The organism is Bradyrhizobium sp. 1(2017), from assembly GCF_011602485.2.
In the GTDB taxonomy this organism is placed as follows: Bacteria; Pseudomonadota; Alphaproteobacteria; order Rhizobiales; family Xanthobacteraceae; genus Bradyrhizobium.
Genome location: NZ_CP050022.2, coordinates 6,805,749 through 6,918,916 on the forward strand (window position 1 = coordinate 6,805,749; position 113,168 = coordinate 6,918,916).

Annotated in this window: 109 protein-coding genes, 1 tRNA gene and 3 pseudogenes (2 of these 113 cut by a window edge); 57 read left to right on the forward strand and 56 right to left on the reverse strand. The window is 63.6% G+C overall.

What is annotated here, in order from left to right:
* The 8 genes and pseudogenes from HAP40_RS32265 to HAP40_RS32300 form a co-directional block, all read left to right on the forward strand.
* Positions 1-93: the final stretch of a phosphotransferase family protein gene (locus tag HAP40_RS32265; protein WP_334270846.1), read on the forward strand. The gene continues 909 nt to the left of window position 1, outside the view; only the last 93 of its 1,002 coding nucleotides appear in the window; the start codon falls outside the window, past its left edge; the stop codon is at positions 91-93.
* A gap of 1 nt (position 94) precedes the next feature.
* Positions 95-538, forward strand: coding sequence for a DUF6285 domain-containing protein (locus HAP40_RS32270; protein WP_166813656.1), 444 nt, complete (start codon positions 95-97; stop codon positions 536-538).
* Positions 507-1,787, forward strand: a complete 1,281-nt coding sequence (locus HAP40_RS32275) for an acyl-CoA dehydrogenase family protein (RefSeq protein ID WP_166813654.1) — start codon at positions 507-509, stop codon at positions 1,785-1,787. The genes HAP40_RS32270 and HAP40_RS32275 overlap by 32 nt, the downstream gene beginning before the upstream one ends.
* A gap of 60 nt (positions 1,788-1,847) precedes the next feature.
* A pseudogene (locus HAP40_RS32280) lies at positions 1,848-3,051 on the forward strand (ABC transporter substrate-binding protein).
* Between the two features lie 128 nt (positions 3,052-3,179).
* A complete protein-coding gene (locus tag HAP40_RS32285; protein WP_208024864.1) occupies positions 3,180-3,956 on the forward strand; it encodes an AMP-binding protein in 777 nt (258 codons plus the stop codon).
* Positions 3,949-4,827, forward strand: a complete 879-nt coding sequence (locus tag HAP40_RS32290; RefSeq protein WP_208024863.1) for a class I adenylate-forming enzyme family protein — start codon at positions 3,949-3,951, stop codon at positions 4,825-4,827. The genes HAP40_RS32285 and HAP40_RS32290 overlap by 8 nt, the downstream gene beginning before the upstream one ends.
* Positions 4,828-4,986, forward strand: coding sequence for a hypothetical protein (locus tag HAP40_RS32295; protein WP_208024862.1), 159 nt, complete (start codon positions 4,828-4,830; stop codon positions 4,984-4,986). It begins immediately after the preceding gene.
* A 28-nt stretch (positions 4,987-5,014) separates the two neighbouring features.
* Positions 5,015-6,223: pseudogene (locus HAP40_RS32300) on the forward strand (ABC transporter substrate-binding protein).
* 72 nt (positions 6,224-6,295) lie between these two features.
* Here HAP40_RS32300 and HAP40_RS32305 read toward each other — a convergent pair.
* From HAP40_RS32305 to HAP40_RS32365, 13 genes and pseudogenes are all read right to left on the reverse strand, one after another.
* Positions 6,296-6,601, reverse strand: a pseudogene (locus HAP40_RS32305) (SDR family oxidoreductase); the annotation flags it as partial.
* Positions 6,602-6,960: 359 nt separating this feature from the next.
* The gene (locus HAP40_RS32310) at positions 6,961-8,694 is read right to left on the reverse strand and encodes a thiamine pyrophosphate-binding protein (RefSeq protein WP_166813652.1); all 1,734 of its coding nucleotides are present in this window, start codon (positions 8,692-8,694) and stop codon (positions 6,961-6,963) included.
* 37 nt (positions 8,695-8,731) lie between these two features.
* Positions 8,732-9,493, reverse strand: coding sequence for an SDR family NAD(P)-dependent oxidoreductase (locus tag HAP40_RS32315; protein WP_166813650.1), 762 nt, complete (start codon positions 9,491-9,493; stop codon positions 8,732-8,734).
* A complete protein-coding gene (locus HAP40_RS32320; RefSeq protein ID WP_166813648.1) occupies positions 9,490-10,551 on the reverse strand; it encodes a zinc-dependent alcohol dehydrogenase in 1,062 nt (353 codons plus the stop codon). The genes HAP40_RS32315 and HAP40_RS32320 overlap by 4 nt, the downstream gene beginning before the upstream one ends.
* A gap of 11 nt (positions 10,552-10,562) precedes the next feature.
* Entirely contained in the window at positions 10,563-12,059 is a 1,497-nt protein-coding gene (locus HAP40_RS32325; RefSeq protein WP_166813646.1) for a tripartite tricarboxylate transporter permease, read from the reverse strand.
* 4 nt (positions 12,060-12,063) lie between these two features.
* Complete coding sequence (locus tag HAP40_RS32330; RefSeq protein ID WP_166813644.1) at positions 12,064-12,537, reverse strand: tripartite tricarboxylate transporter TctB family protein; 474 nt, start codon at positions 12,535-12,537, stop codon at positions 12,064-12,066.
* Positions 12,538-12,548: 11 nt separating this feature from the next.
* A complete protein-coding gene (locus HAP40_RS32335) occupies positions 12,549-13,439 on the reverse strand; it encodes a tripartite tricarboxylate transporter substrate binding protein (RefSeq protein ID WP_208024860.1) in 891 nt (296 codons plus the stop codon).
* A 165-nt stretch (positions 13,440-13,604) separates the two neighbouring features.
* On the reverse strand, positions 13,605-14,882 hold the full coding sequence (locus HAP40_RS32340; RefSeq protein ID WP_166813640.1) for an ABC transporter substrate-binding protein: 1,278 nt from the start codon (positions 14,880-14,882) through the stop codon (positions 13,605-13,607).
* The gene (locus HAP40_RS32345) at positions 14,879-15,613 is read right to left on the reverse strand and encodes an ABC transporter ATP-binding protein (protein ID WP_166819253.1); all 735 of its coding nucleotides are present in this window, start codon (positions 15,611-15,613) and stop codon (positions 14,879-14,881) included. The genes HAP40_RS32340 and HAP40_RS32345 overlap by 4 nt, the downstream gene beginning before the upstream one ends.
* Complete coding sequence (locus HAP40_RS32350; RefSeq protein WP_208024859.1) at positions 15,606-16,340, reverse strand: ABC transporter ATP-binding protein; 735 nt, start codon at positions 16,338-16,340, stop codon at positions 15,606-15,608. Before HAP40_RS32350 ends, HAP40_RS32345 begins: the two co-directional genes overlap by 8 nt.
* A complete protein-coding gene (locus tag HAP40_RS32355) occupies positions 16,337-17,356 on the reverse strand; it encodes a branched-chain amino acid ABC transporter permease (protein WP_166813638.1) in 1,020 nt (339 codons plus the stop codon). Before HAP40_RS32355 ends, HAP40_RS32350 begins: the two co-directional genes overlap by 4 nt.
* Complete coding sequence (locus HAP40_RS32360) at positions 17,353-18,237, reverse strand: branched-chain amino acid ABC transporter permease (RefSeq protein ID WP_166813636.1); 885 nt, start codon at positions 18,235-18,237, stop codon at positions 17,353-17,355. The genes HAP40_RS32355 and HAP40_RS32360 overlap by 4 nt, the downstream gene beginning before the upstream one ends.
* 28 nt (positions 18,238-18,265) lie before the next feature.
* Positions 18,266-19,993: an acetolactate synthase catalytic subunit gene (locus tag HAP40_RS32365; RefSeq protein ID WP_166813634.1), complete on the reverse strand. Its 1,728-nt coding sequence runs from the start codon at positions 19,991-19,993 to the stop codon at positions 18,266-18,268.
* A gap of 101 nt (positions 19,994-20,094) precedes the next feature.
* Here HAP40_RS32365 and HAP40_RS32370 point away from each other — a divergent pair, with 101 nt between their 5' ends.
* The 4 genes from HAP40_RS32370 (at position 20,095) to HAP40_RS32385 (ending at position 24,520) form a co-directional block, all read left to right on the forward strand.
* A complete protein-coding gene (locus HAP40_RS32370) occupies positions 20,095-20,787 on the forward strand; it encodes a GntR family transcriptional regulator (RefSeq protein WP_166813632.1) in 693 nt (230 codons plus the stop codon).
* 29 nt (positions 20,788-20,816) lie between these two features.
* A complete protein-coding gene (locus HAP40_RS32375; RefSeq protein ID WP_166813630.1) occupies positions 20,817-21,815 on the forward strand; it encodes an NAD(P)H-quinone oxidoreductase in 999 nt (332 codons plus the stop codon).
* A gap of 103 nt (positions 21,816-21,918) precedes the next feature.
* Complete coding sequence (locus HAP40_RS32380) at positions 21,919-22,779, forward strand: SMP-30/gluconolactonase/LRE family protein (protein WP_246741345.1); 861 nt, start codon at positions 21,919-21,921, stop codon at positions 22,777-22,779.
* A gap of 586 nt (positions 22,780-23,365) precedes the next feature.
* Positions 23,366-24,520 (forward strand): ABC transporter substrate-binding protein, encoded by a 1,155-nt coding sequence (locus HAP40_RS32385; RefSeq protein ID WP_166813626.1) that lies wholly within the window; start codon positions 23,366-23,368, stop codon positions 24,518-24,520.
* Between the two features lie 33 nt (positions 24,521-24,553).
* On the opposite strand, the gene HAP40_RS32390 is transcribed toward HAP40_RS32385, so the two are convergent.
* On the reverse strand, positions 24,554-26,287 hold the full coding sequence (locus HAP40_RS32390; RefSeq protein ID WP_166813624.1) for an AMP-binding protein: 1,734 nt from the start codon (positions 26,285-26,287) through the stop codon (positions 24,554-24,556).
* Positions 26,288-26,312: 25 nt separating this feature from the next.
* Complete coding sequence (locus tag HAP40_RS32395) at positions 26,313-29,660, reverse strand: carboxyl transferase domain-containing protein (protein ID WP_166813622.1); 3,348 nt, start codon at positions 29,658-29,660, stop codon at positions 26,313-26,315.
* A gap of 99 nt (positions 29,661-29,759) precedes the next feature.
* On the opposite strand from HAP40_RS32395, the gene HAP40_RS32400 reads away from it, so the two are divergent.
* The 3 genes from HAP40_RS32400 to HAP40_RS32410 all read left to right on the forward strand — a co-directional run bounded on the left by HAP40_RS32400 (position 29,760) and on the right by HAP40_RS32410 (position 33,296).
* The gene (locus HAP40_RS32400; RefSeq protein ID WP_166813620.1) at positions 29,760-30,254 is read left to right on the forward strand and encodes a MarR family winged helix-turn-helix transcriptional regulator; all 495 of its coding nucleotides are present in this window, start codon (positions 29,760-29,762) and stop codon (positions 30,252-30,254) included.
* A gap of 63 nt (positions 30,255-30,317) precedes the next feature.
* Complete coding sequence (locus HAP40_RS32405) at positions 30,318-31,946, forward strand: AMP-binding protein (protein ID WP_166813618.1); 1,629 nt, start codon at positions 30,318-30,320, stop codon at positions 31,944-31,946.
* A 189-nt stretch (positions 31,947-32,135) separates the two neighbouring features.
* Positions 32,136-33,296: an acyl-CoA dehydrogenase family protein gene (locus HAP40_RS32410; protein ID WP_166813616.1), complete on the forward strand. Its 1,161-nt coding sequence runs from the start codon at positions 32,136-32,138 to the stop codon at positions 33,294-33,296.
* A gap of 372 nt (positions 33,297-33,668) precedes the next feature.
* Here HAP40_RS32410 and HAP40_RS32415 read toward each other — a convergent pair whose 3' ends face one another.
* The 6 genes from HAP40_RS32415 to HAP40_RS32435 form a co-directional block, all read right to left on the reverse strand.
* The gene (locus HAP40_RS32415; RefSeq protein WP_166813614.1) at positions 33,669-35,267 is read right to left on the reverse strand and encodes a B12-binding domain-containing radical SAM protein; all 1,599 of its coding nucleotides are present in this window, start codon (positions 35,265-35,267) and stop codon (positions 33,669-33,671) included.
* 216 nt (positions 35,268-35,483) lie between these two features.
* Positions 35,484-35,891, reverse strand: a complete 408-nt coding sequence (locus HAP40_RS32420; RefSeq protein ID WP_166813612.1) for a Rap1a/Tai family immunity protein — start codon at positions 35,889-35,891, stop codon at positions 35,484-35,486.
* A gap of 558 nt (positions 35,892-36,449) precedes the next feature.
* Positions 36,450-37,139, reverse strand: a complete 690-nt coding sequence (locus tag HAP40_RS32425) for a hypothetical protein (protein WP_166813610.1) — start codon at positions 37,137-37,139, stop codon at positions 36,450-36,452.
* A gap of 86 nt (positions 37,140-37,225) precedes the next feature.
* Entirely contained in the window at positions 37,226-37,423 is a 198-nt protein-coding gene (locus tag HAP40_RS37425) for a hypothetical protein (RefSeq protein WP_166813608.1), read from the reverse strand.
* Positions 37,424-37,631: 208 nt separating this feature from the next.
* Positions 37,632-38,216 (reverse strand): protein-S-isoprenylcysteine O-methyltransferase, encoded by a 585-nt coding sequence (locus HAP40_RS32430; protein WP_166813606.1) that lies wholly within the window; start codon positions 38,214-38,216, stop codon positions 37,632-37,634.
* A 5-nt stretch (positions 38,217-38,221) separates the two neighbouring features.
* Complete coding sequence (locus tag HAP40_RS32435) at positions 38,222-39,454, reverse strand: hypothetical protein (protein ID WP_166813604.1); 1,233 nt, start codon at positions 39,452-39,454, stop codon at positions 38,222-38,224.
* Between the two features lie 138 nt (positions 39,455-39,592).
* On the opposite strand from HAP40_RS32435, the gene HAP40_RS32440 reads away from it, so the two are divergent.
* Both HAP40_RS32440 and HAP40_RS32445 read left to right on the forward strand, forming a co-directional pair.
* Entirely contained in the window at positions 39,593-40,372 is a 780-nt protein-coding gene (locus tag HAP40_RS32440; RefSeq protein ID WP_246741230.1) for an SGNH/GDSL hydrolase family protein, read from the forward strand.
* Between the two features lie 174 nt (positions 40,373-40,546).
* A complete protein-coding gene (locus tag HAP40_RS32445) occupies positions 40,547-40,807 on the forward strand; it encodes a hypothetical protein (RefSeq protein WP_166813602.1) in 261 nt (86 codons plus the stop codon).
* Between the two features lie 363 nt (positions 40,808-41,170).
* Here HAP40_RS32445 and HAP40_RS32450 read toward each other — a convergent pair.
* The 4 genes from HAP40_RS32450 to mnmA all read right to left on the reverse strand — a co-directional run bounded on the left by HAP40_RS32450 (position 41,171) and on the right by mnmA (position 43,868).
* Positions 41,171-41,247: transfer RNA gene (locus tag HAP40_RS32450), tRNA-Met, on the reverse strand.
* 254 nt (positions 41,248-41,501) lie between these two features.
* Positions 41,502-41,858: a hypothetical protein gene (locus HAP40_RS32455; RefSeq protein ID WP_166813600.1), complete on the reverse strand. Its 357-nt coding sequence runs from the start codon at positions 41,856-41,858 to the stop codon at positions 41,502-41,504.
* A gap of 46 nt (positions 41,859-41,904) precedes the next feature.
* Positions 41,905-42,543, reverse strand: coding sequence for a class I SAM-dependent methyltransferase (locus tag HAP40_RS32460; RefSeq protein WP_166813598.1), 639 nt, complete (start codon positions 42,541-42,543; stop codon positions 41,905-41,907).
* 143 nt (positions 42,544-42,686) lie between these two features.
* Positions 42,687-43,868 (reverse strand): tRNA 2-thiouridine(34) synthase MnmA, encoded by a 1,182-nt coding sequence (gene mnmA, locus HAP40_RS32465; RefSeq protein ID WP_166813596.1) that lies wholly within the window; start codon positions 43,866-43,868, stop codon positions 42,687-42,689.
* Positions 43,869-44,215: 347 nt separating this feature from the next.
* Here mnmA and HAP40_RS32470 point away from each other — a divergent pair, with 347 nt between their 5' ends.
* The 8 genes from HAP40_RS32470 (at position 44,216) to HAP40_RS32505 (ending at position 52,631) form a co-directional block, all read left to right on the forward strand.
* Positions 44,216-45,856, forward strand: a complete 1,641-nt coding sequence (locus HAP40_RS32470; protein ID WP_166813594.1) for a flagellar hook-length control protein FliK — start codon at positions 44,216-44,218, stop codon at positions 45,854-45,856.
* A 13-nt stretch (positions 45,857-45,869) separates the two neighbouring features.
* Complete coding sequence (locus HAP40_RS32475; protein ID WP_166813592.1) at positions 45,870-46,577, forward strand: flagellar hook assembly protein FlgD; 708 nt, start codon at positions 45,870-45,872, stop codon at positions 46,575-46,577.
* 411 nt (positions 46,578-46,988) lie between these two features.
* Positions 46,989-47,264 carry a DUF1153 domain-containing protein gene (locus HAP40_RS32480; protein WP_002714638.1) on the forward strand — a complete coding sequence of 92 codons (276 nt, stop codon included), beginning with the start codon at positions 46,989-46,991 and terminating at the stop codon, positions 47,262-47,264.
* A 181-nt stretch (positions 47,265-47,445) separates the two neighbouring features.
* Positions 47,446-49,056, forward strand: a complete 1,611-nt coding sequence (gene fliF, locus HAP40_RS32485; RefSeq protein WP_166813590.1) for a flagellar basal-body MS-ring/collar protein FliF — start codon at positions 47,446-47,448, stop codon at positions 49,054-49,056.
* A gap of 70 nt (positions 49,057-49,126) precedes the next feature.
* Entirely contained in the window at positions 49,127-50,221 is a 1,095-nt protein-coding gene (gene fliG, locus HAP40_RS32490) for a flagellar motor switch protein FliG (protein WP_166813588.1), read from the forward strand.
* Positions 50,221-50,841, forward strand: coding sequence for a FliH/SctL family protein (locus HAP40_RS32495; RefSeq protein WP_166813586.1), 621 nt, complete (start codon positions 50,221-50,223; stop codon positions 50,839-50,841). The genes fliG and HAP40_RS32495 overlap by 1 nt, the downstream gene beginning before the upstream one ends.
* A 3-nt stretch (positions 50,842-50,844) precedes the next feature.
* Positions 50,845-51,195, forward strand: coding sequence for a flagellar motor switch protein FliN (gene fliN / locus HAP40_RS32500; protein ID WP_091888362.1), 351 nt, complete (start codon positions 50,845-50,847; stop codon positions 51,193-51,195).
* Positions 51,196-51,248: 53 nt separating this feature from the next.
* On the forward strand, positions 51,249-52,631 hold the full coding sequence (locus HAP40_RS32505; RefSeq protein ID WP_166813584.1) for a sigma-54 interaction domain-containing protein: 1,383 nt from the start codon (positions 51,249-51,251) through the stop codon (positions 52,629-52,631).
* A 125-nt stretch (positions 52,632-52,756) separates the two neighbouring features.
* Here the strand turns inward: HAP40_RS32505 and HAP40_RS32510 are convergent, their stop codons facing one another.
* The gene (locus tag HAP40_RS32510) at positions 52,757-53,089 is read right to left on the reverse strand and encodes a GYD domain-containing protein (RefSeq protein WP_166813582.1); all 333 of its coding nucleotides are present in this window, start codon (positions 53,087-53,089) and stop codon (positions 52,757-52,759) included.
* Between the two features lie 378 nt (positions 53,090-53,467).
* On the opposite strand from HAP40_RS32510, the gene HAP40_RS32515 reads away from it, so the two are divergent.
* Positions 53,468-54,718: a vanadium-dependent haloperoxidase gene (locus tag HAP40_RS32515; protein WP_166813580.1), complete on the forward strand. Its 1,251-nt coding sequence runs from the start codon at positions 53,468-53,470 to the stop codon at positions 54,716-54,718.
* Between the two features lie 107 nt (positions 54,719-54,825).
* Entirely contained in the window at positions 54,826-55,974 is a 1,149-nt protein-coding gene (locus HAP40_RS32520) for a M20 family metallopeptidase (protein ID WP_166813578.1), read from the forward strand.
* Positions 55,975-56,091: 117 nt separating this feature from the next.
* Here the strand turns inward: HAP40_RS32520 and HAP40_RS32525 are convergent, their stop codons facing one another.
* From HAP40_RS32525 to HAP40_RS32585, 13 genes are all read right to left on the reverse strand, one after another.
* Positions 56,092-56,247: a hypothetical protein gene (locus HAP40_RS32525; protein WP_166813576.1), complete on the reverse strand. Its 156-nt coding sequence runs from the start codon at positions 56,245-56,247 to the stop codon at positions 56,092-56,094.
* A gap of 93 nt (positions 56,248-56,340) precedes the next feature.
* Positions 56,341-56,922, reverse strand: coding sequence for a flavin reductase family protein (locus HAP40_RS32530; RefSeq protein ID WP_166813574.1), 582 nt, complete (start codon positions 56,920-56,922; stop codon positions 56,341-56,343).
* A 32-nt stretch (positions 56,923-56,954) separates the two neighbouring features.
* Complete coding sequence (locus HAP40_RS32535) at positions 56,955-57,791, reverse strand: ATP-binding cassette domain-containing protein (RefSeq protein WP_166813572.1); 837 nt, start codon at positions 57,789-57,791, stop codon at positions 56,955-56,957.
* Positions 57,792-57,811: 20 nt separating this feature from the next.
* Positions 57,812-58,618: an ABC transporter permease subunit gene (locus HAP40_RS32540; protein ID WP_166813570.1), complete on the reverse strand. Its 807-nt coding sequence runs from the start codon at positions 58,616-58,618 to the stop codon at positions 57,812-57,814.
* Complete coding sequence (gene ssuD / locus HAP40_RS32545) at positions 58,615-59,781, reverse strand: FMNH2-dependent alkanesulfonate monooxygenase (protein WP_166819250.1); 1,167 nt, start codon at positions 59,779-59,781, stop codon at positions 58,615-58,617. Before ssuD ends, HAP40_RS32540 begins: the two co-directional genes overlap by 4 nt.
* Before the next feature lie 8 nt (positions 59,782-59,789).
* Complete coding sequence (locus tag HAP40_RS32550) at positions 59,790-60,743, reverse strand: sulfonate ABC transporter substrate-binding protein (RefSeq protein ID WP_166813568.1); 954 nt, start codon at positions 60,741-60,743, stop codon at positions 59,790-59,792.
* 38 nt (positions 60,744-60,781) lie between these two features.
* Positions 60,782-61,732, reverse strand: a complete 951-nt coding sequence (locus HAP40_RS32555) for a sulfonate ABC transporter substrate-binding protein (protein WP_166813566.1) — start codon at positions 61,730-61,732, stop codon at positions 60,782-60,784.
* 331 nt (positions 61,733-62,063) lie between these two features.
* Positions 62,064-63,227: a cytochrome P450 gene (locus HAP40_RS32560; RefSeq protein ID WP_166813564.1), complete on the reverse strand. Its 1,164-nt coding sequence runs from the start codon at positions 63,225-63,227 to the stop codon at positions 62,064-62,066.
* 120 nt (positions 63,228-63,347) lie between these two features.
* Positions 63,348-64,226: a L,D-transpeptidase gene (locus tag HAP40_RS32565; RefSeq protein WP_166813562.1), complete on the reverse strand. Its 879-nt coding sequence runs from the start codon at positions 64,224-64,226 to the stop codon at positions 63,348-63,350.
* Between the two features lie 177 nt (positions 64,227-64,403).
* Positions 64,404-66,194, reverse strand: a complete 1,791-nt coding sequence (locus tag HAP40_RS32570; RefSeq protein ID WP_166813560.1) for a vanadium-dependent haloperoxidase — start codon at positions 66,192-66,194, stop codon at positions 64,404-64,406.
* A gap of 410 nt (positions 66,195-66,604) precedes the next feature.
* Complete coding sequence (locus HAP40_RS32575; RefSeq protein WP_166819249.1) at positions 66,605-67,216, reverse strand: TIGR00730 family Rossman fold protein; 612 nt, start codon at positions 67,214-67,216, stop codon at positions 66,605-66,607.
* A gap of 138 nt (positions 67,217-67,354) precedes the next feature.
* A complete protein-coding gene (locus HAP40_RS32580) occupies positions 67,355-67,807 on the reverse strand; it encodes a universal stress protein (RefSeq protein WP_166813558.1) in 453 nt (150 codons plus the stop codon).
* Between the two features lie 185 nt (positions 67,808-67,992).
* Positions 67,993-68,655 (reverse strand): phytochelatin synthase family protein, encoded by a 663-nt coding sequence (locus HAP40_RS32585; RefSeq protein ID WP_166813556.1) that lies wholly within the window; start codon positions 68,653-68,655, stop codon positions 67,993-67,995.
* Between the two features lie 256 nt (positions 68,656-68,911).
* On the opposite strand from HAP40_RS32585, the gene HAP40_RS32590 reads away from it, so the two are divergent.
* The 4 genes from HAP40_RS32590 to HAP40_RS32605 all read left to right on the forward strand — a co-directional run bounded on the left by HAP40_RS32590 (position 68,912) and on the right by HAP40_RS32605 (position 70,296).
* Positions 68,912-69,127: a dodecin family protein gene (locus HAP40_RS32590; RefSeq protein WP_166813554.1), complete on the forward strand. Its 216-nt coding sequence runs from the start codon at positions 68,912-68,914 to the stop codon at positions 69,125-69,127.
* A 160-nt stretch (positions 69,128-69,287) separates the two neighbouring features.
* The gene (locus HAP40_RS32595; RefSeq protein ID WP_166813552.1) at positions 69,288-69,599 is read left to right on the forward strand and encodes a hypothetical protein; all 312 of its coding nucleotides are present in this window, start codon (positions 69,288-69,290) and stop codon (positions 69,597-69,599) included.
* Between the two features lie 143 nt (positions 69,600-69,742).
* Positions 69,743-69,931 carry a hypothetical protein gene (locus tag HAP40_RS32600; protein ID WP_166813551.1) on the forward strand — a complete coding sequence of 63 codons (189 nt, stop codon included), beginning with the start codon at positions 69,743-69,745 and terminating at the stop codon, positions 69,929-69,931.
* A 38-nt stretch (positions 69,932-69,969) separates the two neighbouring features.
* Entirely contained in the window at positions 69,970-70,296 is a 327-nt protein-coding gene (locus HAP40_RS32605; protein ID WP_166813549.1) for a GcrA family cell cycle regulator, read from the forward strand.
* A gap of 841 nt (positions 70,297-71,137) precedes the next feature.
* On the opposite strand, the gene HAP40_RS32615 is transcribed toward HAP40_RS32605, so the two are convergent.
* Positions 71,138-71,914, reverse strand: coding sequence for a helix-turn-helix transcriptional regulator (locus tag HAP40_RS32615; RefSeq protein WP_166813547.1), 777 nt, complete (start codon positions 71,912-71,914; stop codon positions 71,138-71,140).
* A 570-nt stretch (positions 71,915-72,484) separates the two neighbouring features.
* Here HAP40_RS32615 and HAP40_RS32620 point away from each other — a divergent pair.
* Positions 72,485-73,390: a LysR family transcriptional regulator gene (locus tag HAP40_RS32620; protein ID WP_166813545.1), complete on the forward strand. Its 906-nt coding sequence runs from the start codon at positions 72,485-72,487 to the stop codon at positions 73,388-73,390.
* A gap of 57 nt (positions 73,391-73,447) precedes the next feature.
* On the opposite strand, the gene HAP40_RS32625 is transcribed toward HAP40_RS32620, so the two are convergent.
* Positions 73,448-74,653 (reverse strand): LLM class flavin-dependent oxidoreductase, encoded by a 1,206-nt coding sequence (locus tag HAP40_RS32625; RefSeq protein ID WP_166813543.1) that lies wholly within the window; start codon positions 74,651-74,653, stop codon positions 73,448-73,450.
* A gap of 265 nt (positions 74,654-74,918) precedes the next feature.
* Between HAP40_RS32625 and napE the strand changes: the two genes are divergently transcribed.
* From napE to HAP40_RS32655, 6 genes are all read left to right on the forward strand, one after another.
* Complete coding sequence (napE, locus tag HAP40_RS32630) at positions 74,919-75,101, forward strand: periplasmic nitrate reductase, NapE protein (RefSeq protein ID WP_166813541.1); 183 nt, start codon at positions 74,919-74,921, stop codon at positions 75,099-75,101.
* Between the two features lie 26 nt (positions 75,102-75,127).
* On the forward strand, positions 75,128-75,442 hold the full coding sequence (locus tag HAP40_RS32635) for a chaperone NapD (RefSeq protein WP_166813539.1): 315 nt from the start codon (positions 75,128-75,130) through the stop codon (positions 75,440-75,442).
* Between the two features lie 15 nt (positions 75,443-75,457).
* Complete coding sequence (gene napA, locus HAP40_RS32640; RefSeq protein ID WP_166813537.1) at positions 75,458-77,971, forward strand: nitrate reductase catalytic subunit NapA; 2,514 nt, start codon at positions 75,458-75,460, stop codon at positions 77,969-77,971.
* Positions 77,968-78,438, forward strand: a complete 471-nt coding sequence (locus HAP40_RS32645; RefSeq protein WP_166813535.1) for a nitrate reductase cytochrome c-type subunit — start codon at positions 77,968-77,970, stop codon at positions 78,436-78,438. Before napA ends, HAP40_RS32645 begins: the two co-directional genes overlap by 4 nt.
* On the forward strand, positions 78,435-79,088 hold the full coding sequence (locus tag HAP40_RS32650; RefSeq protein WP_166813533.1) for a NapC/NirT family cytochrome c: 654 nt from the start codon (positions 78,435-78,437) through the stop codon (positions 79,086-79,088). Before HAP40_RS32645 ends, HAP40_RS32650 begins: the two co-directional genes overlap by 4 nt.
* Positions 79,089-79,174: 86 nt before the next feature.
* Complete coding sequence (locus HAP40_RS32655; RefSeq protein ID WP_166813531.1) at positions 79,175-80,290, forward strand: ATP-dependent DNA helicase; 1,116 nt, start codon at positions 79,175-79,177, stop codon at positions 80,288-80,290.
* Between the two features lie 215 nt (positions 80,291-80,505).
* Here the strand turns inward: HAP40_RS32655 and HAP40_RS32660 are convergent, their stop codons facing one another.
* Complete coding sequence (locus HAP40_RS32660; protein WP_166813529.1) at positions 80,506-82,194, reverse strand: caspase family protein; 1,689 nt, start codon at positions 82,192-82,194, stop codon at positions 80,506-80,508.
* 263 nt (positions 82,195-82,457) lie between these two features.
* On the opposite strand from HAP40_RS32660, the gene msrA reads away from it, so the two are divergent.
* The 4 genes from msrA (at position 82,458) to HAP40_RS32680 (ending at position 84,389) form a co-directional block, all read left to right on the forward strand.
* Positions 82,458-83,162: a peptide-methionine (S)-S-oxide reductase MsrA gene (gene msrA / locus HAP40_RS32665; protein WP_166813527.1), complete on the forward strand. Its 705-nt coding sequence runs from the start codon at positions 82,458-82,460 to the stop codon at positions 83,160-83,162.
* 22 nt (positions 83,163-83,184) lie between these two features.
* Positions 83,185-83,604, forward strand: coding sequence for a peptide-methionine (R)-S-oxide reductase MsrB (msrB, locus tag HAP40_RS32670; RefSeq protein ID WP_166813526.1), 420 nt, complete (start codon positions 83,185-83,187; stop codon positions 83,602-83,604).
* Positions 83,605-83,722: 118 nt separating this feature from the next.
* The gene (locus HAP40_RS32675) at positions 83,723-83,887 is read left to right on the forward strand and encodes a DUF3309 family protein (RefSeq protein ID WP_166813524.1); all 165 of its coding nucleotides are present in this window, start codon (positions 83,723-83,725) and stop codon (positions 83,885-83,887) included.
* Between the two features lie 214 nt (positions 83,888-84,101).
* Positions 84,102-84,389, forward strand: coding sequence for a hypothetical protein (locus tag HAP40_RS32680; protein WP_166813522.1), 288 nt, complete (start codon positions 84,102-84,104; stop codon positions 84,387-84,389).
* Between the two features lie 169 nt (positions 84,390-84,558).
* On the opposite strand, the gene HAP40_RS32685 is transcribed toward HAP40_RS32680, so the two are convergent.
* Positions 84,559-85,101: a DUF4112 domain-containing protein gene (locus tag HAP40_RS32685; RefSeq protein WP_166813520.1), complete on the reverse strand. Its 543-nt coding sequence runs from the start codon at positions 85,099-85,101 to the stop codon at positions 84,559-84,561.
* 61 nt (positions 85,102-85,162) lie between these two features.
* Positions 85,163-85,588, reverse strand: coding sequence for a DUF5413 family protein (locus HAP40_RS32690; protein ID WP_166813518.1), 426 nt, complete (start codon positions 85,586-85,588; stop codon positions 85,163-85,165).
* A 144-nt stretch (positions 85,589-85,732) separates the two neighbouring features.
* Between HAP40_RS32690 and HAP40_RS32695 the strand changes: the two genes are divergently transcribed.
* From HAP40_RS32695 to HAP40_RS32705, 3 genes are all read left to right on the forward strand, one after another.
* Positions 85,733-85,975, forward strand: coding sequence for a hypothetical protein (locus HAP40_RS32695; RefSeq protein WP_166813516.1), 243 nt, complete (start codon positions 85,733-85,735; stop codon positions 85,973-85,975).
* Between the two features lie 36 nt (positions 85,976-86,011).
* Entirely contained in the window at positions 86,012-86,242 is a 231-nt protein-coding gene (locus HAP40_RS32700) for a hypothetical protein (protein WP_166813514.1), read from the forward strand.
* Between the two features lie 250 nt (positions 86,243-86,492).
* Positions 86,493-86,759, forward strand: a complete 267-nt coding sequence (locus HAP40_RS32705; RefSeq protein ID WP_166813511.1) for a hypothetical protein — start codon at positions 86,493-86,495, stop codon at positions 86,757-86,759.
* A 148-nt stretch (positions 86,760-86,907) separates the two neighbouring features.
* Here HAP40_RS32705 and HAP40_RS32710 read toward each other — a convergent pair whose 3' ends face one another.
* Positions 86,908-88,518, reverse strand: coding sequence for a hypothetical protein (locus HAP40_RS32710; protein WP_166813509.1), 1,611 nt, complete (start codon positions 88,516-88,518; stop codon positions 86,908-86,910).
* A gap of 37 nt (positions 88,519-88,555) precedes the next feature.
* On the reverse strand, positions 88,556-89,848 hold the full coding sequence (locus HAP40_RS32715; RefSeq protein WP_166813507.1) for an adenylosuccinate synthase: 1,293 nt from the start codon (positions 89,846-89,848) through the stop codon (positions 88,556-88,558).
* 421 nt (positions 89,849-90,269) lie between these two features.
* Between HAP40_RS32715 and HAP40_RS32720 the strand changes: the two genes are divergently transcribed.
* Positions 90,270-91,202 (forward strand): DMT family transporter, encoded by a 933-nt coding sequence (locus HAP40_RS32720; protein ID WP_166813505.1) that lies wholly within the window; start codon positions 90,270-90,272, stop codon positions 91,200-91,202.
* Positions 91,203-91,267: 65 nt separating this feature from the next.
* On the opposite strand, the gene HAP40_RS32725 is transcribed toward HAP40_RS32720, so the two are convergent.
* Positions 91,268-91,657 carry a DUF1330 domain-containing protein gene (locus HAP40_RS32725; protein WP_208024917.1) on the reverse strand — a complete coding sequence of 130 codons (390 nt, stop codon included), beginning with the start codon at positions 91,655-91,657 and terminating at the stop codon, positions 91,268-91,270.
* Positions 91,658-91,762: 105 nt separating this feature from the next.
* On the opposite strand from HAP40_RS32725, the gene HAP40_RS32730 reads away from it, so the two are divergent.
* Together HAP40_RS32730 and HAP40_RS32735 are read left to right on the forward strand one after the other, a co-directional pair.
* The gene (locus HAP40_RS32730) at positions 91,763-92,698 is read left to right on the forward strand and encodes a DMT family transporter (protein ID WP_166813501.1); all 936 of its coding nucleotides are present in this window, start codon (positions 91,763-91,765) and stop codon (positions 92,696-92,698) included.
* A gap of 219 nt (positions 92,699-92,917) precedes the next feature.
* Positions 92,918-93,895 carry a Bug family tripartite tricarboxylate transporter substrate binding protein gene (locus HAP40_RS32735; RefSeq protein WP_166813499.1) on the forward strand — a complete coding sequence of 326 codons (978 nt, stop codon included), beginning with the start codon at positions 92,918-92,920 and terminating at the stop codon, positions 93,893-93,895.
* Positions 93,896-94,143: 248 nt separating this feature from the next.
* Here HAP40_RS32735 and HAP40_RS32740 read toward each other — a convergent pair whose 3' ends face one another.
* The gene (locus HAP40_RS32740) at positions 94,144-95,829 is read right to left on the reverse strand and encodes a methyl-accepting chemotaxis protein (protein WP_166813497.1); all 1,686 of its coding nucleotides are present in this window, start codon (positions 95,827-95,829) and stop codon (positions 94,144-94,146) included.
* A gap of 262 nt (positions 95,830-96,091) precedes the next feature.
* On the opposite strand from HAP40_RS32740, the gene HAP40_RS32745 reads away from it, so the two are divergent.
* The 5 genes from HAP40_RS32745 (at position 96,092) to HAP40_RS32765 (ending at position 101,992) form a co-directional block, all read left to right on the forward strand.
* Positions 96,092-97,135 carry a C-terminal binding protein gene (locus HAP40_RS32745; RefSeq protein ID WP_166813495.1) on the forward strand — a complete coding sequence of 348 codons (1,044 nt, stop codon included), beginning with the start codon at positions 96,092-96,094 and terminating at the stop codon, positions 97,133-97,135.
* A gap of 85 nt (positions 97,136-97,220) precedes the next feature.
* The gene (locus HAP40_RS32750) at positions 97,221-98,567 is read left to right on the forward strand and encodes an ABC transporter substrate-binding protein (protein ID WP_166813493.1); all 1,347 of its coding nucleotides are present in this window, start codon (positions 97,221-97,223) and stop codon (positions 98,565-98,567) included.
* A 135-nt stretch (positions 98,568-98,702) separates the two neighbouring features.
* A complete protein-coding gene (locus HAP40_RS32755) occupies positions 98,703-99,659 on the forward strand; it encodes a carbohydrate ABC transporter permease (RefSeq protein ID WP_166813491.1) in 957 nt (318 codons plus the stop codon).
* On the forward strand, positions 99,652-100,551 hold the full coding sequence (locus tag HAP40_RS32760; protein ID WP_166813489.1) for a carbohydrate ABC transporter permease: 900 nt from the start codon (positions 99,652-99,654) through the stop codon (positions 100,549-100,551). The genes HAP40_RS32755 and HAP40_RS32760 overlap by 8 nt, the downstream gene beginning before the upstream one ends.
* An 85-nt stretch (positions 100,552-100,636) precedes the next feature.
* On the forward strand, positions 100,637-101,992 hold the full coding sequence (locus HAP40_RS32765; RefSeq protein ID WP_166813487.1) for an esterase-like activity of phytase family protein: 1,356 nt from the start codon (positions 100,637-100,639) through the stop codon (positions 101,990-101,992).
* A gap of 61 nt (positions 101,993-102,053) precedes the next feature.
* Here the strand turns inward: HAP40_RS32765 and HAP40_RS32770 are convergent, their stop codons facing one another.
* The 6 genes from HAP40_RS32770 to HAP40_RS32795 form a co-directional block, all read right to left on the reverse strand.
* The gene (locus HAP40_RS32770; RefSeq protein WP_166813485.1) at positions 102,054-102,887 is read right to left on the reverse strand and encodes a TonB family protein; all 834 of its coding nucleotides are present in this window, start codon (positions 102,885-102,887) and stop codon (positions 102,054-102,056) included.
* The gene (gene exbD, locus HAP40_RS32775) at positions 102,887-103,327 is read right to left on the reverse strand and encodes a TonB system transport protein ExbD (protein WP_166813483.1); all 441 of its coding nucleotides are present in this window, start codon (positions 103,325-103,327) and stop codon (positions 102,887-102,889) included. Before exbD ends, HAP40_RS32770 begins: the two co-directional genes overlap by 1 nt.
* Before the next feature lie 4 nt (positions 103,328-103,331).
* Positions 103,332-104,108 (reverse strand): tonB-system energizer ExbB, encoded by a 777-nt coding sequence (gene exbB, locus HAP40_RS32780; RefSeq protein ID WP_166813481.1) that lies wholly within the window; start codon positions 104,106-104,108, stop codon positions 103,332-103,334.
* A 26-nt stretch (positions 104,109-104,134) separates the two neighbouring features.
* Entirely contained in the window at positions 104,135-104,650 is a 516-nt protein-coding gene (hutX, locus tag HAP40_RS32785) for a heme utilization cystosolic carrier protein HutX (protein ID WP_166813479.1), read from the reverse strand.
* 23 nt (positions 104,651-104,673) lie between these two features.
* Positions 104,674-105,009: an antibiotic biosynthesis monooxygenase family protein gene (locus tag HAP40_RS32790; protein ID WP_166813468.1), complete on the reverse strand. Its 336-nt coding sequence runs from the start codon at positions 105,007-105,009 to the stop codon at positions 104,674-104,676.
* Positions 105,010-105,107: 98 nt separating this feature from the next.
* A complete protein-coding gene (locus tag HAP40_RS32795) occupies positions 105,108-107,459 on the reverse strand; it encodes a TonB-dependent hemoglobin/transferrin/lactoferrin family receptor (protein WP_166813466.1) in 2,352 nt (783 codons plus the stop codon).
* Positions 107,460-107,719: 260 nt separating this feature from the next.
* Between HAP40_RS32795 and HAP40_RS32800 the strand changes: the two genes are divergently transcribed.
* From HAP40_RS32800 to HAP40_RS32815, 4 genes are read left to right on the forward strand one after another with little or no spacing between them, the layout of a single operon-like run.
* On the forward strand, positions 107,720-107,926 hold the full coding sequence (locus HAP40_RS32800; protein WP_246556593.1) for a hemin uptake protein HemP: 207 nt from the start codon (positions 107,720-107,722) through the stop codon (positions 107,924-107,926).
* A gap of 6 nt (positions 107,927-107,932) precedes the next feature.
* On the forward strand, positions 107,933-108,886 hold the full coding sequence (locus HAP40_RS32805) for a heme/hemin ABC transporter substrate-binding protein (RefSeq protein WP_166813464.1): 954 nt from the start codon (positions 107,933-107,935) through the stop codon (positions 108,884-108,886).
* Positions 108,883-109,977, forward strand: coding sequence for a FecCD family ABC transporter permease (locus HAP40_RS32810; protein WP_166813462.1), 1,095 nt, complete (start codon positions 108,883-108,885; stop codon positions 109,975-109,977). The genes HAP40_RS32805 and HAP40_RS32810 overlap by 4 nt, the downstream gene beginning before the upstream one ends.
* Positions 109,974-110,771: a heme ABC transporter ATP-binding protein gene (locus HAP40_RS32815; protein WP_166813460.1), complete on the forward strand. Its 798-nt coding sequence runs from the start codon at positions 109,974-109,976 to the stop codon at positions 110,769-110,771. Before HAP40_RS32810 ends, HAP40_RS32815 begins: the two co-directional genes overlap by 4 nt.
* Positions 110,772-110,849: 78 nt before the next feature.
* On the opposite strand, the gene HAP40_RS32820 is transcribed toward HAP40_RS32815, so the two are convergent.
* Positions 110,850-112,526, reverse strand: a complete 1,677-nt coding sequence (locus HAP40_RS32820; protein WP_166813458.1) for a mucoidy inhibitor MuiA family protein — start codon at positions 112,524-112,526, stop codon at positions 110,850-110,852.
* Between the two features lie 196 nt (positions 112,527-112,722).
* Positions 112,723-113,168 carry the 3' portion of a response regulator transcription factor gene (locus HAP40_RS32825; protein ID WP_166813456.1) on the reverse strand. 175 nt of this gene lie beyond the right edge of the window, so the window shows 446 of its 621 coding nt (coding positions 176-621); its start codon lies beyond the right edge, outside the window — the gene reads right to left on this strand; it ends in the stop codon at positions 112,723-112,725.

The following is a 113,168-nucleotide window of genomic DNA, read 5'->3' on the forward strand; positions in this document are numbered from 1 at the left end:
GGACGCGACCCAAGCGTGGAACGCGCGATGATCGCGCGGCGCGTCTCCGAGAACGAGCTCGACCTGATGCGCATCCTGACCGGGACGGACTGACATGCTGGATCATCCTCGTGGCGCCGACATCCTTGCAGCAATCTCAAAGCTCCTGCGCGAGACACTGATGCCGCAACTTCCGGCCAATGCCGCATTCCAGGCGCGGGTCGCGGCCAATGCGATCGACCTCGTCGCTCGCGAGATCAATTATGGCCACGCCGTCGAAAGCGAGGCGCTCGGTCGGTTGCGTGCGCTCCTCAGCCGCGACGGCTCGCTGCAGGAGCTGGAAACCGACCTGTCCGGCCGCATTCGCCGCGGCGAGCTCGACCTCCAAAGCGCGGGGCTCGCCGAGCATCTCTGGCTGACCACCCTCGACAAGATGAAGATCGACCAGCCCGCTTACGCCAGCTATCGCCGCACAATCGAGGTGCGCGCCGGGCCAGCAACAACCCCGGAAAGAGGATTGAGCAGCCATGGATTTCAGCATCCCCAAGGATCTCGTTGACTATCTCGCTAGGATCGACGCCTTCGTGCAGGCCGAGATCAAGCCGCTGCAGGCGCAGGACGACAACGAACGTTTCTTCGATCATCGCCGTGAATGGGCGCGGACCGATTTCGACAAGGGCGGCCTGCCCCGACCCGAGTGGGAGGCGCTGCTCGAAAAGGCCAAGGCGCTGGCCGACAAGGCCGGCTTCTTCCGCTTCTCGCTGCCCAAGGAATTCGGTGGGCAAGGCGGCGGCAATCTCTGGATGGCGGTGATCCGCGAGCATCTGGCGACGCAGGGACTCGGCCTGCACAACGACCTCCAGAACGAACATTCCGTGGTCGGGAATTTTCCCTTCATCGTGATGCTGCGCGATTTCGGCACACCGGAGCAGAAGGAGACGTTCATCCGCGGCTCACTCGAGCGCAAGATTCGCGTCACCTTTGGCCTCACTGAACCGCACCACGGTTCGGACGCCACCCACATGGAAACGCGCGCGGTCCGCGAGACACGCGATGGAGTGGCTGGCTGGCTGATCAACGGCGAGAAGATGTGGACCACCGGCATGCACACTGCATCGCATTGCTGCCTGTTCGCCCGCACCAGCGGCGAGGACGGCGATGCCAAAGGCATCACCGCGTTCCTGGTGCCGGCCAATTCGCCGGGCGTGAAGGTCGAGGAGTACATGTGGACCTTCAACATGCCGACGGACCACCCGCGCGTCAGCTTCACTAATGTGTGGGTGCCCGAGAGCGCGATGTTCGGACAGATCGACCGCGGCCTCGCGCTGGCGCAAGCTTTCGTGCACGAGAACCGCATCCGCCAGGCGGCAAGTTCGCTCGGCGCGGCCGCGTATTGCGTCAACGAGAGTGTCAAATACGCTAATCAACGTAAGCCTTTCGGCAAGCCGCTATCGGTCAACCAGGGCATCCAGTTCCCGCTGGTCGAGCTGGCCACGCAGATCGAGATGCTCCGCCTTCTCATACGCAAGACAGCCTGGGAGATGGACAGCATGCCCCATCCGGAAGTCGAGAAGCGGCTCTCCGACAAGGTCTCGATGTGTAACTACTGGGCCAACCGGCTCTGCTGCGAGGCCGCCGACCGTGCCATGCAGGTGCATGGCGGCATCGGCTATTCACGCCACAAGGCTTTCGAGCACATCTATCGCCATCACCGGCGCTATCGGATCACTGAAGGTTCCGAGGAGATCCAGATGCGCAAGGTGGCTGGCTATCTGTTTGGTTTCATGGGTCCCAACAAGAGGGCCTAGAACCAGATCCGTCCCTGCGAAGCACGCGCGGACGACATAGGGAAGCACAAGGAGGGTACAATGCCGGACGTCTCACGGCGAACGATCACGCTCGCCTCGCTTGCTACACTTGCCACCACGCTCGCTCCGAAACGCGCCCGGGCCGAAAAGAAGTACGGCCCCGGCGTCAGCGATACCGAGATCAAGGTCGGCCAGACCATCGCGTATAGCGGACCAGCCTCCGCCTACGGCCAGCTCGGCCAGGCCGAAGCCGCCTATTTCAAGGCGATCAACGATCGCGGCGGTATCAACGGTCGCAAAATCAACTTCATTTCGGTCGACGACGGCTACAGTCCGCCTAAGGCTGTCGAGCAGACGCCGTCTGGTCGAGCAGGAGGAGGTCGCCGTCATGTTCGGCATGCTTGGCACGCCGTTGAACCTCGCAACCCGGACCTACCTCAACTCCAACAAGGTGCCGCAGCTGTTCGTCGCGGCCGGCTCCGAACAGTTTGCCAATCCGGAGAAATATCCCTGGACCATCGGCTTCCAGCCGACCTTGCGCTCCGAGGGCACGTTCTTCGGCAAGCAGATCCTGGCCGTCAACGCCAATCCGAAGATCGGCGTGCTGTACCAATATGACGACTTCGGCAAGGAGATGCTGTCGGGCCTTTCCGACGGTCTCGGCGCCAAGGCCTCCGCCGTCATCGCGGCCGAGAGCTTCACTCCGACCGATCCGACCGTAGACTCGCAGATCGTCAAGCTGAAGTCGGCCGGCGTCGACACCGTCCTGTTGTTTGCCTACGCCAAGCAGGCGGCGCAGGCGATCCGCAAGATCTACGAGCTGAACTGGCAACCTGACACCTACCTGCATTCGGGCTCGGCCTCGATGAGCGCGACCCTGATCCCCGCCGGGCTCGAGCGATGCGTCGGCATCAAGACAGCCCGCTACATGAAGGACCCATCGGATCCGCGCTGGCGCGACGACGCCGAGCTGAAGCCGTTCTATGAATGGCTCAAGGAGTACATGCCGAACGCGAATTCGAACGACACCTTCTTCCTTTCGGGCTGGACGTTCAGTCAGATGCTGGTGCAGGTGCTGCGTCAGTGCGGCGACGATTTGACCCGCGAGAACATCATGCGGCAGGCAGCCAATTTGAAGGATTTCCTCAATCCCGGACTATTGGCGGGCAGCCTCATCAACACCAGCCCGACTGACTATCGCGTCGTGAAATTCATGACGCTCGAACGCTTCAACGGCAAGAACTGGGAAAGCGTTGGGACCTGAGCTGATCATGTCCGGCGGAGCAACGACGAATGCTGCTCCGCCGAGGCGGCACCGTGTGCTTTTCTGCCCTTTCGACTTGCCAGCAGACTAACGCAAGCCGCGCTCAACGATATCGCTATAGAGATTTCTTGCGTTGCGCGTTCGAATTGCGCTTCGCCAAGAACACGCCGCAACGAGACCAGAAAATGACGTATGAGCGACGCAACTGGCCAGCAGTCTCGCTCGACGAAACCTACCGCCTCCTCACAGCTCCTGGCGCTCCTTTCGAGATGGAGACGATCGACGTCGCCGGGCGCCCTTACCGGCTCTACAAGAAGGCCCATCGCGATCTCCGGGGGATCTTCGAGGCCAGCAAGGCGTGGGGCGACCGCACCTTCCTCGTGTTTGAAAATGAGCGACTTACATTTGCCGAACATTATCGCGCGACATCCGCACTGGCGTGGCGGTTGGTCGATAGCTACGGCGTCAAGAAAGGCGACCGCGTTGCCATCGCCATGCGGAATTATCCAGAATGGCCGATCGCATTCTGGGCCGCAACAACCATCGGCGCTATCGCGGTCCCGCTCAATGCCTGGGGAACCGGAGATGATCTCGCTTACGGCTTGCGCGATTCGGACGCCTCTGTCGCCATCGTCGACGGTGAACGCCTCGCGCGGCTCAAATCGCTCGCCCCAGGAAGTCACTCCGCCAAGCTCATCGCGGTCCGCACCGCATCGGACATCCGGAACGGAACGGACACGCTGGAAGATCTGATCGGTCCGGCGTCGAACTACCGCGCATTGCCGGACCGGGCACCACCCGACCGCAACATCCATCCCGACGACGACGCGACCATCCTCTACACGTCGGGGCACGACCGGCCGCCCCAAGGGAGCGCTGGGCACCCATCGAAACATCATGTGTAACCTCGTGAACATCACGTTCTCGAGCGCCCGCGCCGCGATCCGACGCGGTGATCCCCTGCCATCGCCGCCAGAGGCGCAGAAAGCGGTGCTGCTTCCGGTGCCGTTCTTCCATGTCACGGGGTGCCACTCGATCATGATCCCCGCCATGGCGAACGGCTCGAAGATCGTGCAGATGTACAAATGGAACGCGGAAGCAGCGCTCGAACTGATCGAGCGCGAGCGCATCAACGCTATGTCCGGCGTGCCGTCGATGACATGGCAATTGCTAGAGTCGCCGGATTTCGAACGGCGCGACGTTTCGAGCCTCGAGGGCCTCTCCTACGGCGGCGCCGCCGCGTCACCTGAGTTGACCCGGAAAGTCGCTGCGCTCTTCCCGGGCAAGTTCGGCGGCACGGGCTATGGCGCCACCGAGACGTCCTCGGTCTCGACTTCGAACGGTGCCGAGGACTATCTCGCACGGCCGGATTCCGTCGGGCCCGCCGTACCCGGATGCGACTTGCGTGTCATAGATGAGGCCGGAAACGTACTGCCCGCTGGGGCGATCGGCGAGCTCGAAATCTACGGTGGCAACGTCGTGAAGGGTTACTGGAACAACCCGCAGGCGACTGCGGCAGCGTTCCGCGATGGCTGGTACCGCACCGGCGACATCGTCCGGATGGACGCGGAGGGTTTCGTCTACCTGCTTGACCGCGCCAAGGACATGCTGATACGCGGCGGCGAGAACGTCTATTGCGTCGAGATCGAGGACGCCCTCCTCGCGCATCCGGACATCTTCGAAGCGGCCATCGTTGGCATTCCCGACCGCCTGCTCGGCGAACTCGTCGGCGCCGTCGTTCGCACACGAGCCGGATCGCGCCTGACCGCGGACTAGGTGATCGAGCATCTGCGCCCAAGCCTTGCCGCATTCAAACTGCCCACGCATATCGATATTCGAACCGAGGAGCTGCCCCGCACCGCAAGCGGCAAGATCGTCAAGCGGCAACTCCGCGAAGAACTCGCCGCAAAGGCAAGTGCACCTGGATCAGGGTGAATAACAAAAACAGAATCGGGAGGATAAAATGAAGAGATTTTTGTCGGGCGTGGCCGTTCTGTCGGCCGGGCTCCTCTTCGCGACCAGTGTCACTGCCGCCGATAAGAAATATGACGAAGGCGCCTCAGACACCGAAATCAAACTTGGCCAGACCATGCCCTATAGCGGCCCCCTGTCGATACACGGCATCCAGGGCCGCACTGAGGTCGCTTACTTCAAGATGCTCAACGAAGCGAAAGGTGGCATCAACGGCCGCAAGATCAACCTGATTTCGCTCGACGACGCGTTCTCGCCTCCCAAGACCGTCGAGCAGACTCGCAAGCTGGTTGAGGGTGACGGCGTGCTCGCGATGTTCGGCTCGTCCGGAACGGCCGCGCAATCGGCGGTGCAGAAATATCTAAACGGCAAGGGTGTGCCGCAACTTCTGGTCTCGACGGGCGCCAATAAGTGGAACCAGCCGAAGGCTTTCAAATGGTCGACGCCTGCGTTTCACCTCTACGGCACAGAAGGCGAGATCCTCGCAAAGTACCTTCTGTCCGTGAAGCCGGACGCGTAGGTTGCGATCCTCATGCAGAACGACGATTTCGGGCGCGACTACGTCTCCGGGTTCAAGAAGGGACTCGGTGACAAGGCGTCCAGCATGATCGTCAAGGAGGTCACGTACGAGCTCACCGATCCCACAATGGATTCCCAGGTCGCGCAGCTCAAATCATCGGGCGCCGACGTGTTCTTCAACGTCTCGCTCGGCAAGGCGGCTTCGCAGTCGATGAAGAAAGCGTATGAGCTCGACTGGAAGCCGCTGCAGCTCGTTGTCAGCCCCTCGGTCGGGCGACAGTTCCTGGAGGCGGCGGGCTTCGATTCCGTCACCGGCATCATTGCGGCGACGCCCTACAAGCAGGTGTCGAGCCCGAAATGGGCCGAGGATCCTGATGTCGTCGCCTATCAGGCGTTCATGAAGAAGTATCTCCCAAACGAGGACCCCAAGAACGAGATCGGCTTTGCCGTCTATTCCTTTGCCTACATCATGGGGAAGATCATCGAGGCCTGCGGGGACAATCTGACCCGCGAGAACCTACTATATCACGCGACGCATCTGAACAACGTGCCGGCACCCTCGCTGCTGCCCGGCACCACCTACAATACGACGCCGGACAACTACGTTCCATTCAAGCGTCTGGTGGTGCAACAATTCGACGGGCAGGATTGGGTCCAAGTGACGGCGATCACGGTCGATTAGTTCTCCGAGCAGTTGGGACCGATGGGGCGACCGGATTTGATGTCCAGTCGCCTCATTTATTCGAGAATGCTCCTAGCGCGGGGCCATGCGGATGGCGCCGTCAAGGCGGACGTCTTCACCGTTGAAGTAGCCGTTGGTGATCATTGTCAGCGCAAGCTGCGCAAATTCCTCCGGCATTCCGAGACGCTTCGGGAAGGACACCGACGCGCTGAGGGCGGCCTTGACGTTTTCCGGGGCTCCCTGCAGCAACGGCGTATTGAAGATGCCCGGCAGGATCGTGTTGACGCGAATGCCCTCATTCATCAGGTCGCGCGCGATTGGCAGAGTCATGCCGACGACACCACCTTTCGAGGCCGAATAAGCCGCCTGCCCCATCTGGCATCGAGACTCCTCTGATGATAACCACGCCGTTCAACATCATCCCGGATCTGATCACTCACGACCCGAACCCGGCGCTTCTTGATACGCCAGCCTCTGCCGACCTGAGCCGGAAGTTCCTTAACGTCGTTCTGTTCGCATAACTTGCGTCGCGTCCAACGTCGAGACGGCAACCCATCGAGCTCCCACGGAAGGTTGAATAGGAGCTTGCTTCGGGTGACCTCTCACGGCGGCAGCGTGTGGTCCGGTACTGGCCGGGTAGCTCGCGACTGAGTCATTTCTCAAACTCACAGATCAGGGGAAGAGCTTGGGATTTCGTCTCCTCACGGCAACTGAAACTTGGTCTTGGATTGGAAACTTCATCCCTTCGCAAGCGGCGAGACAAGATCACTGAATGCCGTGTCGAGAGAGGTCTGAACGTCAATGACGGTCGGGACACGGCTCTTGAATGCCTCCGCGAAAGCAGACGCGAGTTCATCCGGCCGCTCCACCCTAATCCCGGCGCATCCCATGGCCCTGGCCATCGCTGCATGGTCAAAGTCGGCAAATTCAGTGGCAAAAGGCCCGCGCGAATGCTTTGACCAACCAAGCGCATGGTTATTGAAGATGACAACCGTGATCGCAACATCGTTCTCGAGCGCCGTCAGCAACCCATTCATCGTCATCGCAAAGCCACCGTCACCGCACACGGCGACGACCGTTCGCTCGGGCTGGACCAGCTTGGCTGAGATTGCCGCAGGGATTGCGAAGCCCATCGGCCCGGCCCCCGCCGCCTGCAGGAAGGTACCGGCGCTCTTGGTCTGGAAAAAATGGGTCATGAAAATGCGGTTCTCGCCGGCATCGCACGTCACGACGCCAGTCTCTGGCAGGGCGCGCTGCAGTTCTGCGATGATCCGCTGAGGCGCCACCGGCGACGCATCCGACCGGGAAGCATCGACCACGAAGTAGCCATGCTGCTTGCGGTAGGCCGCGACCCGACGTTCGCCGGCTTCACGCGACATTGACGGAAGCGCATTGCGCAACTGATCAAGGATGATTCCGGCCTCGCCCAGCAAGGCGTGCTCGACCGGGAACGTCCAGGACAAATTGCGCGGCTCGACATCGATCTGGACGAATGTCTGCCGCTCGGGATCGAGAAGTGCCGGATTCTCGCGCGCGGTGTCGGACGCCGTCATTTTAGAGCCGACAACGATTACAAGATCGGCTTCGGCCACGCAGGCATTCGCCGCGGGCGTGCCGAACGTCCCGAAGACGCCAAGCGCAAGCGGATGCGTTTCGGGCAAGCATCCCTTGCCGGACGGTGTCGAGACCACGGGAATGCCGGCCGCCTCGACCAACGCGCGAAGTTCTTCGAAGGCGCGCCCGATCCGTACGCCGTTGCCCGCGACCAGCACGGGACGCTGGGCGCGACCGATTGCGGATGCGGCGGCTTCGATCCGGCCGGCGGCTTCCGGCGGAAGTCGCGGAGGAAGATAGGGGCCGGTCTCATAGAGACGTGGCACGCTGTCGGGACCGACCCGTCCGGCAAGTGCAGCAATACTGTAAAGGACGGCGACGGGACCGCGCTGGCCAGCCAGTGCATGCTTGATGGCGAGTTGCGTTCCGTGAACGGCACTCGCAGGATCGAGCGCCGGAACGACTTCCTTCGTCACGCCGGAAAAGCTCCTTCGCGCATCCCAGCTGCCGTATTCGCCAGTCCCAGACTGGTAGGGCGCGTGCAAGGACAGCGCCGGCGTGTCGCTGAAATCAGTCAGCAGCAGCATCGGTGAACTCGACAGCAGAGCCTCGATCGTACCGATGAGCCCGTTGCCGAGCACCCATGGCCCCTGCCCCAGCACCACGCCGGGCTTTCCAGTCAGCCGCCCATAGACTTCCGCCATGACACCCGCGAGCGATTCCTCGCGCACGAGCACCGTGCGAATCCGGTTCTGCACTTTCGACAACGCCGAGAAGATGTGTCCGGTATGACCGCCCGAAATGCCGAATACCATGTCGATCCCCGCCTGCTCCAGGACAAGCGCGATGGCGTCCCCTGTCGGGACTTCCTCTTGAAGCAAACGCCGGACCGAGGTCGGATTCTTGACTGACTGCATTTTAACTATCCTGAACACACCAGAAATCGGGCTATCATCAGCCCATGAAGAAGCCGCCGGTCACATCCAGCGTCGCTCCTGTAATGAAACCGGCTTCGTCGGAAGTGAGGAAGGCGACCGTCGCGGCGATGTCGGCGGCGACACCGATGCGGCCAACCGGGATACGGCTGACATATTCGCGGGTCGCCTCCGCACCCGCGACGGCCTGCATCGGGCTCTCGATACGGCCGGGCGCGATGCAGTTGACGGTGACGCCGGATCGCCCGACCTCGGATGCGAGCACGCGCGAAAATCCGATCATCGCGGATTTCGAGGCCGCGTACGCGGAGCCCGCAATGTCGGCGCGGGTGCGGGCGGACTGCGAAGAGATATTCACGACACGGCCCCAGCCCTTCTCCTGCATCGCAGGCGTCGCTTCGCGACACAACAGGAACGCACCGGTGATGTTCACGGCGAAGACCTTGTTCCAGCTGTCGAGGTCGGTGTCTCGAATGAGGATCTTGCGACCATCCTTCTTCGGCGAAATTCCGGCATTGTTGACGAGAATGTCGAGGGCCCCGAGCTCTCGCTGCACCCGCGCGACGGTTTCGACGCACCATGCCTCATCGGCTACGTCGCCGATGATAGCAGTCACGGAATGGCCCTTGGCGGAAAGCGCCTTCGCGCTGGCCTCGACTTCGGGGATCACATCCGTGATCACGACGTGAGCGCCGTCGCGGGCAAGCCGTTCGGCGATCCCGAGCCCGATACCTCGGGCCGCGCCGGTCACGAGGGCGATGCGTGGAGATGCTGTGCTCATGACTTGTCCTTTGTGTTAGCGGGTGCCAGCTTCGGCATGACGACAACCTTCGAGGCTTGCTTGCGAATGGAGAGTTCAAAACCGTGAACCGTTTCCGCGAGCGAAACGCGGTGCGAGATCAGCGGCCGGAATTCTTCTCCGCATTGGGCGAGAAGCTTCAGCACGGTGACCCACGTTGCGCGCGTCGCGCCGTGAGACCCTCGAAGCTGATGCTTGTTGCGGACGAGATCGGTGAGGCCGATCTCGACCGGCTTCGAATGAATGCCCGTGACAGTCAGGACGCCGCCGCGCCGGAGCACGGAGAGACCATCGCGAATGCTGGCGGTCACGCCCGTCGCCTCGAAGACGCGATCGACCTTGCCGCCGACAATGCGCTGAACTTCGTTCGTAAGTTCGGATACGGCCAGATCAACTGTATCGGAGAAGCCGAGGCTACGAGCCACGTCAAGCCGTACGGGATCGTCCTTGCCGACGACGATCACGGTAGAAGCGCCAGCTCGTCGCGCCATCAAGGCGATCGCGAGACCGATCATGCCCACGCCAAGCACGACCACGGTATGGCCGAGCTTCACTTCGCCAATTTCGACAGCGCGTGCGCCAACGCACAGAGGTTCGGTCAGAGACGCGAGCTCGAAATCGACATTGTCCGGCAACACGAAACATTGACTGGCGGGGGTCGTCACGTGCGTCGCGAAAGCACCGTTCCGGGTGAGCCCGAGCGTCACCTTGCGCTCGCAATGCTCCGGCTGTCCCTCGCGGCAAGCCTGACAGGTGCCGCACGACATCGAGGGCCATACCGTGACGCGATCACCCTTCGAAATCGACGTTACGCCGGGCGCTGTCTCAACCACCCGGCCGGCGAACTCATGCCCGATTGTCACGGGCATCAAGGGTTTCATCCACTCATAACCGGAAGTCCATTGATAGACGTGGACGTCGCTGCCGCAGATGCCGCAGGCTTCGACTTCCACGAGGACCTCGCCCGCCCCGGGGGACGGGATGGGGACTTCGGCCAAAGTAAACCCGGTTTCAGGCGCGGCTTTCTGAACGGCAAGCATCGGTAACTCCGTTAGTCGTCATGAGTGTAGCGGCGGCCCAGGCCGGCGATGCCGGTCCCCAGCAGAGCCAGCCCGAGCGCAACCAGCGAAAGCGCGATCGGGCGTTCCCAAAGACCGCCCAAAAAGTCGCCGTCGGTGATCAGAAGAAGTTGGCGCAACGACCGCTCGAAGGTCGGCCCGAGCACAAAGGCCAGGATTAGCGGCGACAGATCGTAATCCGCGCGGCGGAACATGTAGCCGGCGAAGCCAAACATGACGGTGAGGCCAATGTCGAAGGTCGACAGGTTGGTCGAATAGACCCCGATGACACAAACACAAAGAATCATGGTGGCGAGATAGGCGCGCGGGATATCGAGCGCGCGCACAAACAGTCCGATCAACGGCACGTTCAGCAGGACGAGAATGACGTTACCCAAATACATGCTGGCGATCACGCCCCAGAACACTTCCGGATGCTGCGTCATGATCAGCGGACCAGGAACCACCCCATGGATCAGAAAGGCACCAAGCAGCAGTGCCGTCACAGCGTTCGACGGTATGCCAAGGGTGAGCAGGGGGACGAAAGCACCGGCCGTACCGGAATTGTTGGCCGATTCCGGCCCGGCGACACCCGCAATAGCCCCCTTGCCGAATTGCTCGGGATGTTTCGAGAGCCGACGCTCCACCGCATAGGACAGGAATGAGGCGAGCACCGCGCCACCGCCCGGCAGAAGTCCGACAACGAAGCCCAGGACCGAACCGCGCGCGATCGGAGCAACGCTCGCACGCACCTCTTCCCTGTTGGGCAGAAAGGCCAGTAGACGGCTCGGCGGCGCCATGACACTGGCAGAATCTTCTCTCGTTCGTGCGAGCATCAGGATTTCCGAGATGCCAAAGAGGCCGATGGCAAGCGGCGCGACGTTCACGCCGTCGATCAAATCCGGAAGACCGAACGTCAGGCGCGCTTCGTTGGTGATGGGGTCCAGCCCGATCGTCCCGAGCGCGAGTCCGATTGATGCCATTAGCAACGCCTTCAATACTCCCGACTGGGCGAAGAACATGATGAGGCAGAGGCCGGCAAACATCATCGCCGCATACTCACCCGGCCCGAAAGACAGCACGACCCGGGCGAGAAGCGGCGACAGGAAAGTGATACCGAGGATTCCGAACGTGCCGGCGATGAACGAGCCGATCGCCGCAATGCCGAGGGCAGCGCCGGCGCGTCCCTTTCGGGCCATCTCGTAACCGTCGAGACATGTCACGACCGACGACGCCTCGCCCGGTATGCGCATCAGAACCGACGTGATAGTGCCGCCGTAGGCGACGCCGTAATAAATGCCGGACAGCAGGATGATCGCGCCGGTTACGTCCATGCGGAGCGAGATCGGCAGCAGCAGCGCGATGGTCGTGGTCGGCCCCAATCCCGGCAGCACGCCGACGATCGTGCCCAGGAACGCGCCGAGCAGGCAGAGCAGAAGATTGTCAACGGTCATCAGGACGCTGAAGCCGTGAAGAAGTCCGTCCAGCATGACTTCAGAGAACTCCCAGCGCCTTCAGAGCGACTTCGGCCGGCCCGGCAGGGAACTGCACCTGCAGCGCCGTTCCAAACGAAAGCACGATCGTTGCGACCAGCAGAAATGAATAGATCAGTGACGCCAGCCAGGAGCGATCTTCGGCGAAGCGCATGATGACCCCGGTGGCAATCAGTGCCGGGATCACGAAGCCGAGGAACGGCACGGCGATCGCGAACAGGATCGCCACAATGCTGTAGACGGCGAATGCGCGAGGCGTTTCGTTTCCAGTTTCCGCTGCTCCGCCCCGAGCGGGAGCGAGGCTGACGAGCACCGCCAGCACAACAACGAAGCCCAGCGCGACCTTGGGCAGCAGCCCGGAACCAGGGCCGTCGTCAGTGTAAAGGTCGAGGTGACGTGCTGCGAACCAGCCCGCCGCGCCGAGCGCGGCAAGGAATAGCGGGATCGCGCGAGCGCGAAGGGCAGACCCGGACATGCGTGTCTCTCTCAACGCTTCTTCGCGAGCCCGGTCTCTGCGAGACTCTTGCTCATCTCGTCAAAGCCCTTCTTGAGAAAGCCGCGGTACTCGTCCCCGCTCATATAGGCCATCGACATGCCGAGTTGCTCGTACGACTTCGCGACCTCTGGCGAGGCGGCGGCCTTCTCAAAGGCGGTACGCAAGGTTTTGAGCTTGTCCGGATCGATGCCCTTGGGTCCGCCGAGACCGATCCATGAATCGATCGACACGCCGTGACCGAGATCGAGCAATGTCGGCACATCGGGCAGCTCGCTCCAGCGCACCGGGCTCGCCGACGCGAGCAGCCGCAGCTTTCCAGCCTGGATCAATGGAAGCATTTCGGTCGGTGTCTGCACCACGGCATCGATGTGGCCACCGAGAACGGCAGTCACCGACTCGGCACCCGACGGATACGGCACGAAGCGGAAGCGTGCGCCGGTCTTTTTGCCCAGCTCCAGCAATGCCAGATTGTTGGGAGGACCGGACGCACTGAACGTCACCGGCTTCGACTTTCCGGCCTTGATCAGATCGTCGATCGAGCGGACCGGCGAGGCCTCATTGACCACGATGCCGTAACGGAAGCGGCCAAACCCGCCGACATAGTCGAAATCGTCGATCGCATATGTCACGTCGATCATATGCGGGTTGATCGCCATGGGGGCGAAGCTGGTCACGCCGATCGTGTAGCCATCGGGCTTCTGTGCGGCGATGAAGGTCGGACCCGTCGTCCCCTGCCCGCCCGGCCGGTTCACGATCTGGACCGGAACGTTGAGGATCTTCGCCGCTTCCGCCGCCAGCGCGCGGACGGTGACGTCAGTCACTCCGCCCGCACCATAATTGACGACGAGCGTGATCTCACGCTCCGGCCAGCTCTCAGCCATGGCGGGCGAGATCAACCCAACCGCTGCAAGAAGTCCTGCCACAACTAATTTCACCTGCATTCCCCACTGATCATTTTGCTTGTCCGAGACAATTCTCGTTTCGATCGATACGTTGCCAAGCCCGGCTATGCCGCCAGGCTCGACAGATCGATTGCGTCCGGCTTCTTACTGACCGACGTTGGCGCGCTGGCCCCAATCGGGCAGCGGCATCGTGATCTTCTTCGCGATGCCGAACGGCTCAGGTCCGATCGACTGGATCTGCTTGTTCTGCCATTGATCGTAGGTCGGGAAGGCTCGCGTGTTGTTCTGCGTCTTGGGATCGAACTTCAAACCCCAGCCGACAATCGACGACCCAATTGGCTTGTCCTGAGCGAGCGCGGCTTCGCGGATCTTCTCGGTGTCCATGCCGCCGGCCGCCGGCAGGATGTCGTTGAGCACGGTGTACATCGCATTGAAGCCCATGCCCGAATGTGCCGAAGGCTTCCGGCCCTCGAACATCTTCGGATATTCTTCATGGAAGCGCTTGAAGAGCGCCGCGGTATCCGGCTGCAGGGCGTCCGGATTGATATAGACCGACGTACCGGTGTTGAGGATGCCGTTGACATCGTCGCCCAGCGCATCGGCGAAGTCGCCGACATTGTGACCACCGCCGTTGCCGATCATCGCCTTCAGCTTGAGCCCGGCTTCGCGGGCCTGGCGCCAGAAAAGGATGGCGTCGGGTGTGTATTGCTCGGCGATCAGAATATCGACCTCCAGCGATTTGTAGCGCTGGACCATCGACGAGAGATCGTTGGTCTTGAAATCGTAGGAGCTGTGATCGACGAGATTGATGCCCTTCTCCGTGAGGTACGCCTTTGCGCCAGCGCCGACGGCGGTGCCGTTATTTGAGTTCTCCGTGAGAATGGCCACCTTGGCGTTCGCAGCCGTGAGGCCGACGCCCGGGATCACCTTCTCGACGACGTATTCGGCGCACTTCCGCCCGAGCTCCGTCGAGGGATAGATGAAGCGGAAGAGGTATTTGAAGCCGCGGCTGGTGATGTCGTCGGCGACCGCGCCCTGCTCGAAATAGACGACCTTGTTGCGCTCGGCGACCTGGCTTGCCGCGAACGAGATCGCACTGGCGTAGGAGCCGATAATCACCTTGACGCGATCGCTGGTGATCAGCCGCTGCGCCTGCGACGTGGCCTCGGTCGAGCCGGGAACGTCAACCTGGGCGAACTCGACCGGTGCGCCGAACACGCCGCCCTTGGCGTTGACGAAGCTCTGGGCAAGCTGGAAGCCGCGCAACACGTCGTTGCCCAATGAGGCAAGCGGCCCCGACAGCGGCAGCAGCACACCGATTTTGGCGGGCGAGGCCGCTTGAGCCGTGCGAATGGCGGGCGCGGCCAAGGTGAGTGCACCAGCGCCGGTCAGGCTGACGAAGTGGCGTCGTGAAATAGTCATAGGCTCGCTTCCTCCTTTTCGTGCAGGCCGATGCCGAGATAGGCTCGCCTGACATCTTCGTTATTGATGAGTTCTTGCCCTGTACCGCTGACGACGACGCGCCCGCCGGCAATGACGTAGGCGCGATCCGCAGCGCGCAGCGCCTGCGTCACGTTCTGCTCCACAATGACCAGCGTGAGGCCGGTACCGCGAATCTGGCCGAGGGCTTCGTAGACGCGCTTGACGGCGATGGGCGCGAGGCCGAGCGAAACTTCGTCGAGCAGCAGCAGGTCCGGCATTGCCATCAGTCCGCGCCCGATCGCGCACATCTGCTGCTGGCCGCCCGACAGCGTTCCTGCAAGCTGTGCCTCGCGCTCCCTGAGGAACGGAAACAGCTCGTAGATGGTGCCCAGATTCTCGTTCATCCGCGCCCGCGCGCGCGTGGTGTAGGCGCCGATCTCGAGATTGCGGCGTACGTTCATCCGGGGAAACAGCCGCCGCCCCTCGGGCACCATGACAAGCCCGCTTTCGACCGCGCGGTGCGCCGGAAGGCCGCCGATCTCTTGTCCCTTGAAGGTGGCATTGCCTGCACTCGGCTTGATCAGCCCCGCAAGGGTTCGGAGCAGCGTTGTCTTGCCGACGCCGTTGGCGCCGACAATGGCAACGACCTCGCCCTTCTCGACATCGAGATCGACGCCATGAAGGACCTCCGAATCGCCGTACCCGGCGTGAAGATTCCGAACGCTAAGCATCCACCGCCTCCGGAACGTCGTCACCGAGATAGGCGCGAATGACCGCGGGATCGTCGACCACCGCGCGAGGCTCGCCATCCGCAATCTTGCGGCCGGCGTCGAGCACGATCAGGCGATCGGAGATGGCCATGACGGCTTCCATGTTGTGCTCGACGAGCAGGATCGTCACGCCTTCGTCGCGCACGCGTCGAATCAGGTCGAGCATGCGGCTGACTTCAGCGTGATTCAGGCCTGCCATGACTTCGTCGAGCAAGAGCAGCTTCGGTCGCGTCCCGAGAGCCCGCCCGACTTCGAGGCGCTTCTTCTGAGCATTCGTCAGCGTTGGGATGAGAACGTGTTCCCGACCGCCAAGGCCAACACGCTCGGCGACGATATGAGCCTCGCGTTCGCTCGCTGTGACATCCGCGCCGTGAAGGAACGCAGCCGTCATGATGGTCTCGGCGACCGTCATCGTTGTGAACGGTTGCGGGATCTGGAACGTGCGTGCCAGACCACGGCGGCAGATTTCAGCCGCGCTGAGGCCAACGATGGAATGACCGTCGAAAACGACATCGCCTGCTTCCGGACGCATCGCACCGGCGATGACGTTGAAGAGCGTCGTTTTGCCGGCGCCATTAGGGCCAATCAAACCAACGATCTCGCCGGCTTCGACCCGCAAATCGACTTCGCCGACGGCGACGAGCCCGCCGAATTTCTTGGTGACGGTGCGGACGTCCAGCAAGCTCATGGTGCGGTCTCCCGAGCGGCACGGCCCGGCAGCCGCCTGCGTCCGGCCCATTCTTTGAGACTCGACAACCCACCCATCAGGCCGTGCGGCAACACGATCACGATGACGATCAGCAGGAATCCGTAGATCACGAGATGGGCTCCCGACAGCGCCCCGCCGAGCTGCTCAACCAGGATTTCACGAAGCGGGATCAGGATGGCCGCGCCGATGAAGGGACCAATGACGGTGCCGATGCCGCCGAGAATCGCCATCAGCGGCAGATCGACCGACAGTTCGACGCTGAACACAGTGCCGGGCTCGATGTAGAGGACGTATTGCGCCATCAGCGTTCCACCAATCGAAGTCAGGAACGCGCTGAGCAGGAACGCAATCAGCTTGTAGCGCCGGATGGGAACACCGGAGGCATCGGCCGCGTCCTCGTTGTCGCGGATCGCCTTGAGGTAAAACCCGGCATAGCTTCTGACCAGCACGAAGGTCGCTGCGACGCAGGCGAGCAGATAGCCTCCGGCGAGAAGTGCGTAGGTCGCGCGCTCCTCGAAGATCATGTTCGCCACGCCGGGCGTGAAATTGATGCTGATGCTGTACGGCAGGTCGAAGAATTTCCGCGAATAGATCAGCAGGATGCGGATGGTCTCACCGACGGCGAGGGTCGCCATGGCGAAGAAGACGCCACGCATGCGGAAGACGGAATAGGATATCGCGACAGCGAGGATCGTGCTGATGGCCCCTCCCACCAGCATTCCGAGCCAGGGAGAGATACCGGCGTAATTGTACAGCAGCGTCGAAGTGTAGGCGCCGATGCCGAAGAAGGCCGAATGCCCGAGCGAAAACTGGCCTGCAACGCCGCCGATCAAATTCCAGGACGAAGCGAGCCCCGCATAGATGAGGATCAGCACGAGGACGTTGGCATAGTAATCGTCGAGCCCGCAGAAGGGCAGGACGAGCGCAACGAAGAGAAGCATTGCGGCACCGGCGAGGTCGCGCGGCGAGGTCACGAGATAGCGGGAGAGGCTCATTTCAGCGTCTCCTTCTCGGCACCCTTGACACCCAGGAGACCATGCGGCCGCACCGTGAGCAGACCGATGAGAAGGACGAAATGCGTCGCCTCCTTCAGGTCGGGAGCGAAATAGCCGACCGTTGTCTCAACCAGCCCAAGAACGAGACCGCCTGCGATCGTCCCGACGACGCTGCCGAGACCGCCGAGCACCACAACGACGAAGGACGCAAGCACGAAGAAAGATCCGACCGACGGGAAGGCGTAGAAAGAAGGAACCAGGACAGCGCCCGCGACACCCGTGAGCGCAATGCCAAGTCCGAAGGTGATGAGAAACACGCGGTTCGGGTCGATTCCCATCAGCCGCGCCGACATCAGGTCCTGCGAAACCGCCTCGATCGCGCGGCCGATGAAGGTGGTCCGAAGAAATACGATCACGGCCGCAAGGATCGCGACGGAATAAGCAAAGGCGATCAGGCGATTGGTCGGGATGAAGGCACCTAGAACGTTCAGCGAGTCCCATCCGGCCGGCATCACCTGCAGGGTCCGGTAGTCGGCCGACCAGGCCATCAGCGCTGCGTTCTGCAGCAAGATTCCGAGCCCCAACGTTGCGAAGACCTGGGTCAGCTCCGGCTTGTAGATCGTGAACCGCATCAGGCCGGCGTAGAAGAGAAGCCCGATGCCGAAGAAGATCGCCGCGATCAGCGGCGCCCCGAAATACGGGTTGATGCCCGTCGTCGTCATCAGCCAGAAGCCGGCATACATGCCAAGCATCAGGAATTCGCCATGGGCGAAGTTCACGACCTTGGCGACGCCGAAAATCAGATTCAGGCCCAGCGCGGCGAGCGCATAAACGCCGCCGAGCAGCACCCCTGAAACGACCAATTGCACGAAAACCAGCATGACGCAGACCCTGGAACGCGGGTTCGGACTAGAAGTGTCCCTCGTACCAGGTGATCGGCGGACGAGCCTGCGGATCGGTTATGACGTCGATCAGCGTCAGCCGGTCGGAAGCGAGAGCCTTCGCGAGCGCCGGCTGGAGATCTTCGACGCGGTCGATCCTGACGCCCTCGCATCCGCATGCACGCGCAATGGCCGCGTGGTCGACATTCTCGAAGAAGACAGCATCGGTGTGATCGCCGAATTTTACGTCTTCGGCATCCTTCTGATAACCGAGAACGCCGTTGTTGAGCACGATCAGGACGACCGGCAGCTTCATGCGGCGGGCGGTCTCCATCTCGGCCCAGCAATGGCCGAAGCCTCCGTCACCGGTCAGACAGATCACGGGCTTGTCGGGTGACGCGACTTTCGCGCCGAGCGCCATCGGCAGGCCCCAACCGAGGCCGGCCAGACCGCGCGGCGTCAGGAAGCGTTGACCGACCTTTTGCGAGACGAGATAATTGGTGACCCAGAGCGAGGAGTAACTCGCGTCGGCCACCATGATCGTGTCAGGCGTCATGACGGCATTGAGGGCGGTCATCACCCGCTCCGGCCGGATCGGGCTGCTGTCGGAATACGTGACCGACCTTGCACCCTTTGCGAATGCCTGCTTGCCGTCTGCAATCTGCTTCTCAACGGCTCCCCGCGCCGAGCGACGCGCGCCCAGGTCCCGTTTGGACATCGCGGCCGTCAAGGCCTCGAGCGCGAGCTTGGCGTCGCCGACGAGTCGGACTGCTTCGTAGTTGCGACCAACCTCGTTGCCGTCGACATCGATATGAATGAAGGTCGCGCCTTTGGGATAGAGCGTCCAGGAATCGGTGCCGTTCTGATTGGTGCGCGTGCCGATCAGAAGGATGACGTCGGCGTGGTCGATCATCGGCTTGAGATGATAGGTCGAACCGAGCTTGCCCATCGCGTTGGCCGCAACACCGAGCGACAGCGGATGACGCTCATCCACCGCCCCCTTGCCCATGTTCGTGGTCGCAACAGGCAGTGACGCAGCATCCTGGAGAGCCGCAAGCGCGTCGGCCGCTCCTGACAAATGGACGCCGCCGCCGGCGACGACGAGCGGCGCCTTGGCCTTGGCCAGGAGATCAGCCACCTCTTCGATCCGGGCGGGATCCGCAGCGACGCGATCGAGCGGGAAAACGCCAAGCTTGGCCGAACGCTTCTGGGCGATATCGGCGAACTCGTTCAGAAAATCCGCGGGACAGAGCAGCACAGCGGGACCGGGACGACCGGTCGCGGCCGCGGTGAAGGCCATATCGATATAATCCTCGGCGCGTGACGCGCGATCGACGCGACGCACCCATTTTGCGCAGCCAGAGAACAGCGCGAAATGGTCCAACTCCTGGAATGCATTCTTGTCGTAGGTGTTGCGCGCGACCTCCTGAACGAGGGCGACCACCGGGATTGAGGCCTTAAAGGCCTCGGCGAGCGGCGCGACCAGAAGCGTCGCGGCCGGCCCATTTTGAGCCGTGACGACCCCGACCTTCCTTGAAATGCGGGCATAGCCGTCGGCCATCACGCCCCCGGCATTCTCGGCCCGATACGCGATCTGACGGATCCCGAACAGGGGGTTCGCAAGCTGGATGGCGGAGGGAAGGCTCTGTCCGAAGGTCACCTCAACCCCATGCCGGTGCAGGCTTTCGGCGATCGCGACCGCAACCGAGGTGTTCGGCAGGGACGGGGCTGCCTGCTTTTTAGCCAACTCACTCAACGCTTCCTCCTGAATGTATTTTGCAGAGTGTATCTTATTTGATATATCATATGACGGTGAGTCGATGCGGTGTCAACCGGGCGCCATGGAGAGGATTGCGGATGAATCGGAAGGAGGCACTGGCAGTCGGCGAGGCCTTCGAGGCCGTGGAGCGGAGCTCATTGAGCCGCCAGGCCTACAACCAGCTGCGCAAGGCGCTGATGGTTGGCGAACTTCAGCCCGGACAGAAGCTGAGCGGCCGTGAGATCGCGCTGCGTCTCGGAACAAGCCTGACGCCGGTACGGGAGGCGCTGCTGCAATTGGTTGCAGAAGGCGTTCTGGAGTTACGAACAGGCCACTCGATCACGGTGCCGGTACCGACGCGTGCGGTTTATACCGAGCTTCGCGATATCCGCGCTCAAACGGAAGGGTTGGGCGCCGAGCGGGCGGCTGCGATCATCACGCAAGCCGGAATCAAAGAGCTCGCTGATGTGCACGAAAGGCTCGTCACCGCAAAGCGCGAAGGCGACTACGCGCTCGCACTTCGTTGCAACGAGGCGTTTCACCTCGGGCTATGTCGCGAAGCGCAAATGCCCCGGCTGTTCCGGGTCGTCGAAAGCCTCTGGACTCAGATGGGGCCTTTTCTGAACTTTCTCTACAAGGGGCCAGAAGGATGGCCGCCCCCGAAGGGTGAGCATTTTCATTGCTCCGTGCTGACAGCGCTGAAACAGCGCGATGGCGCCGCGGCTCGCCAAGCCATTGTTGAAGACATCATCGGTGGCGGCGCCGGGCTTCTGGACAAGCTAGCCGACTAAACCTCGATCAATGTGAGACTCGATCCGTAATGCCATTTCCCGACAAGATGTCGTTCGTCGCCGCCACCGCCGCGGGCGGTCCCGAAGTTCTGCACCTCGAACAAGGGCCGGTGCCTCGGCCGGCGCCCGGCGAGATCCTGCTCCGCGTCGAAGCCGCCGGCGTCAATCGGCCGGACGTGCAGCAACGTCGCGGCGTCTATCCTCCCCCACCCGGCGCGAGCCCGATCATCGGCCTCGAAGTTGCCGGCGAGGTGATCGCCCTGGGCGAGGGCGTCGACACAGTCGTGATCGGCGATCGTCTCTGCGCACTGGCTAACGGTGGCGGCTATGCTGAATACTGCACCGTACCAGCAGGCCAGGCACTACGTTTTCCGCGCGGCTTCGATGCGATCCGAGCAGCTGCCCTTCCCGAGACCTATTTCACGGTATGGGCCAATCTGTTCCAGATCGGTCGGTTAGCCGCCGGCGAGCGCGTCCTGATCCACGGCGGCTCTAGTGGCATCGGCGTCACGGCGATCAAACTTGCGAAAGCGATCGGCGCCACAGTCTATGCGACGGCTGGATCCGATACGAAATGCGATGCATGCCTTTCGTTCGGAGCCGATGCCGCCATCAACTATCGAACCAGTTCGTTCGAGGCGGAGATTGCCAAGCTCACCGGCAAGAACGGTGTCGATGTCATCCTAGACATGGTTGGCGCAGATTACGCAGCCGCCAATGTGCGGAGCCTGTCGCGGGGCGGCCGGCTGGTAATCATCGGCTTCATGGGCGGTCGCATCGCCAACGAGATCGACCTCACCCAGATCGTGTCCCGGCGCTTGACTATAACTGGCTCGACAATGCGACCGCGGACTGCCGATGACAAGGCGACGATCGCCCGTGAGCTGCTCGATCGGGTCTGGCCACAACTCGATGCCGGCCAATGCGCGCCGGAAATACACCATGTCTTCTCGATGTCAGAGGCTGCCGAAGCGCATCGCCTCATGGAGTCGAGTGACCACATCGGCAAGATCATTTTGCGAGTCTAATCCTACAAACAAGAGCAAAAAGGCACGCAAGCAAGCGCGCTTAAGGGGGGAAACCTTGAAAATTATCGCTGACGGCCTGCAGTTTCCCGAGGGGCCCATCGCGATGGAGGATGGCTCCATCCTGCTCGTGGAAATCGCGCGCGAGACGCTGACGCGGATCACCGTCGACGGCCGCTCCGAGATCGTTGCATCGGTGCCTGGTGGCCCCAATGGCGCCGCGATTGGTCCCGATGGCCGTGTGTTCATCTGCAACAACGGCGGCTTCAACTGGGTCCGAGAAGGCGGAACGTTTCGTCCTCACGGCCAGGCCAAGAACTATTCGGGAGGCCGTATCGAAATCGTTGACCCAGTGACCGGGAAGATCGACCGGCTGTACGATCATTGCGGAGCAAACCAGTTAAAGGGGCCGAACGATCTAGTGTTCGACCACCACGGAGGTTTTTGGTTCACAGATCACGGCAAACGGCGCGACCGCGAGCTCGACCGCGGCTACGTCTACTGGGCACGCGCAGACGGGTCCGAAATACGGGAGGTCATTTCAGGCCTCTTCGGGCCGAACGGGATTGGGCTCTCTCCAGACGGCTCAGTTCTCTATGTTGCGGAGACTGATTCTGGCCGGCTCTGGGCCTGGGACGTGACTGGCCCTGGCGAAGTCCAGCATGTCGCGTGGCCGTCGCCGAATGGCGGCCGGCTTGTCATAGGTCTCGACGGCTACAAGCGCTTCGACAGCCTGGCCGTATCTGCATCCGGACGCATTTGCGTTGCCGCACTGGACACCTGCTCTATTGCCGAAATCACGCCCGACGGACAGGTTTCTTATCACGCGGTACCGGATCTTCTCGTGACGAATATCTGCTTCGGAGGCCAGGATCGACGCAAGGCCTATGTGACGATGTCCTATGAGGGAAGATTATGCGTCATGGATTGGCACGAGCCGGGCTTAGAACTCGAACATCAGGCATGAGAAAAGCAACCTTTCGGCCGTTCGGTCCAGTGAAGCAGACAACGCGCCTGCCAGGCTCGGTCTCGACCTTCCAGACGAAACCACTGACCTCGCGCGGAGCCGTGCCGAATGGGTTGGGCTGCTGGGGATCGACGACACCTGCATCGCGCCCGTGCTCGACTGGGATGGGGCGGCGAACGATCCGCACAATGTCGCACGCAACACCAACAATGTGACGCAACCGCTTCGGCGCCGCGCCTCAGTCGCACGCCGCCTACACTGCGATCCGCCCGCATCTCCGGCGACGATACGCGTGAGGTCCTGCATCGCTGGCGATTGGCCCAGCCCACCGTCGAGCTTCTGCTGGCGTAAAGGCACGGCACGCGCGTCCGCATTCACGTCACCGATTGCAGCCTGCGACAATCCATCCGACAGGTACTAAATACCGTCAAGGGTTCGGGCGGCGCATTCATGTAAAGATATTGACATATATAGACCTCCGTGAAACCTTGGACCGCAACATCGGTTCAAAAACATCGGGAGGAAGAAAATGACGCGGACGAGATCAACACTCGCATCAGTTGCGCTGATGGCGACCCTCTCATGCATGAGCGTTGCTTCGGCCCAAGACAAGCCCGTCAAGATCGGCATTTTGAACGACCAGGCCTCGGTCTATTCCGCCATCACCGGGCCGGGATCGGTCGCGGCAGCTCGCCTCGCCATTGAAGACATGGGCGGCACCCTGCTCGGCAAGCCGATCGAGATAGTCTCCGCGGACCACGGACACAAGCCGGATGTCGGCTCGGTCATCGCCCGGCGCTGGTTCGACACCGAAGGCGTGGATGCGATCTTCGACATCTACAGCTCCGGCGTTGCGCTCGCCGTGCAGGGCATCGCCGAGCAGAAGAACAAACTGCTGGTCGTTTCCATGGCGTCGAGCCGCGACATCAGCGGCAAGTCCTGCTCGCCTAACGGCATGCAGTGGGCCAATGACGGATACGAAGTCGCCAACCTGACGATCAAGGGTGCCTCCGACGGCAAGCCGACGTCCTGGTTCTTCCTGACGGTTGACTACGCGGCCGGTCACTCGATCGAGCGCGACTCCCAGAAGATGATTGAGAAGAGTGGCGGCAAATTCGTCGGCGCGGTGCGCTTCCCGCTCAACACGCCGGATTTCAGCTCGTTCCTGCTGCAGGCGCAGAACTCGGGCGCCAAGAACATCGGCTTTATCGGCGGCGGCGCCGACATGACCAACGCGATCAAGCAGACCGCCGAGTTCGGCATCGAACGCACCGGCCAGCGCTTCGTGCCGTTCTCGCTGACGACGGTCGATATCGACGCGCTCGGCAACGAGGCGACGCAGGGCATGCCGCTGGTCCTGAGCTATTACTGGGACGAGAACGACCAGACCAAGGCTTTCGCCGCGCGCTTCAAGAAGGCCTTCGGCAAGATGCCGAGCGATCCGCAGGCCAACGTCTACAGCGCAGTCCTGCACTATCTGAAGTCGGTGAAGGCGGCCGGGACCACGGATACGACAGCGGTGCTGGCGAAGATGAAGGAGACGCCGGTCGAGGATCTCTTCACCTCGGGCGCCCGTATCCGCGAGGACGGACGCCTGATGCGCGACGTCTACTATGCCGAAGCGAAGAAGCCGGGAACGATGAGCGGCGCCACCGACCTGATCACGCTAGTCAAGAAGATGCCGGGATCGGAAGCCTTCATCCCGGTCAGCGAAAGCGAATGCAAGGCGTTCAAGAAGTAACGCCGTCAAGAAAGATCCAACCTGACAACTCGCTCAGCCATAAAGCTGAGCGAGTTCTTCCTTCTTGACCTTGCCGGTCGCCGTCATCGGCAACGTGTCGACGATCCGGATCTCCGGGATCTTGTAGACCGCAAGGCGCTCCCGGCAGAAGGCAGCAAGCACCTCGGCAGTCGTCGTACCCTTGCGCTCCGGCAGCACGGTAACGAAGGCGACCGGCACCTGCCCACGAGTTTCGTCCACCCGCCCGATCACACCGCTCCCCGTCACGTCCGGATGCTGGCCGAGCGCGGCCTCGATCTCCGACGGGAAGACGCTCATGCCCTTCACCTTCAGCATCTCCTTGCGCCGGCCGAGGAAATGGATAGTGCCTCGCTCCGAGATCATTCCGATATCGCCGGTCCGCAGCCAGCCGTTGACGAGGCCTTCGGCCGTTGCATCCGGCTTGTTCCAATAGCCCTTCAGGAGCGAGGGCGTACGTACGCACAACTCGCCCTCCTCGCCGAGCGGCAGCAGCCTGTCCGATCCGAATTCCATAATCTTGAAATCGGTCTGCGGCACGGGAATGCCGCAGAAGATCTGACGCTGCTTGAGATCGCGATCGTCATCCTGCCAGCCGCGATTGAAGGCGTCGTAGGAATGCGTCTCCGTCATCCCCCAGGCGGCTTCCCGCAGCGTCGTGCCCGTGAGCTTGCGCCAGCCATCGCGGAAGACCGGATTGAGCTTCTTGACGAACGAGGCCACCATCACTTCCCGCAGCGAGCTGAGGTCATAGTCGCGTGCATCGGGCCGGCTCATGATCTCGACCGCGTTGTCGACGACCATGTTCGAGACCGTCGCGCGATAGCGCTGCACGGCATACATGTAGGCCTGCGCATCCCAGCGGGCCATCAACACGCAGGTCGCGCCCGTTACCATCGGCAGGATGATGCCGAGGTCCTCGCCCGCCATCCAGAAGATCGGCCAGAAATTGATGACCACGTCTTCGGAAGTGACCGTCATGGAGACGGACCCCATGACGGCGCCCGTGAACAGCATGTCGAACTGCGAATGAACGCAGCCCTTCGGCATGCCGGTGGTGCCGCCCGTGTAATTCAGGGCCGCGATATCGTCGATGGCGACATCGACCTGCGGCGGCGCGGCGGTCTCCTTTGCGAGCGCGCCCATAAGGTCGATCGAATTGGGGATCGCAACCCGCGGCGCCGTCAGCGCGGGCGGCAGCGGCCCTTCCGGCTCGGCACCCAGCGCATCGCCAAAGCTGGTGACGACCAGATGCTCGACCCCACACTCTTGGCGGACCTCCTCGACGAGAGCGGCAAGCTGATCGTGCGCAATCACGATGCGCGCCTGCGTATCGTTGATCTCATAGGCAAGCTCAGGCCGGGTGAACATCGGGTTCACCGGCACGTGGACACAGCCGGCCTTCAGGATGCCGAAGAAGCAGACGTAGAACTGCGGGCAGTTCGGCAGGAACACCGCCACCCGGTCGCCCTTGCGCGCGCCGAGACGGTTCAGGAGGCCGGCAAACTGGTCGCTGAGACGGTCGAGCTCGGCGTAGCTCATGGCTCGGCCGTAGAAAAGCACTGCCGCCTTGTCCGGCTGCCGCCGTGCCCATTCGCGAAGGTAGTGCGTCAACGGCCGGCGCCCGAGCGGAAAGACCGGCTCCTTGGGAACGCCGCTCGGCCAGACCGCGGCCTGCAAGCTGCGAACGTGAGCCAGATAGGCTTCTTCGCTGCGGAGGTAGCCTGTGTCGGATTCGCTTTTTGTCATTGTTTCCTCCCTTGCTCGCCCGTGTTCACCACAGATCGATGCGCGTCGTTCGTCTCTCGCTGAAACGGCCCGGCTGCATCGACGCCTTGAGCCCGCGCACTATCCAGCGCCGGGTCGCGCAGGGGTCGATGACGTCGTCGACCTCGAGGAAGGTCGCGCCGCTGAGCGCCTTGTTGTCCTCGTAGGACTTGGCGACCATCTGGTCGAACCAGGCTTTTCTTGCGGCCGGATCCTCGATCGCAGCGAGCTCCTTCCGATAGGCGAGCTTCACCGCGCCTTCGAGCCCCATGGCGCCGAACTCGGCGCTGGGCCATGCCACCATGAAGAACGACATCTGGCTCGATCCGCCGGCCATCGCCAGCGCCCCGAGCCCGTAGGCCTTGCGCAGCACGACGGTGAAATACGGCACCGTTGCCCGCGATGCTGCCACGAAGACGCGCGAGACGTGCCGCACCTGGGCGCTCTTCTCGACCTCCGGCCCCACCATCATGCCTGGCGTGTCGCAGAGCGACACGATGGGAATGCCAAACCCGTCGCAGAGCTGAATGAAGCGCGCCGCCTTGTCACCGCCGTCGGCATCGATCGCACCGCCCAAGTGACGTGAATCGTTTGCGATCAGGCCAACCGGGTTGCCCTCGATGCGGGCGAGCGCCGTGATCATGCCGCGCCCGAAGGATGGGCGCAGCTCGAGCACGGAGTCTGCATCCGCGAGCGTCTCGATGATCGGCCGGACGTCGTAGGCGCGCAGCCGGTTCTCCGGCACGGCGTGGCGCAACAGGCGCTGGTCAGCGCATGACCAGTCACCGGTCCGCCCCTGGAAATAGCCGAGATACTTTTTGGCAGCGGCAACGCCCTCCGCCTCGTCCTCGACCAGCACGTCGATCACGCCGTTCGACGCCTGGACGTCGACGGGGCCGATGTCCTCGGGGCGAAACACACCGAGACCGCCCCCCTCGATCATCGCCGGGCCACCCATGCCGATATTCGAGGTGCGGTCGGCGATGATGACGTCGCAGCTGCCGAGCAGCGCGGCGTTGCCCGCGAAACACCGCCCCGAAACCACGCCCACCAGTGGCACCTTGCCGTTGATACCACCGAGCTTCGTGAACGTCGTGGTCTCGAGTCCCGCGGGCGTCGGCCATTCGTCGCCGGGCCGGCCGCCGCCACCTTCCGCAAATAACACGACGGGGAGCGACCATCTGTCAGCGAGCGTCAGCAGACGATCCTTCTTCTTGTGATTGACGACGCCCTGCGTGCCCGCGAACACCGTGTAGTCGTAGGCCATGACCGCGCAGCGCGACTGCTCGTCACCGAAAAGCTCGCCATTGACAGCGCCGACGCCGGTGATCAAGCCGTCGGCAGGACTCAAGCGGCGCAGCTCCTCCAGCGAGCGACGCTGGCGCTGCGCGGCGAGCGCGAAGCCGCCATATTCGATGAACGAGTCGGGATCGCAGAGGTCGGCGATGTTCTCGCGCGCGGTGCGCTGGTTGGTCTTGCGGCGGCGTGCGACAGCATCCGGCCGTCCCTCGTCGAGCCGCTCCGCGCGTCGCGCGAGCGCTTCGGCGAGATCACCGCGAATGTGATCGAGATCGATCGCCTCGGCCGTCTCGACGCCGGCAGCGCCGTCGTCCGAGGGGGCGATGTGCAGCAATGCCTCGCCCTCGAAAATCGTGTCACCGGGCGCGGCGAGAATGTCTTCGACCACGCCCGCGGCCGGCGCCACGATGACATGCTCCATCTTCATGGACTCGATCGCGAACACCTGCTGTCCCGCGCGCACCCGGTCACCCCGCGCCACATTGCAGGCGGCGATCGTGCCCTGCAGCGGCGCCGGCACAGCGACAAGCCCCTCGGGAACATGCGCTAACTGCGGTCCGCGCGCCGCAGCCGGTTGCAATGTCGCAATGGCGACCTTCGCATCGAAGACGCTGAGCGGATCGACGTCGCGGACATCCCTCGCCCGCCTAGCCGGCTGCTCGTCCCGTCTTGCAAAGCTGGCGGCGCCCGCAAGAATGCTTTCGAGGTGCTGCTCCAGGAATCTCGTCGAGACGCGGTCGGCCAGAAAATCCTGGTTTGCAGCGAGGGCCCTCAGCACGGAAATGTTGGTCTCGACGCCGTCGATCCGAAAATCCTCCAGCGCCCGCCGGCCGCGCCGGATGGCGTCGTCCATGCCCTCCGGCGAATAGGCAATGACCTTCGCGAGAAGGGAATCATAGCGGGGGCTGGTGCGATAGCCGACATATCCGAAGGTATCGACGCGGATTCCCGGGCCGCTCGGCAAGGTAAAGCCGGTCACGACGCCGCCGGTCGGCCGCGCGCCGCCATCGGCCGTCATCCTCTCCATGTTGACGCGGAACTGGATCGCGCCGCCGCGCGCAACAGGCGCGCTGCCGAGACCTATGTCGCGCAGCCGCAGGCCAGAGGCGACCCGGATCTGCGTCTTGACGAGGTCGATCCCGTAGATCTCCTCGGTCACCGTGTGCTCCACCTGGAGGCGCGGATTGGCCTCGATGAAGACGAAACTGCCGCCCTCCGCAGGCATCAGGAACTCGAAGGTCCCCAAGCCCCGATACGCCGCGCTGCCGGCCATGCGCACCGAGGCGTCGCAGATCGCCTCACGGACTTTGGGCGCGAGGCTCCGGCACGGCGCCATCTCGACCACTTTCTGGTGACGCCGCTGAATGGTGCAGTCGCGCTCGCCGAGGTGGACGACGCTGTGCCCGTCGCCGACGATCTGCACTTCGATATGGCGCGCGTTCGGCAAATAGCGCTCGACATAGAGTGCATCGGCGCCAAATGCCGCCTGCGCCTCGGAGCGGCAACGCTCCCAGGCGGCGGGAAGGTCGGCAGGCGACGATACCACGCGCATGCCACGGCCCCCGCCCCCGGCGACCGCCTTGATCATGATCGCGCCTCCGCTGCCGAGCTTGTCGAGGAAGGCCGCCGCTTCGGCTTCCGAAACCGGTCCGGCCGATCCCTCGAGCACGGGCACGTCGGCCTTGCGCGCATGCCGACGCGCCTCCGCCTTGTTTCCGAACAGTTCGAGCGTCTCCGCGGCCGGACCAATGAAGGTCATGCCGGCGGCCGCTACGGCGCGCGCGAAGTCCGGGTTCTCCGACAGAAATCCGTACCCGGGATGCACCGCATCGCAACCGGTCTGCCGCGCCGCCTCGACCATCGCCGCGATATCGAGATAGGCTGCGGCCCCCACGCCGGGCAATTCCCGCGTCTCGCTGCCCGCCCGCGCATGGGCGGAACCAGCATCATCAGCAGGAAACACGGTGACGACCGGGATATCGAGCTCAAACGCCGCGCGCGCGATGCGCAGCGCGATTTCTCCGCGATTCGCGATGAGCATCTTACGAAATGGCATGTCGATCCTTCCCGGCTCCGGGGCTACACCTGGGGCCGAAGGCTATGGACAACCAAATATTATGTCAATATCATTACACATCTCAGGGGGAATGCGCGAATGCCGTCGGCAACCAGGACCGGGACAAAGACCAGCCGAGAGCAGCCGGCCGGCAATTCCGCGCGTGACCACCTCAACAACAAGCTCTTCTTCAGGCTGTTTCAAGCCGCCAACATCTACGAGACCCAGGCGGTGCGTGTTCTGAATTTCTCGGCCGTAACTGGTGCAACGCTGGGCGCGCTATACCGCGATCCCAACGGCATGCTGTTCTCGGAACTCTACACCTATCTCGGCGTGAGCCGCCAGAATCTCGACGCCGTGCTGAAGGGCCTGGAAAAGAAGGGCCTCGTGGAGCGCGTCGAGGCCGAGGACGATCGCCGCAAGCGGATGGTGAGCCTGACACCCGCCGGTATCGAGGCCTGGCGAGATTTGCACGAACGCTCGCTGGAATTCTTCCGGCAAGGGACCAACGGCGTATCGGCCGCGGAAATCACCGGTTGCTTCGAAACGCTGTCGCGCATCGCGCGGGGGCTGCGCGCCATCGAGCCGGACTGAGATTCGGATCACCCAGCACGCCATGGGTACTGGGCCACGACAAGAATAAGCAGGGAGGTTTCAATGACGAGCCACAAGGTTCCCGCCGCCGAGGATTGCGTCCTCCGGTACCTGCTCGAACGCTGGGGACGCGAGACGCCGGATCAGGTCTATGCGACCTTCGACGACGGCAGCCAGCTGAAATATCGCGATCTCCTGCATCTGGCGCGACGGACCGGCAACGCGCTGCAAGCGCTGGGCGTGAAGCAGGGAGACACCGTCCTCGTCTGGCTGCCGAATGGTCCTGATTGCCTGCGCGCCTGGTTCGGCATCAACATGATCGGCGCCGTCTACGTGCCGATCAATACCGCCTATCGCGGTGGCATACTCCAGCATGTCGTCACCAACGCGGGAGCGGCGGTCGCGATCGTCCACGCCAGCCTGCTGCCGCGGCTCGGCGACATCGACAGGCGCGAGTTGCGCAAGATCGTCATTGTCGGGGGCGAGCCTGTGCCGGTCGAGGGGATCGAGGTTCTGCCGGCGAGCGCGCTCGACTCGGTATCCGCGGATGCCCCAGTGACCGAGCGCCCAATCGCACCGTGGGACACTCAGTCGATCATCTATACGTCCGGCACGACCGGCCCTTCGAAGGGCGTGCTGTCGTCCTATGCGCATCTCTATGCAATGGGACGGGGCATCTCGGCGGACAGGGACGGCATTCCCTATCTCGACGCCAGCGACACCTTCATGGTGAACCTCCCCCTCTTCCACGTCGGCGGCACCGCGCCGAGCTACGCCATGCTGATCAATGGCGGCTCGATCGCCATGGTCGATCGCTTCGACACCACTACATTCTGGTCCACGGTCGCGAATACCAACACCACGATGGTGATCCTGCTCGGCGTCATGGCAAGCTTCCTGATGAAGCGGACCGACAGCGGCGAGGAGAAGGGCAGCCCGCTCAAGAACGTCACGGTCATTCCGCTCAGCGAGGAAGGTATCGCCTTCGGCAAGCGCTACGGCATCACGACCCACACGCTCTTCAACATGTCGGAGGTCTCCTGCCCGCTGGCAGCCGAGCCGAATCCGACCGTCGCTGCTGCCTGCGGCAAGCCGCGGGCCGGCATCGAAGTGCGCCTCGTCGATGCCCATGACTGCGAGGTTGCGCCGGGCGAAATCGGCGAATTGATCATTCGATCCGACGCGCCCTGGGCCATGAACCACGGTTACAACAAGGCCCCCGAGGCGACCGCGCTCGCCTGGCGAAATGGCTGGTTTCACACCGGTGATGCCTTCCGTGTCGATCGCGACGGCAACTACTTCTTCGTCGACCGGTTCAAGGACGCCATCCGCCGGCGCGGCGAGAACATTTCCTCGTTCGAGGTCGAGCTCGAAGTGGCCGCACACCCAGCGATCCGGGAGGCCGCGGTCGTATCCGTCCCGAGCGAACATGGCGAAGATGATGTCCTCGTCGCCGTCTCCCTTGCCGAGGGACAGGCGCTCGATCCAGCGGAGCTCATCCATTTTCTCAAGCCGCGAATGGCGCATTTCATGGTTCCCCGCTACGTCCGCGTCCTAGGAGACTTGCCGAAGACGCCGACCAACAAGGTAGAAAAGTATTTGCTGCGCAGAGACGGAGTCACGCCGGACACCTTCGACCGTGATGCAGCCGGCATTCTCATCAAGAGCGAGCCGGTACGAACGCGTGGTTGAGGAGAACGCGCGATGTCGCTACCATTGCCGTCTGTTGCTCTTGTCAGATCCTCTTGTCTATATGATCAAGTCCAGTCACCGTATTTGATAGCGGCAGTCGCTTTTAGCGCACTGTGATAGAGCACGGATGACTGAAAGCCCGCCCCCAACATTCCGCCCCAGCGGAAGTCGACCGGAGTATCCGTACCAATGACTGACCGAGTCGAGATCCTTGCCGCGAAGATCGAGGCCTTCATCCGCGCGGATGTGATCCCTTACGAAAAAGATCCGCGAACTGGCCCTCATGGCCCAAGTGATGAACTGGTGCAGGAACTGCGTGCAAAGGCACGCGAGGCCGGCGTCCTGACGCCCCACATTCTGCCGGATGGATCACATCTCTCGCAAGTCGAGACGGCGAAGGCGCTGATCAAAACTGGACTCTCGCCGCTTGGACCGCTTGCGTGCAACACCATGGCGCCCGATGAGGGCAACATGTACCTGCTCGGTAAGGTGGGCAGCGCTGAGCAGAAGGCGCGCTTCCTGGATCCGTTGGTGTCGGGCAAAGCGCGCTCGGCGTTCTTTATGACCGAGCCCGCTGATGCGGGCGGTGCGGGATCGGACCCGTCGATGATGCAGACCACGTGCGGACTGGATGGCAATCACTGGGTCATCAACGGGCGGAAGAAGTTCATTACCGGAGCTGAGGGCGCCCAGGTCGGCATCGTCATGGCAAAGTCGACCGATGGCGCATGCATGTTTCTCGTCGATCTCCCAAATCCCGCGATCCGCACCATGCGCGTGCTGGATACGATCGATAGTTCGATGCCCGGCGGACATGCCGAGATCGAGATAGAGAATCTTCGCGTATCCGCCGACCAAATGCTTGGTGCGTCCGGGGATGGCTTCAAATATGCGCAGATCCGCCTCAGCCCCGCACGTTTGTCGCATTGTATGCGTTGGCTGGGTCTGGCAATCCGCGCCAACGAGATCGCCACGGACTACGCCTGCCGCCGCCACGCGTTCGGAAAACCGCTGGTCGATCATGAAGGCGTCGGTTTCATGCTGGCGGAGAATCTCATTGACCTCAAACAATCTGAACTGATGATCGACTGGTGCGCGGCTGTGCTCGACACCGGCTCGCTCGGGACGACCGAGAGTTCCATGGCGAAGGTGGCCGTGTCAGAAGCCTTGATGCGCGTTTCCGATCGATGCGTTCAGGTTATGGGCGGTACCGGCGTTTCGACCGAAACGATCGTCGAGCAGGCTTTCCGCGAGATCCGCGCCTTCCGCATCTATGATGGTCCAACCGAAGTCCATAAATGGTCGCTGGCCAAAAAGATCAAGCGCGACTGGAAAGCCCAACAACATTGAGCGGCGGGTGTCATGACGCCTGAGCCGCAAGACAAATTCAATTATCTCTCTCCGCGGCGCTGCAATGAACGAAAGGCCCGACACTTGCTGGACCTTTGAATAGACCTTGGCTCAGTGGATCTTCGCCTTTAGCTTTAGCTGTATTTGTGCGGAGAGCTACGCAATTCGCTTCTATCCTGCCTTGTGAAAGATCACCGCTTGTCGGCCAACTTCAAAGACAAATGCCCCAGATCCAGGGCCGCGATCTCGCTCTGGAAACTGGACTGAAGCGAGGGCGTAAGGACCTTCCTGCGCATACGCGGTCACTCGGTCATCGAGGGCTCTTTCTGCGAATTTCCCGATCAGTGGCTGTGGCTACACAGTCGCTTGAGGTTACACTTGACTGACTGCGGTAGCCCTTAGGGGAGGTACATCGTCCAACTCGGCAATGCGGCGGTCAATCTCGCCGATCACGCGTTCCGAGAACGGCCCGAGGTGCATGTACAACGCCATCAGCATCACGATGTAACGCAGCGCGCCTGGATTGGTCTTGGCGACTTCGACAAACGTCTTCCAGAACGGCTCACGAACTTCCGGCAGAGCCCGCATGATCTTGTGCAGGCTGTCGATGCCGCCAAGCCTCTTGCGCACATCACCATCGGGCAGATCCCGGCGCCGGTCGGATCGGTCGAGCATGGCTGCGAGACGTGACAGCCGCCCCGCATATGCCGCCGGACTGTAGACGTGTTCGAGCACGGCCTTGTAATCGGAAAGGATGTCACGAATTGGACGCTTGGTATCGAAATTGCAACCGAGCGTGCACTGATCGCCCCCCTGCTCGACGTTCATAAGGTCATGGTCGCTGTGCAAGCGGCCTTCCGAGGCCAACCGCCGTGTGAGCTGCGTGCCAGGCAGCGCATAAAGAAGTCCAACAATGGAGACTGGAATGCCCGCCTCCTCGATGAGGTTGGCCATCGCCTGTCCTATCGAGGCCTTTTCATTGTCGAACCCGACGATGAAGCCAGCGGTGACGAACATGCCGTAGCCGTAAATCTTGTGAATGCACTCGGCGATGTTGCGCTTGGTGTTCTGTTTCTTCTTCATCTGCACGAGCGTCTCGGGATCCGGGCTCTCGATGCCGACGAAGATTGCGAAGAAGTTCGCATCCTTCATTGCCTGCAACAGCTCGCTGTCGTCCGCGATGTTGATCGAGGCTTCGGTTGAGAACTCAAATGGATAGGCGTGCTCTTCCAGCCAGGCTTTGAGCCGCGGCATCAAGGTGCGGAGGTTCTTCTTGTTGCCGATGAAATTGTCGTCAACGAAATCGACATGCCCGCGATAACCGTGATCGTAGAGCGCCTGCAGCTCGGCGAGAATCTGATCGTTGGTCTTGGTACGCGGCACGCGACCATACAGCTCGATAATATCGCAGAACTCGCAGGTGAACGGACAGCCACGCGAATACTGCACCCCGATGTATAGATAGTGATCAAATTTAAGCAGATCGTAGCGAGGCATCGGGCTCAGCGTGACATCAATCTTGAATTTCTCGGCGATGAACACGCCCTTGCGTTCGCCGCTTTCCCAGGCGGCGATGAACTGCTCGATGACATGCTCGGCCTCGCCGATCACCTGAAAGTCCGCGTCCGCGTAACGATGCGGGCTGGAGGAGACGTCCGGCCCACCAACACATACTGGTTTGCCGCGCAGGTGAGCGAGATCAATCAGGTAGATGGCATCCGGCTGCTGGTTGAGCATGCCGCCGATCATCACAAGATCGGCCCAATCGAGATCCGCATCTGTCAACGCCTCGGTATTGCGGTTGACGAGCCGGATGTCCCAATGCTTCGGCAACATAGCGGCGACGGTGATCAGGCCGAGTGGCGCCGTTGGATACTTCGCGCCGACGAGTTCGCAGGCCTCAGCATAGTTCCAAAACGAATTCGGAACGAACTTCGGATAGATCATCAGGACGCGGCATGCGATTGTCATGCTGTTCCAGCCCCGGTGTTGATGGCACAATGCCCCGCTGTATATCGGGGCTCAATGGTTCGCTTCGCTCGTCGATAAGGCGTTTGAGTGCTGGTCGTGGAGGTGAGCACTGCGGTTCAGTTCGCCCACCTCGGCGGTCGTGCATTACGAATCAATCAGGCCGGACGCGAACATCGCGGACGGTAAGGCAAGCAACAGTATCTGCAGATACGCGTTCTATTTGGATTTTTTTGGGGCACGCTTTTTCGGTCCGGCTCCGGCATCGTCTCCACGGCAGGGCCAAGCATCCCTGAATGATTCAATAGCGACGGTGATCCCCGGTTCATTCACTCGATCCGGATTGTTATCAAGATACTGCAGAAAAACCTTCGCACTTTGCAGAGGGCTGCCTTGCGCGGGGGGGCATGCGCGCACGTCAGCGGGCAGATTTGGTGAAAAGAGCATCGCAGTCTCGATCATTCCCTCACATGCGCCTGCGGACCGAGCTTCGTCCTGGTTGCGAAGCGAGTTCTTGACAAGCAGCTCGCAAGACTTTTGCGCGTCGGTTCCCTTATCGACAACCGTGGCACTGGCCTTCCCGATGATCGCTAGGATAAGGCCGGCAACAATCATATGGACCCGCATCCGCGTCCCCCGAATACCGGCGCGATAGCTTGCAGGCACTGAGTATGCTGCAAGAGAGCGGCCGCCCGCGCCGTACCAGGCGGCTCAGACGGCTTAGCTCAAAACAAGCGTCTGATCCATCGCGCTCGAATACGAGCGACGTGAACTCAGCTCTTCCATTTCCACAAGGCCGAAAGATCGCTTGTCGACTTGATAACACGCAGCTTTCGCGCCGTGACCGCCACAAAGGTCGGCTACACTGCGATCATGATCGCGGATCAACATAGGCGGAGACAAGCGTGCTGATGGTACAGATCTCGATTCGGCGCGGAGAACGCCTACTATCCCGCCGTGTACGCGATGCGCATTGATCGATCGATGTCGATGCTCGGCCTCGACGCAGCACCATCTGTCCGGCGATCTTCGTCTCAAGGTGCGAGCGCTTGCGAACCTTCCTCAACTGCGCCAAGCAGAACTTCGCCCTCGGAACAGTGTCCAACAAGAGCGTAGGCATGACTAAGAGGAGGCATGCACCTATTCTCCCCGCAAGGAAAACAGAATGAACTCTATCCGAAGGTGCTAGCTACGACCGGGTTCAAGCTGAACCGTTTTTCGTCCGCCGTTCAGCTCTCTGAGTTTGTTGACGTATTCCTCGGGCTTTAGCAGATGAAACGGAGCGTTGAGGCCCATAAACGTCGCTATGCGGCCGATGAAAGCAGTGCAGTTAGTCGTTGCTGCATTCCAGACCGGCGAAGTCTCCTGCTGGCGCTTGATATAAGCAAAGACCTTCTTGGCGTCTGCCTCAGACAAATAGACGCGATAGCTGGCCGTCAGATATTGCTCGTCAAGATCACCGTAGGTCGCACCCGTCTCAGAAGGGACAAACATGATGTGTCCCAGGATATAGGGCACCTCGTCGCCGGCCGGAGCCAGACCAGCGACCTCGACCTGCTTTTCGCCCGTCTTTCCGTACCAGACGAATGCATGACCATACGTTGCCGCCGTGCGAGCACGAAAATCAACGTAGTAGGGACCCGTGGCGGCAGCTCTTCGAGCTGGCCTTACATCGGATACCGCCGGCGTAGCAGCAGCCATGCTCGCCGCATGCTTCGTCGCCGAACTGGGGAGAGCGTCCCGTTGCTGCTGGTCGGTACGCGCCACGAGTGGTTGCGCGCTACTGATTCCGGCCCCCAAGCCTACAAAGGCCGCCAGCATGGCGGCCTTTGCAAGGAGCCCTAGACCCGGATATTTCCGAATCACTCCCGCCATCTTCGAATCCCCTTGGATCCAAGATCCGATGCCACAGGTAGTCTGCTACCCCAAACGAACGCCGCTGGCGTACGAATAAAGTCAGATCAACCCTTGGTCACCAACGGAGCCGGGGCGGCAACCGGATACTTGCCCACCGGGCTCTTACCCACGGGATATTTGCCGATCGGAGCTTTGCCAACCGGCGCGGCGGCGGCAACCGGCTGAGGCCGAGGCATGTCGGCGGCAACTGCGGTTCCCACGAAGGCCAAAGAAGCGATTCCAAGTACAACGAATTTCAACATAGGGTCTCACCATTGTTCGGGATCGATTGGATTCACCTGACACCCATAGAAATAACCCGACACTCGCCCCGACACCAACGAATAGACCGGGGAGGCCGCGCTTCCGACAGCTTTTTCTACCGTATGTTGCGGAAATGGCACGCAAATTGAGGCGTCGGGTTCCATGTCGGTCTTCGCGGCCCATAGATCGAAGCGCGCCGGACCTACTTCAGAGTACCCGCGGGAAGACCCGACCGGTCCGCGCCATATACTCGCGATAGCTGTCGCCAAACGTCTGCAACATCATTCGCTCTTCCCTTGCGACGCGACCAAAGAACAAAACCCCGAAGCCGGCCAGGCCCGCGAAACCGGCAATCCAATTCGGCAGCAGCAATGCCTGGGCGATAGCCCACAGCCAAAATGCCGAATACATGGGGTGTCGAACTCTCCGGTAAATCCCTTCCGTCACGAGCTCATGGTTCTCCCGCACGTCGAGACTTATCGACCAATTCCGGCCGAGTGCACGATGTGTCAGGTGAAACACGCCCAAAGCCGCAATCGCGAAGAAAGACCCCAGCCAAGCCAACCAGGGATAAAAGCCGTGAGCTGCGAAACGAGGCATTCCTGTCGCCACGTAAAAGAGCGGCACAAGTCCAAGCCCCGAAAGAGATATGAGCAGGAGCGCAGTTTCCAGGGGGCCGCGAGCGCTCCACACAACCCTCGCACGGCGGGAACGCCGCGCGTACTTATAGCGTATGAGATACCAGCCGATCACCATCACAACGAAGATGACTTTTGAAATGGTGGGCGTCATTTGAATCAGGCCGCCGCGCCCGGACTTCCCAGCAGTTCGCTTTCCGACACTGGCGCGCCCGCAATAAGGCCTCCGTCGTCGGCGATCATCGACACAGCGCCATCCGGGGCGAGCGTCTGGGATTTGGCTGAAATAGGTCCGCATGTGAGCATGAAGTAGTCGTACGATGTTCGCCTGTCATTTCCACTGACGAACTGGCAGTGCACGCGGAAGAAATTGAAGCGGATGCGTTGATACATGTCGTCGTTAAGCATTCGACTAATCTTCACAACCCTGACGGTCGCCTCGTTCTCTGTCGACAAGCCCATTTCGGCCATTGGCCGGCATTTGTAAAAATTCAACACGTCGGTGAGGGCCTGGTAGTCGCCCCAGAAGATCGCGCGGGAATTGGCGACGCGTTCCACCGTCCTGCGAAAGCGTACTGCCTTCGGGTGCAGGCCGATCTTGAGTATGGATGATCCAACGCTCAAGAATGTAACGGGAATCTTTTTCCGACCGAGCTCAGGGTCCAGCTTCAAGGCGCGATCAAGTAGATCAACCGCCAGTACGGCGCCAAGGCTGTGCCCTACGACCAAAATTTCGTCTGCGGCAGAATTGCTTGCCGCAACCACGAGTTCGGCGGCCAACCTGTCCAGCCTTTGCTCTATCTCCGAATTACCGAATCGAATGTACTCGCAAGAAAAAATCCAGTCGTCGAACAAGTCGCCCAGGTGCAGCCAGCGCCACGGACCCGCCAACGCGGCTGCGAGCCCGAAGAGGCCGCCACCGGCTGCAATGGGAATTGATCCGGTGATCTTGTATGCAGCCACACCAATCAAAAAGGCGGCCGCGACGAGCAATCCGAACGTAACGAATGGATAGAGAAAGAAAAGTGCGTATCGCCAATTGGTCTGCAAGTAACGCCAAAGAGTGCCGGCCAATACGAAATCCAGAAACGCAAGAATGCCGACGGAAATGCGTGAGCCGATGCCTCGCTCCCCGAACACCTCAATTACATCGTGCCATCGGACCAGACGGTAGTCGGTTTCGACGAGCCAATCGGGGCCGATTGTCGTCACGTTCCATTGCATCTGGTCGGCGGTATCATGCGAACTGTCGACGGTCGCTTTCACTGACCAGGTACGTTGGAACCTGGCAATTTCGCGCACGAAGCGTCGTTGCACGCTGGCATGCAACGTGATTGGATCATAGCCGCCGATATGAAATACCACCCGCTTCGCTACAGGCTGTCCGGTCATGGTCTCACCCGCGACTACCCGCGGATTCATCGTGTTACTCACTGCCCACGCGTCAATTGACCTGTAATTCAAGTACAGCGAAACCTTGACGCGAACGGTTGTCAAGAGAGATCGGCCAGTTATTGGGGGAATATGTTTTTGACCTTTGCCCGCCGCACCCGAGCCGCTGGAATAATGGCGTCAATCGGCGCCGCCTTGCTTATCGGATTGTCTGCCAGTGAGTCCTCTCAAGCGCAGGATGGATTATCATCTGCCGAGAAATGCCTGTCAGCAAATTTGAACACCTCGCTGGGCGCACAATTGCCCCGCACAGCGTCACGTTTGAAATCCGGTGAGCCGTTAAGGATTGTAGCGATCGGATCATCGTCGACAGTAGGACTCTGGATGCTTAGGTCCGCGGGCACATATCCGGAGGTCATGCGCCGAGAGCTATCGAGACTTAGATCGAACGCGACGATCGAGGTCATCAACAGCGGCCGAGTCGGCGATACGATTCCGAACAACGTTGCACGGTTCGAGCGTGACGTTTTCGCGCACACGCCTGATCTCGTTATCTGGCAATTAGGTACTAATGACGTCGCCTGGGGTGGCCGGCCGGACCAAGGGCTCAAAAGAAGCGTGCTTGAAGGGGTAAGGGCACTTAAGGCGGGGTCTGCCGATGTCGTGTTGATGGATCTGCAATATGCGCCACAGGTGCTCGCTTCAGTTGGCTATTCGACGATGGAGGACATCATTATCGATGTCGCAAAACAGGAACGGGTCGGGCTGTTCTCTCGTTTTGCGCTGATGCGAAACTCGGTCAGTGCCGGAGTTGCGCAAAGCGCGCTTGTAACGTGGGACGGATTGCACAACACCGCCGATGGTTATGATTGCATTGGACGAGCCCTTGCCCGAGCCATCTCAACGAGTGCGCGTTGAGAGGCCCCAGCTTCGAAGGCTGTGGGTTCGCATGAGTTTGGGCACCGGCCGTGACAGCGATGCCGAGCGTGCAGATGCCCATCAACGCGAACAAAGACTAATTAGCGTCGACCATCACCGCATCTCTCGCGGCGGTGATAGCAACTCGCGCCGACCCTGTCAGGAGGTGCGCTCATGCACCATTATGCCGGCCAACTTGTTGACCTGTTACTGGTGCTTGTCGCCGCGTGGATGGTGCCGGCCACCATTTTTGTTATCTACGCCTATTTCGCTCGCCTTAAGAATCCGGTCAGCGAATCGGTCTTTGGACGTGTGGTCATCTTGTCCTTGTTCATCATAACCACGTCGATTTGGCTCCCGATAATTGTGGCCGCCATAGTCCTATCACTGATCGGTCATTTGTGGTTCCGCTTCAGGGCACAACTGCGCAGGTAGCTAGATATTGGTGCTGAGCAACTACACCAAACTAACCTGGGGCCCGCTGATTAAGAGTCAGCTGCTGCTGTCCACAACAAGTCGAACTGAATATTTCAGCAAATCGCGAAGTCACCGACCTGGCAACGGCGCCCGTTGTTCCTGGCTCGGTCTGGCGACCAAGGATCCGGCGAATACTTGAAGTGGGAAGGGGTCGAATAAAAAGCCGATTTCCACTCGCTCGCGCTTGTTGCTCGTCATCAAGGATTTGTTTGCCGGAGAGAACGAGGCTGCGACGCTACCGTTTTGCGACGGCGGGTTTCGGCTGCGGTCTTCGGCTGCGGTCTTCGGCCCGCTTAACTCACTGATAAAAGGGCTGAAATATGGTAGCGGGAGAGGGACTCGAACCCCCGACCCCAGGATTATGATTCCCGTGCTCTAACCAGCTGAGCTACCCCGCCACAGGGTCGCGAACGGCTGTTACGGCCGATCTCGCGAACGCGCGGCATATAAGGAAGGGGACGGGGGTAAGTCAATCCGCCTTCGCTAAAGCTTCGGCGCGACAGGTCCGCTTGGGCCCGATTTCTTACCGGAATTTGCGATTTTTGGCGGCTCAGGACTCGTGGAGAGTCCCCTCACCCGGAATCCGCGCTCAGCGCGGATTCCGGCCTCGCCCCGGCGGGGAGAGGCGAAGGGGAGCCGGCGCGAAAAACAGCTATTTCGGCCGCACGTTCGGATCGCCGCCGGGGCTGCCGGGGGGCGGAATCACGGGAGTGTTGCCGCCTGTGTCGGGCGCGGGGGCGTGCATGTCGGGGTCGACGCCCGAGGGCGGGCAGAGCACGCCGTCGGACTTGGCCAATCTGTCGCCGAGCGGTTCCCGGGACTGGCCGATGGTGGTGCCGTCGGTCGAGCGGTTCGGGCGATCCTGCGGCGCGCAATTGGCCGCATGTTGCGGGGATGGCGGCGCGGTCTGTTGCGGCGGCGTCGCCGGGGCGGGTGGGGCCTGCGCGATCGCACTGCCGGAGGCGGCGATCAGGAGGCTGGCCAGGATGATGTTCGATGTCGTGCGCATGGCAGGCAAACGCGCATCTCGCGCGCCCCGTTCCCTGCCCGCATGATCACGATTTGCGGTAGCGGATCAGCGAAAAATGCCCCATCGGCGGCATGGGCCGCCGCTCGGTGAGGGTGATGCCGCCGTGTCTGGCGGCCCAGCCCTCGAGGCGGGCCCACGGGAATTCCGGGCGCCAGCCGAGACGGCGGGCGATCGGCGCGAAGGCGAGCTCGGAGAGCTTGCGAAGACCCTTTTCCGCGCCGATGTGGTTGACGAGGATCAGCTCGCCGCCGGGCTTGAGCACGCGCACGAACTCGTCGAGCGTGCCTTCGGGATCGGGCACCGCGGTGATGACATATTGCGCGACCACCGCGTCGAAGGCGTTGTCGGGGAAAGCGAGGTTCTTGGCGTCCATCACCGAGAGCACCTCGACATTGGACAGCCGCAGCGCCCGCACCCGCGCCTGCGCCTTGCGCAGCATCGGCTCGGAAATGTCGACGCCGCAGATTTTCGTGGTGCGCGCGTAGTCGGAGAGGGAAAGGCCCGTGCCGACGCCGACGTCGAGAATGCGGCCGCCGATGCGGTCGGCCTCCGCGATGGTCGATTGCCGGCCGGCGTCGAACACCTTGCCGAACACGAGATCATAGACCGGCGCCCAGCGGCCATAGGCCTTCTCGACCCCGGCCCGCGAGATGTCTGCTGCCATGCCCCCTGCCCTAACAAAAACTCTGGAGATTAAAAGCCGTTGGTGAGATCAAATCCAGCCCCTCGCGCGGTCCGTGCCTCTCCCGCAAGCGGGAGAGGGGCGCACCTTTTCCATCGCTGCAGTTGACCAAAGCTCGTCGAGCGTTAGCCGCGCACCGCTTCCGCGAGCGGCCGCGCCGCGTTGCTCGCGACCTTCGCGGCGGCGCTCTGGATGAAACCGCCGCCGAGCACGCGGGCCTGCCCCGAAGGCGCGTCGTAGAACACGCAGGCTTGCCCGGGCGAGACGCCTTCCTCGCCGGCGACGAGCTCGACCTCGTATTGGCCATTGCCGCCGCGCAACCAGGCCGGCTGCGGGCTGCGGGTCGAGCGCACGCGCACGAACATCTCGAGGCCGGAGCCGATGGCGCTGTCGATATTGCCGTCACCGATCCAGTTGACGTCGCGCAGCACGATGCGGTGCATCTTCAGCGCATCGCGCGGGCCAACCATGACGCGGCGCGCGGCGGCATCGAGGCGCACCACGAACAGCGGCGAGCCCGAGGCGATGCCGAGTCCGCGGCGCTGGCCGACGGTGAAATTGGCGATGCCATTGTGCTGGCCGAGCACGCGCCCGTCGAGATCGACGATCTCGCCGGGGTCCATCGCGTTCGGCCGCAGCCGCGTGATGATGTCGGTGTAGCGCCCCGTCGGCACGAAGCAGATGTCCTGGCTGTCGTGCTTGTCGGCGACCGCGAGGCCAAAGCGGCGCGCCAGCTCGCGCGTCTGCGGCTTGGTCATGTCGCCGAGCGGAAAGCGCAGGAAGTCGAGCTGCTCGCGCGTGGTCGCGAACAGGAAATAGCTCTGGTCGCGGTCGGCGTCGGCCGCGCAAACGAGCGCGCGCGAGCCATTGTCGAGACGGCGCGAGGCGACGTAATGGCCGGTGGCGAGCGCGTGCGCGCCGAGCTCACGCGCGGTCTTGAGCAGATCGCGGAATTTGACGCTGCGGTTGCACTCGATGCAGGGCACCGGCGTCTCGCCGAGCGCGTAGCTGTCGGCGAAATTGTCGATGACGGACTCGCGGAAGCGGTCCTCGTAGTCGAGCACGTAATGGGGAATGCCGAGCTTGGCCGCGACGTCGCGGGCGTCGTGGATGTCCTGGCCGGCGCAGCAGGCGCCCTTGCGGTGGGTCGCCGCGCCGTGGTCGTAGAGCTGAAGCGTGATGCCGACGACGTCGTAGCCTTCAGCCTTGAGCAGCGCAGCCGTCGTCGAGGAATCGACACCGCCCGACATGGCGACGACGACCCTGGTGTCCTCAGGACGGCCTTCGAGATCCAGACTGTTGAGCATTGGCCTTAAAAGTTCTGACGGCGGCGTGCGGCGCATCCGCGATTTGCGTGCTTCTGGCGGGACATCGGCGATCCCGGGAACCCTGGTTCCCCCGGGAGGCGCGAGGCCCTGTCGAAAGCGACTGAGAGTGGTCTCTTTAATATAGGCGGCATTCCGGTGAAGCAATCACGGGGCGGCCCGCTTAGGGCAATTCTTGCCGGGGAGGCAGAAATGGCGGGGTCGCAAGGCTCCGCGGCGGGCCGCGACGATTCTGCAAGACATTGATTTTTCTAGTTAAATTATCCGCGCGCGAGGCTGGCCCGCTCCTTGCTCCCCTTCCTGCCGAAGTCGTTTCCAAGGGGTCGCCTGTGGTCGGTCGGACGTCAGATATCGTGGCTAGCGTGCAGGTCCAGAGCACGCAGCAAAAGCCGGCCCGCTCGCAGGCGCCGAAAGAGAGCTCCGCGGCCGACTCCTTCGGTTCGCTGGTCGACAGCAACACCCAGGCGATCGACAACAATGCGCAAGCGCAGGACACCGCGCCGCGCCGGAGCGAGTCCGCCTCCGCGTCCTCCCAGGACAGAGCGCGCGACACCTCGTCCAGGGATGAGCCCGCGCAGAGCCGGGCGAGCGACGACACGTCGGCGCCCGCCAGGACCGACGACGACACGGCGAGCGACACCACGGCCGATCCGGCCAAGGACACCGGCAAGACCAAGGACAAAGACAAGGACAAGGTCGAGGCCTCCGACACCAAATCGACTGACAAATCCGACGAGACCAAGACCGACAAGACTGAGAAGACCGACGGCACCGACGCCGCGACCGCCGCCGTCGATGCGGCTGCCGCCGTGCCGGCCGATCCCAGCCAGACCGCCGTCCCCGATCCCGGCGTCATCGTTGCCGCGCCGGTCGTACCGGCCGATCCGAATGCGGCCGCAAACCAGGCCGCCGCCAGCACCGCCTCGCCATTGACCATCGCCGCCGCCGGTCTTGCCGCCAGCGCCTCCACCGCAGCGCAGATCGCCGGTGCCAAGACCGACACCGCCACGGCCGGCGACAAGAGCGCCAAGGCCGCGGGCGCCGAGATCGCTGCCGACACCACGACGACGCTCGGCGAAACCGCGACCGGCACGAACGCTGCGGCCGCGACCGACGCGAACGCCAATGGCGGCCTGATCGCCGTCGCCAGCGAGGGCACGCCCAAGACCTCGTTCAAGGCCGCGGCCACGGCGCAGGCCCAGACCGACATCTCCAATATCGGCCAGGACGCCGGCAAGGCGGACGCGACCGGAACGCAAACCTCGGGTGCAGCGACCCTCAACGCCGCCGCGCATCCTCAGGCCGCCAAGCCGCAAGCCGACGGCGCAGCGGCTGACGCCAAGGCCGTCGCCACCGAGCGCACCGCCGATGTGGCGGCGGGCGCCCCGGCCACGCACGGCCATGCGGGAACGCAGGCAATCGTCGCCCCGACGGACACCAGCGCACAGGCCGCCTCCGCCGTGCAGGCGCCGTTGACCAACACCACCTCGGCCGCGACGGCATCGACAGCGACGCTGACCGCGACCGCGGCCACCAACCCGACTATTCCGATCAGCGGCATCCCGATCGAGATCGCGGCCGCGATCCGTTCCGGCAAGTCCCGCTTCGACATCAGCCTCGATCCGGCCGAGCTCGGCAAGATCGACGTCCGCATCAATATCGACCGCAACGGCCAGGTCACTTCGCATCTCACCGTGGAGAAGCCGGAGACGCTGCAGATGCTGCGTCAGGACGCGCCGCAATTGCAGCGCGCGCTCGACGATGCCGGCTTCAAGACCGGAAACAACGGGCTGTCGTTCAGCCTGCGCGACCAGAATTCGTCGGGCCAGCACTCCGGTCAGAACAACGACAATGGCGGCAATGCCCGCCGGCTGATCATCAGTGAGGACGAAAGCGTTGCAGCGGCGCCCGTCGGGCGCGGCTACGGCCGTATGCTCGGATCGAGCAGCGGCGTCGACATCAGAGTGTAAGGAGTATTCGCAAATGACCACCACGAATGCCGCCACCGCCCCGACGCCCGTCTCCGGAACGACCGACATCCCGAAGTCCTCGTCGTCGAACTCATTGAGCTCAACCACGGGATCGACGCTCGCCGGCAATTTCCAGACCTTCCTGACGCTGCTCACGACGCAGCTGCAGAACCAGAACCCGCTGGATCCGCTCGACACCAACCAGTTCACCCAGCAGCTGGTGCAGTTCGCCGGCGTCGAGCAGCAGCTCAAGACCAACGATTCGCTGGCCCAGCTCGTCGCCCTCCAGCAGACCACGCAGGCGACCCAGGCGCTGGGCTTCGTCGGCAAGACCGCCCTGGTCGACGGCTCGACCGCGACCATGACCAACTCGTCGGCGACCTGGCATCTCAACATTCCCACCGACTCGACCGTCGACATCACCGTCGCCAATGCCAGCGGCCAGACCGTCTTCACCGGCAAATATACCGCCGCCGCCGGCCCCGACATCCCCTTCACCTGGAGCGGCATGGGCAATGACGGCACGCAATGGCCGGACGGCAAGTACACGATCTCGGCGACGGGCAAGGACGTGGCGGGCAACAATGTTGGCATCGCCGCGCAGGTGCAGGGCGTGGTGTCGTCGGTCGACCTGACCCAGTCGCCGCCGCTGCTCACCATCGACGGCGCCAGCTACACCCTGAGCCAGGTGAAGAGCATCATCGCGACCAGCAGCAATTGAGGCCGGCGGGCAGGCTACACATAAAGTGTCATCCCGGCCTAGTGCGCAATTGCGCACGGGGGCCGGGATCCATAACCACAGGGAAAAGTTTGGCAAAGACTCGTGGTTTGGGAAGTCATCGTTGATACGGCTACCGGCGTGTCATCGATGGATCACGCGGTATGGGTCCCGGCGTTCGCCGGGACGACAGTTGAGAGGCCTTGCAGCGTCTCCGCAGGCCCGTTCGTTAGTAAAGTATTTACGAAGACCCCCGCCTGACCCGCTGAAATCGCGTTTTCGGCGCCCCGGGCCGATCGCGTTCCCGCCAGTTTCAACGAGAATTGTATTGAAGCCTTAGGCTTAGCGGATTTTTAAGCCGCGGGGCGTAGGGTCATGGCGTGAGTTCAGTGGTTGAGAGTTTGTGAGTACGCCATGACAGAACCCCATCGCCCGAGGGTAAAATACGTCATCGGGCCGGACGGCAGTCCGTTGACGATTGCGGATCTGCCTGCCCCCGGCACCAAACGCTGGGTCATCCGCCGCAAGGCCGAGGTCGTCGCCGCTGTGCGTGGCGGACTTCTCTCCCTCGAGGAGGCCTGCAGCCGATACACCCTGACGGTTGACGAATTCCTTTCCTGGCAGTTTTCCATCGACCAGCACGGTCTGGCGGGTCTTCGAACCACCCGCATCCAGCAATATCGCCAGTAGGCGATCCGGAAATCTGCGGCTTTTGACGAAAATCGGCCTCGCGCTGCGGGGCCGATTTTTCATGATGTTGACTTTTGTCCGACCTCTTAACCTTCGTTAACCATATCGAAACCATCACCTAGGCAATAATTGCCCACTCGGCCCTTCCAGTGAAAGCGGCCGAATCTGTTGGGGCGGTTGCTTGCAAGGTCTTGCGGACTTCTTAAAAAGTATCGGCGCCGCCCGGTTTGGGGCCATGATCGCGGTCACCGCCGCGCTCATCGGCTTTTTCGCGTTCGTCATCATGCGCGTCACCACGCCGCAGATGACGACGCTGTTCACCGACCTCAGCGTCGAGGACTCCTCCAGCATCATCAAGGATCTGGAGCGCCAGGGCATCCAGTTCGAGATCCGCAATGAGGGCTCCATCATCATGGTGCCCAAGGACAAGGTCACGCGCCTGCGGATGAAGCTTGCCGAGGGCGGCCTGCCCAAGGGCGGCGGCGTCGGCTACGAGGTGTTCGACAAGTCGGACGCGCTCGGCACCACCTCTTTCGTCCAGAACATCAATCATTTGCGCGCGCTGGAGGGCGAGCTCGCCCGCACCATCCGCGCCATCGACCGTATCCAGGCCGCCCGCGTCCATCTGGTGCTGCCCGAGCGGCCGCTGTTCTCCCGCGAGGCGCCGGAGCCGTCGGCCTCGATCGTGGTCCGCGTCCGTGGCTCGCTGGAAGCCCAGCAGATCCGCGCCATCCGCCATCTCGTCGCCTCCGCCGTCAACGGGCTGAAGCCGCAGCGGGTCTCGATCGTCGACGAGGCCGGCCAGCTCCTGGCCGACGGCGCCCAGACCGATCCGGAGCAGGCGGTCGGCGACGAGCGTCGCATCGCCTTCGAGAAGCGGATGCGAAAGCAGGTCGAGGACATCGTCTCCTCCGTGGTCGGCTCGGGCCGCGCCCGCGTGCAGCTCGCCGCCGATTTCGACTTCAACAAGATCACCCAGACCTCGGACAAGTTCGATCCCGAAGGCCGCGTGCTGCGCTCGAGCCAGACCCGCGAAGAGCAGAGCATGACCGCCGACAACACTGGCCAGGTCACGGTCAACAACGAGCTGCCCGGCAACCAGCAGAACAACGGCGTCGCGCCCAAGGACCAGAGCAAGAAGAGCGAGGAGACCAACAATTACGAGATCTCCCGCACCACCAAGACCGAGGTGACCGAGGCCGGCCGGGTCAACCGCATCTCAGTCGCGGTGCTGGTCGACGGCATCTATTCCAAGAACGAGAAGGGCGAGCTCGCCTATCAGGACCGCACCAAGGAGCAGCTCGACCGCATCGCCGCGCTGGTGCGCTCGGCGATCGGCTTCGACCAGAAGCGCGGCGACCAGGTCGAGGTCGTCAACCTCCGCTTTGCGGACGCGCCCTCCTCCGCCCCGGTCGGCGAACCCTCGGGCTTCCTCGGCATGCTGCAGTTCACCAAGGACGACGTCATGTACTTCGTCGAGCTCGGCGTGATGATGCTGCTGGGCCTCGTCGTGCTGTTCCTGGTGATCCGCCCGCTGGTCAAGCGCATCCTCGCCTCCGACGAAGTCGCCGCCGCCATCTCGGGCGTGCTCACCGGCCCGGCGGCGTCCGAAGAGTCCACGGCACCCGCCCAGCCGCTACTGCCGAGCGGAGCCGCCAGCGCGATCGACGTCGCCACCATCCAGGGCCAGGTCCACGCCCAGTCCGTTCACCGCGTCGGCGAACTCGCCGAGCGCAACCCCAACGAAACCGTCGCCATCATCCGCCAGTGGCTCACCGAGCCCGCCAAGTAATCGAAGCCAAGCAACTTAGCCAAGCAACCCAGCCAAGTAACCTAGCCAGTGAATCAAGAAGTGATCTGACATGGCCGCCAATCTGCAGAACGCCAACTCGAACGACATCACCAGCGTGATCTCCACGCTGGGCCAGCGTGCCGGCAATCGTGCGGGCGGCGCCAAGTCCGACGCACTGGCCGGCCCGAAGCGTGCCGCGATCCTGATGCTGGCGCTGGGCGAGCAATATGGCGGCAAGATCTGGTCGCTGCTCGACGACGACGAGGTGCGCCAGCTCTCGCTGGAGATGTCGACGCTCGGCACCGTCGAGGTCGACACCGTCGAGGACATGCTGCTCGAATTCGTCTCGCGCATGTCGGCCTCGGGCGCGCTGATGGGCAATTTCGACGCCACCGAGCGCCTGCTCCAGCAGTACCTGCCGCCGGAGCGCGTCAACGGCATCATGGACGAGATCCGCGGCCCCGCCGGCCGCAACATGTGGGAGAAGCTCTCCAACGTGCAGGAAGAGGTGCTCGCCAACTACCTCAAGAACGAATACCCGCAGACCATCGCCGTGGTGCTGTCGAAGTTGAAGTCGGAGCATGCCGCCCGCGTGCTCGGCATCCTCCCCGAAGAGCTCGCGCTCGACGTCATCAACCGCATGCTGAAGATGGAGGCGGTGCAGAAGGAGGTGATCGAGAGCGTGGAGAAGACGCTGCGCACCGAATTCATGTCCAACCTGTCGCAGACCCGCCGCCGTGATGCCCACGAGGTGATGGCGGAAATCTTCAACAATTTCGACCGCCAGACCGAAACCCGTTTCATCACCTCGCTGGAAGAGGACAATCGTGAATCGGCCGAGCGCATCAAGGCGCTGATGTTCACCTTCGACGACCTCGTGAAGCTGGATTCCGGCTCGGCCCAGACCTTGATGCGCAACGTCGACAAGGACAAGCTCGGCGTCGCGCTCAAGAGCGCCAACGAGGACGTCCGCAACTTCTTCTTCGGCAACATGTCCTCGCGCGCAGCCAAGATGCTCCAGGACGACATGGCGGCGATGGGCCCGGTCCGTCTGCGCGACGTCGACGAGGCCCAGGCGCTGCTCGTCAACCTCGCCAAGGACCTCGCCGCCAAGGGCGAGATCATGCTGACCAAGAACCGCGCCGACGACGAGCTGGTGTACTGATGGGCGCTCCGGCCAAATTCCTGTTCGATACCGACTTCGCGGCGCCCGAGCGCACGCGCGAGAAGGGCGCGACCGCGGATGAGATCGCCCAGAAGGTCGCGGAGGCCGAGGCCCGCGCCTATCAGGACGGCTTTGCCGCCGGGCAGCGCGAGGCCAAGGCGGAGAGCGACCGCCGCGTCGCGCTCGCCATGGAAGAAATCAACATCTCAGTTCGCGGTGTCGCCTCCGGCATCGGCAACATCGAAACCAAGATGGAGACCGAGGCCGTCGAGGTCGCGGTTGCCGTCGCCCGCAAGCTGTGCGCCGATCTGGTCGCGGCCGAGCCGCTCGGCGAGGTCATGGCGCTGGTCAAGGACTGCTTCTCGCATCTGGTGGCGACGCCGCATCTCGTCGTCCGCATCAACGACGCGCTCTACGACGCCGCGCGCGACAAGATCGAGCGGCTCGCGAAGCAGAGCGGTTTCGAGGGCCGGCTGGTGATCCTGGCCGAGCCGGAGATTGCCACCGGCGACTGCCGGATCGAATGGGCCGATGGCGGCGTCGTGCTGGAGCGCAACGCCATCGCGGCCAAGATCGACGAAATGGTCGGACGCTACATCGCGTCCCGCAGGGGGAATTAAGCCATGAGCGACACCGACGGACAGGTCCCGCTGCCCGATCTCAACGGCCCGATGCCGCCTGCCGGCACCGATGTCGGCTACAACGAGGACGAATATGCGGCACGCGTTGCGGCCGACCTCGAAGCCGTGTTCGACGTGCCGGTGCAGGTCTCGGCCGTGCTCGGCCGCTCCAAGATGGACGTGGGCGAGCTGTTGAAGCTCGGGCCCGGCACCGTGCTCGAGCTCGACCGGCGCGTCGGCGAGGCCATCGACATCTACGTCAACAACCGTCTCGTCGCCCGCGGCGAGGTGGTGCTGGTCGAGGACAAGCTCGGCGTGACCATGACGGAAATCATCAAGACCGAACGCGGCTAGCCAATACACGGGAATGACGCGCGGCAGCGCGAACAGACGGACAGGAGACTGACATGCGGCTTCTCATCGTTGGCACATTGAAGGGCCAGCTCACCACCGCCACCAAGATCGCGATGGAGAACGGCGCCACCGTGACCCATGCCGAGGATCACGAGCAGGCCATGCGTGTCTTGCGCAGCGGCAAGGGCGCCGACCTGCTGCTGGTCGACGTCGCGCTCGACATCCGCGATCTCGTGATGCGGCTGGAAGCCGAACACATCCACGCGCCGATCGTCGCCTGCGGCATCACCAACGACGCCCGCGCCGCGGTCGCCGCGATCCATGCCGGCGCCAAGGAATACATCCCGCTGCCGCCGGAGCCGGAGCTGATCGCCGCGGTGCTGGCTGCCGTCGCCAACGATTCCCGCGAGCTGGTCTACCGCGACGAGGCCATGGCGCGCGTGATCAAGCTCGCCCAGCAGATCGCGGGCTCCGACGCCTCGGTGATGGTCACCGGCGAATCCGGCACCGGCAAGGAAGTGCTGGCGCGCTATGTCCACACCCGCTCGGCACGCGCCAAGCGTCCGTTCATCTCGATCAACTGCGCCGCGATCCCCGAGCATCTGCTGGAATCCGAGCTGTTCGGCCACGAGAAGGGCGCTTTCACCGGCGCGGTCGCCCGCCGTATCGGCAAGTTCGAGGAGGCGACCGGCGGCACGCTGCTGCTCGACGAAATCTCGGAGATGGACGTCCGCCTGCAATCCAAGCTCTTGCGCGCCATCCAGGAGCGCGTGATCGACCGCGTCGGCGGCACCAAGCCGGTGCCGGTGGACATCCGCATCATCGCGACCTCGAACCGCAACCTCGCCGAGGCCGTGCGCGAAGGCACCTTCCGCGAGGATCTGCTGTTCCGCCTCAACGTCGTGAACCTGAAGATCCCGCCGCTGCGCGAGCGCCCCGCCGACATTCTCGAGCTGGCCCAGCATTTCGTGAAGAAATATGCCGAGGCCAACGGCGTGCCGATGCGCCCGATCTCGGCGGAGGCGCGCCGCGTGCTCTCCACCAACCGCTGGCAGGGCAACGTCCGCGAGCTCGAGAACACCATGCATCGTGCGGTGCTGATGGCGCAGGGCGACGAGATCGGCCCCGACGCGATCATCACACCCGACGGTGACCGGCTCGACCTCGCCAAGACGGCACCGGCGGTGGCGCATGCAACCATGGCCGCCGAGCAGGTCACGCGCGCGCTCGTGGGACGCACCGTGGCCGATGTCGAGCGCGACCTGATCCTGGAGACGCTGAAGCATTGCCTCGGCAACCGCACCCATGCCGCCAACATTCTCGGCATCTCGATCCGCACGCTGCGCAACAAGCTCAACGAATACGCCGATGGCGGCATCCCGATTACACCGGCGGGCACGCCGGGCGAGTATCCGCGCATGCCGGCCATGGGATGAGCAAACAGCTCCTCGATCTCGTCAAGCCCACCCGGGCATTCACATGAAGCGTGCGAGTGGCCGGGACGAGCCCGGCCACCGCCACCGAGTGTCTCGCCTCATGGCGGCGCCACGCTCGCACCAGGCTACTTGCCAGGCGGAACGTAGACGCTTGTAAGCTTCGCGGCCTTTTCCGCGACGCTCTTGAACTCACTCATCTTCCAAGCGCGTACGGTTTCGATCTTGGCGATGGCGCCGCTCGCCGCGGCCGCCATTCCGAGGGCGACAGCATCGGCTCCATCGGGGAACTCCGCAACGACGAGCGCGTCATGTGCGCCTGTTGTCATGAACGCTCCCTGGAGCTTTCCGCCGGCTTTTTCGATCATCGGTCCGATGACCGCGCTGCGATCGGACGGCTTGTCGACCAATCCCTTGATGCCGGAATTTGAGTATGAGACGTATGAGATGAACAGCGGCATGTTTTCTCTCCGTCGAAGTTAGAGCGACGACACCTGTCGTTTTGGAAAGAGCCCTCCGAGCGAGAGCAAGGCACCGCCTGCCGACGGCACGCGAGCTGCCTTGAAAAGCGAGTTACGGACTTCGGCACGTCCAACTGGCAGCTTGGCCCGACTATAACCGACTCCGAAATGCTGCGCGAACGGTAAGCCAGGCCTACCCATCTCGATCGCAACTATTATGCCGGATGGGGTAATTCCAGTATTCGCCGTCAGGGCGCGATGCGAGTGAAGCAGTTCACTATCGATCCGCATCAGGCTCGGTAGAATTTGCAGCGACGCGAACGGTCAGAGACCGCATCCGCCTTCGCGCACACGTCCTTCAACTCGAAAGGGCAAGCCATGAAATACACTTCGTGGACGATTTCCCGCCTATCGCTGATTGCAATACTGATCGCAGCCACGGCGCCGCTTGCACGCGCCGACGTGATCATGGACTGGAATGCAAAGGCCGACGCGATCGCTGCCGAGAAGCAAATTCCGCCGGCGCCGCACAGCCGCGCCCTGACCATGATGCACGTGGCGATGTTCGAGGCCGTCAACGCGATCGACCGCCGCTACACGCCTTACAAGCTCGCGTTGTCCGCGGAGCGCTCGACCTCGCGGGAGGCCGCAGCGGCGGTTGCGGCTCACGACGTGCTGCTGTCGATCTATCCGGATATCAAGCCGGATCTGGATACGGCGCTGACGAGCTCGCTGGCGCCGATTGCCGAGGGCGAATCCAGGACCGCCGGCATCGCGCTCGGGAAAGACGCCGCGGCGCAGATCATCCAGCTTCGTGCGAAGGATGGCAGCAACGCGGTTGAAACGTACCGCCCCCTGACCACAGCGGGCGTCTATGTTCCGACCGCCGTTCCGCTGTTCCAGACCACGGGCGCGACAACGCCATGGGTGATGACGTCTGGATCGCAGTTCCGTCCCGGACCGCCGCCGGCGCTGGATTCAGAGGTCTGGACCAAGGACATCAACGAAATCCGCGAGGTCGGCGGCCGCGGCAGCCCGACCCGCACGCCTGAGCAAACCACGATCGGCCGCTTCTGGTTCTTCGTCGGCGCCCGCACCTACAATCCCATCGTGAGGCAGGCGGCAATGGCCAAGAGCATGGATCTCGTCGACTGCGCCCGCCTGTTCGCCCTGACGTCGATGAGCGGCAACGATGCCATCGTCGCCGTGTTCGAGGCCAAGTATCACTACAATTTCTGGCGTCCGATCACGGCCATACGCAACGCCGATCTGACCTCGAATGCGGCGACGCCGCGCGATCCGTCCTGGCTGCCGCTCGGGGACACGCCGATGCATCCGGAGTATCCCTGCGCGCACTGCATCACCTCGGCCGCGATCTCGACCGTGCTCCAGACTGTCGTCGGAGATTTCGGCGAGTTCTCTCTGACCAGCCCGACGGCCCCGGGGGTCACGCGCAAATGGTCACGGCTGCAGGACTATAGCGACGAAGTCTCCAATGCGCGCATCTGGGCCGGCTTTCACTACCGGTTCTCGACCGAGGTCGGCAAGGACATGGGCCGAAAGATCGGTGCGTTGACCGTCGCGACGCAGCTTCGCGGTGTTGAAGCAATGGCGCAGCCAAGGCGGTAGGCTGGTTGCCTTTGGAGCGCCGAACACATGGCCGGACCGCATCCGGCGACTAGGTCGCGCCTGCGCGAGGCCCTATAACCCCGCGTGAGAACCACGCGAGGATGAATATGTCTGAAGCCCAAATCACGGACTGGCTCGCGTCGCAGCGGCAGGCCATGATCGATCTCTTGCGCGACGTCGTGGACATCGATTCCGGGTCCTACGACAAGGAAGGCGTCGATGCGGTCGGGGCGCGGTTCGAGCGGCATTTTGCCGAGCACGGCATTTCCTGCCGGCGCGAAAGCCACGGCACCTTTGGCGACGCCATCCACGCCGAGGTCGCAAAGCCCGGCAGCAACGAGAAGCCGGTGCTGTTGATGGGGCATCGCGACACCGTGTTCGGCAAGGGCGAGGCCGGGCGGCGTCCGTTCACGATCCGGGACGGGCGCGCCTATGGGCCCGGCGTCGCCGACATGAAGTCCGGCCTGGTCATGAACGTGTTCGTGGCCACCGCCTTCCACAAATTCGGCGGCAACCCGCATCCGATCAAGGTGCTGATCACCTCGGACGAGGAGATCGGATCGCCCTCTTCGCGGCCCGTGATCGAGCGCGAGGGACGCAGCGCGCGCGCCGTGTTCAACTCCGAGCCGGGCCGCCCCACCGGCAATGTCGTCACGGGGCGCAAGGGCGGCATCTTCATGCACATGGCCATCACCGGAAAGGCCGCGCATTCCGGCGCCAATTTCGCCGCCGGCGTCAGCGCGATCGGCGAGCTCGCGCACAAGATCGTGCAGATCCACGCGCTGACCGATCTCGACAAGGGCATCACCCTCAATGTCGGGCTGGTCTCGGGCGGGCAGTCCGTCAACACCACGGCGCCTTACGCCGAGGGCCAGATCGATCTGCGCTACGTCGATCCGGCCGATCGTGCGCGGATCATGGCTGCGATCGAGACGATCATCGCGACGTCCCGCGTGCCGGGCACCAGCGCGACGCTGTCGATCAAGGGCGAGTTCGTGCCAGTGGTGCAGAGCGCGGATTCGAAGGCGCTGTTCGAGACCTATCAGGCCGCTGCAAAGGATGCGGGCCTCACCACGCTGCAGGGCGAGTTCTCCGGCGGCTGCGCCGATTCCGGCTTCACCGCCGCGGTGGGCACGCCGACCATCTGCGGCCTTGGCCCCGTCGGCGGGCTCGCGCATACGCCGGAGGAATATCTCGAGGTCGACAGCATCGTGCCGCGCGCACAGGCCCTCGCGCTGGCGATCTTGCGGGGGTGAGTTCGTAGCTGCCGTAGGGTGGGCAAAGCGAAGCGTGCTCACCAGTTCTATCATCGTGGAAAGATGGTGGGCACGGCGCAAGTGCGCCTTTGCCCACCCTACGAGACCTGCCAAGTTTCACGAATAACTCGGCGCGTCGGGCTTGCGGAAGATGTGGATGGGGTCGCCCGGCACGATCGGCGAGCCCGAGAACATCGCGTAAGCGTAGAGCGCCAGATAAACGATCGCGAGCGCGCCGACGGCGTAGAAGGCCCAGGTTGCGACGCGCTTCATCGTTCCGCTCCGTTGCCGTCCGGTGGAAAGGCCGAGCTGCTTCTAGAGCGATGACGCGAAAAAGGCCAGCCTTGCGGGAGGGAACGGCGGCGATCAACCGCCCCGGCGGCTGCGTGCGGGAACGCTGACGTCCGCCAGCCTAACCGCGTCCTCGTCCTGGTCGACCGCCACATACTGGCCGTGCCAATAGGCCAGCGCCGCGGTGCGGGGCGAGTTCCTGACGTCCCTGACACGACCGATGACGATGCCGTGCGAGTGTCGCTCGACGATCTCCTCGACCTCGCAATCGACAGCCGACAAGGCATCGACCAGCAGCGGAACGCCCGAGACGGATGTCACCCAATGGTTGCCTGCAAAGCGGTCGGCGCCCTTCAGTCCGCCCTTCCCCGCAAAGCGTTCGGCGACATCGAGCTGATCGGCATTGAGGATGTTCACGCCGAAGGCGCCGTAGCGGCGGATCAATGGGAAGGACGAGGCGTCCCGGTTGATGCTGACCAGCAGCGTCGGCGGTTCGACCGACAGGGAGGTCACCGAGGTCACGGTCATGCCGCTGATGTCCTTGCCCCGCCCGGCGGTGATGATGCTGACGCCGCCGGTGAGATGGCGCATGGCGCCGCGGAAATCGGCGGACGAGACGGGTATTTCGGTCATGAGATCGCGGGGGACTACATTCATGGCGTTGCTCCCCGAACGGGGGTTCCCTCTATTTAGGTACGATCGTCCGCCGACAACAGGTGGCTCAGGATCGAGCCTTCGAGGCCGGCAAGCTCGGCCGAACCGCGCTGGCGGGGCCTGCTGGCGTTAACCACGACGTCGTGGGCGATGCGCCCCTCCTCGATCACCAGCACGCGGTCCGCCAGTGCGACCGCTTCGGCGACATCGTGGGTCACGAGGATCGCGGTAAAGCCCTGGTCGCGCCAGACGCGCTCCAGTAGACGCTGCATCGAAATCCGGGTCAGCGCGTCCAGCGCGCCGAGCGGCTCGTCGAAGGCGAGCACGCGCGGACGGGAGACCAGCGCGCGACCGAGCGCGACGCGCTGCTTCTGGCCGCCCGACAGCACCGAGGGCCATTGATCGCGCCTGTCGGCGAGCCCGACCTCGGTCAGCGCCTTCTCCGCGCGCGCATGCGCATCGGTGGAGGCGCGATCGCGGCCGAGACCGACCTCGACATTCGCGAGCACGCGCGCCCAGGGCAGCAGCCGCGGCTCCTGGAACATCACGCGGATGTCCTCGGGCTGGATGTCCTGGCCGAAGCTGACGCTGCCGGCGTCGATCTTGTCCAGACCGGCGATGAGGCGCAGCAGCGTGCTCTTGCCGCAACCACTCTTGCCGACGATGGCGACGAACTGGCCGGCGGGGATGTGCAGGTCGATACCGCGCAGCACCTCGTTGTCGCCGAAGGATTTGCGCAAGCCGCGGATGCTGAGCGGGAGTCCGGTGGTCTGCGCCGCCCGCTCCTCGCGCACCACACGGGCATGCGGCGCGAAATTGGCGCGGCTGCCGAGCTCGGACTCGGGAAGGGAGGTACGAAGCGCTGTCTGCATGTGATTCCCAGTATTTCTGCTCAACGTTTCTGGAAGGCGGGGTGCCAGGAGAGCGTCAGGCGCTCCAGCACGCGTGAGGCACTGTCGGCGAGCTTGCCGAGCAGGGCATAGATCAAGATCGAGAGCACGACGACGTCGATCAGCATGAACTCGCGCGCCTGCATCGCCATGTAGCCGAGCCCCGACGACGCCGCGATGGTCTCGGCGACGATCAGGGTCAGCCACATGATGCCGAGCGCGAAGCGGATGCCGACGAAGATCGAGGGCAGCGCGCCCGGGAAGATCACCCGGCGGAACAGCTCGCTGTCGGTCATGCCGTAGATGCGGCCCATCTCGATCAGCTGCGGGTCGACGGTACGGATGCCGTGCAGCGTGTTGAGATAGATCGGGAAGAACACCCCGAGCGCGACCAGGAACAGTTTTGCGCTCTCGTCGATGCCGAACCAGAGGATGACCAGCGGGATCAGCGCCAGATGCGGCACGTTGCGCACCATCTGCAGCGTGGTGTCGGTGAGCTTGGCCGAGAGCTGCGACAGGCCGTTGGCGAGCCCGAAGGCGAAACCGATGCCGCCGCCGATCAGGAAGCCGATCGAGGCGCGCCAGAACGAGACCCAGATGTTGCGGCCAAGCTCGCCGGAGAGCAGCAGCTTCCAGCCCGCGAGCACGACGTCGCTCGGCGCCGGCAGCACGCGAACCGGCACGAAGCCGGTGACGCTCGCGACCTGCCAGACCGCGATGATGGCGAGCGGCACGATCCACTGGATCAGGCCGTCGACGCGCGGCAGACGGACGCTGCGCGGAAGCGAGATGCTGTCGATCAGGCTCATGACTGCGACACCCGATGCTGCGGACGGAAGTCGCTGCCGACCGTCTCGCCGAACGGACCGCCGTTGAAATGCAGCTTGGTCACATTGCTCGGCTGCTCCAGCGCGAGCCGCGGGAACACCAGCTCGGCGAAGCGGTAGGCCTCCTCCAGATGCGGATAGCCCGACATGATGAAGGTATCGATGCCGAGATCCTGATATTCCCTGATGCGGGCCGCGACCGTTTCGGCGTCGCCGACCAACGCGGTGCCGGCACCGCCGCGCACGAGGCCGACGCCGGCCCACAGGTTCGGCGCGATCTCGAGCTTGTCGCGCTTGCCGCCGTGGAGCTGCGCCATGCGCTGCTGGCCGACGGAGTCCATGCGAGCAAAATTCTTCTGCGCCAGCGCAATGGTCTCGTCGCTGACATGCTTGATCAGCTCGTTCGCATCGCGCCAGGCCGCCTCATTGGTCTCGCGGACGATCACGTGAAGACGGATGCCGAAGGAGAGCTTTCTGCCGCGCGCAGCTGCAACCTCCCTCACCTTCGCGATCTTCTCGGCGACCAGCGCAGGCGGCTCGCCCCAGGTCAGATATTTGTCGACGGTGTCGACCGCGACGTCGATGCCGGCATCGGACGAGCCGCCAAAATACAGCGGCGGCCGCGGCGCCTGCACCGGCGGAAACAAGAGCTTGCTGCCCTCGACATGGATATGCTTGCCCTCGACGTTCACCGTCTTGCCGGCGAGCAGGTCGCTATAGACGTTAAGGAATTCGCGGGTGACCTCGTAGCGCTCGTCATGGGACAGGAAGATGCCGTCGCCCTTGTTCTCGACGGGATCGCCGCCGGTGACGACGTTGACGAGGAGCCGGCCATTGCTGATGCGGTCCAGCGTCGCGGTCATGCGTGCCGCAACGCTCGGCGATTGCAGGCCGGGGCGGACCGCCACGAGATAGCGCAGCCGCTCGGTGAAGGGCGCGACCGAGGACGCAACGATCCAGGAATCTTCGCAGGATCGCCCGGTCGGCAGCAGCACGCCGAAATAGCCGAGCTGATCGGCGGCCTGCGCGATCTGGCGCAGATAGTTGAAGTTGACCTCGCGGCCGCCGATTCCGGTGCCGAGATAGCGGCCGTCGCCGTGGGTCGGCAGGAACCAGAGAATGTTGGGGTTGGACTGCTTGCTCATGGTCTTGCTCACGATCCTGACTTCCGAGCGACGTCGGAGATCTTGATGGATTTGGGGATGAGGCCCAGCGCGAAGAACGCGTCGGCCACCTGCTGCTGGTCGGCAATGACGGCATCGGTGATCGGCTTGATGCCGTAGGACTGCCGCTTCAAAGCCACCTCGACGACGGGCACCGAGAGACCGATCGACGGCGCAAGCTGCTCGGCGACGGCATGGATGTCGCCCCTGGCCCAGTCGTCGACTGAGCTGAGCTCGGCGAGCACGGCGTCGACGATCTTCGGATGGGCGTCGAGGAATTTCTTGGAGGAGAAGTAGAACTGGTAGTTGGCGACGATGCCGGTGCCGTCCGAGAGCGTGCGGGCGCCGGTGGCGGCCTCCGCCGCGGCCTGGAACGGATCCCAGATCACCCAGGCATCGACCGCGCCACGCTCGAAGGCGGCGCGGGCATCGGCCGGTGCCAGGAACACCGGCTCGATTTCCGAATACTTCACGCCCGCCTTCTCCAGCGCCTTGACCAGGAGATAGTGGACGTTGGAGCCCTTGTTGAGCGCGACCTTCTTGCCCTTGAGGTCGGCAACCGATTTCAGCGGGCTGTCCTTCGGCACGAGGATCGCCTCGCCCTTCGGCGCCGGCGGCTCATAGGCGACATACTGGAGCGGCGCGCCGGCGGCCTGCGCGAAGATCGGCGGCGCCTCACCGGTGTTGCCGAAATCGATCGCGCCGACATTGAGGGCCTCGAGCAGCGGCGGCCCGGATGGGAATTCGGTCCACACCACCTTGTAGCCGTCAGCGGCGAGCTTCGGCTCCAGGGTGCCCTTGCTCTTGAGCAGCACCAGCTTGCCGTATTTCTGGTAGCCGATGCGAACCACCTTGTCCTGCCCGTAGGACGTGCCGACGGCGGCCGCGACGATACCGATCGACAGCACGATGGCCGCAATCAGACGCTGAATGATACGCCTCATGTCTAGACCTTTTGAAATGGGGAGATTGGTCGGCACGGTCAGGCTGCCGGGTTGCGCCAGACGATGTCGCGGATGACGATCGGCTTCGGGATCAGGCCGAGCTTGTAGAAGCGGTCGGCGACACCCTGCTGGGTCACGACGATGTCGTCGGTGACCGGGCCGACCACGAAATTCGCGCGGTTGGCGGCCAAGGTCTGGATGTCCAGCGGGACACCGGTGATCGCGGCCAGCGATCTGGCCACCTCGTCGCGATGCTGTTCGGCCCATTTGCCCGCCGCGGTCGTCACATCGACGATCTGTTGCAGGATGGACCCATGGCTCTTCGCGAACGCGCGGTTGGCGATGTAGAAGGAATTGGTCTTGGTGACCTCGCGCGAATTGATCAGGATGCGGCCGTTCTGCTTGGTCTCGCCGATCGCAAAGTACGGATCCCAGATCGCCCAGGCCTCGATGCTGCCATTGGCAAAGGCGGGCCCCGCATCCGGCGGCGTCAGGTAGACCGGCGTGATGTCGGCATAGGTGAGACCCGCCTTCTCCAGCGTCTGCACCACGATGTTGTGCGCGCTGGAGCCCTTGGTGAAGCCGATACGCTTGCCTTTCAGATCGGCAATCGTGCGGATCGGCGAATCCTTCGGCACCAGGATGCCCTGGCCGTTGGTGATGGGCTGGCCGGCGGCATAGACGATCGCGGCGCCTGCGGCCTGGGCGAACACCGGCGGGGAATCGCCGACTGCGCCGAAATCGACGCTGCCGACATTCATGGCCTCCATCATCGGGGGACCCGAGGAAAACTCGATCCATTTCACGTCGATACCGAGCGGCGTGAAATGTTTTTCCAGAGCGGCCTGCTGACGCGCGATGACCAGCACGCCTGTCTTCTGATAGCCGATACGAATTTCCTTCACCGCGCTCTGCGCGTTCGCGCGCGATGCGAACGCGGCGGCGGCCGCGGTTCCAACGGACAATTTCAGAAAGTCCCGACGCTGCATTCCACACTCCCGGCCGCATGCGGCCGTCATTCATTCACTTCTCGAAAGATGGTGCGGTCTATCGGAGGTGTCGAGACGTGCGGAAAAATAGCGATGCGCGCACTGCGCGCGCGGCAGCACGCATGATTAATATTTCAGTCAGCGGAGCGAATGCAGCGCGAATTTTTTCCGCACGCGAATGTGACAATCGCAGGCTCAAACAAAAAATGCGAAAACAACCCCATGCACAGTAGCCAAGGTCTTGCTCCGAAAGCATTTCGTATTTCACGAAATTGACTTGACCCGTCGGGCAAAACAGTGGCAGGATGTCATCGTCGCAGCTGCTTCGGAGCTAATGCCACTGTACCGGCAAGTTCTGCAGCCCGCGGAACGCCCAGCCGCCGATCCGCACCTCCTCGTCATCGGCGATCTCGACCCGCCCGGCGCGCGCGAGCACCATGGGCAGCGCGACATCCGCGATCATGGCGCGCGAGGCCCAGGCGCCGGCGCAGAAATGCGGACCGGCGCCGAAGGCGACGCTCTTCGACGTATCACGCCGCACGTCGAACCGGTCGGCGCGCTCGAATTGCTTCTCGTCGCGATTGGCCGAGCCGAACATCAGGAATACGCGCTCGTCGAGCTCGAACGACACGTCGCGGATGGTCCAGGGCTTGGCGATGCGCCGCGGCGACATGCCGATCGGCGAGATCCAGCGGGCGTATTCCTCGAAGGCCTGGAGCCAGGATACCTCGCCGCGCAGGACCAGATCGAGCTGGTCGGGATGGGTGAGCAGCGCCCAGACCGTGCCGGCGATGGCCTTGCGCGGCTCGTTCTGGCCGCCCGAGATCGCGAGCTTGACGTTTGCGCGCACGCTCTCCATCGCCATGCCCGAGGCGAGCAGAACGCCGAGAATGCTCTGGTCCGGATTCTTGCGCATCACCGGCAGGATGTCGTCGATCGCGGCGTCGATGCCTGAGGTCGCCGCATGGCAGCGCGCCTCGACCGCGGGATCGCCGGCATAATTGGCGATGCCCTCGATCATGCCTTGCGACCACGCGTCCATGTCCGCGAAGCCGATATTGGTGAGGCCGGTGATCGACTTCAGGCATTCGCCGGAGAACGGCAGCGCGAAGTCGCGCATGAAATCGATCCGGCCCGGTTCGATTGCCTCGATGATCCGATCGGCATGGGCCTTAAACTGCGCGGTCCAGTGCGCCTTCACCGTCCTCGGCGACACCGTCGGAAACATCGCGCGGCGCTCGACCTGATGCGCCTCGCCGTCCTTTCGCATCATGTTGTGACCCATCAGCCGGTTCATCAGGCCCGCGGGCTGGTGGGACGAGAACACGTCGATCTGCTTCTCGGAGATCGAGATGTCGTCGCGGCTCGTCAGCAGCGTCGAGCCGAGCTGCGGCACGAAGGCGATCGGCGCCTCCTTGCGCATTTTCGCGAGCATCGGATAGGGGTCGGCCCAAAACGCGGCAGGGTCGATGTCGATGCGCGGCGCCGTGCTCAAGGGCGGTCTCTCCCGGCTTTCGTGTGCTTCGGGATAGACTAGCGAACTCCGCGGCCGGCGTCTGTCCCCAGCGATAGGGACGAAAGCAATTGGGACGCAGACCGGGGATCGAGGACTGCGTTACCGGGCCTCGGCGATCTTCGGTCCGGACGACGGCATCAGCGCGTTGGCTGCAGAGGGCCGGTTCGACGGCGATGCCGGCTCCGGGGATCGGAAGGCGGCGTCGGGCAGCGTTCCCTGGGATGGCCGGCGCGCAGCGCTTGCCGGCAGCACGATCACCTTCGCGCCGACCTTCACCCGCTCATAGAGGTCCGTGACGTCGTCGTTGGTCAGCCGGATGCAGCCGGACGACACCCGCTTGCCGATCGTAGCGGGGTTGTTGGTGCCGTGAATGCGATATTCGGTGTCGCCGAGATACATCGCGCGCGCGCCGAGCGGATTGCCGGGGCCGCCCGCCATGAAGCGCGGCAGATAAGGCTGACGCCCGATCATCTCGGTCGGCGGATGCCAATCCGGCCATTCGGCTTTACGGGCCACGGTCTGCTCGCCGGACCACGTGAAGCCTTCGCGGCCGACACCGATGCCGTAGCGCATCGCCTGCCTGTCGTTCAGAACGAAATAGAGGAATGTGTTGCCGGTATCGATGATCACGGTGCCCGGCGCCTGGCGGCTGGCATAGTCAACCACCTGCCGGGCAAAAACTCCGGGACCCTCGGCAGCCTTTGGTGGTTCGACCAGAGGCGCCGGGGCCGGAATCGGAGCCGGAGCTGAAGCTGGAGCCGGAACTGGCGCTGATGCATGAACCGGAGGTGCCACGTAAACCGGGCTTGACGATGCCCGCGCTTCCTGCGCGGACGGTTTCCGAACCGGTTGCACGCTCGCCGGGCGGGACAGCAAACCGTACCCCAATGCGGCCACGGCCACGGCGCCGATTGCCACTCTCGCGGCCATTGGGAGTGCGAGCGTCTCTGCCTTTCCACGCTTGGCCCGCTTGCTCATATCTTCCCCCAGGTCACCATGCCCAAGAGAGGTACCCAGCAAAATTTAAGAAACTTCGAAGCGATCGCGCCCAGGCTGGAACCGTCAGCGATGGTTAACGCCGCGACAGGGCGTCGAGCATAAGCGCTTCCGCTCAGGTGCACCGGCGCCTCACGCAGGGACGCCGCCCGCCTGCTGTCAGATCGTCACGCGGCTGCCGTCGAAACGCGTGAAGGAGAAGCCGTCGAACGGCTCGCGAAGGGTAGCGCGCTCGTCCCGCAACATGCAGATAGCCACCTCCTCACCGATCGCCATCGAGGCGGAGGCGTCGGAACGCCAGTGGATGCCCGCCCAATTCCGTCCGAAGCCGAAATTCACGGCGAGCTTGTTCAACTCTCCGCCGACCGTGAGCGGTGGCCCGTCATAGGGCACGAGCCTTGTCGGGTCAGCCGGATCGGGCTGCACCGGGTTGGCGATGACGCGGCTCTCGTCGAAGAACGCCTTCAATATGGTAGCCGTGACGGCACCAACGCTCGTGGCCCCGCCGGGATAGGTGGAGTGGAAGGGCGCGCCCTCCGGATAGGTTTGCGACAAAAGATAAGTGCCGTATTTGGCCTTGCTGCGAGCGAGGGCTTCCGATTTCAGGAAGTCATCATGCAGCGGGTAGTCGCTCACGCCATTGGCGAGGCGATGGTGCGCCAGAGCGCCGTAGGCTTCCGGTCGCACAGCCCGGTGCACGAAATACTTCTGCCAATAAGACGCGCGGACGGAGTTACTGATCCCCGTGGCGAGCAGTGCCTGGACGTAGGGCAACCCGAAGGAGCCACCACCAGGGCCCTGGGTTTTCGATTTCCGATACGGGTTCGAGGGGTAGGACACGGGCTCAGCCGGCGGATAGATCCCGGAGTAGCGCTTATCCGCTCCGCCTCCTGGGGTTGCAAGGAGCAGCGCTGCCGCCCACCCAAGTGCAGGACCCGCGTGGATATACTCTGCGAGATCTCTTGCTGTCGTGATGTATCGCGGTGTCGCGTCGAACTGCAACTGGCGCTTCGGTGCGGCGCCATTTTGGATCGCCAGCCACTCATCGTAGTCGGATAGGAATTCGCTGGCGGGCGACGCGGTACGAATTTGGGCGCTGATCCACTGTGTGGCATAGGGCGCGTCCCGGAGCAGGAACTGCGAGATCAACGGGCCGTCCAAAACACCTGGAGGCGTGACGGAGCGGCCCTTCGGGTCGCCTGCGTCGAAATAAAGCGCATTGGCGCGGAACAGCGTGCCGGGCGTGACCCGCCCCCCAGACTTCGGCCCTCGGAAATCGGCAAGCTTGTTGATCTCCTCTGTTGCTGCAAGCACATCCCGGTTGGAAGTGTCGTCGCGCAACTCGGTCAACGGGACATCACGAAGCAGGGATTGCCAATAGACCTCGACCGCCTCGCCGGCGCGCTCCGCACTCGCAAGAGCCGGTGCCGGAGGTATTCCAATCTGAGTAGGGTTTATGCCGCAGAGACTGACCGCCAGCGTGCCCAAGGGATTGACCAGTTTGCGAGTGCCGCCGAGCGGGATTTTCTCGAAATCGGCGGGATCGCCCGACTGGCAAGCAGTATAGAGAGCTTGCCATGCCTCTGGTGCCACTTCGCCGCGTTTGTCGTGCGGCAGGCCCCGTGAATCCGAACCTATCTTGTTGGTGTAGCGCGCCTCATCGCCATTTGTCGGGTGGGGCGCGACGGGAATTTTCTCGTTGTTGCTTGCGCAGACCCCGCGGACTTCGAAGGCGCGGCGCTTGAAAGCCGCGTCGAGCGGTCGCGAATCTGTGCTCACAGCCTGCGCCGCGGCCGGAGCGATTCCGGACACGCTCGACGTAGATGCAAGCACAGCGGCGCCAACCGCGATGCCGGCCCCGCCGAGCATTGAGCGGCGAGTGACCGCGGCGATCGGCAGGGGCGATGATCCAGGATTGCACTCAATGGAGATGGTGAGGTGGTCAGCCATGGAGGTCTCCTCCCTCGCGGGCAGCTTTTGGCATGATTGCGCCGTAGCCGTCCGGTCTCTTCCAGCTAGGGAAATTGCTTCACCTAGAGACTGAGAAAGGATTGACGCAGATCAATGGTGAGTCTGGCAGACTAAATGGTACGCCGATGGGGCCGCCGCATCCGCCGTGCCTTTGAACGACAAGTACCCACGGGAGCAATGACGCGGCCGTTGGATCAAATTGGGCCCTTGAGGCGGGGGATTGCTGCTTCCGCTCCACCCTGACAAGCCGACCTACTCAGACAGGTATGGAGCTAGGTCCCGGGCCCCCTCAGCATGTCGATCGCGTAGGCCCATACCGCCCGAGTTCGCTGCGGGTCACGAGCTAACCTCCAGCTCCCGGCCTCATCCATTCCCGAGGACGAAGAAATCTACATCTTGTCGATGATCGACGATACGCCGCCTTCGGACGCACCATCTTTGGCAGCGGCAGCGACAATCGCGGGGATGACGTCCTCGGCACGATCGACCACAATGGGTTGAAGCAGGTGGTCTCGATGAAGAAAACCCGCGCTGCGTATGTGGTCCAGCATCGCCATCATAGGCGCCCAAAAACCCTTGATGTTCACCAGGACCATCGGCTTACGGTGCTGCCCAAGCTGGGCCCAGGTCATGATCTCCACGATTTCTTCGACGGTACCGATACCGCCCGGAAGCGCCACGAAGGCATCGGAACGCTCGAACATTCTGTGCTTGCGCTCGTGCATGGTGTCGGTGATCGTCAAGTCTTCGAACATCCCGAGCGCATCCGTCGTCGTTTCCCAGTTCGTGAGAAATCTCGGGATGATCGCGCCGACCTTGCCGCCGTGATTCAGTGTGCCGCGAGCGACCGCGCCCATCACGCCATGGGTGCCGCCGCCGTAGATCAGCGTTAGGCCCGATGCAGCAAGTGCGTGTCCCAATCGTTCGCCTGCCTCAACGTAGGCAACGTCGTGACCGGGCGAGGAACCGCAATAGACGCAAACTGCTTCAATCTTGCTCATGTCGGGGATAGACGCGATGACCGCCATTGCGTCAAGCTTGTTCTTGCTCGCCGCAGTCCGCTTTGGGTCACAAACGGGTCACGCAGAACGAGGACAGAAGACGACCTGCCAATCCGCTCCATCGGGCTGCCCGTTTGACTACACCACCACCAGCACCGGCACGCTTCCGTTAGCCAAGACCTCTGATGTCTGACTTCCCAGGAAGAGCCTCTTGAGTCCGCGGCGCCCATGAGACGACATCACGATCAAATCGCATCCCCTGGACTTGGCAGTTTCGACGATCGCGGTGGCGGGATGGGCGTCTGGAATGTGCAACAGTTCAGCAGATACACCGGACTGCTCCGCTACAGTTCGGGCCTCATGGAGAATTTTGCTCGCGCCTTCTCTCTGAGCGGCATTGAATTTATCCATTTCCTCCTGCGTGGGAATGTACCCTCCGGCGTGTCCGCTTCCATAGTCGATGTACATCCCTTCAGTGACGGTGATGATTGTCGCTCTGGCGCCAACGGCCTTTGCCAGGGCAATGCCATGCTTCACGCCCTTGTTCGCGACTTCTGATCCATCCGTGCTCAAGAGAATATTGGCGTACATTACGTTCTCCCTTTTTGGTTGAACCATCAGCGCACCAAACATATCCGTTGTACAGCGGCAGTCCACTCCCTCAGGGGGCGGTCGATATTCTTCAGGGATGCGCACTCGCGGAAGGCCGCTATCCAGTCGGAAGCGGATCGGGGCACCTCGGAACGGCTCAGGGGCCAATACGCGCATGCCTGATTTCACTCGATGACCAGCAACCCCCGCTTCTTGTCGCCGTCGAACGTATTGACGGCGTCGAACAGCCGCTTCCGCTCGACGAGCCATGGCTGGAAATCGAAATTGACATCGAGCACGAAAACGAGGTCCTCGGCTTCGAAATAGCCGCCAATTGGGGAATGGTGTCCGCTCCCGGCACCAAAAATTGGGGCGCGATCGAAATTCACGATGTAGCGTCGCCCCGGATCGTTCGAGCGACGGAGATGCTCCAGAAACTGCGTCTCACCGAGATCGCGCAAGATCGTAACTTTCCGGCTGGTGCGGGACTGGGCGACTTCGGCGAGCTCGTCGAGCGTGAGACCCATCATGCACACGCCTGTCCAGCAGCTCCACGTGCCGGCCAACACCTTGCCCTCCGTGGTTGCCGCCTCGCCAAGAGACCGGTACGCATTCGCAACAGCGGCAGGTCCGCAGCGAGAGCCGTTCGATTGCCAATCGACGCGTCGTTGGAATGTGGCTGCCACGGGCAGGTGCCACGCCCGCTCCATGAGCTCAGGCGTACGCGTGACCGATGAAGCTATGGCTTCCGGGGGAACGTGCGATCGACTGACCACCAGGGCCCCGGCGCACACCAGGCCCACGGCGATTACCATGCTGCCGATGCTTACGCGGTGCCATCGCTTCATCGGTCAAAACCTCTGGTGGCAATGACGACATCGGCCGGCGAAATTATATTCGGAAGCCAACATGCAGGAAGCAGATTCCATGGGCGCGTCCGTTCGGGCTGAGAATACGAGCGCGTCGCCCGACGGGGCCGCCCGTTTGGGTCCAACAGGAAAAGTGACAGCCAACCGGACCCTTTTCCGCAGCATCCTCCGGACACGTATCGGCCTCGAGATCCAGATGCTAGATTTCCGGTCCCTACCGCATAGGAGGAACGACATGCCCGAGAGCGTCTACAAGGTCATTGAACTGATCGGTACCAGCAAAGACTCGTGGGAGAAGGCGGCCGCCAATGCGGTCGAGCAGGCTGCCAAATCTCTGCGAGATCTTCGCATTGCAGAGGTCGTCAAGCTCGATATGCAACTGGACGACAAGGGAAAAGTCGAGGCCTATCGCGCCAAGCTCAACGTATCGTTCAAGTTCGAGGGCACCTGAGCCTCAAGCACCTCGCCCTTGCGGGCGAGGATGGCTCCTTGGAAAAGACGCGTTGCGCGATCGGCCCAACCGAGGCTGTGGCCTATCGCGGAAGTTGGCACTGGTTTGACTGAGACCGATATGCTCTGATGCGAGGGAGCGTATGGCGCGTGGTGACCCCATGTACATGGTCATTCGCAAGTACACGAAGGTACGTTCGGTCGCGGACGCGGCTCGTCGCGCCAAGAGCGGCGTCGGTGAGATCCTGAGGCAATCCCAGGGATTTAGATCTTACCATGTGCTGGATGCGGGCGACGGTGTCGGTATCGCCGTGATGATATTCGATGACCGCGAGAGCGCCAACGCAGCGAACGCCAAGATACTGGCGTTTGTTCAGGCAAGTCTGCATGACCTCGATCTTGGGGTTCCCGAAATCACCAGCGGCGAGCTTTTGGTGGACATCGAGTCTGATGGGCCTTCCGGCATAAAGTAGGGTCGCCAGTTGCGTGGCGGGCGCGGCCCCTGCGCATGTCATCGACCCGATGTCACCCTCGCGTTTGCGACAATCGCGCCCGGGATCTGTCCGTGCCGCCGGCCAGACATTCGACCGCGGGTGCTTTTCGAGGAGCAACGACAATGAGGCAACACACCTTCGAAGCGCTTTCCATCACAGCGATCTGCAGGACACCGCTCGTGCTGCTTGGCACCGCGATGCCGCCACGAGATCCTGATGAAGACGACGAGGAAGAAGATGAGGACGAAGATGACGAAGGGGAAGATGACGCTGACGAACCGGCGGTCGTGCGCGAGCCGGACGAAGACTAGTTGACGCGTGTTCGGCAGTCGGCGCTATAATATCCCCCATGGGATGGGATGCGAAAGACATAGGGCTCCTCATCAGGCTCTGGTCCTCAGGACAGAGCGCGGCGGAGATAGCGCGTCGGCTCGGATGCAGTCGTAACGCGGTCTGCGGCATGCTGACACGTCAGGGGCTTAAGCGAGGCCACAAGCCGCCCACGGCAAGGCCCAAGATAAGGCCGCCCCCGAAGCTGAGGCCGACGTCGGCAGCGTGCGCCCGTCCAGTCGCAAAGAAGGTGTCGCGGAACGCAGCGGAGAGCCAGCAGCCCAAGCAATTCAGCAAGCAGCAGCTTTACGAGATGCTGGCTGAGGCGGTCAAAAATACTGGCTGAGAGATACCGCGAACGCCGTTGCGCTGCGGTCGGTGTCCGGCCCGGCTCGACGGTTCGGCTGTCGTGCACCTTGCACGTCTGCTTCGGGGGCAAAGAGTGACGGTTGGCAGGCCGTTCGGCAAAGGCAGCTCTGGGCCCAGAAGCAGACTCGCGAGCTCACGTCCTTCAGGTGTCCGGGATGCGGATCGATCCTTCGGCCAGCAAAAGGCCCCAACTCCAGGTGGTGAGTTGGGGCCCGTTGAGCAGTCTTGGGGAAGGCAGTCGAAGCCCTTGGGAGGGACGTAGAGAAACTCGGCAATCGACTAATTAACGCAAGCCTAGCAGTCGTCCCCCCGGCTGGAGCTCTTGCCACCGTTGCCACGGTAGACCGCGCCTCCGCCGGAATGCGCAATCGCATCCGAGGTGAGGGAGGTAGACAGGAGCACGGCGAGAGTTGGCGATGTCACAGCAGCGAACTTTCCGCAGGTCTTCAAAAATTCACGACGATCATCGTCCGATGTCGACATGGCAACCTCCGGGAGTGAGTTGCGATGAATACATCAAACGCCCGGAATGAATTAGATAAATTAAACTATGTTGGTTTAGCCGATCACAAGGTACTGCTGCGGCGCCTCGACGCACGATCATAAGCACCATGCGGTGATTAGTCCCTACAGTGCTTAATCAAAGAGAGTGCCGTGAACTCGCGGAGCAATGCCGCGCACGCGCATGAACATGGCGCGACAAAGCGGCGCGGCACTGCGATCCTCGTTTCCATCAGGGCGGGCCGGTCCGGTTGAGTGGCTCACCCCTTCCAGAACGCGCGACGCCCGGAAGCGGATCTTGCGGCCCTCGAGTCCCCTCAGTTCAGACCGTGCGGTCCCGAGAGCAGTCGCAGCACGATTCCGAATAATTCGTTCTGCGAGGAGATGCCGAGCCGCTCATAGGCGCGCTTGCGGTAGGTCAGCGTCGAATGCAGGCTGATGCCGAGTTCTTGCGAGATCGCTTCGGAGCTGAAGCCCAACAGGATGCGGCGGCAGACCTCCTGCTCGCGCGGCGTCAGCGCAGCCAGCGGCGCGCGCGTCGCGAACAGCGTCGCGAGATCGGGCGTCGGCTTCTCCTGAAAATGGCGCGCGACACTCGCCGCGATCGCCGGCGCGATCGCCCCGAGCCGCGCGCGCTGCGCGGCGCTGAAGCGGCCCTGCGCAGCGATGCGGTAGAAATTGACGTAGAAGCAGGTGTCGTCAGTCCAGATCGCGGTCGCGCATTTGTCGACGATGCCGGAATCCTGGAAGAAGATCTTCCGGTAGCGCGCGCCGTACATGCGCGGCGCGAAGGACGGCAGCATGATCGGCGCACTGCCCTCGCCTTCGAACAGCGCATCGCGGTTGGGGTCGGATTCGTGGAACTGGCCGGCATAGGCCGCGCCGAGGTCGCCGCCGATCGGGATGTTGCCGGCATCGAGCAGGCAGCGCGCAGCACCGGCGCGCGACAGCGAAAACACCATGCAATGACCGACATCGGCCTGCCGGCGCAGCGTTTCGATCAGGACGTTGGGGAAATCGGAGCGGCCGATCGCGAGCACCGCGGGCGTGACGTCGCCAGCCGGCGGACCAAGGGCTATCCCGTTGGGTCGCATCGTGTTCCTCCGCAAGACGTGCTTTTGCGAGAGGATAGCAGCAACGGGATATTGCCGGAAGCCATGGCATGAGCATCGCCGCCCCCGGCCGTAGGGCTGTTTCACACCATTCTGGGCGGTTTGCCCTCCGCGCCTCGTCCTTCATGCGACTGCCCCGCCGGGTCACTTCGCCCTGTGCCTGAAAGCAATCTCGCGCAGATGGCCGAGAAGCTTCGAGAGCCGCTTCAAGCGCTCACTTGAAAGGCTACAGAGAAGCATCAGCCACGTTGCGAGCGCGGCACACCACAGCAGGCTTTCCATTGCTCCGGGCATGAGGGCACCCTTTCAGAACAAGCCGTGACATAGAGGCGGACCAGGACTGCTCATTGAAAAACGCGAACGCTGCCGCGTCGAACGACGTCATCAGGCATCAGGCAGACGGGCCGCTCCGAAAATCGCCGCGGCCACGATCGTCTCCGCTGCCGATGATTTCACGCATCCGAGCACTTTCGGGCTGAAGGCTATTACGGTCGACTGAATTGCAATAGAGTCAATGCTGAAAGTCACAATTCCATTCCTGGGAATGATCCGATGGACAGGCTCGATGAACTTGCGACTTTCGTTGCGATAATGGAGGTCGGAAGCCTCGCAGGCGCGGCGAAGCGATTGAAGCGCTCGCCTCCCGCAATCACTCGTGCGCTTGCGGCACTCGAGGAAAGGGTTGGAAGACGATTGGTGGAGCGCACAACCCGGCGTCTTGCTCCGACAGATGCCGGCCGCCGCTTCGCCGAGCGGGCCCGCGAGCTGGTCAACGGCTACTCGACCGTCATGAGCCGACTTGTCGAGACGGAAGGGGCACCGCTGCACGGTCTCCTGCGAATAGCCGCCCCCACCATCTTCGGACGCCGTCATGTCGCTCCGATTGTGTCGAGCTTCCTTGACGCTCATCCGGCGATACGTATCGAACTCATCATGGGCGAAAGATCGCTCGACCTGATCGATGAAGGCATCGATGTCGCGATCCGGATAGGTCAGCCGCGCGACTCGCGCCTGGTCGTCAGATCCGTGGGGGCCGTCCGTCGCGTCCTGGTGGCGAGCCCCACCTACTTGCGCAACCAACCCGAGATTCGACATCCCCGGGACATAGCGAGGCACGATGTCGTGTTCTTTTCCGGATTTGCCGGGCCGACCGAACTGCGGTTCCAGAATCGAGGTCGCCTGCACACGGTTCGCGTGATGCCGCGCCTCATGACGACGGACCTCGACACGGTCATCGCCGCCGTGACGTCGGGCCAGGGCATCGCTCGACTGTTGTCCTATCAGGTCAATGCCGAGATTTCGTCGGGAAAGCTCGCGCGTCTTCTTCCGGCATATGAGCCGCCGGTCGTACCGGTCCAGGTCGTGACCCCGGGCTCCCGGCGCGCGGCCCCGGCTGTCAGGGCCTTCACGGATCACGCCGCTACCTCGCTCCGAACCCTGTCCGTCATCCGCGCGTGACTTCAAGGAAGCTGCGCGGGGTACGGCGCAACATCATGGCAAAGTGTCAGGTCGCGCCTAGCCCGCCGCCGCCTTCACTGGCGCCACGTTGATCGCGAGCTTGCCGTAGCGGTCCGTAAAAGCCTCGGTGTCGATCTCTTCCAGCTTGATCTCGCCACTCATCACGCCCTGCTTCCAGGCGGCTTGCGCAGGATCGTTCTGGAACTCCGGCATCACCTCGCGGCCGAACAATTCCAGCGATTCGCAGATGTGCTCGTGGCTGTTCTTGCCGGCCTGGTTGAGCAGGATGACCTGATCGATGTGCGAGGACTGGAAGCGCTTCAGTTTCTTCCGGATGGTCTCGGGCGAGCCGATCAGGCCGCCGCGCAACGCCGCCTCCTGCGCTTCCGGATTGTCGCGCTTCCATTTGTTGTATTCGTCCCACATGTTGACGGTGTACGGCGCGGGCCGCTGGCGGTTCTGCGAGGCGCCGTAGAAGCGCAGCGCGAACTGGAAGAAGGTGGCACCGTCGGCACGCGCGCGCGCCTCCTCGTCGGTCTTGGCGCACATGAAGAACGAGACCAGCGCCATGTTCGGGTTGATCTCGTAATCCGCGAGCTTGTGCAGCCGCTTGGTCATCGCATTGTAATAAGCGTGCACCCAGGCGTGGGCCGCGTCCGCGCTGACGAACTGGAAGCCGAGCGCACCGAAACCGTGGCGGCCGGCACGCTCGATGGTCGGCAGCTGCGAGCAGGCCATCCACAGCGGCGGGTGCGGCTTCTGCACCGGCTTCGGCACGACATTGCGCAGGGGGATGTCGAAATATTTGCCGTGATGCTCGCTGCCGGCGTCCTTGAACATCGGGAAGATCGCGGCGACGGCCTCCTCGAACACCTCCTTCTTGGTCTCCATGTCGCGGCCGAACGGGGTGAGCTCGGTGATCGAGGCGCTCTCGCCCATGCCGAACTCGCAGCGGCCGTTCGAGAGCAGGTCGAGCACCGCGACGCGCTCGGCAACGCGCGCCGGATGGTTGGTGGTGAGCTGGAGGATGCCGTGGCCGAGCCTGATCCTCTGCGTGCGCTGGCTGGCCGCGGCGAGGAAGGATTCCGGCGAAGGCGAGTGCGAATATTCTTCCAGGAAATGATGCTCGACGACCCAGGCATGGTCGTAGCCGAGCTTGTCGGCAAGCTCCATCTGCGACAGCGCGTTCTGGTAGAGCCTGAGCTCGTCACCGGCCACCCAGGGCCGCGGCAATTGGAGCTCATAGAAGATGCCGAACTTCATGGCGTCGCCCGCACTTATTATTGTTGAGAACATCTTAATGCGTGAGGCAGCGCTGTCCAGGCAAACGCAATTCCGCCGCGCGGCAGATCGCTCCTCTCCGCCGCGCGTGGCAATGAAAGCCCGATTCCGGCGCGCACTACAGGGTCCTGCCAACTCGACAGGTTGATCCAGATCAACGCGTTAGCGGTTCGAACGGATCTAAAGTGCGGCAAGGCAACGGCCCGGATGCCGTCCGATTCCCGATACCATTTCAGAGAGACCGAATATGTCGGCCCCTGACGACACGACTTCGCGCGTGCGCCGTAAGCGCATGGAGATTTTTGCGTTCCTGTTCCTGACTGCGGTCGTGATGCCCGTGCTCGCGGTCGGAACCGTCGGCTCTTACGGCCTCGGCGTCTGGATCTACCAGATGTTTGCCGGCCCGCCCGGCCCGCCGCCCCCGCATTGATTCCCAACCAGCGAAAGACAGGCATCATGGCCAACGCCACACTCAACCGCCGCGCCTTGATCACCGGCCAGGTTCTCAGCGCCGATCGCGTCATCGCGCCACCGGGCGCCGAGATCGCCAGCATCCTGGTGCAGGCGCGTCCCGAGCGTCTCGCCGAACTCGAAGCCGAGATCACCGCCTTGCCGGGCTGCGAGATCCACGGCCGCGATTCGCGCGGCAAGCTCGTCGTCGTGACCGAAGCGCCGGATAGCGGCAGCCTCGGCACCCTGCTCAACACCATCCAGTCGCTGCCGAACGTCTATTCCGCAGCGCTGGTCTTCCACGCCATCGAAACCGCCTAAGGCCGGAGAGCCGTCATGTCATCGCCCAAGCTCGACCGCCGCCAGATGCTCAAGCTCGAGGCCGCCGCCATCGCGGCCGCCGCCGCCGGCATGCCCGCTCCGGCGCTCGCCGCCAACCTCGTCACCGAACGCGACAACAGCGAAATGAAATGGGACAAGGCCCCCTGCCGCTTCTGCGGCACCGGCTGCTCCGTGATGGTCGCGACCAAGGAGAACCGCGTCGTCGCCACCCACGGCGACATCAAGGCCGAGGTCAATCGCGGCCTCAACTGCGTCAAGGGCTACTTCCTCTCCAAGATCATGTACGGCCACGACCGCCTGACCCAGCCGATGCTGCGCAAGACGGGCGGCAAATACGACAAGAACGGCGAGTTCACGCCCGTATCGTGGACCGAGGCCTTCGACATCATGGAGCTGAAGTGGAAGGAGGCGATCAAGAAGCGCGGCCCGAACGGCGTCGCCATGTTCGGCTCTGGGCAATGGACGATCTGGGAAGGCTATGCCGCCTCGAAGCTGTTCAAGGCCGGCTTCCGCACCAACAACATCGATCCCAATGCGCGCCACTGCATGGCCTCGGCCGTCGCCGGCATGATGCGCACCTTTGGCATCGACGAGCCCTCCGGCTGCTATGACGACATCGAGGCGACCGATGCCTTCGTGCTGTGGGGCTCCAACATGGCGGAGATGCACCCGATCCTGTGGACGCGTCTGGCCGACCGCCGGCTCTCTGCGCCGCATGTCCGCGTCGCCGTGCTCTCGACCTTCGAGCACCGCTCGTTCGACCTCGCCGACATCGGCATGGTGTTTGCGCCGCAGACCGACCTGTACATCCTCAACGCCATCGCCAACCACATCATCAAGACCGGCCGGGTCAACAAGGACTTCGTCGCCAGGCATACCGTGTTCAAGCGCGGCCAGACCGACATCGGTTATGGCCTGCGGCCCGAGCATCCGCTACAGAAAAAGGCGACCGGCGCGGCGAAACCCAACGACGCCACCGACATGAGCTATGACGAGTTCGTCAAGTTCGTGTCAGAGTACACGCTGGAGAAGGCCGCCGAAATGTCGGGCGTGCCGCTCAACCGTCTGGAAGCGCTTGCCGAGCTCTACGCCGACCCGAAGACAAAGGTGGTCTCGTTCTGGACCATGGGCTTCAACCAGCACACCCGCGGCGTCTGGTGCAACAACCTCGTCTACAACATCCATCTTCTGACCGGAAAGATCTCCTCGCCCGGCAACAGCCCGTTCTCGCTGACCGGCCAGCCTTCGGCCTGCGGCACCGCCCGCGAGGTCGGCACCTTCTCGCACCGCCTGCCCGCCGACATGGTCGTGACCAACAAGGCGCATCGCGATCACGCCGAGCACATCTGGCAGCTGCCCGAGGGCACCATTCCCGACAAGAACGGCGCGCACGCCGTGCTGCAAAGCCGGATGCTGAAGGATGGCCTGATCAACGCCTATTGGGTACAGGTCAACAACAACCTCCAGGCCGGTCCCAACATCAACGAAGAGGCCTATCCCGGCTTCCGCAACCCCGACAATTTCATCGTGGTCTCGGATGCCTATCCGACCGTGACCGCGCTCGCCGCCGACCTCATTCTGCCGACGGCGATGTGGGTCGAGAAGGAAGGCGCCTACGGCAATGCCGAGCGGCGCACGCAGTTCTGGCACCAGCTCGTCACCGCGCCCGGCGAGTCGAAGTCCGATCTCTGGCAGCTCATGGAATTTTCCAAGCGCTTCAAGATCGAAGAGGTCTGGCCGGAGGAGCTGATCGCGAAGAAACCGGACTATCGCGGCAAGACGCTGTTCGACGTGCTCTACAAGAACGGCCAGATCGACAAATATCCGACCTCGGAGATCGAGGCCGGCTACGCCAACGATGAAGCGAAGGCGTTCGGCTTCTACGTGCAAAAGGGCCTGTTCGAGGAATATGCGCAGTTCGGGCGCGGCCACGGCCACGACCTCGCGCCGTTCGACACGTACCATCGCGAGCGCGGCCTGCGCTGGCCGGTCGTCAACGGCCAGGAAACGAAGTGGCGTTTCCGCGAGGGCAGCGATCCCTACGTCAAGCAGGGCACCGACGTGCAGTTCTACGGCTTCCCCGACGGCAAGGCGCGCATCTTCGCGCTTCCCTTCGAGCCGGCGGCGGAATCGCCCGACAAGGAATATCCGCTCTGGCTCTCGACCGGCCGCGTGCTGGAGCATTGGCATTCCGGCACCATGACGCGCCGCGTGCCCGAGCTCTACAAGGCTTTCCCCGAAGCCGTTTGCTTCATCCACCCCGACGACGCGCAGGAGGCGAAGCTTCGCCGCGGCGACGAGGTGAAAGTGGTCTCCCGCCGCGGCTTCATCCGCGCCCGCGTCGAGACGCGTGGCCGCGACCGGCCGCCGCGCGGCCTCGTCTTCGTGCCGTGGTTCGACGAATCCAAGCTGATCAACAAGGTGACGCTCGACGCCACCGATCCGATCTCGCTGCAGACCGACTTCAAGAAATGCGCCGTGCGCATCGAGCGGGTGAACCTGTCATGATGAAACGATTTGGTATCGCCCTGCTGGCGGTCGCGATCGCCACGGGCGCGAGCTCGCTGACGGCGCAGACGGTGAATTCCGGCCTGCGCGGCCCGACCCCGCTCAACGACGAGGGTCCGGCGCCGCCGATGCTGCCGAACCGCAACACCGCCGAGAAGGAGGTGCGCAACTATCCGGAGCAGCCGCCGGTGATCCCGCACAATATCGACGGCTATCAGATCGATCTCAACGGCAACAAATGCCTGTCCTGCCACGCGCGGGCCCGCACCGCGGAATCGCAGGCGCCGATGGTCTCGATCACGCATTTCATGGACCGCGACGGCCAGTTCCTCGCCTCGATCTCGCCGCGGCGCTTCTTCTGCACCGAATGCCACGTGCCGCAGAACACCGCCAATCCGCCCGTCAGCAACGACTTCGTCGACATCGACACGCTGCTGTCGCGCGCAAGTCCGGGTGGCCGGCGATGACGACGACCGCTGACGGGCCCAACGCGGAGCTGAAGGCCAAGCGCGGCTTCATCGCGCGGAGCTGGGCTTTCGTGCTCGAGCTCTGGCAGGTGCTGACCCGGCCGAGCTCGGTGTTCGCCCTCGGCACCCTGGTGCTGGCCGGCTTCGTTGCCGGCGTGATCTTCTGGGGCGGCTTCAACACGGCGCTGGAACTGACCAACACCGAGAAATTCTGCACCAGTTGCCACGAGATGAAGGACAACGTCTACGCCGAGCTGAAGTCGACCATCCACTTCACCAATCGCTCCGGCGTGCGCGCGACCTGTCCAGACTGCCACGTGCCGCACAACTGGACCGACAAGATCGCGCGCAAGATGCAGGCCTCCAAGGAGGTCTGGGGCAAGATCTTCGGCACGATCGACACCAGAGAGAAATTCCAGGAGCACCGCCTCGAACTGGCGGCACATGAATGGGCGCGCTTCAAGGCCAACGATTCCCTGGAATGCCGCAACTGCCATAGCGCCGATTCCATGGACATCACAAAACAGTCGCCGCGGGCCTCGGTGGCGCACCAGCGCTTCCTGTTCACGAAGGAGAAGACCTGCATCGACTGCCACAAGGGCATCGCCCACCAGCTGCCCGACATGCGCGGCGTTCCCGGCTGGCAGTAGGTTGGCCCGGCCGCTTGAATGAGCGGTGCGAATGGTTAGTTTTGACAGGTCGCGAATCGCCTCGTTTCGCACCTCTCAAGACAGACATGGCCACCTTCACCCCGCATCAGGACGCCGCGCTCAAGGCCGTCGGCGACTGGCTGAAAGCAAAGCCCGGCCGGAACGGCACGCCGCCGGTGTTCCGCCTGTTCGGCTTTGCCGGCACCGGCAAGACCACGCTGGCGCGGCATATCGCCGAGGGCGTCGACGGCGAGGTGAAATTCGCCGCCTTCACCGGCAAGGCGGCCCTGGTCATGCGCAACAAGGGTTGCGACGAGGCCTCCACCATCCATTCCCTGATCTACCGTGCCCGCGAATCCGGCGAGGAGCAGCCGAGCTTCGAATTGTGGGACGACGCGCCGGCCTCCAAGGCCAAGCTGATCGTGATCGACGAATGCTCGATGGTCGACGCCGAGCTGGGGCGCGACCTGATGTCGTTCGATTGTCCGCTGCTGGTGCTGGGCGACCCCGCGCAGCTGCCGCCGATCCAGGGCGGCGGCTTCTTCACCAATTCGGAGCCGGACGCGATGCTGACCGAGGTGCATCGCCAGGCCCAGGACGATCCGATCGTGCGGATGTCGATGGACGTCCGCGAGGGCCGCGAGCTCGACATCGGCCGCTATGGCGAGAGCGAGGTGGTGTCCCGCAAGGAGCTCGACCCCGACCGCGTCATGGGCGCCGACCAGGTCCTGGTCGGCCGCAACAACACGCGACGCGCCTACAACATGCGCGTCCGCCAGCGCCAGAACATCGAGGACACCTTTCCGGTCGCCGGCGACAAGCTGGTCTGCCTGCGCAACAACCGCAAAAAGGGCCTGTTCAACGGCGGGCTGTGGCGCGTGAAGTCGCGCAACACCTCGCGCTCGAAATCGCGCATTCTCTCGATGCGCCTGTCGCCGGACGAGGACTTTGGACACAAGGTGACCAAGGTCTCGGTGCGCGCCGACTGCTTCGAGGGCGGCATCGAGCAGATCGCCTGGGAGCAGCGCAAGCCCTATGACGAATTCGACTACGGCTACGTTCTCACCGTGCACAAGTCGCAGGGCTCGCAATGGGACGACGTCGTGCTGTTCGACGAGAGCTTTGCGTTTGGAGAGTCCAGGGCGCGGTGGCTCTATACGGGCATCACGCGGGCGGCGAAGCGGCTGAGTATTGTGGTTTAAGCGTCGATGCTTTGGTGATACCGCGGCCTCAACCTCCGCTCGTCGTCCCGGACAAGCGAAGCGCAGATCCGGGACCCATACCCACAGGGAGAAGTTTGGCGAAGACTCGGAGTGGGAGCTCTGCCCCACACTTCTCCCTGTGGGTATGGGTCCCCGCGTTCGCGGGGACGACGTCGGTTATGAGGGGGCGCAGTCGCATCCCACACACGCGCTCCTCACTTCCCCGCCACGAAGTAAAAATCCTCACGTCCCGGCGGCGAGCCATATGTGAACGGCTGCTGCTCGTGCTTGGTGGCGGCCCAGACGTCGTCGCGGATGATGTCGAACAGCTTCCGGATCTCGACGCGCGGCTGCTTGATCTCGCGGGCGAGCGCGGTGGCGAACGGGCTGTTGGCGCTGCCGTCGCCGTCCATTGCGGTCTCGCCGTGCTTGGCAGCGTAAACCACCATGAAGCCGGCACCGGGCTCGATGTTGGAAAAGCCCTTGTCGACCAGCTTCAGCGCCAGCGTGCGCTGCATGGTCGGCGCGAACGGATTGTCGCGGCAGGCATCCAGGACCACGAGCCGCATCTTTCGTGCGGCGCCGACCGCGGCGATCACCTGCTCCAGCGCAACCGCCTGGGTCTCGGCGTCCCTGTCGGCTGCGAGCTTGGCGTCGACCGGAACGAGATAGTTGACCCCGCCGATCTCGAAACCATGGCCGGCATAGTAGACCACGGCCCAATCCGCCTTTTCCGCCTCATTGGCAAAGGTCTGCAAGGCCTCGAAGAACTTGTCCCGGGTGAGGTCGCTGACGGATATCACGGTCTGGAAGCCGACGTCGCGCAGCACGCCGGCGATCAGTTTGGAATCGCGCGGCGGGTTGGGCAGGGCGTGGACGTTCTTGTAGGCGCCGTTGCCGATCACCAGCGCGACGCGGCGCCCGGCGGGCGCGCCGCCCGGCGTTTGCGGCGTCAGCGCGGCGAGCCGCTCCTGTGCGACGGCGCGGGCGCGGGCGACGTCGATCTCGTCGAACCTGGTCAGCGAATAGGCCGCGGCGCGATAGTCGGCGCGGGCCTGCGCGAGATCCTTCCTGCGCTCGTAGATCTGGCCACGGCCGGAATGGGCGCGGACATTGTTGGGATTGATCTGGAGGGCGGTGTTGTAGTCCTTCAACGCGGCATCAAGGTCACCCTTCATCATGTTGACGTCGGCGCGGTTGTTGATCGCGAATACGTTTTTCGGCTGCCGCTCGATCAGGCCGTTGCAATCGGCAAGGGCCTGCGGGTACTTGCCCATCATGCCGTAGGTGATGCAGCGGTGGCCGGCGATCTGCGGCGCGGCCGGATCGATCTTCTCGGCCTCCGCGAAGTCGGCGAGCGCGCCGTTGAAATCCTTCATCAGCGTGCGCACGCGGGCGCGATTGGTCCAGGCGAGCAGGAATTTCGGCGTGTATTTGATGGACAGGTTGAAATCGTCGAGCGCGCTTTGCAGCGCGCCCCGCCGCAGCTGGATGACACCGCGATTGTTGTAGGGGACGCCGTAGGTCGGACGCTTCTGGAGCGCGAGGTTATAGTCGGCCATCGCGAGATCCTCCTTCCCGCTGCGCTCATAGGCGAGGCCGCGCAGATTGAGGGTCACGACATAGTCGGGATCGAGGTCGAGCGCCGTGGACAAGATTTCGATCGCGTGCACGTAGTCGCGCTTGTTGAGCAGCGCGTTGCCGCGAACGGACAGCGCGATCGCCTTGTCCTTGCCGGCGAGGCGGTCGGCACTGAGCAGATTGTCGCAGGCCGTTGCGCGAGCCTGCGCATCCGCCTGGCGGTCGCGGCAAATGGCCAGGTCGTCGCCGGCTTGCGGATCGGCCGCGGCCATCGACGCAGAGGCGGCGAGGACGACGAAGGTCAGGGAAACGACGCGCAGCATGTTCTCAGGCCAGCTCCAGCCACCACGTTCTATTGTCGATCATCGGTTACGCCGGTTCATCTAGCGCGGAGTTCCACATCCCGCCAAGCCGGCCTCTGGCCTCTCGCCGCGCCATCCCGGGTCTGCTCACGGCGTCGTGTCCGCCCCGGTGTAACAATCGCCGGCCGCGCCCCGTATCTCGGACGATGCGAAAACCCGCCGGGCAGGCTGTTCGCCCGGTCGCGGCCGCCATAGACTGTCAGACCTAGCGAAAGAGGATCGCCATGCGCCGACCTGCCATCCTGTCCCTGCTCGCCGCAACCGCCGCCATGACGCTGGCCTTTGCCATGCCGTCCCGGGCCGCAGAGGATGCGGTCGTGATCCCCGCCCCCGCCACGGATGCAGCGCCCGCCAGCGGAGTCCAGACCGCTGTCATCGCCGGCGGCTGCTTCTGGGGCGTTCAAGGCGTCTTCCAGCACACAGCGGGCGTCGTCAACGCCGTCTCCGGCTATGCCGGCGGCACCAAGGCGACCGCCGACTACCAGACTGTCTCGAGCGGCCGCACCGGCCACGCCGAGGCCGTCGAGATCAAGTACGACCCGAAGAAGATCTCCTACGGGAAGATCCTCCAGATCTACTTCTCGGTGGTGCACGACCCGACGCAGCTCAACCGCCAGGGCCCTGATGTGGGCCCGCAATATCGCTCGGCGATCTTCACCACCTCCGACGAGCAGAAGAAGGTGGCGGAGGGCTATATCGCCCAGCTCAACGGCGCGAAGGTCTTCAACAAGCCGATCGTGACCAAGGTCGGCGCGCTGGAGGCGTTCTATCCGGCGGAGGCCTATCACCAGGACTATCTGACGCTGCACCCGAACCAGCCCTATATCGCCTATAACGACATCCCCAAGGTCGAGAACCTGAAAAAGCTGTTCGCGGATAATTACATCGAGAAGCCGACGCTGGTGAATGCCAGCAAGGCCACCAACTGATCACGAGAGAAACGGGAGACCCATGCCCGACACCAAGACGAAAACCTCAGACGACAAGGTCATCAAGAGCGAAGAGCAGTGGCGGCGCGAGCTGACGCCGATGCAGTACGCGGTGCTGCGCGAGAAGGCGACCGAGCGTCCCTTCTCCGGCGAGTATGAGCACGACCACCGCGCCGGCACCTATGTCTGCGCCGGCTGCGGCAACGTCCTGTTCGAGTCCGATGCCAAGTTCGATTCCGGCTGCGGCTGGCCGAGCTTCACCGAGCCGGCCGTCGAGAGCCATATCGACGAGGAGCGGGACGTCAGCCACGGCATGATCCGCACCGAGGTGCTGTGCTCCAAATGCAGCGGCCATCTCGGTCATGTCTTTCCCGATGGTCCCGGGCCGACCGGCCTGCGCTACTGCATCAACTCCGCCGCGCTGAAGCTCGACCCGAAATAATTCCGACGGCGCCTGACCTCGCGCCGGGTTCCGCCATGGAACCCGGCGCGATGATGTGCTTTTCTCTCGTGGCGGCATGGCCGATCCTCGCTTTCGGCGTGCCGCCAGGGAGGATGCCATGACACTCGGGACCATCCTGATCATCCTGGTCATCATCTATCTGCTGGGCGGCCTGTCCGGCCGCTTCGGCGGCTATGGCTATGGCCTCGGCCATTCCGGCATGGGGATCGGCGGCGTCGTGCTCGTGGTGCTGATCGTCCTGCTGCTTGTTGGCAAAATTTGAACCATATAAATCATTGAAATAATTCGATTTTCCGCCATTGCGGGGCTGCCATGCGCGGATTCATCATCTCGCATCGCGGGGGTCGCATTTCTGTCAAAACGGCCTATATTAGAGGGCAGAAATGACATGTGCGGCGGGCCCGCTCGATGGCGGCCTTTGCCCTCCCAAACCCCACGCGCTTAAAGCCCCAGAGAAGATCACGAGGTCTTTGACCATGCGTCCACTGCGTCCGTTCAACTTCAACACCTCCGCCGAACTCTTCCCCGCCGCGATCCGGAAGAAGAAGCGCGCGGGCTTTACCTATCGCCGGTTCGGCACCGCGGCCGAAGCCGTGCAGTTCGCGATGGAGCAGTTGCCGACGGATTCGCTGAACGGCGCCTATCTGCAGGTCGAGGAAGCGCGCTTCGACCAGAACGGCATCCGCTCGCTCTATGAGAGCGAGGCCTTCCCGCTGCCCCGCCGCCGCAAGCCGGATACCGAAACCGACGCGGACGCGGCGTAAGGTCTCGCGAAAACTTTCGATGTGCGCAGAAGGCGCGATGGCCGAAAGGTCGTCGCGCCTTTCGTGTTTTGGGCTTTGAGGCTTTCACATCGTCATGGCCGGGCTTGTCCCGGCCACCCGCGGCACGACAGCCGGTCAAACGCTTTCACCAAATGCTTGCAGGAGCAGCCTAAATCCGCGGCTGCTTCTCCAGCCAGCGCTGGAGCAGGCGCACATTGCGCATGTTGGCGCGGAACATGACGTCGAAGGCGTCGCCCGCAAACGGCACCAGGCCGAACACGCCGTCGACCGCGACATTGCCGAGCATGCGCGCCGTGATGTACCAGGGCGCGCCGAGCGCCCTCGCCTCGCGCACCAGCCACAGCGAGATCGCAGTGGTGATGATGTCGCCGACGACCGGGATCAGGCCGATCAGCCCGTCGATGCCGTAGCGGATGTTGGTGCCGGGCAGGATGAAAGCGACGTCGAGCAGCTTTGCGATCGCCTCGAGCCGCGCGATGCGCTGCTCGCGCGTCAGATTGCCGAACGGATTACCTTGCCCGAACTCGAAGCGAAACTCGCGAAATCCCTGCTCCAGCGTCTCGGGGCGGATCTCGTGTCCCTCCTGATCGATGATCGGTCCACGCGCCTCCCTGCCGGAGAAAGTCGCACGCGAGCCGCTCGCCGAACGGGATCGGCGCGGGGCAATGATATCGTCGTCGGACATGGTCATGGTCTCTAGGGAACGCGCCGCGGCGGCGGAGGTTGCTGCGCCGCGCCCGAAGGTCGCGCGCTCAGGTCGGCGCCGCCACCGCCGGCGGCTCGTCGACATATCTATGTACGAGCCAGGACGAAATCACCGCCGGCACGAACCCCACGAGGCCGTACAGGATGAACTGCACCGCGCCCGAATCCGGGCCGCGCGAGCTATAGGTCATCGAGGCCAGGATGAAGGCGAACAGGCCGACCAGGATCATCCGCACGACCGGGCCGATCCGCCTGATATGGACCAGGATGTCGTCGACCGCGCCGATCATCAGCGCGGGCAGGAAGCCGAACAGATAGCTGTATTGCAGCGTCTTGAAGAACACCGCCAGCAGCTTGCCGACCTCGCTCAGGCTGGTCTGGGTCCAATAGCCGGACTGATAGGTCGTGGTCAGCAGCAACAGAAACCCGCCGACGAACGGGCCGACCAGCGCAAACACCAGATAGCGTTTCATCGCATCCTCTCAACTTCGCCAGCTTTATAGCAGCGCGGCGGGAACCTTGAATAGCCGGGCGCTGACCTCCCCGAGGGGAACAAGTGGCAAGGCGACGAGTTCATGCAGGACCTGAATTTATCCCTGTCAGATTGGAGCCCGCCGATGGCCCGCAAATTTCTCCTGGCGACGATCGCGCTGGCAGCCCTGACCGGTCTGTCGGACGCGCCTGCTCTCGCCCAAGGCCACATGGGCACGCCGCAGGAGCAAAAGGCCTGCTCGCGGGATGCGCAGCGCTTCTGCCGCAAGGATCTCGGCAATGACATGGCGGTGCAAGGCTGCCTGCAAGCCAACCGCGCCAAGCTGTCGAAGTCGTGCAGCAAGGTGTTTCAGAGCCACGGCATGTGAGGACCGGCACCATCCCGGCGAATGGAGCGTGAAGCCATGTTGCGCGACGAACAGCTCTCGATCCTCAGGGACATCAGTCAATCCGTGGCCTTCGCCGACGACCGGCAGGGCAAGGTGGGACAGCTGATCGCCGACGGTTACGTGATGAAGGACGGCGACCTGTTCGAGCTCACCGCCAAGGGCGTCACCGCCGTCGAGGAACATGCCGCATCACTCGGCGCAAGCGATGTGGAACAAGCGAGCGCATCCCCGGATCGGCTGATGTGAGCGCGCGCGACGTGACTCGCGTGCAACAATTGCGAATTCCTTTGCACTGACCATTGCAGCCGCGCGCCAATGGCGCATACTTCGCTCGGGCGGCGCAGCACTTTTCGATTCGGGCATCAAGAAATCGAGCGACCACACGCGGGACCAGAGTTCCCGGCGTGAAGGCTGTGACATGCGGCAGATCAAGCCGCGTGCGGCGCCCCAAAAACCAAGTGGCTCAAGCCCAAGGGAAATCGGGGACCCATTCCGCATGACACGCAATCAGACCATCGCAACTCTCTTCGCCGTCGCCGCCAGCGCCATCGCTCTGCAGACATCACCCGGCCTCGCCTTCTCGTCCGAAGCGCAGCAGATGTGCACGGGCGATGCGATGCGGCTGTGCTCGAGTGAAATTCCGGACATCCCGCGCGTCAGAGCCTGCATGGTGCGGAACAAGGCGAATGTCAGCCCCGGCTGCCGCGCCGTGATGGACCGCGAAGCCACCGCGTCGCGCAAGCGGGAAGCGACGGCGCAATAGTCATCCGTCCGGGATGTCATTTCCGGGGCGGTGCGCAGCACCGAACCCGGAAGCTTTTCTCTCCGTCACGTGCTGCGCAAGGGATTCTCAGATGCGCAATTGCGCATCATAGCGCGTGCTTCGCACGCCCCGGAATGACAGCAGCAGCTCAGTCGCCCCACTGCGCGAAGGCGTCGTTGAAGGCGCGTTCGCCGGGGGCGCCCTTCTCGATAGCGATGATGGCGCGGCGCTGATTGGCGTAGACCAGCGGCACGTCGAACCACGAGCGCTCCTTCAGGAGCTGGACGTTGCGGGCGCGGTCGGCATCGACATTGGACAGGCCGACCAGGAAGAAGCCGTCGGTGACCTTGACCGCGAGGCCGGCGAGCGGCGTGCCGCGCGCCTGCTCGTTCGACTTCATCAGGATGCCCGGCACGTTGGAGACGCTGCCGCCCGGGAAATCTGGCGGCAGGATGAAGGTCAATTCCGCGGTGTGGCTGGCCGGCAGCGAGGAGTCGGTGTTGCGGCGGAACGACATCGTCATCTTGAACTTGCGGTCGGGAATCTCGATGTCGGCGCGCACGGCGACGTCGGCCTTCTGGTTGCCGGACGCCTTGATCGGCTCCAGCCGCCATACCACCGAGCCGACATATTGCTTGCCCTTCGGGTCGGACGGATCCTCGTCATAGAGCACGACCTTCTGCGCCACCGGCGCAACCGGCTGATCGGCCGAAGGCTGGCCGACGCGATCGGGAATCTTGGGCTTGCTCTGCGGCTGCGCCGGAGCCGGCGTGTCCGCCACCTGCGTCGCGGACGGCTTGAGGAAGCCGTTGACGATCTGCATCAGCTGCTTGCCCCAGAGGATGCCGGCACCGACCAGGATCAGGACGATGCCGACGGCGATCGCGCTCTTGAACGGGAAGGCGGAGCCGGTGCGGACGCGCTTCTTGGCGTCGCGCTCGGCCGCGACGCGCGGACGGGGCGACGGCGGCTGCGGCGTGTAGCGCTCGGCCTCCTCGACCGACTCGTCGTAGGAATAGGGCGCCTCGGCTTCGCCGGAGCGATTTTCCAGGCTCGGCTCCAGCCGGTCGAACTCCGGCGAGGGCGAGGGCACGTTGGCGTAGGTGCGGCGCGCGGCGCGGCTGGCCTGTGCGGCGGCGCCGCCGAGATCGTTGGCATCGGCCGTGATGTCGCGGAAACCGCGCACGCCCGGCGCCGATGGTGGCGGGGGCGGCGGGCCCATGTCCGGCGGACGGCGCCCGGCCGCACGATCGCGTCCGGCCGGAGAGGCCGGCGGCTCCGGCATCGGCGGCGGTGCGGACGGGCCGGGTTGGCGTGGAGCGTCGAAACGCGGCGCGCGCGGCGGCCGCGGCGCCTCGCCCTGGTCCTCGGTGCCAAGGGACGGCCGGTCGGCACGCGGCGGCGTCGGGGCCGGACGGGTGCGCGGCGGGGCCGGCTGGGATGCCGGAGCGCCACCCTCGGCGGCGCGGGCACTGGCCCGGCGGAAGGCATCGCCGCTGCCGCTGGGGCGGGTGCCGCCACCGGGGCGCGAGGCCTCGCGGGCACGCTGGGCGGCCTCCGATTCGACCTTGCGGACAGCCTCTTCCAGCGACAGCCGTTCGCGGGTGATCTCGGATTCGGAGAGCGGCGGCTGCACGCTGCGCAGCTGCGCGATCAGCGCCGTGCGCGCCCGCTCATAGAGCGCGCGACGGCTTTCGCCGGGAGCGTTGGGGTCCAGGGCGGCAATAGCGCGGGCGATCAGCGGGTAGTAATCAGCCATTTCTACTCAACTATACGCGCGTCCCGGTAAGATTTCGTTAAGCCTCAAACGGATTTTGCACCAGGATAGTATCCTCGCGTTCGGGGCTGGTGGAAAGCAGTGCGACCGGACACCCCACCAATTCCTCGATCCGGCGGACATATTTGATGGCCTGTGCCGGCAGGTCGGCCCAGGACCGTGCGCTGGCGGTCGGCTCCTTCCAGCCCTCGATGGTCTCGTAGATCGGCTCGACCCGGCTTTGCGCGCCCTCGCCGGCCGGGAAATGGTCGATCTCCTTGCCGTCGAGCTTGTAGCCGGTGCAGACGTCAATGGTGTCGAAGCCGTCGAGAATATCCAGCTTGGTCAGCGCCAGGCCGTTGATGCCGCAGGTCCGGACCGCCTGACGGACCAGCACGGCGTCGAACCAGCCGCAGCGGCGGGGACGGCCGGTGTTGGTGCCGAACTCGCGTCCACGTTCGCCGATCCTGCGGCCGGTCTCGTTGTCCTGCTCGGTCGGGAACGGGCCCTGGCCGACGCGGGTCGTGTAGGCCTTGCACAGGCCGAGCACATAGCCGACCGCGCCCGGCCCGAGGCCGGCGCCGGTCGCGGCCTGCGCCGCCACCGTGTTGGACGAGGTGACATAAGGATAAGTGCCGTGATCGACGTCGAGCAGCGCACCTTGCGCGCCCTCGAACAGCATGCGCTTGCCTTCGCGCCGCTTGATGTCGAGCAGCCGCCAGACCGTCTCGGCATAGGGCAACAGCTGCGGCGCCATCGCCATCAGCTCTTTCAGAATCACCGCGTTGTCGAATTCGGGCAGATTGAGGCCGCGGCGCAGCGCGTTGTGGTGCGCCAGCAAGCGGTCGATCTTGTGCGGCAGCGTCTGATGATCGGCAAGATCCATCAGGCGGATGGCGCGGCGGCCGACCTTGTCCTCATAGGCGGGTCCAATGCCGCGGCGCGTGGTGCCGATCGCGGTCGCCGCGCTGGCGGATTCGCGGTGCGCATCGAGCTCGCGATGCAGCGGCAGGATCAACGTGACGTTCTCGGCGACGCGCAGATTGTCGGGGCTGACATCGACGCCCTGCGACCTGAGCTTGGCGACCTCGTCGAGGAAGGCGGCGGGATCGAACACCACGCCATTGCCGATCACCGACAGCTTGCCCTCGCGCAGCACGCCGGACGGCAGCAGCGCCAGCTTGTAGGTCTTGCCGTTGATCACCAGCGTGTGGCCGGCGTTATGGCCGCCCTGGAAGCGGACGACGATGTCCGCCTGCTCCGACAACCAGTCGACGATCTTGCCCTTCCCTTCGTCGCCCCATTGGGCGCCGACGACGACAACGTTGGCCATTCGCGGGTAATCCCTGTTCAATCTGTCTCTAGGAGGCATGATCCTCGCGGAAAACCGGTGCCCACTCTTCCGGGATCATGCCTGCGCCCAGCCCAAGCGGCGGCCGGAGCCGCCCGCACGCAAGGCAGCCAACCGGATAAAGGAAGCAGCCCCTCTAGGCAAGCAAGAACGGGGCTTTTTCAGGGACCAAAGCCCGACCCAAGCCTTTGATATCCCCTGAAAATCCAGAAACCGTCGGGGAGGGCGCAACGGCTTCGACCAAAGCGTGAGACGACATGTCCGTCGCTGCATGGTCGCGATGCATCCGCCCCCCGTTGATGCCATCTCGATTTCCGTGTCTTTGAGCAAAGCTGGGCGATGTGCCGGGTCCGGACCCCCGGGCCGGAGGCCTCGGCGCATCCGCGGGGCCATAACGATCACAATGTCCGCCACCGGCCAGACCACCGGCACCGATACATCCGCTCACAGCTGGATCGCCAATCAGCCTTATTTGCTGCTCAGCATCACCGCGCTGTGCTGGGCCGGAAACGCCATTGTCGGCCGGCTCGCCGCCGGTCACATCCCGCCGATCACCCTCTCCTTCCTGCGCTGGTTCTTCGCCTTCCTGCTGGTGCTGCCGTTCGCCTGGAAGCATCTTGCGCAGGACTGGCCCGCGATCCGCGGGCGGCTCGGCCTGATGGTGACGCTCTCGATCACCGGCATCGGCGCCTTCAACACGCTGCAATATTGGGCGCTCGAGCATACCCAGGCGCTGAACACGCTGCTGCTGCAGTCGGCCGCACCGCTGGTCGTGGCGCTGTGGTCGCTGGCCATCCTCGGCGTCAGGCTCACCGCGGCGCAGGCGTTCGGCGTGCTGCTGTCGATGTGCGGCGTGCTCACCATCCTGCTGCATGGCGATTTCACCACGCTGTCGAACATCGAATTCAACAAGGGCGACCTCATCTTCATCGTCGCGCTCGTGATCTTCGCGCTCTATTCGGTGCTGACGCTGAAGCGTCCGCCGATGCACGGCCTGTCGTTCCTCGCCTTCACCTTCGGCTGCGGCGCCGCCTGTCTCATCCCGCTGGAGATCTGGGAATTGCTCGCGCGGCCCGTGATGAAGCTCAACGGACCGAACATACTGACCCTGTTCTACGTCGCGGTCTTCCCATCGACGCTCGCCTATCTCTGCTTCAATCGCGGCGTCCGCCTGATCGGCGCCAACCGCGCCGCGCCGTTCTTCCACGTCGTGCCGGTGTTCGGCTCGATCATGGCGATCATGTTCCTCGGCGAGCACCCGCAGATCTTCCATTTCATCGGTTTTGCACTGGTGCTGTCGGGCGTGTTCGTGGCGTCGCGGAAGCAGGCGACGTAGGCGTTAGGCACGCTGCTGCCTCTTCACCCCTCCCCCTCCTGGAGAGGGTTAAGAAAGGGCGCTCGCTATTTCACCTTGAACTTGCTGTAGGCCTCGCTGGTGGCAATGATCACATGCTCGGCGCAGCCGTTGACACGATGCGGATCGGCTTCACGCTCGTAGGCTTCCGACGTCATCATGTCGAGAAAGGCCGAGACGGATGGGTAGTAAACCAGCGCGACGAAATCCCAGTCGTTGCCCTGGTGCGGGCCGAGCGCGACCGCCTTCGCATCGCCGGTCCAGAGCAGCGTGCCGCCGCGCGCCCTGATCATCGGCACGGTGATTGCGCTGTAGCGCAGATAGGCGTCCCAGCCGGACCCATCGCCGTCGCGCGAGCGCGCATGGAAGCGCATCAGGTTCAGCATCACCACCGGCGCGTTCGAATCGAGCCGCTCCAGGCCCTCGATGTTCAACATATTAACCGCCAATGGCGCCTCCTCAGGGCTCGTCTGCATTGTAGCATTGCGACGCTGTGACTTGTGTCACGACGGCAATCCGGCGCAAGCTCGTATCGCACGCAAATGACGATCGCTTCGCCCGCGCCACCGGCCTCGAATCCGGCCAGTTGGCTCAACAACCAGCCTTATCTGCTGCTCAGCCTGAGCTCGCTGTTCTGGGCCGGCAACATCGTGCTCGCCCGCCATGTCGGCGCGCATGTGCCGCCGCTGATGGTGACCACGATCCGCTGGTTCGGCGTGTTCCTGATCCTGTTGCCGTTCGCCTGGCCGCATCTGAAGCGCGACTGGCCCGCCTTGCGCCGCAGCCTGCGCCTGATGCTGTTCCTGTCGCTGGTCGGCTTCGCCTTCAACAACGCGATCTCCTACTGGGCGATGCAATACACGGAGGCGCTGAACGCGCTTCTGATCCAGTCGGCAGGCCCCCTGTTCGTGGCGCTGTGGTCGCTGGTGCTGTTCGGCGTGCGGCTGACCGGCGCGCAATTCGCCGGCATCGCGATCTCGCTTGTCGGCGTGCTCATCATCATCCTGCGCGGCGATCTTGCCGCGCTCGCGAGCATCAGCTTCAACAGGGGCGACATCATGTTCGCCTCCTCGCTGGTGGCGTTCGGTCTCTACTCCGCATTCATCCCGCGGCGGCCGAAGATCCACCAGCTCTCCTTCCTCTCCTTCACCACCTGCTGCGGGGCGACGATGCTGCTGCCGGCCGCGATCTGGGAGGCGGCAAGCGGCCGCGTGCTGCAATTCGACGCGACCACGCTGGCGACGATGGGCTACATCCTGATCTTCCCATCGACGCTGGCCTATCTGTTCTTCAACCGTGGCGTGGCGCTGATCGGCCCGAACCGGGCCGCGCCGTTCTTTCATCTGGTGCCGGTGTTCGGCTCGGCCATGGCGATCCTGCTGCTCGGCGAAAAGCTCCAGCCGTTCCACCTGATTGGCTACGCGCTGGTGCTCGCCGGCGTCGTGATCGCCTCGCGCCAGGGCTCTGCGGTGAAGTAATTCCGCGGCGTGGACTCTGCGCTCTCGTGTCCCGGACGCGCTGCGGCACGCAGTGACGCTGCGCAGAGCCGGGCCCCGGTTTGCCGCAGCATGGGCCCGGCTCTGCAGCGCACCGCTGAAGAAGCGCTGCGCTGCGTCCGGGGCAAGCAACTCCCGCCTTCCGATTTCAACGAGGAGACGCTAGGTTTCCCGCCAACGAAAAAGAGGGAACGTCCAGACATGCTTTCAGCGTTGATTCGAAACCTGCGTGCCATCGGGGCGGCCGCGCTCTGCCTCGCCGCCGCATCCACGGCTCATGCCGACAATTATCCGAGCCGCAACATCACGCTGGTGCTGCCGTTCGCGGCCGGCAGCGGCACCGACACCACCACGCGCCTGATCTCGCAGCATCTGTCGCAGGCGCTCGGCGTCGGCATCGTCATCGAGAACAAGGCGGGCGCCAACGGCATGCTCGCCGCAACCTATGTCGCGAAGGCCGCGCCCGACGGCTACACGCTGCTGGTGACGACCAACACCACGCATTCGGCCAATCCCTATCTGCTCAAGAGCCTCACTTACGATCCAGTCAAGGATTTCACTCCGATCGCGCGCACCGGCGATCTGCCCTTCATGCTGGTCATCAATCCGGAAGTGCCGGCCAAGACCGTCGGCGAGCTCGTCGCCTATGGCAAGGCCAATCCGGGCAAGCTGAGCTACGCCTCGGGCTCATCCTCGGCGATCGTGTCGGGCGCGACCTTTGCGCACAATGCCGGGCTCGACCTGCTGCATGTGCCCTACAAGAGCTCGCCGCCGGCACTCAACGACGTCATGGGCGGCCGCGTCTCGATGATGTTCGTGGACATCCTGACCGGCCTGCCGCACGTCAACGGCAACGCGCTGCGCGCGCTCGCGGTCACCACCAAGGAGCGCACGCCGCTGGTGCCGCACCTGCCCTCGATGCAGGAGGCCGGCGTGCCGGATTTCGACATCTCGTCGTGGCAGGGCTATTTCGGGCCGGCCGGCATGCCGAAGGAGATCGTGACGCGGCTTAACGCCGAGATCAGGAAGATCGTCGAGAATCCCGAGATCAAGGCCAAGCTCGCCACCCTCGGCATGGACGCCTTCTCGGGCACGCCGGAGCAGCTCGGCACCTTCGTGAACGAGCAGCTCGTGCTGTGGGAGAAGCTGATCACGAACGCGAAGATCGAGAAGCAGTAGGCCGGTCTCGCGTCCCGGACGCGGCGCGGCATGCAATGACGCGACGCTGAGCCGGGACCCAGAATGCCGCAAGCATGGGCCCCGGCTCAGCGCACCGCTGAAGAAGCGCTGCGCTGCGTCCGGGGCACGAGATCTCGTAGGGTGGGCAATGCGTAGCGTGCCCACCGACAACATCAGCAGACTCAAAAAGGCAAAGGTGGGCACGACGCTTTCGCGTCTTTGCCCACCCTACGAATTCAGCGCAAGACTTACGCCGCGCGCACCTTGGCGAGGAAGCTGTCGACGGCGCTGCGCAGCGCGCCGGACTGATTGTCCAGCTCGCGGGCGTTGGTGAGCACGTCGGTGGCAGCATGGCCGGTCGCTTCCGCGGCCGAGGTGACGCTGCCGATATGGGCGTTGATCTCGCTCGAGCCGGCCGCGACCGACTGGATGTTGCGGGCGATCTCGCGGGTGGCTTCGCCCTGCTGCTCGATCGATGCGGAGATGCCGGCGGTGATCTCGCTCATCTCGGCGATGGTCTGGGTGATGCCGGAGATGGCCGTGACCGCGTCGCTGGTCGAGGTCTGCATCGCCGCGACCTGCGCGGAGATCTCCTCGGTTGCCTTCGCGGTCTGGTTGGCGAGCGCCTTGACCTCGGAGGCGACGACCGCGAAACCGCGGCCGGATTCGCCGGCGCGTGCCGCCTCGATGGTGGCGTTGAGCGCGAGCAGGTTGGTCTGCGCGGCGATCGAATGGATCAACTTGACGACCTCGCCGATCTTCTCGGCGCCGGTCGAGAGCACCTGCACGGTGGCGTTGGTGCGCTCGGCGTCGCTGACGGCGCGGCTTGCGACTTCGGTCGAGCGGGTGACCTGGCGGGAGATTTCCGCAACCGAGCTCGACAGCTCTTCGGCGGCAGCCGCGACCGTGCCGACATTGCCGGAAGCCTTTTGCGAGGCCGTGCCGACCGTCGCCGCACGCGAGGAGGCGTCGCTCGCGGTCGCAGTCATCGACTGCGCCGTGCTCTGCATGCCGGCGGCGGCCGAGGAGACCGAGCGGACGATGCCGTTGACGCTGCGTTCGAAGTCGTTGGCGATGCCCTCCATCGCGCTGCGACGTTCCGCCGCGGCACGATCCTTGGCATCCGCCTCGGTCTTCTCGAGGTCGCGGATACGAACGGCGTTGTCCTTGAAGATCTGGACGGTCGAGGCCATTTCGCCGACCTCGTCGCCACGGCCGACGCCGGGAATATCGCCATCGAGCTTGCCGTCGGCGAGGTCCTTCATGCGAGCGCCGAGCAGCGCAAGCGGCCCGCTGATGCTGCGGCCGAGCAGCCAGGCGACGCCACCTGCAACGACGAGGATGCCGAGGATAGCGAGGCCGAGCGACCAGAACACCGGGCCCATCTTGGCATCGATGTCGTCGAGATAGGCGCCGGTGCCGAGATACATGTCAAAGCCGGGAATCGCGACCGCGTAGCCGATCTTGCGGATCGGTGTCTCCTGGCCGGGCTTCACATATTCATAATACAGCAGGATCGAGCCGTTGGCCTTGACGCCGTCCATCAGCTCGACGGACAGCTTGCGGCCGTTGGTCACGACATCCATGCGGTTGGTGCCGATCTGCTTCGGATCGGGCGCGAGCTGGGTGATGCCGTCATAGGACGTGCCGAACAAATAGCCCGAGCCGTTGTCGTAGGTCATCGCGTTGCCGTAGCGGCGAAGGTCGGCCATCGCCGCGTCCTTGGTCAGCTCGCCGGCATCGACGCGCTTCTTGAGCGCGGCGGCGTAATTGCGACCGAGATCGACGATCGACTTGGCTTGATCGATGCGCGCATTGACCATCTCGCGCTTCATTAGATAGCCGGCGAGAAGACCGGAGATGCACAGCCCCAACAAGGTGACGGCGACGAGGATGCCGAGCTTGGAGGCGATCTTCATATTGCTCAACTTCACGGGAAGGCTCCGGAGATAAGGAAATACGGGCACGCGAGTGAATCGATCGAAATTGAAACAACTTTTAGTGTGTGACCCCTTATCAACCTGTTACGGGCCGCTCCGTAGAAGCCCGGAGCGCAGGCCAAAACGGGCGAATAAATCGCCGCACCGGCAACCGGCGATTGTACGCACAGGTCCGGATTTCGCGTAAAAGACGCAAAGGCCCGCCGCTGATGTCGGGTCACAACAAGAACCGACAGACCAAATCGGGAGCTAAGAAATGCCGAAATACAGGGTGGTGACGCCGAAGGGCGCGAGCTTCACGGTCGCAGGCAGCGACTATTCCTTTGAGCGCGAAGCGCTCGATCCGATCGATGCCGAGATCGTCGAGGCGCCGGCCGACGAGGCCGGATTCATCGCCGCCGCCAAATCCGCCGACGCCATCTACGCCAAGGGCATTCCGATCACCAAGACGATCATCGACGCGCTCGAGGGCTGCAAGGTCATCACGCTCGGCTCGGTCGGCGTCGACAGCGTCGACGTCAAGGCTGCCACCGCCCGCGGCATTCCCGTCACAAATATCCCCGACACATTCATCGAGGAGGTCGCCGACCACGCCATGATGCTGCTGCTCGCGGGCTTCCGCCGCCTGGTCGAGCAGGACCGCATGGTGCGTGACGGCCGCTGGGCCGAGGGCCGGCCGGCACTGCTCAAGGTTCCCCGGCTGATGGGCCAGACGCTCGGCTTCATCTCGTTCGGCCGTGTCGCGCGTGCGGTCGCGAAACGTGCGGCGCCCTTCGGCCTGCGCATGATGGCCTATGATCCCTTCATCCAGGAAACGCTGATGTACGACCACGGCGTGGTTCCGGCGACGCTGAACGAGGTGCTGTCGCAATCCGACTTCGTCTCGATGCACGCCCCTGCAAGGCCCGAGGTGCATCACATGCTGACCGAGAAGCACTTCCGGCAGATGAAGAAAGGCTCGATCTTCATCAACACCGGCCGCGGCGCCACGGTGGACGAGGAGAGCCTGATCAAGGCGTTGCAGGAGGGCTGGATCGCGCATGCCGCCCTGGACGTGCTGGAGAAGGAACCGCCCTCGCACAACAATCCGCTGCTCGGCATGGAAAACGTGACCCTGACCGCCCACGTCGCCTCGGCCTCGGCACGGTTCGACGAGGCGCGCAAGCGCCGCGTGGGCTACGAATTGTCACTGGTGCTTCAGGGCATGTGGCCGGTAAGCTGCGTCAATCCGTCGGTGCTGCAAAGCACCGCGCTCCGCCGCTGGCAGCCTGTCAGCATGGATCGCGGGCCGAACAGCTAGACGGGCCGGCGCGAACGCGTCAAAGACCGAAACGGCCCTTCACCGGCGATCAACGCCGGGAAGGGAGACATCAAGGGAGGAACTGATGAGGAACGACATCACCCGTCGTGATGCCTTGGCGCTGGGCCTATCCGCTGCAACGCTCGCGGCCACTGGTGCTGCAGCGCAAACGTCATCGACGATCAAAGCGGCCGATGTGGCGGCGCCCAAGCGCGACATCGAGAAGGGCGCATCCTTGCGCATGCTGCGCCCGGTGCGCTTCGTCCAGGCCGACGAGGACGTGTTCCGCGCCAATGTGGCAAAGTTCACCAAGGAGACCGGGGTCGAGGTCAAGGTCGACTTCGTCGGCTGGGAAGACATCAACCAGCAGACCGCGGTGACCTCGAATTCCGGCGCCGGCCCCGACATCATCATCGGCTTCTCCGATGCCCCGCACATCTATGTCGACAAGCTGGTCGAGCTCACCGACGTCGCCGACTATCTCGGCAAGAAGTACGGCGGCTGGCAGAATCTTGCCAAAGCCTACGGCAAGAAGGCCAAGAGCGAGACCTGGATCGGGCTACCGTTCGGCGCCACCGCCGGCCCCCTGATCTATCGCAAGTCCGTGCTCAAATCCGTCGGGTTCGACAAGGCGCCGGACGACCTTCCCGGCTTCATGGACCTCTGCAAGAAGCTGCACAAGGCTGGCAAGCCCGCAGGCTTTGCACTGGGCAATGCCGTCGGCGACGGCAACGGCTTTGCGGACTGGATGATGTGGGCGCACAACGCCGCATTGCTGGATGAGGAAGGCAATGTCACCATCAACAGCAAGGAGACGATCGCCGCGCTCAACTACGTGAAGGAGCTTTATCCGACCTTCATTGCCGGCACGCCCTCCTGGAACGACGTCAGCAACAACCGCGCGTATTCCTCGCAGGAAATCGGGCTGACGGCGAACGGCGTCTCGCTGTATTTCTCGCTGAAGAATGATCCCGCGACCGCCGCCATCGCCGAAGATTCCGAACATCAGCTGCTGCCGAAGGGTCTTGCGGCGGCCGCGCCGATGTCGGGACTGACGCTGAATGCCATGGTGTTCAAGCACAGCCAGTATCCGAATGCCGCGAAGGCGCTCCTGCAATACATGCTGGAAAAGGACCAGTACGAGCCCTGGCTCAACGCCAATAGCGGATATTGGTCGCAGCCGCTGGCCGCCTATGCCGATGCAGCCGTCTGGAAGGGCGATCCCAAGGTGGCGATCTTCAAGGACACCATGAACAGCAAGTATTATGCCGGCTACAAGGGGCCGATCTCGACTGCGACGGGTGCAGTTCGCGCGGATTATGTGACGGTGCAGATGTTCGCTTCGGTGGCGACCGGTGCGGCAACACCCGAAGCCGCGGCTGCGGAGGCGGAGCAGCGCTGCAAGCGATACTTCCGGCGGCAAAACCGGTAAGCATCGACAACGCCGCCGTCATAGCGAGGAGAACTTGCGACGAAGCAATCCAGACTGTCCGCACAGCCAGACTGGATTGCTTCGTTCCGTTCGCAATGACGGTGTAGAGACCTTCAACGACAGGACAACGCCCTGATGTCCGTGACGACCTTCTCTCCTACGGCCCTCGCGCACCGGCAACCGAGCTGGCTGGTACGGCTGTTCGACTACAAGCCGTTCCTGATCGTGATGTGCCTTGCACCCGCGATCGGGCTGCTCGCCGTCTTCCTCACCTACCCGCTCGGTCTCGGCATCTGGCTGGCCTTCACCGACACCACGATCGGCCGGCGCGGCATCTTCATCGGGCTGGAAAATTTCCAGTACCTGCTCACCGATCCTCTGTGGTGGGGTGCGGTGTTCTACAGCGTGTTCTACACGGCGATCGCAACCTTCGGGAAATTTGCGCTCGGCTTCTGGCTCGCGCTGCTGCTCAACAACCATTTTCCGTTCAAGAGCCTGCTCCGCGCCATCGTGCTGCTGCCATGGATCGTGCCGACGGTTCTCTCGGCACTGGCGTTCTGGTGGATTTACGATCCGCAATTCTCGATCATCTCCTATCTCCTGGTCGACGTGCTGCACTGGCGCGACAGCAATATCGACTTCCTCGGCTCGCCCTGGCCGGCGCGGTTCTCGCTGATCGCGGCCAATATCTGGCGCGGCATCCCCTTCGTCGCGATCTCGCTGCTGGCGGGGCTTCAGACCATCTCGCCCTCGCTCTACGAGGCCGCGATGCTCGACGGCGCCAGCGCCTGGCAGCGCTTCCGCTACATCACCTTCCCGATGATGATGCCGATCCTCGCCATCGTCATGACCTTCTCGATCATCTTCACCTTCACCGATTTCCAGCTGGTCTATGCCATCACCCGCGGTGGCCCCGTGAACTCGACTCACCTGTTGGCGACGCTTGCCTTCCAGCGCGGCATCGCCGGCGGCGAGCTCGGCGAGGGTGCCGCGATCGCGGTGTCGATGATCCCGTTCCTGGTGTTCGCGACGCTGTTCTCATATTTCGGCCTGGCGCGCCGCAAATGGCAGCAGGGAGAGAGCAATGACTGATACCGTCGCTCAACCGGCTGTCGCGGACGCCAAGGCCGCGCCCGACACCATGGCCTGGGACTCCGGGCTGCGGCGGCTGATGATGATCTATCTGCCGCTCGGCTGCTTCGTGATCATCCTGCTGTTCCCGTTCTACTGGATGGCGATCACCTCGTTCAAGCCGAACGCGGAACTATTGAACTACAAGGACCACAATCCGTTCTGGATCTCCTCGCCGACGCTGGCGCACATCAAGCACCTCCTGTTCAACACCGCCTATCCGCGCTGGCTGTGGACCACGATGCTGGTTGCGATCGGATCGACGACGCTGTCGCTGATCGCGAGCACGCTGGCCGCCTATGCCATCGAACGCCTGCGCTTCCGCGGCAGTCCTTATGTCGGTCTCGGCATCTATCTGGCATATCTGGTGCCGCCGTCGATCCTGTTCATTCCGCTCGCCACCGTCGTGGTGCAGTTCGGCCTGTTCGACTCGCCGATGGCGCTGATCCTGGTCTATCCGACCTTCCTGGTGCCGTTCTGCACCTGGCTTCTGATCGGCTATTTCAAGTCGATCCCCTACGAGCTCGAGGAATGCGCGCTGGTCGACGGCGCCACACGGCTACAGATCCTGCGGCGGATCACGCTGCCGCTGGCGGTGCCCGGGCTGATCTCGGCCGGCATCTTCTCCTTCACGCTATCCTGGAACGAGTTCATCTACGCGCTCGCCTTCATCCAGAGCGGCGCCAACAAGACCGTGCCGGTCGCCATCCTGACCGAGCTCGTCACCGGTGACGTCTATCAGTGGGGAGCACTGATGGCGGGATCGCTGCTCGGCTCACTGCCGGTTGCGGTGTTCTACTCGCTGTTCGTCGACTATTACGTGTCCTCGCTGACGGGCGCGGTAAAGGAGTAGATGGCGGCTGCGGCCTTTTGGCCCAGCTTCACAAAACTGCAACACGCGATCCGCATAAGGCGTCGTCCGCCAACAGGAGACGCACATGCGCGCCACTTTTCTCAGCACCGTCGCAACGATCATTCTCACCGCGAGCTCGGCTCTCGCGCAGAGCGAAGGTGAATTCCCGGCCAAGCTTGCCGGTCACGTGGTGATGCCGGCCGCGACCTTCATCGACGCACCGGCTGACGCGCCCGCTGACCTCAAGACCTCGGGCAAATACACCACGGGCAAGCGCGTCGACGCGCTCGGCACCGTGATGGGCAAGTCCTACGAACGGGCGACCGGGGTGTCGCTGCCGTTCAAGGGCCAGCCGCTGCAGGGCCATTCCGGCATCAAGACCATGCCCGACGGCACCTTCTGGGTGATCACCGACAACGGCATGGGCGCCCGCGCCAACTCGCCGGACTCGATGCTCTACCTGAACCGCTACAAGATGGACTGGGCGAGCGGCAAGATCGAGCGGCAGGAGACCATCTTCCTGCACGATCCCGACAAGAAGGTGCCCTTCCGCATCGTGCACGAGGACACGCAGAAGCGTTACCTCACGGGCTCGGATTTCGACACCGAGGGCTTCCAGATCATCGGCGACACCTTCTGGATCGGCGACGAGTTCGGCCCCTACATCTTGAAGGCCGACAAGACCGGCAAGATCCTCGGCGTGTTCGATACGGTCGCCGACGGCAAGCCGGTGCGCTCGCCCGACAACTGGGCCGTGGGAACGCCGGCCGCGCCGGGGGCGACCTACACCAATGTCAACCTTCGCCGCTCCAAGGGCTATGAGGGCTTTGCTTCGTCCAAGGACGGGAAATTCCTCTACGGCCTGCTCGAAGGACCGCTGTGGGACGCCGACAAGAAGGACTGGGAGAAGGTCGACGGCAAGGAATCCGCCCGCATTCTCGAATTCGACGTCGCCGCCGAGAAATTCACCGGCCGCTACTGGCAATATGTGTTCGAGCAGAACGGCAATGCCATCGGCGACTTCAACATGATCGATCAGGCCTCCGGCCTCATCATCGAGCGTGACAACGGCGAAGGCACCGCCGACAAGGCCTGCCCGCAAGGCACCCGCGGCGACAACTGCTTCCCCGACCTTGCCAAGTTCAAGCGCGTCTACAAGATCGAGCTCACCGACGCCAATGTCGGCAAGCCCGTCCGCAAGATTGGCTATATCGACCTCATGAAGATCAAGGATCCCGACAAGAAGGCGAGGAAGCCGCTCAACGACGGCGTCTACACCTTCCCGTTCTTCACCATCGAGAACGTCGATCGCGTCGACGACACCCACATCATCGTCGGCAACGACAACAACCTGCCGTTCTCGTCCAGCCGCGATCCCAACAAGGCCGATGACGACGAGTTCATGCTGCTCGAGGTCGCGGACTTCCTGAAGGCGAAGTAAGTCCCGGTCCGGCTTTGCCGTCTCCTCTCCTGCGTCGCGCGGGAGAGGAGATCCTCGCCAATCACCGATCCCCGAACTTCACCCCGACCTTGATGTTCATCGTCGCATAGGTGATCTCGGCTGGCACCGGTGGGAATGGCTGGGCCTGGCGCACCATGGCCATGGCCTGAGCATCGAGGACCGCCACGCCCGAAGAGCCGCCGATGCGGCTGGACAAGACCTGCCCAGCGCGACCGAGGGTGAGGTTCAGCGTGACCACGCCCTTCTGTCCGTTGGCGCTCGCCGGGTACTGGTGGAAGCGCATGAGATGCGCTCGGACGCGCTGATTGTAGGTCGCCATCGTCGATGCCACCGAGCCCGCATTCACGGCCGATGCCAGCGGCGCTTCGCGCTCCGCCCGCGGCGGTGCGCTGGTGCGGGGCGCGGGAGGCGCATCCGACGGCTTCCGGGCGTCGGGCCGCACTACCTTGGGCTTCTCCGGAGCAGGCTTCTGCACCGGCGCAGTTTTCGCGGGCTCGGGCTTCGGCGGGCTCGGCTCGAGCTTCTGCTCCGGTGGAGCGACGACGTCCGGCTTCTCCTGCGGCGGCGTCGGCGGAATCATCTCCTCGACGGCTTGCTGCTGCTCCGGCTCGGGCGGCGACGCATCCGCCTGCTGCATCAGGGGTCCCGGCGCGATGTCGAGCGGCGTCGACTGCGGCGCCGACGTCTCCGGCGTCATGTCGATCAGGATGGCCGGCATGTTGACGCCCTCGTCCGGCACCTGCTTCAGCCAATTCGTCGCGAGCAGTGCGGCGGCAATGTGCAACGCCACGATCACCGCCGCCGAGGCGCTCCAGCGCGCGGTCTCCGCCTCGCCGAGCGGCTGGTGCAGGGCAAACGCGTTAGCGGCGGCCATCAGCTGCGTCCGTCGAGGCCGACGAGGGCGACCTTGAGATAGCCGGCATTGCGCAGGCTGTTCATCACCTCCATCAAGTCGCCATAGGAGACGGCCTTGTCGGCGCGCAGATAGATGCGCTCGTCCTTGCGGCCCTTGGTGGCGGCGGTGAGCGAGGTGCCGAGCGCATCGCGGGCCACGGTCTCCTCGCCAATCGCGATCGAAAGATCCGACTTCACGGTGACGAAGACCGGCTTGTCCGGCCGCGGCGCGGGCTCGGCGGCGGTCGCCGGCAGATCGACGCCGATGTCGACCGTGGCGAGCGGTGCGGCCACCATGAAGATGATCAGAAGCACCAGCATTACATCGATGAACGGCGTGACGTTGATCTCGTGGGTGACGTCGAGATCGCTCGCGTCGCCGCGCGAGCCGAGCTTCGATGCGCCGAGCTTTGCGGCCATGGCCCTACTCCGCCGCCCGCGCCAAGCGGAATCCCCTGTGGTCGCGCTGGCGGCTCACCAGCAGCATGAGTTGCGCCGAGGCGTCGCCGAGCAGCGCGCGGTAATTGGCAATGCCGCGGACGAGGTGATTGTAGATCACGACCGCCGGGATCGCGGCGACGAGCCCGAGCGCGGTGGCGAGCAGCGCCTCCGCGATGCCGGGCGCGACGACGGCAAGGCTGGTGGTATGGCTCTCGGAGATGCCGATGAAGGAATTCATGATGCCCCAGACGGTGCCGAACAGGCCGACGAACGGCGCGGTGGCGCCGATGGTCGCGAGCACGCCGGTGCCGCGCGCGATCTGCCTCGACATCGCCGCCTCGACCCGCTCGAGCCGCAGCGCGACGCGCTCCTGCAGGCCGTCGTCGAGGACGCCACCGGAGAGCTCGGCTTCCCTGGCGCAGGACTGGATGAGCTGGGCAACCGCATCATGCGCCTCTCCGGTCCGCGCCGCGGCGTCAGCGAGTGTCATGTTGGCTTCGAGCGCCCGCGTTCGCTGCAAGGCGAGCGCGCCCTTGCGGCGGAGCTCGATGGTCTTGGCGAGCCACACCGTCCAGGTCACCAGCGAGGCGACGGCAAGGCCGACCATCACCGTCTTCACGATGATGTCCGCGCCGACGAACATGCCCCAGGGCGACAGATTGCGCGGCAACAGCGCTTCGTCGAGCGCGAAGGCCGGTGCCGGTGCGAACGCCAACGCGATAGCTGGGATCACATGCCGAAGCCCACGAATGCCCTGCATCTTGATTCCTGACAGACAGAAAGAAGCTATGCGGTGGGCTGCGCCGCGATCCGGTGCGCGAGCTGCCGAAACCGCGCCAACTGGTCCGCGCGCAGCGCCCGGGTCTCGTCCCGGCCGACGAACACCTTGAACATGATGCCGCCGTCGGCATTGACGAAGGCAACGAAGGCCGACGCCTTGCCCATGAAGGGACGCTCGACGAACGCAACGCCCGCGCACCGTTCGTGGCGCAGGTGGCCGTGCAATCCTTTCGGCTGCATCAGGTTGAAATAGCCGCGGCTGATCTCGCCCGCGGGAATGACGCCCGTGAATTCGAAGATCGCGTCGTCGGTATGCACGATCAGCGTGACCTCGCCCCATTCGGCGATGTCCCGCATGGCAGCGGCGAAATGCTCGCCGCCGCCGACGAGCACCATCGATGGCGGCAGCGCCTCGATCACCGCGCGTGGGGTGACCTTCCGCTCTCGCGCGACATCCTCGATGACCGCGCCGGGATTGTCGACCATATACGCCTTGAGACCGGCGAGATCGGTATTCAGCATATCCGGCTCCTTAGCTTGCCACCTCAGGCGGCCGCGTTCGCCTTGCGCTCGGTCATGATGACCTCGAACCCTTCGAACTTGGGATGGCCGAGATAGAGGCTTTCGCCGGTCTTGTTGTCGGCACGCGCATGCGCGCGGCGGAATTCCTCCGAGCGCGTCCAGGCTTCGAAAGCAGCCTTGTCGACCCACACCGTGTGCGAGGAATACAGCGTATGGTCCTCGAGCACCGGTCCTTTGAGCAGATGGAATTCAATGAAGCCGGCCATGCTACCGAGATAGGACTCCCGGGTGCGCCAGACGGTCTCGAACGCGGCTTCGGAACCGAGCTTCACCTGAAAACGATTCATTGCGATGAACATGAAAGTTTCTCCTTCTGATCAAGACGAAAACGCGCCGAAGCCGCGCTGGAGCATCAGCGCGGCCCGGCGGATATGGCTCGTGCTATGTGCCTCTCGGCCTACGCACCTCCAAAGTGGATCCTCATGCCGGCCTTGTAGACCCTGCCCGGCCCAGGGCTCGTCCAGAGCACGTCGTTCTGCGAGGTGCCGTCGGTCGAACTGCCGGGAATGGCGTAAGGCCGGTAGTACTGGTTCAAGAGATTGTCGATCGAGGCCGTGAAGACGATGTCCCTGGTCGCGTTGTAAGTCATATAGAGATTGACCAGATCGTAGCCGGTCGCCCGGATATAGTTGGCGGGCACGTCGTTGTTGGGACCGTACGAGGCCCACTGCGCCGACAGGATCAGCGTGCGATCGAGCAGGCGAACACCACCGGTCGTGACGACCTTGGTCGGCGTGATGGTCGCCAGCCCAATGTTGGTCTGGACGTTCTTGCCCTGGATGTAGTGGCCAGCGACGCCGATGAACCAATCGCCGGCGTCGTACATCGTCTCCGCCTCGAAGCCCTGAATGCGGGCATTGGCGATGTTCTGATACTGATAGTACTGGCTGAACGAGCCGAACGGCGGCACCGGGACGGGCGCCGAGGCGACCAGGTCGATATAGTCGCTGACGTCGTTGCGGAACAGGTTGATCTTGCCGCGGAACGAGTCGTTGGCGCTGAAGATGCTGTCGTATTTCAGGTTGAAGCCGACTTCCTTGTTCTTGCCGACTTCAGGACGAAGGTTCGGATTGGGCAGGAAGCAGAACAGGCCCACCGTGCCATCGGGACAGGGGAAGAAGGCCGGTCCGCCACCGGTCGCGTGCGCACCGGAGATCACCGTCTCGGTGATCGACGGGGCGCGATAGCCTTCCGCGTAACTGACATAGGGCTGGAAGCCCGCGACGGGGGTGACGCCGAGCGTGATCTTCGGCGAGAAGCGGTCTCCGCCGGCGCTGGTCCTGCCGGAATCGAGGTCGTAGCGGTCATAGCGGATCGCGCTCACCGCCTCGAACCAGGTGCTGTAGTTCTGCTTCAACTGAACGAAACCGCCCGAGACGGTACGGATGCCGCTCGGCGTGGTGATGTTGGAGTTGCCGCGGCTGTCCGTCGTGTTCACGTCGTCCTGGAACGCGTCGACACCCCAGGTGACGGCATTGCGCCAGTCGCCGACGTTGAAGCGCGTGGTGTTGTTGACGTCGATTCCGAAGGTATTGAGGACATAGCCGCGCTTGTCGCCGACGCAGCCGGAGATGTTGTTGCCGAAATTGCCGGCGCCACAAAGGGCCCCGCCTGCGGTCGAATAGTGGTAGGTCTTGGTCTGGTCGTTGTCGACGCGGTTGCCGTAGACCGACATCTGCCAGTCGAACAGATTGTCGCTCGGCAGCGAGTATTTCCAGGTGATGGTGCCGGTGTAGTTCTTGACGTCGGACGCATAGACCGACGAACCCTGATATAGCGCGCGCTGGGCCGCCGTTACCACCGGGCCGCGGTTGAACTGGCCGATGTCGTATTGATAATCCTGGAACACGGCGCCGAACTTGACCTCGTGACCGAGCGCCGGCCGCACCGTGAGCTTCATCAGCCCGGCTTCGACCTGGTTGCCGGTGTTGCCGATCTCGGTGCCGTTGCCATCCTTGTAATTGCCCTGCGTGCGATAGACTGCGCCACCGAAGATGTCGACGTCGGGCGTTGCGCGTACGCCGCCGAACACGGAGCCGAGGCCGCGATTGTTGTTGGATCCGTAAGAGCCTGAGAGATCGACACCCCAACGCTCGCCGGGGCGCAGCACGTCGTTGATGTCCTTGGTGCGGAACGAGACCACGCCGCCGATCGCGCCGGAGCCGTAGATGTTCGCGGTGGGACCGCGCACCACATCGACGCCGCCGATCAATTCAGGGTCGAGGAAGAAGGAGCCGTTGGCATTGTGGCCGGTACGCTGGTAGTTCTGCCGCGCGCCGTCGACGACGACCGCGACACGGCCGAAATCCTGCAAGCCGCGGATGTTGATGACGGTCGCAGGGTCGTCGCCGCGCTCCTGAAACGACACGCCGGGTACGGCATAGAAGATATCGGACAACCGGTTCGGCTGAAGCCCCTGGATCTGGTCGAGCGAAATCGAGCTGACCGGGGCCAGCGCATCGATGGCCCGCTCCGGGGTCTTGGTCGCGGCGACCGTGATGGTGTCGAGCGTTTGCACAGGCGACGCGCCGCCCGACTGAGCGCGGGCGTTCATCACCTCGGGCGTTGCCGGCTGCGCGACTTGCGGCTTTGCCGGCTTGCGCTTGGCCTGCTTCGGCCTTTCCGGCGACGCACTTTCGAGTTGCGGCGATCCGGTCTGCGCGAGACCACGCTCCGCCGTCATTGCCGCGATTGAAACCACCGACGCGCCTAAAATCAGGGCGCGCGAATACCTAGCCCCGTCAGCCATATCAGCCCCAGCCTGCACTTCACTTTGATTTGGGAGTCTTTGGCTGGCGTGCGCTCGCAACGCGAACGACTGGCTGGCTTGTTTTCTCGAAACGCGGGACGTCACCCCGCTGCCACAATTGGTTACGTGGCAACACTCTGACGGTCAATGACATCGCGTTGCAGTTTATATCGATTGTAAATTGCTGCCGTTGGAATGCGCCTCGCGCCGCCTGTACAAAGCAGACGCATCTGAAATTTCGAAAGTGCATTCACATTACAATGTCAGCAACATCCGGAGACAGCGGCAGCGTCGCGGCAGGGCCGGCAGGAAGTTCTTCTGCCACAACGAGAACCCTCACCATGCGAGGGAGCCGGATCGACAGCCGTGAGCTGTTTGCGGCCGAGCGCGAGATCATCATCGCACATGGCGAAGACAGCTATCGCTTGCGCCTGACGTCGCAGAACAAGCTGATCCTGACGAAGTAAATCGCAATGACATTTTGTCGCAGCCTTGCAAGTCTTCTGCTCTCCGGCACATTCGCGCTCGCGTCCGGTGCGCATGCCGCCGGTATCATCGTGCATGATGCGCGCAATCGCGACATCGCCGTCACCGACTTCGCGCGCACGGTCTCGATCGGCGGTGCCATCACCGAGATCCTCTATGCGCTCGGGCTGGAAAGCAGGCTGGTCGGCGTCGACACGACGAGCCTCTATCCGCCGGCGGCGCTGCATGACAAGCCCAATGTCGGCTACATGCGCCAGATTTCGGCCGAAGGCGTGCTCGGCCTCAACCCCACGCTGATCCTGGCGATCCAGGGATCGGGCCCGCGCGAGACGATGGACATCCTGGAAACGGCGAAGGTGCCGCTGGTGCTGGTGCCCGAGTCCTTCTCGGAGGACGGCCTGATCGAGAAGATCAAGCTGGTCGGTCACGCCATGGGCGTCGACGCGCGCGCCGAATGCCTGAGCGCTGCGGTCGGCGCCGATCTCGCGCAGCTCCGCGCACTGCGTGCCAAGGTGACGAAGCCGGTGCGCGTGATGTTCGTGATGTCGCTGCAGAACGGACGCGCCATGGTCGCCGGCCACAAGACTGCGGCTGACGAGATCATCCAGCTCTCCGGCGCGGCCAATGCCGTCGACGATTACGACGGCTACAAGATCATCGGCGACGAGGCGATCGTGGCGGCAAGACCCGATGTCGTGCTGTCGATCGAGCGCGGCAAGGATTCGCTCCAGGCCGACGCGGTCTATGCCCATCCCGGCTTTGCGCTGACGCCCGTCGCGACCAACAAGAGCTTCATCACCATGGACGGGCTCTATCTGCTCGGCTTCGGTCCGCGCACGGCCGCGGCGGCGCGCGATCTCTCGGTCAAGCTCTATCCGGCGCTGGCCGATGGCAGTGGCGCCTTCACGTCGGCTCTGTCGGCGGCGAACTGCCGGCAATGAGCGTGACGGTCGGGGCGCACACGCCGGGTGCGCGGCAAGCTGGCGCCGGACGACGATTTGCGTCGATTGCCCTCCCTGTCCTCTTCGTCATGCTCGTGGCGATCGCGGTCATCGCGCTGACGGTCGGTGCAGCCGGCATTCCCCTCTCTCGTCTGCCTACCGCGCTCGGCCTTGCCGGCAACGCGAGTGCAGAGGCCATGACCGCCCGCGACCAACTCGTGCTCTGGTCGATCCGCATCCCCAGGATCGCGGCGACAGCGATGGTGGGCGGCCTGCTCGCGGCCGCCGGCGCGATCATGCAGGGACTGTTTCGCAATCCGCTCGCCGATCCCGCGCTGGTCGGCGTCTCCAGCGGCGGCGCGCTCGCGGCGGCAAGCGCGATCGTCTTCACCGATTCACGCTTCGGCGAAGCGCTCCGCTTCCTCCAGACCGAGCTGTTGCCGCTCGCGGCCTTTGCAGGCTCGCTGCTCACCACCGCGATCCTCTACGGCATCTCCAGCCGCGCGGGGCGAACCTCGATCACGATCTTCCTGCTCGCCGGCGTCGCCATCACCGCCATCGCCAATGCCGGCATCGGGCTCCTGGTGTTCATCGCCGACGACCGCCAGCTCCGCGACATCACGTTCTGGCTGCTCGGATCGATGAGCGGCGCGACCTGGACCAAGGCCGCCGTGCTCGTGCCGATCCTCGTCATCGGACTTGTGGTTTGCGTCTTCATCGCGCGCGGGCTCGATCTGCTGGTGCTCGGCGAGGCCGACGCCTTTCACGGCGGGGGCGACGTCGAGCGCCTGAAGCGGATCTCGATCATCATGGTCTCCGCCATGACCGGCGTCGCAGTCTCGATCAGCGGTGTCATCGGCTTCGTCGGCATCCTCGTGCCGCATCTGTTGCGTCTCGTCATCGGACCGGCGCATCGCCTGCTGCTGCCAGCCTCGGTGCTGCTCGGTGCGATCCTGATGGTCGGCGCCGACACGCTGGCGCGCACCATCGTGGCGCCGGCGGAGATGCCGATCGGCATCCTGACCGCGGCCGTCGGCGCACCGGTTTTCCTCGGGATCCTGCTGCGGCAGCGCGGGCTCGCTTCGCTATGACCGCGGTGATCGAGGCGCACAGCCTGGTCAAGCGCGCCGGCCGCGCGACGCTGCTCGACGGCGTTGGCCTGACTGTCGCGGCTGGCGAGATGATCGCCATCATCGGCCCGAACGGCGCCGGCAAGTCGACGCTGCTGCGACTGCTCTCCGGCGATCTCCGCCCGAACGCGGGCGACGTGCGGCTGAAGCAACGCGACATCGGCAGCTATACGCCGCGCGAGCTCGCCGCGCACCGCGCCGTGCTGTCCCAGCACATCAACGTCACCTTTCCGTTCACGGTCGAGGAAATCGTGCTGATGGGCGCGGGCGATCGCAGCTTGCGCGAAGCGGGCGCGCTCGTGGATGCCGCGCTGGACGAGGTCGGCCTCACCCATTTCAAAGACCGGCAATTGCCGACGCTGTCAGGCGGCGAGCAGCAGCGCGTCCATTTCGCCCGCGTGCTGGTGCAGCTCGCCTGTGGCGAGGCCCAGCATGGTCCGGGACTTCTGCTGCTGGACGAGCCGACCTCGAGCCTCGACCTGCGCCACCAGATCGACCTCGTCGAAACCGCACGCCGCCGTGCGTTAGGCGGCACGGCCGTGATGGCGATCCTGCACGACCTCAACCTCGCGATCCGCTTTGCCGATCGCCTCATCGTGCTGAACGGCGGCAGGCTCGCCGCCGACGGCCCGCGAACGGAGGTCGTGACGCCCGAGATCATCCGCGATATCTTCGAAATCGATGCCGTGGTCCACAAGGGCGATGACGAGGTGCCCTACGTGCTGCCGCAATCGATGCGCGCGGTGTCGAGATGATGAGGCCCATTTGATCACTTGCGCTCGCGGCGCGCTTCACCTCTCCCCAGCGGAGAGGTGAAGCGAAAGCTGCTCTCCCTAGCCGGACGGCACGATCACCATGCCCTTGTCCTTCGGCCAGCGGATGCGCCAGGCGAAATTGATGTCCTTGGCCTCGCCGGGCTTGGCGTCGAACGACCATTCCAGCACGCCGCGCTTGTCGCGGATGTTGCTCGCGGTCGGTGGCGTGGTCGCCGGCAGCATCTCGACGACGATGTCCTCGTTCTCGCTGACCGGCAACTGGTCCTCGATCGCAACCTTGATCGGGAAGTCGTGGCCGTTGCGGACCGTGGTCTTGAACGAACGCTCGTCCGTCTTCGACGTCGTGACGAGGAGGCCCGCCGAACCCTCGTTGCGCTTGAGCACCGCGCGCTCGATTCGGACCTTGTCGTCGGCGCCGAAGCCGAGTCGCACGATGTCGTCCTTGGCCGACGCCGTGATCTTGCCGCGACCGACGAAGACACCGTCACGGTAGATCGCGACTTTCCCGGGCAACAATGCCGTGTCGTCGGGCTGCTTGAAGCTGGCTTCGAGGAAGGCGGTGGGGTCCATGACCGGCGCGGCGCGCACCGCCAGATCGGCGGGCACGGTCGTTGCCGCGATCTTCAGGCTCTTGGCACCCTCGGCGGCGCCGAGACTGACGCGGCCGGGAATCCTGAAGGTGGCCTGGAAGTCGCCGATCTCGGCGACCGCCTGCTGTTCCTCGGCGCGTTCACGCGGCTCGGCCGATTCCGCAATCTTCGCCATCGCTGGCGATTGTGCCTGACGCGTCATCGGCGCAGGCCGCGCCAGATCGGAGGCCGCGCCGAGGGCCATTGGCCTCTGCGGTTGCGGATATTGCGCCACGAGCGAGCCCAGCTCCGGCGCACTGCCGCCGCGGCTGATGCGGACCGTGGAGACGCCGAGCGTGACGTTGGACCAGTCCTCGCCGGTCGATTGCGTGATCTCGGCGCGACGGACCAGCTCCAGCTGCGGCTTGCGGTCCTTGGCGCCGGTGTCGAGGCGGGCGTCGTAGAGCGGCAGCCAGCGCGCATTGCGCACATTGTAAGTGACCCTCAGCGTCGCCTTGGTCGCAGCCGGCGCGGCAACGTCCATGCGGACCTCGAGCTTGCTCGGCGGCTTGGCCTTGCGCTCGGCTTCGAGCTGAGCGATCTGGCGATCGATCTCACGCAACTTGCGCGTCGCATCACGGATGGCGGTATCGGCACTCGCAATTTCCTCACCGACCGCCGCAAAGGCCGTGCGCCATTCGGCGATCGGACGCGCCTCGCCCTTCTCACCGATGCCAACGGGCGATGCTTCTGCAAAGTGCTCCGCGAACTTGCGGCGCGCATTGGCCGAGTCGATCGCCCCTTGCAGATCGGCGCGCTGGTCGTTCAGGGCTTCGATCCGCTTTTCCAGCTCGGGCATGTTGACCGGTGCCGCGCGCGGCGACCGCGCATCGATCGTGCCGATGGTCAGCCTGGCGCCGCCTTCACCCTCGACCCGGATGGAGGACGTATCGAGGGCCAGCGGAAAGTCCCTGGCGACCAGCGTCGCATCCCCGGACGGCAGGTCGACATTGATGATGCGGGTGACGGTGGCGCCGTCCGGATAGACCGTGACGGTGTCGATGGCCGACGTCGCGTCCACATCGGCGCCCCATGACGGCGATGCCACCGCCATGGCGATGAGAACCAGGCTCGTCGTTGTCAGATAGCTTGCGGTGATGCGCATAAAGTCCCTCCTGCCGGTATCGCCGCGCCGCCAGCCGGACGCGTGCGATCAGATGCCTCGCCATCGTGGTTGGACGCGGCAGGGAAGGAACTGGTTCGATTGGGGTTTCCGTGGGGCGCCGCCGCGGCGGCACGGTGGCCCCGGAGCGCATCATGTCCCGCGGCGGAGTCGTTAGGGGGCGAACTCGGGCTCGGCCTCAGATCTGGGCAGGCGAGCCCTGACCGAAGATGCGGCGGAGCAGATCGGTCACGTTGCGCGCGCCGGCCTTCCTCAGAACGCTGGCGCGGTAGCCCTCGACCGTCCGCGCGCTCAGATGCATGCGCCGGGCGATCTCCTTGTTGGTGAGGCCGGCAGCGAGATGTTCGAGCACGGCGGCTTCGCGCCCGGTCAAGGCTTCGCAGCCGGGCAGCCAGCGCCGCCGGTTCGAGCCGGGCTGCGCGAACTCGTCGATCGCGGCATCGACGCGATCGACGATGTCGCGGGTGCGGAACGGCTTTTCGATGAAGTCGGCCGCGCCGCCCTTGATGGCGTCGACCGCCATGGAAATGCTGCCATTGGCCGAGGTCACCAGGACCGGCGCCATGCAGTTCTCCTCGCGCAGCCGCTTGAGCACGTCGAGGCCGGAGCGATCCGGCGGCATCT

Excerpts from the sequence above, each read along its gene's own strand:
- HAP40_RS32595 (WP_166813552.1), top strand. The coding sequence starts at position 69,288 with ATGTACATGGTCATTCGCAAGTACACGAAGGTACGTTCGGTCGCGGAC.
- HAP40_RS32455 (WP_166813600.1), bottom strand. The coding sequence starts at position 41,858 with ATGCGCACGACATCGAACATCATCCTGGCCAGCCTCCTGATCGCCGCC.
- ssuD (WP_166819250.1), bottom strand. The coding sequence starts at position 59,781 with ATGAGCAAGCAGTCCAACCCCAACATTCTCTGGTTCCTGCCGACCCAC.
- HAP40_RS32335 (WP_208024860.1), bottom strand. The coding sequence starts at position 13,439 with ATGGCTGAGAGCTGGCCGGAGCGTGAGATCACGCTCGTCGTCAATTAT.
- HAP40_RS32550 (WP_166813568.1), bottom strand. The coding sequence starts at position 60,743 with ATGAGGCGTATCATTCAGCGTCTGATTGCGGCCATCGTGCTGTCGATC.
- HAP40_RS32790 (WP_166813468.1), bottom strand. The coding sequence starts at position 105,009 with ATGTTCATCGCAATGAATCGTTTTCAGGTGAAGCTCGGTTCCGAAGCC.
- HAP40_RS32345 (WP_166819253.1), bottom strand. The coding sequence starts at position 15,613 with ATGCTTAGCGTTCGGAATCTTCACGCCGGGTACGGCGATTCGGAGGTC.
- HAP40_RS32395 (WP_166813622.1), bottom strand. The coding sequence starts at position 29,660 with ATGCCATTTCGTAAGATGCTCATCGCGAATCGCGGAGAAATCGCGCTG.
- HAP40_RS32750 (WP_166813493.1), top strand. The coding sequence starts at position 97,221 with ATGAGGAACGACATCACCCGTCGTGATGCCTTGGCGCTGGGCCTATCC.
- HAP40_RS32355 (WP_166813638.1), bottom strand. The coding sequence starts at position 17,356 with ATGAGCCTCTCCCGCTATCTCGTGACCTCGCCGCGCGACCTCGCCGGT.
- HAP40_RS32375 (WP_166813630.1), top strand. The coding sequence starts at position 20,817 with ATGCCATTTCCCGACAAGATGTCGTTCGTCGCCGCCACCGCCGCGGGC.
- HAP40_RS32765 (WP_166813487.1), top strand. The coding sequence starts at position 100,637 with ATGCGCGCCACTTTTCTCAGCACCGTCGCAACGATCATTCTCACCGCG.
- HAP40_RS32660 (WP_166813529.1), bottom strand. The coding sequence starts at position 82,194 with ATGCTGCGCGTCGTTTCCCTGACCTTCGTCGTCCTCGCCGCCTCTGCG.
- HAP40_RS32495 (WP_166813586.1), top strand. The coding sequence starts at position 50,221 with ATGGGCGCTCCGGCCAAATTCCTGTTCGATACCGACTTCGCGGCGCCC.
- HAP40_RS37425 (WP_166813608.1), bottom strand. The coding sequence starts at position 37,423 with ATGTTGAAATTCGTTGTACTTGGAATCGCTTCTTTGGCCTTCGTGGGA.
- HAP40_RS32760 (WP_166813489.1), top strand. The coding sequence starts at position 99,652 with ATGACTGATACCGTCGCTCAACCGGCTGTCGCGGACGCCAAGGCCGCG.
- HAP40_RS32690 (WP_166813518.1), bottom strand. The coding sequence starts at position 85,588 with ATGAAACGCTATCTGGTGTTTGCGCTGGTCGGCCCGTTCGTCGGCGGG.
- HAP40_RS32820 (WP_166813458.1), bottom strand. The coding sequence starts at position 112,526 with ATGCGCATCACCGCAAGCTATCTGACAACGACGAGCCTGGTTCTCATC.
- HAP40_RS32795 (WP_166813466.1), bottom strand. The coding sequence starts at position 107,459 with ATGGCTGACGGGGCTAGGTATTCGCGCGCCCTGATTTTAGGCGCGTCG.
- HAP40_RS32770 (WP_166813485.1), bottom strand. The coding sequence starts at position 102,887 with ATGGCCGCCGCTAACGCGTTTGCCCTGCACCAGCCGCTCGGCGAGGCG.
- fliG (WP_166813588.1), top strand. The coding sequence starts at position 49,127 with ATGGCCGCCAATCTGCAGAACGCCAACTCGAACGACATCACCAGCGTG.
- HAP40_RS32730 (WP_166813501.1), top strand. The coding sequence starts at position 91,763 with ATGACGATCGCTTCGCCCGCGCCACCGGCCTCGAATCCGGCCAGTTGG.
- HAP40_RS32815 (WP_166813460.1), top strand. The coding sequence starts at position 109,974 with ATGACCGCGGTGATCGAGGCGCACAGCCTGGTCAAGCGCGCCGGCCGC.
- msrA (WP_166813527.1), top strand. The coding sequence starts at position 82,458 with ATGCGCCGACCTGCCATCCTGTCCCTGCTCGCCGCAACCGCCGCCATG.
- HAP40_RS32350 (WP_208024859.1), bottom strand. The coding sequence starts at position 16,340 with ATGAGCTTGCTGGACGTCCGCACCGTCACCAAGAAATTCGGCGGGCTC.
- HAP40_RS32575 (WP_166819249.1), bottom strand. The coding sequence starts at position 67,216 with ATGAGCAAGATTGAAGCAGTTTGCGTCTATTGCGGTTCCTCGCCCGGT.
- HAP40_RS32685 (WP_166813520.1), bottom strand. The coding sequence starts at position 85,101 with ATGACCATGTCCGACGACGATATCATTGCCCCGCGCCGATCCCGTTCG.
- HAP40_RS32460 (WP_166813598.1), bottom strand. The coding sequence starts at position 42,543 with ATGGCAGCAGACATCTCGCGGGCCGGGGTCGAGAAGGCCTATGGCCGC.
- HAP40_RS32515 (WP_166813580.1), top strand. The coding sequence starts at position 53,468 with ATGAAATACACTTCGTGGACGATTTCCCGCCTATCGCTGATTGCAATA.
- HAP40_RS32625 (WP_166813543.1), bottom strand. The coding sequence starts at position 74,653 with ATGAAGTTCGGCATCTTCTATGAGCTCCAATTGCCGCGGCCCTGGGTG.
- HAP40_RS32420 (WP_166813612.1), bottom strand. The coding sequence starts at position 35,891 with ATGCGGGTCCATATGATTGTTGCCGGCCTTATCCTAGCGATCATCGGG.
- exbB (WP_166813481.1), bottom strand. The coding sequence starts at position 104,108 with ATGCAGGGCATTCGTGGGCTTCGGCATGTGATCCCAGCTATCGCGTTG.
- HAP40_RS32645 (WP_166813535.1), top strand. The coding sequence starts at position 77,968 with ATGATGAAACGATTTGGTATCGCCCTGCTGGCGGTCGCGATCGCCACG.
- HAP40_RS32390 (WP_166813624.1), bottom strand. The coding sequence starts at position 26,287 with ATGACAAAAAGCGAATCCGACACAGGCTACCTCCGCAGCGAAGAAGCC.
- HAP40_RS32755 (WP_166813491.1), top strand. The coding sequence starts at position 98,703 with ATGTCCGTGACGACCTTCTCTCCTACGGCCCTCGCGCACCGGCAACCG.
- HAP40_RS32360 (WP_166813636.1), bottom strand. The coding sequence starts at position 18,237 with ATGCTGGTTTTCGTGCAATTGGTCGTTTCAGGGGTGCTGCTCGGCGGC.
- HAP40_RS32710 (WP_166813509.1), bottom strand. The coding sequence starts at position 88,518 with ATGGCTGATTACTACCCGCTGATCGCCCGCGCTATTGCCGCCCTGGAC.
- HAP40_RS32340 (WP_166813640.1), bottom strand. The coding sequence starts at position 14,882 with ATGACTATTTCACGACGCCACTTCGTCAGCCTGACCGGCGCTGGTGCA.
- HAP40_RS32655 (WP_166813531.1), top strand. The coding sequence starts at position 79,175 with ATGGCCACCTTCACCCCGCATCAGGACGCCGCGCTCAAGGCCGTCGGC.
- HAP40_RS32615 (WP_166813547.1), bottom strand. The coding sequence starts at position 71,914 with ATGCGACCCAACGGGATAGCCCTTGGTCCGCCGGCTGGCGACGTCACG.
- hutX (WP_166813479.1), bottom strand. The coding sequence starts at position 104,650 with ATGCTGAATACCGATCTCGCCGGTCTCAAGGCGTATATGGTCGACAAT.
- HAP40_RS32680 (WP_166813522.1), top strand. The coding sequence starts at position 84,102 with ATGCGTCCACTGCGTCCGTTCAACTTCAACACCTCCGCCGAACTCTTC.
- HAP40_RS32475 (WP_166813592.1), top strand. The coding sequence starts at position 45,870 with ATGACCACCACGAATGCCGCCACCGCCCCGACGCCCGTCTCCGGAACG.
- HAP40_RS32530 (WP_166813574.1), bottom strand. The coding sequence starts at position 56,922 with ATGAATGTAGTCCCCCGCGATCTCATGACCGAAATACCCGTCTCGTCC.
- HAP40_RS32675 (WP_166813524.1), top strand. The coding sequence starts at position 83,723 with ATGACACTCGGGACCATCCTGATCATCCTGGTCATCATCTATCTGCTG.
- HAP40_RS32275 (WP_166813654.1), top strand. The coding sequence starts at position 507 with ATGGATTTCAGCATCCCCAAGGATCTCGTTGACTATCTCGCTAGGATC.
- HAP40_RS32620 (WP_166813545.1), top strand. The coding sequence starts at position 72,485 with ATGGACAGGCTCGATGAACTTGCGACTTTCGTTGCGATAATGGAGGTC.
- HAP40_RS32565 (WP_166813562.1), bottom strand. The coding sequence starts at position 64,226 with ATGAGCAAGCGGGCCAAGCGTGGAAAGGCAGAGACGCTCGCACTCCCA.
- HAP40_RS32290 (WP_208024863.1), top strand. The coding sequence starts at position 3,949 with ATGTGTAACCTCGTGAACATCACGTTCTCGAGCGCCCGCGCCGCGATC.
- HAP40_RS32270 (WP_166813656.1), top strand. The coding sequence starts at position 95 with ATGCTGGATCATCCTCGTGGCGCCGACATCCTTGCAGCAATCTCAAAG.
- HAP40_RS32745 (WP_166813495.1), top strand. The coding sequence starts at position 96,092 with ATGCCGAAATACAGGGTGGTGACGCCGAAGGGCGCGAGCTTCACGGTC.
- HAP40_RS32445 (WP_166813602.1), top strand. The coding sequence starts at position 40,547 with ATGCACCATTATGCCGGCCAACTTGTTGACCTGTTACTGGTGCTTGTC.
- HAP40_RS32800 (WP_246556593.1), top strand. The coding sequence starts at position 107,720 with ATGTCAGCAACATCCGGAGACAGCGGCAGCGTCGCGGCAGGGCCGGCA.
- HAP40_RS32435 (WP_166813604.1), bottom strand. The coding sequence starts at position 39,454 with ATGACCGGACAGCCTGTAGCGAAGCGGGTGGTATTTCATATCGGCGGC.
- mnmA (WP_166813596.1), bottom strand. The coding sequence starts at position 43,868 with ATGCTCAACAGTCTGGATCTCGAAGGCCGTCCTGAGGACACCAGGGTC.
- HAP40_RS32425 (WP_166813610.1), bottom strand. The coding sequence starts at position 37,139 with ATGGCGGGAGTGATTCGGAAATATCCGGGTCTAGGGCTCCTTGCAAAG.
- HAP40_RS32325 (WP_166813646.1), bottom strand. The coding sequence starts at position 12,059 with ATGCTGGACGGACTTCTTCACGGCTTCAGCGTCCTGATGACCGTTGAC.
- HAP40_RS32380 (WP_246741345.1), top strand. The coding sequence starts at position 21,919 with ATGGAGGATGGCTCCATCCTGCTCGTGGAAATCGCGCGCGAGACGCTG.
- HAP40_RS32695 (WP_166813516.1), top strand. The coding sequence starts at position 85,733 with ATGGCCCGCAAATTTCTCCTGGCGACGATCGCGCTGGCAGCCCTGACC.
- HAP40_RS32605 (WP_166813549.1), top strand. The coding sequence starts at position 69,970 with ATGGGATGGGATGCGAAAGACATAGGGCTCCTCATCAGGCTCTGGTCC.
- HAP40_RS32430 (WP_166813606.1), bottom strand. The coding sequence starts at position 38,216 with ATGACGCCCACCATTTCAAAAGTCATCTTCGTTGTGATGGTGATCGGC.
- HAP40_RS32720 (WP_166813505.1), top strand. The coding sequence starts at position 90,270 with ATGTCCGCCACCGGCCAGACCACCGGCACCGATACATCCGCTCACAGC.
- HAP40_RS32310 (WP_166813652.1), bottom strand. The coding sequence starts at position 8,694 with ATGCAGTCAGTCAAGAATCCGACCTCGGTCCGGCGTTTGCTTCAAGAG.
- HAP40_RS32580 (WP_166813558.1), bottom strand. The coding sequence starts at position 67,807 with ATGTACGCCAATATTCTCTTGAGCACGGATGGATCAGAAGTCGCGAAC.
- HAP40_RS32590 (WP_166813554.1), top strand. The coding sequence starts at position 68,912 with ATGCCCGAGAGCGTCTACAAGGTCATTGAACTGATCGGTACCAGCAAA.
- HAP40_RS32535 (WP_166813572.1), bottom strand. The coding sequence starts at position 57,791 with ATGCAGACAGCGCTTCGTACCTCCCTTCCCGAGTCCGAGCTCGGCAGC.
- msrB (WP_166813526.1), top strand. The coding sequence starts at position 83,185 with ATGCCCGACACCAAGACGAAAACCTCAGACGACAAGGTCATCAAGAGC.
- HAP40_RS32805 (WP_166813464.1), top strand. The coding sequence starts at position 107,933 with ATGACATTTTGTCGCAGCCTTGCAAGTCTTCTGCTCTCCGGCACATTC.
- HAP40_RS32725 (WP_208024917.1), bottom strand. The coding sequence starts at position 91,657 with ATGTTGAACATCGAGGGCCTGGAGCGGCTCGATTCGAACGCGCCGGTG.
- HAP40_RS32510 (WP_166813582.1), bottom strand. The coding sequence starts at position 53,089 with ATGCCGCTGTTCATCTCATACGTCTCATACTCAAATTCCGGCATCAAG.
- HAP40_RS32330 (WP_166813644.1), bottom strand. The coding sequence starts at position 12,537 with ATGTCCGGGTCTGCCCTTCGCGCTCGCGCGATCCCGCTATTCCTTGCC.
- HAP40_RS32525 (WP_166813576.1), bottom strand. The coding sequence starts at position 56,247 with ATGAAGCGCGTCGCAACCTGGGCCTTCTACGCCGTCGGCGCGCTCGCG.
- HAP40_RS32555 (WP_166813566.1), bottom strand. The coding sequence starts at position 61,732 with ATGCAGCGTCGGGACTTTCTGAAATTGTCCGTTGGAACCGCGGCCGCC.
- HAP40_RS32520 (WP_166813578.1), top strand. The coding sequence starts at position 54,826 with ATGTCTGAAGCCCAAATCACGGACTGGCTCGCGTCGCAGCGGCAGGCC.
- HAP40_RS32415 (WP_166813614.1), bottom strand. The coding sequence starts at position 35,267 with ATGACAATCGCATGCCGCGTCCTGATGATCTATCCGAAGTTCGTTCCG.
- HAP40_RS32320 (WP_166813648.1), bottom strand. The coding sequence starts at position 10,551 with ATGCTTGCCGTTCAGAAAGCCGCGCCTGAAACCGGGTTTACTTTGGCC.
- HAP40_RS32635 (WP_166813539.1), top strand. The coding sequence starts at position 75,128 with ATGGCCAACGCCACACTCAACCGCCGCGCCTTGATCACCGGCCAGGTT.
- HAP40_RS32705 (WP_166813511.1), top strand. The coding sequence starts at position 86,493 with ATGACACGCAATCAGACCATCGCAACTCTCTTCGCCGTCGCCGCCAGC.
- HAP40_RS32405 (WP_166813618.1), top strand. The coding sequence starts at position 30,318 with ATGACGAGCCACAAGGTTCCCGCCGCCGAGGATTGCGTCCTCCGGTAC.
- HAP40_RS32600 (WP_166813551.1), top strand. The coding sequence starts at position 69,743 with ATGAGGCAACACACCTTCGAAGCGCTTTCCATCACAGCGATCTGCAGG.
- HAP40_RS32700 (WP_166813514.1), top strand. The coding sequence starts at position 86,012 with ATGTTGCGCGACGAACAGCTCTCGATCCTCAGGGACATCAGTCAATCC.
- exbD (WP_166813483.1), bottom strand. The coding sequence starts at position 103,327 with ATGGCCGCAAAGCTCGGCGCATCGAAGCTCGGCTCGCGCGGCGACGCG.
- HAP40_RS32400 (WP_166813620.1), top strand. The coding sequence starts at position 29,760 with ATGCCGTCGGCAACCAGGACCGGGACAAAGACCAGCCGAGAGCAGCCG.
- HAP40_RS32410 (WP_166813616.1), top strand. The coding sequence starts at position 32,136 with ATGACTGACCGAGTCGAGATCCTTGCCGCGAAGATCGAGGCCTTCATC.
- HAP40_RS32315 (WP_166813650.1), bottom strand. The coding sequence starts at position 9,493 with ATGAGCACAGCATCTCCACGCATCGCCCTCGTGACCGGCGCGGCCCGA.
- fliN (WP_091888362.1), top strand. The coding sequence starts at position 50,845 with ATGAGCGACACCGACGGACAGGTCCCGCTGCCCGATCTCAACGGCCCG.
- HAP40_RS32370 (WP_166813632.1), top strand. The coding sequence starts at position 20,095 with ATGAATCGGAAGGAGGCACTGGCAGTCGGCGAGGCCTTCGAGGCCGTG.
- HAP40_RS32480 (WP_002714638.1), top strand. The coding sequence starts at position 46,989 with ATGACAGAACCCCATCGCCCGAGGGTAAAATACGTCATCGGGCCGGAC.
- napA (WP_166813537.1), top strand. The coding sequence starts at position 75,458 with ATGTCATCGCCCAAGCTCGACCGCCGCCAGATGCTCAAGCTCGAGGCC.
- HAP40_RS32585 (WP_166813556.1), bottom strand. The coding sequence starts at position 68,655 with ATGAAGCGATGGCACCGCGTAAGCATCGGCAGCATGGTAATCGCCGTG.
- HAP40_RS32650 (WP_166813533.1), top strand. The coding sequence starts at position 78,435 with ATGACGACGACCGCTGACGGGCCCAACGCGGAGCTGAAGGCCAAGCGC.
- HAP40_RS32540 (WP_166813570.1), bottom strand. The coding sequence starts at position 58,618 with ATGAGCCTGATCGACAGCATCTCGCTTCCGCGCAGCGTCCGTCTGCCG.
- HAP40_RS32810 (WP_166813462.1), top strand. The coding sequence starts at position 108,883 with ATGAGCGTGACGGTCGGGGCGCACACGCCGGGTGCGCGGCAAGCTGGC.
- HAP40_RS32505 (WP_166813584.1), top strand. The coding sequence starts at position 51,249 with ATGCGGCTTCTCATCGTTGGCACATTGAAGGGCCAGCTCACCACCGCC.
- napE (WP_166813541.1), top strand. The coding sequence starts at position 74,919 with ATGTCGGCCCCTGACGACACGACTTCGCGCGTGCGCCGTAAGCGCATG.
- HAP40_RS32735 (WP_166813499.1), top strand. The coding sequence starts at position 92,918 with ATGCTTTCAGCGTTGATTCGAAACCTGCGTGCCATCGGGGCGGCCGCG.
- HAP40_RS32570 (WP_166813560.1), bottom strand. The coding sequence starts at position 66,194 with ATGGCTGACCACCTCACCATCTCCATTGAGTGCAATCCTGGATCATCG.
- HAP40_RS32385 (WP_166813626.1), top strand. The coding sequence starts at position 23,366 with ATGAGCGTTGCTTCGGCCCAAGACAAGCCCGTCAAGATCGGCATTTTG.
- HAP40_RS32715 (WP_166813507.1), bottom strand. The coding sequence starts at position 89,848 with ATGGCCAACGTTGTCGTCGTCGGCGCCCAATGGGGCGACGAAGGGAAG.